This is a genomic window from Planococcus dechangensis, assembly GCF_042654465.1.
GTDB classification, from domain to species: Bacteria; Bacillota; Bacilli; order Bacillales_A; family Planococcaceae; genus Planococcus; species Planococcus dechangensis.
Genome location: NZ_JBHSGL010000015.1, coordinates 115,344 through 230,686, shown reverse-complemented (window position 1 = coordinate 230,686; position 115,343 = coordinate 115,344). Strand labels below are relative to the sequence as shown.

The following is a 115,343-nucleotide window of genomic DNA, read 5'->3' as shown; positions in this document are numbered from 1 at the left end:
ATTTCTGTACCGCCGTTTGTCGGCACATATGTCCACGTTTGGTTTGCGTCGAATGCACCCGTGATAAGGGCCCGCCAAATATAGCCATCTTCCAACGGCGCATTCTCTACGACCAGTACGTGCAATTCCAACGATCTGCCGAAAAAGTAGTACTTCAAATTCATGCTTGTCCCTTTACCGCCTGTTCCGAGCAGATTTTCAGCTTCGGATAAACCGGCATACCATTGATACCAGTGGACCGGATTCGTAGCAAATTGGTGGACTTCCTCTACCCGGCGGTCGATGAAAACAGTCTTCTGCAAATTCCACATTTCGGCATCCTCCCCTTGCCTTAAAGTAATTTCATCGTTTCAGACAACAGCAAACACACACAAAACAACTCACCTGCCGATAAAATCCCCTGTCGCTGCAATCCTCAATGCAACTGTCCACATCTAGTTGCTGTTCTCAACTTCTTCGACAATAATGGAAAGAACCCTTTAAATAAACTGATTATTCTGACTCTACAGCTTTTTATGGTAAAATCAGTATGGTCGAACATTCAGCAAAACTGTACTTTGGACTATTCTTTATCCACAGCCTCGTTTATTTTGCCTTTGTTGCGTAAAGTCAAAATAACGACGACGGTGATTAGACCGCCGATCAGCCCCATGATCATGTCGATCATCGTATCATCCGGGTCACGGCCTTGCGCGGTGAAACTGAATAACTTATCGCCTGCAAACTCCAGTAACTCCCATACGGCAGCTGCCGCCAAAGAAAAAGACAGCATATACAGCGCAATAAACGAATTCGGGAGATTGGCCGCTCCCCCGTTGCGCAGCAAACGCCTCAAGATGATCCAGCTGGCATAACCGATCCAAATGCCGGAAAAGACATGGAGAAAATCATCGAAATGATCGATCCGGTAACCGCCGCCGAACGTGCCGATGACGACCGAAAAGAACACGAAAATATAGACAATGCTGGCGAAAATCGCCGGCAGTGGATAATCGAAGCGCCTTTGCACGAGGGCAATGACCACCAGTACCGCAACCGTTAAAAGGCCCATGAATACTTTCGTGCCATTGCCTTGTACATACATTATATAAATGCCCGCCAGCAAGGACATCTGCACCGACCACCAAACAATCCGCTCCAAAGCAATCGCCCGTTTGTTCTGCAAGGATTCCATGTTCACCCTTCCTTCCGCCGTGGCTTATTGTAGTACATATTCAACAAACTTCGAAAATAGCCTGTCACCCGGTGTAAAGCTTTTTATATTTCGTTAGCAGAAAGGAGCAGCCCGCTATGAAAACATTGGTGAAAGTGTTGATCATCATAGCCGCCATCATCCTGGTCGGTGTGATTATCGTATTGGTCATCAGCTACAATTCAGATCCTGCCCGACAGGAGGTACTCGAAGAACAGACTTTCGATGGACAAATCGAAGACATGGAGATTACCGTGGAAAATGCCCGCGTGGATTTGGTGCCGAGCGAGGACGACACTGCACGCCTCGTGTTGTCAGGAAATAGCGACGACTTTACGCTAACGACCGATCTGTCAGGCGGGCGCTTGATCGTCGACGTCAAAGACCGCTCCCAGTTCCTCAATTTCGATTTTAACCGTACCTACTCGCTGCAAGTTTCTGTACCGGAAAACGGACTGGATTCGCTGACTGTAGAAAGCGATAACGGCACCATACAGGCGCGAGATATTGAAGCCGCTGAACTGTCGCTCGAGGCAAATAATGGACGCATTGATTTGGAATCGGTCAATAGCGAAACGGTCAATGTCGAAACCGATAACGGCGCCGTCGACATCACTGAGATGGAAGCCAATATGGCTATCCGTTCTTCGAATGGCCGCATCATTTTCAACAATGTATCGGGCGAACTGCAAGCACGTGCGAACAACGGCCGCATCGAGTTGAGCACCGAGACACTCGATTTCCCTGTCAATTTTGAAACCAATAACGGACGCATCGAAATCCGCACGGACAGTGAGCCGTCTAATGCCCGCATCCGAGCACGCGTCGATAATGGCAGCATCAATGTGTACGGCCGTGAAAACGAAGAGTCCGTTTTCGGCGATGGCAATGTGCTGATTCATCTCGAGTCGAACAATGGCCGCATCGTGGTGGAATGACGCTATAGAAAATAGGAAAGCCTCCACTGGAATCAATCGATTCCGGTAGAGGCTTTTGGCATGATTATATTATTTTGTTATTCCAAAACAACTGCGCTTACTGGAATATATGAGCAGCTACATTCTTTTCTATCGCTTACCCGCTTTATCGCGCTTAACGATTTTATCGCTCACTTGCTGGCCGCTCAATGTCACCATCGGCATGCCGCCGCCTGGGTTGACGGTGCCCCCGACAAAATACAGGTTGTCGTACAGCTCGCTTTGTTTTTTGTGCTTAAAGCCGCCGTTTTGCTTTTTGTCAGATACGGTGCCGTAAATCGCGCCGCGGTCCGAGCCGTAGATGCGCTCGATATCATGCGGCGTCCAGACGTCACGCGTTACGATATTGTCACGCAGCCCGTCGAGTCCCATGCGCTCGAGCTTGTCGAGCACAAGCTCCTCGAATGCGCGGTAGTCTTCCGGCGTGAACGGGTTGTCTTGGATATACGGGATATGCGGCAAAATCTTGATGTTCTCGTGGCCGTCCGGCGCTTGCGTCGGGTCGGTTTTATTGACGTTGACAAGGTAGATGGTCGGATCATCCGGCAGCTCGTGGCGATTGAATACTTTTTCCATCTGCTCTTCCAAATTATCCGAGAAAAAGAAATTGTGATGGTTCAACTGCGGATAGCTTTTCTTGACACCGAGATGCAATACGAGGCCTGATCCTGCCGGCTCATACTTTTTCTCGAGCTTGTCGACAAATTCGTGCTCCGCCTTGACCATCTTTTTATAAAATGGAATGACTTCCATATTCGAGACGTAATAATCGGCCGTCTGGAACGAACCGTCTTCAAGTTCTACGCCCGTGATCTTGCCTTCTTCACTTGTCAGCGCACGGATGACGCCCATGCCGGTGTGGATGTTGACGCCTTCTTCCCGTGCCAGACGCTCCATGCCTTCCGCCAGTTTGTGCATTCCGCCCGGTACGTACCAGCAACCTTGTGCATGCTGCATGTAAATCATCATATTGAGTACGGCAGGTGCGCTGTACGGGGACGATCCGACGTATTTAACGAAATACGCCAGCATATCACGCAAATGCGGATTGCTGATGCGCTTGGAGATCCCGCTATACATCGTCGACGTCAAATCAAAACCGATCAATGTAGACAAGATACCGTTTTGTGCGACTGCCTCTCTCGGCGACTCGAAGCCTTCTTTCAAATAGCTATGCTCGGTCGTCTTGTAAATGCGGCGCGAGTATTTCAACAGCGCGTAATATTCCTTCATGTCCTGTTTGGAAAGCGCCGGGTTCGCCCGTTCCATCAAATCCAGGTCGTGGTACAAGTCGATCGTCGTGCCGTCCGGAAAGAACGAACGCCATTCCCGGTCGAGCCGCTGCATCGGAATGTAGTCGAGCATGTTCTTGCCGCTGGTGATGAACAATTTATCGAAAATATGCGGCATCGTCAAAATTGACGGTCCGAGGTCAAAGCCGAAGCCGTCTTGTTCCAAGCGATTTACTTTTCCGCCGATATGGCTGTTTTTCTCATATAAAGAAACCGAGTAGCCTTGCTGCGCCAATGAAATCGCCGCTGACAAACCGCCAAGGCCTCCCCCGATTACGATTACGGATTTTGCTTTGTCCATGTACGTACCGCCTTTCATCCCCTAAGTTTGTTTAATTTATCCATTCTATAAAAGTCCTTTGATAGCCTTCTGCAGAACTTTGCCATAACCCTCTTATCTTTCTATAATACTTGAAACCCTATTATGTATAGCTTTTGTATAATCATTATACACATTGTTTTTTTGAAAGCGAAATTGTACCACTTTCCAGGACGAATTTTCTAACTGCCAGCTGCGCAATGGCATAGAAAGAATCGACCAATAATCAGCTATTCCTTCATGTTCTGTTAGATTTTGAAACAGTATCTTACATAAAAGATTTTTGGCTAGTGCTGCATGCAAAAAAGCCTCTTCACTAAAGATGAGGCTTTTCTTATAAGCTCATTTTTTCCGGCGTCTCCAGATTGCATATCCGGTAAACACCATCGCGAGAAGCAGGCCGGTGCCGTAGAACTCCATTTTGTATTCATCAAAAAGCATCAGGAAGCGGTCGTAATTGCCATTCAAGTAATCACCCAAATACAAAATCGCCAAACACCATGGGAAGATGCCTGCAAACGTAAGAAGCAAATATTTCAGCAAGCTGACACCGCTGCTTCCCGCCAAGTAGGAAATATAGTTCCCGATCCCGAATGGACGTGACAACGCGATGCTCCATATGCCGTAGCGGTTGAAGATGCGGCCCGCCTTATCCAGCCCTTTGCGGATGTTCGGCCGGATTAAATGCTCCAGTTTGTTGCCGATAAAATAAGGAATCAGGCTCGCGACGCTATAGATGGCGGCCATGATGGCGGCAACCCCCGCCATTCCGGCAATGCTCATGTTCAATAGGCCGCCATAGGCGAGAACGACTACAATGCCCGGAAACGGCACAGATGCTCCTTCCAAAAAAATAGCCGTAAACAAACCGAAAAGCCCCAATTTTTCCAAGAACCCGAAAAGCCATTCAATGGCCAGTTGGATGTCCATTCCGCTCAGCCCCGCTCCAGCATCGCTTCAATTTCCCGGTATACCCCATCGGAATCTTTCAATTCCAACTCGTCCACATAACGCCGTTCAGCCTGTAGATAGCGCTGGATTCTTGCTTTATCCTGAAGCACACGGCAAGCAAATTCGAGTGCATCTGCCCCTTCAGGCACGATGAATACGAGGCCCATCTCATCGAGCAGCCGGAGATTGATCTGTTCTTGCCCCGGCAATGTGCCGGACACGAAAATCGGGATTTGTTTGCGCAAAGCTTCCGACACTGTCACTCCACCCGGTTTCGAGATGATGGCATCCGCCCATTCGTAAAGCGCGTTCATTTCTTGTTTGGATGAAATATACGGATAGGCTTCGGCAAAATCGCCTTCAAGCCGCATGACCTGGTGGAATAACGCTTCATTGGCGCCACACAGCACTTTGATGCGGCAGTCCAATTTTTTCTGCCCGCTAGCCAGCATGTCGGACATATTCCCAAGGCCGATGCTGCCACCTGACATCAAAATCCGGTAGGGCGGCGTTGCGAGTTCCTTATCTGCTTGCCTGGCGGATTCGAATTGCCGGCTGATGGGAATTCCAGTGACGAATATATGGCTTCCCTCAATGCCGTATTTGGAAGAAAGTTTATTTTTAATCACACGGCTCGGCACGAAATGATAATCGATATGGCTGCACCCCCACACATCGTTGATGAAAAAGTCCGTATAAATATTGAGCGCCGGCACATCGCAAATACCCATCTCTTTTAGGCGGTTGATGAAATAAGACGGAAAACCATGTGTACAAATAATCAAATCCGGCTTTTCGATCGCCAGAATCTCTTGCATCTTTTTCATGAATAAAGTTTCGTACGTTTTATGGGGCCGCTCTCTTTTGCTGCGGTAGGCGAGTTTGCGGTATGTCCAAGCATAGGTTTCCGGAAAATAGCGGATCCATTGCAAATAAGCCTTCACGATGCCGCCTTCGACCACTTGATTCCATTCACTGAGCATATCCACTTTCTTGCATTCGATATCCCGGGAATTTGCATAAATGCTTTCGCAAATTGCATCCGCCACCTGATGATGTCCCGACGGCATGCTTTTGAACAAAGGAAACAACAGGACCTTCTTCATTCCATCCCCTCCAGCACAAGATCTGTCTCCACACACCCGCTCGCTCGGCATAGAAAAGGATAATCCTGCACATAGCCGTTGTGGATCATCGTCCTGCCCGAGGCAATCAAATCGCGCGGCGTGACAAGAGACGAGGGTTTGTCCGCCACCCAAATATTCCCGGCCGCCAAAGCTTCCGCGACAAATTGCGAACAGAAATAAGCGTCTGTTCGCTTGGAATGATAATTCAACACCACCGCCAGCAAACCGCTGAAATTATATTTGAACAAATCCTGCTCCCGCTCCATCTTTTGCACGTACTGCCAAACTTTGCCGTAGCTTTCTTCAGACAGCTCCCATTTGTACACCGCACAATCGGCCTGCTGAAAAAGATTGTCCGTGACATCTTCTTTCACAAACCCGCTAAATGCCTCTCCAGCTTGTTTCCTGCCGAAACTAAAGCTGTACATTTGGCTCAAATCCTTTGAAAAAGAAAGCGAGACATGGCTAAATGGATAGCGCGTATAGCTCTTGATCAATTTTGCCCAGCTGGTTTTCGTATCGGTAAACACAAGATAAACTTCCATCATCCCACCTCCTCGGCATACAGCCCTTACCATTCCCCCCACCTGAAGCTAAAACTTCAATCGGATGCCTGTCCGCTGCCAGTTGACAACAGCGGCTTGCAATAAATAAGGAATTTCATATTGTTTCTGGAAATGCGGTTGAAAAGACAGGAAGCTCTATAATTTTTCTTAATTTTCTGCAATTTTATATTTCAATTATAGTCTATAGGGCTCAAAAAAAGAATCCACAATGTCCAGGAGATTTTATTCATGACGAAAAAAGATCAAACAGAACATTACCCTGCCAAAATGGAATGCTATACTACATAAAAAACAACGGATAGGAGCTGATGGAATATGGCTGGATTTCTCCCCCGTATATATGATGCGGCCATGAAACCGCTGGAAAAAACGCGTTTCGAAAAAATCCGCGCCGGTCTTGTCCGCAAAGCTCAAGGGCGCGTGCTTGAAATTGGCTTTGGCACAGGCGCAAACTTCCGCTATTACACGAATGCCGAACGGGTCGATGCGATCGAACCGAATCCGGACATGAGCAAGCAAGCCGACAAACGCATCAAAAAATCCCGGACGCCGATTGATACGTATGAGGCGATAGCGGAAGAACTGCCGTTTGCTGACAACAGCTTTGATACAGTCGTCGCGACTTTAGTGTTTTGCACGATTCCGGATCCCGTGAAAGCACTTGAGGAAATCCGGAGGACCAGTAAACCGGGCGCGCAGATTCTGCTGTTCGAACACGTCAAAATGGATCAACCGCTGATGGGGAAAACTCAGGAAGCCTTAACGCCGGTTTGGAAAAAACTGTGCGACGGCTGTCATTTGAACCGCGACACGCTGGAGCTTGTAAAACAATCGGGATTGGATGTGCAGAAGGTCAGCTCCCATTATGGCGGGCTTTTTCTGACCATTGAATGCCGCAACCCGTCGTGAACAATACGAATGCCCTCAATGAAATCGGCTCATTTCATTGAGGGCATTGTTTTTTCTATTCACTTGAATTATAACGGCTGAATCGCGTTCGCCACAGCACTCGCAGTTTAAGAATAAAATTGCCAGATGATCAGTATAGCAATCAGAATAAATGTATTGAGGATGGATACAAAATATAACAGCTTCTGCGGTTTTGTTAAGCTGTCTTTTCTCCAGTTCACGATTAGCAAGGCTGCAAAGACCAGACTAGCAGCCGTCAGTGCATAATTTAAATAGATATGGAGCACAATTTCGCTATAGGCGCGAGCATAATTATTGAGCATCCTTGCCACAAGCACAATGACATTGATCAGTATGGCGACGGCTGATAAATTCAATAAATAATGCCATTTGGCACTCGCGGACAGCGAGCGTTTTTTCCGTTTCCTCCACGCAAACCCGATCGTGAAGACGACGGCAGAAATGAAGAAATATAATGTGCAAATCAGGACTATTATCAAATAAGCCATAAGCAGCGGCATGCTTTTATCCGTCGGCAAATAATCGGCAATGGAGGTAGAAATTTGTGTCACTTCGCCATCTTCCATTTGGAAATAAAGCGTATTAATGGGGATAAACAGATGATTGTCATCACTCAATTTATAGACATAGGGGCTTGTCTGAATATATGCAGCCGGTACGCCCCCCATGCTGATGGTAATTTCATCCGGATTGGTGGAACGGACAGTCAACGAAGTCAAATAATAATAGACATTCAAAAATCCACTGTGCGTCCGGCGGGCAGTCAGAAATGTGCCTTCTACCTCTTGTGAATCCGGCAAATTCTCCGCTATAACCGGCTCTGCCTCTCCCACCAATTCTTTCACCAAGCCATAAGAAAGATCCGATTCTCCCGCTTGGTTGGTTAACACAATAATAGCGAAATTTTCTTCCGGCACTACATGGAAATTGCTCGAAAAAGAAATCGTGTTTCCGCCATGAGTGACTCCCCGAAACTTCCCGTCGTATTCCCAAAATCCATGGGCTATGCCTGGTACGTCTTCATTTACAGAGTAACTTGTCGATAACATCTCATCCAAGCTAGCGTCCTCTTCAAACAAACTGGAATCCCCATCCTGTTCCGCCATAAGCGCTAGCGCAAATTGGGCCAAGTCCTCGGCTGTGCCATTTATGGAACCACTCGGATACATGGAGACATAAAACGGCGTAGATTGTGCAAATGTCGATGGTTCCGACAATTCGTAGCCTGTTGCCTTATTTTGAACAACGGATTGCTTTTTTTCAATCGGTAAATAGGCTGTCGAATTCTCGATGCCCAGATTGGAAAAAATATTCTCTGAGACATATTCATAGAATTCCTGCCCGGTTACTTGTTCAACGATGTACGCAGCCAGTGAAGTAGAATAATTCGAGTAGGCTACAACTTCTCCCGGCCGGTACGCTTGCTCCGGTTCAGCAAGTCGAAGCCCTTCAACGAGCGAGGTCACACGTTCTTCAGTCGGATAACCGAGATCAAAAATATAATCTTCAAAGCCGGCAGTATGGTTCATCAAATGCAGGATCGTGATGGGGTCATCGTATTTCAGTTTTGTTAAAAAGTCTTCGGGCAGATAGCTTTGTATGTCTGTATCCAAATCGATTTTGCCTCGTTCCACCAATTGCATGACGGCGGTCCAAACAAACAATTTGCTGATGGACCCCCATTCAAAAACCGTAGTAGCAGATTCAACTGGGATTTCATTTTCAATATCGGCATAACCATAGCCTTTTGACAAAACAATTTCATTGTCTTTGACGACCACGATGCTGGCACCTGCTACAGTTTGATTGATATAGCCATCGACATAATCATCCACGAAATTCTCCAAGTCCTGTATTGCAATTCCTGATGGCGTTGTGTGTTCTTCAGCCAAGGAATAGACTGGAAACAATAAAGACGAAACCAATAACAAGACAATCACCAAAAGCTTTTTCATAGAGCTCCTCCTAACGACTCGATTTCCTGAATCGGCTTATGGATAAATGAACACTGCGGGGGGCATGTGAGCTTTCACAAATGCTTGATCGCCTCTTGCTGAAGGTGTCAGCGCTGTGTTTTCCACCTATCTTTTGACTACCCGGCACAATAAGTAAATAGTATCATTAACAAGTTCTGGAATATAGAGCAATTGTTTTTTTCTGACCATCGACTGCCGCAACCTGCAATGAACAGTGCAAGGTCAAAAAAAAGCCCCCCGCGCAACTTGCACGGTGGGCCCTTTTCGTTTTACACAGCCACTTTCGTTGAAAACTGGCTATTGTACAGCTCGGCATAAAAGCCGTCTTTGTCGAGCAGCTGTTGATGCGTGCCTTGCTCAATGACTTTCCCTTGGTCCATCACTAGAATCAAGTCGGCATCCTTGATCGTCGACAAGCGATGCGCGATGACAAAACTCGTGCGGCCCGCCATCAAACGATTCATCGCCTGCTGGATAAAAATCTCCGTCCGCGTATCGACGCTCGATGTCGCTTCGTCCAAAATCATCATCGGCGGATCGGCCAGTATGGCACGGGCGATGGTCAATAATTGCTTTTGCCCTTGTGAGATGTTCGACACTTCCTGGTTCAACACCGTATCGTAGCCGTCCGGCAAAGTACGGATAAAGAAATCAGCGTGTGCCGCATTTGCTGCCGCACGGATTTCCTCTTCGCTGGCGCCGGGTTTGCCGTAGCTGATATTGTCGCGAATGGTGCCGTTAAAGAGCCACGTATCCTGCAACACCATGCCGAAGTTCTGGCGCAGTTCATGGCGTGCCATTTCCCGCGAATCCAAGCCGTCGATGGTGATGCGACCGCCTTTCAGTTCATAGAAGCGCATCAATAAATTGATCAATGTCGTCTTTCCGGCACCGGTCGGACCGACAATAGCGACCGTTTGGCCCGGCTGGACGTCGATGTTCATGTTTTCGATGAGCAAGTCGTCACCGTAGCCAAAGTCGACATTTTCAAATGTCACCGCGCCTTTCGCACGTGCCAACACAGACGTCGTCACGGCCTCCACTTCTTCTTGTTCATCCAGCAGTTCAAACACACGCTCTGCTGCTGCTATAGTCGACTGGATGATGTTGGCGATGTTCGCCGTCTGGGTGATCGGCTGCGTAAACTGTTTGGAATAAGTGATGAACGCCTGGATATCACCGATAGAGATGGCGCGCTGGATGACCAGCACCCCGCCGACGATGCTGATCAGTACATAGCTCAAGTTGCCGATCAAGGTCATCACCGGCATGATGATCCCCGAGATGAATTGGGCTTTGCGCCCAGCATTATACAATTCATCATTGACGACATCGAATTGTTCGTTGGATTTGGCTTCGTGGCCGAACGCCTTGACCACTTGATGGCCCGTATACATTTCTTCGACGTGGCCATTGAGGCGGCCGAGATTTTTTTGCTGGCTGCTGAAGTATTTTTGGGACTTTTTCAAAATCGGCCCGATGACAAACAGCGACAGCGGCAAGGACACAAGCGCAATCAAGGTCAGCAAAGGACTGATCGTCAGCATCATCACCAGAATCCCAACGAGCGTCACGATCGATGTGATAAATTGCGTCAAGCTTTGCTGCAGCGTACTGCCGATCGTGTCGATGTCATTGGTCATACGGCTTAAGGTTTCACCGTTGGGCCGGCCGTCAAAGTACTCGAGTGGCAATTTCTCCAGTTTTTTATTGACGTCTTGGCGCATATCATAGACCGTGTCCTGCGCCACCGTCGACATCATATACTGCTGGATATAGCTGAACACGCTGCTGAACACATACAGTCCGGCAAGCACCGCGAGAATCTGGCCGATGACGCCAAAATCGACGCCGCCGCCCGGAACTCCCTGCAATTGGCCGTATGCCCCTTCGAACAATTCGGTGATCGCCATCCCCATGATTTTCGGCCCGATGATGGCGAATACCGTACTGAGAATCGCGACCACAAATACTGCCGCCAGTCTTTTCCGGCGTGGTTTTAAATAAGATACGAGACGGCGGAACGTGCCTTTGAAATCTTTCGCTTTTTCCGCCGGCATGCTCGCACCCAGGCGAGGAGGACCCATCTGGCTCATGCGATCTCCTCCTCTGACAATTGGGATAGCGCAATTTCACGGTACACTTCATTGGATTCCAACAGTTCTTCGTGTGTGCCCATGCCGACCACTTGGCCCTTTTCCAATACGAGGATGCGGTCTGCGTCGACAACTGTGCTGACGCGTTGTGCGACCAATAGCACTGTCGCGTTTTTTGTTTCATCTTTCAGCGCCTTGCGCAGCTTGGCGTCGGTTTTAAAGTCGAGCGCTGAAAAGCTGTCGTCGAAAATATAGACATCCGGCTTGCGGATCAAGGCGCGTGCTATCGACAAGCGCTGCTTCTGGCCGCCGGATAAATTCGATCCGCCCTGCTCGATCTCCGCCGCGTAGCCGCCGTCGATTTGATCGATGAACTCGGTAGCTTGCGCTATGCGCGCCGCATGGTCGAGTTCCGTTTGGCTGGCATCTTGTTTGCCGAAGCGGATATTGTCCGCAATCGTGCCGGTAAACAGCATCGATTTCTGCGGCACAAAGCCGATTTTCGACCGTACTTCCTGTTGCGGTGCCTGCCGGATATCGACGCCGTTGACGCGGATCGTGCCGCTGCTCACTTCGTAAAAGCGCGGCACCAAATTGACGAGCGTCGACTTGCCGGAACCCGTCCCACCGATCAAGGCCGTAATTTCCCCAGGTTTCGCCGTAAAGCTGATATTCGACAGTGCCGGTTCTTCAGCACCTGGATAATAGAACGTCACATCATCAAACTCCAATGTGCCGCGTGTGCGATCCGCTTTTTTCGTTCCATTGTCTTGAAACGCCGGATGCATATCGAGCACTTCGTTGATGCGCCTCGCCGATACCGCCGCGCGCGGCACCATGACGAACATGAACGACGCCATGACCAGCGCAAACATGATCATCATGACGTATTGGATAAACGCCATCAAATCCCCGATCTGCATCGCTCCGTTGTTGATGCGGATGCCGCCGAACCAAATGACGGCGACGACGGTCATGTTCATGACGAGCATCATCACTGGCATTAAAAACGCCATCACTTTATTGACTTTAATGGAGACGTCCGCCAAATCGCGGTTGGCTTTTTGGAGACGCGCCTTTTCCTGTGACTCGCGGTTAAACGCCCGGATAACACGGATGCCGGTCAAGTTTTCCCGGACGACCAAGTTCAATCCGTCCAGCTGCTTTTGCACTTGCTGGAACAAAGGCATGCCGTATTTTAAGATCAATAGGATCGACACTGCCAGTATCGGCATCGCGCCGATGATCACCAAGGACAACTGCGCATCTTTGGAGACGGCCAAAATCACCCCGCCGACGAGCATGATCGGTGCGCTAATGACCATGCGTAGCATCATGATGACCACTTGCTGCACTTGCGTAATGTCGTTCGTCGTACGTGTGATGAGCGACGCGGTCCCCACTTCATCGAATTCCTGAAGCGAAAATTCCCCCACATGCTTGAACACTTTCTGGCGCAAATCGCGCCCCATGCCCATCGCCGCTTTCGCCGAATAATAACTGGCAAACACCGCCGCGGCTGCGCCGATTGCCGACACCAATAGCATCCAAACGCCAATCTCCCAAATATACGGGATATTCCCCTGTACGACGCCATTGTCGATAATATCAGCCATCAAGGTCGGCAAAAACAGCTCCGCGATCGATTGCCCGAACACCAATGCGACGACGCCGAGCACGATCCATTTATAGGGACTGAGGTTTTTTAAAATCTTAATCATATTGCTGCCCCCTCTAAATTAATGCGAAATCACTATATAAATTGCTGTTGACTTCGGATAAACCAAACCGTATTTTCGGAATTTCTGCAAGCGGCGGCATCTGCCGTTTAGATGATTTTTTTTCGCAAAAAAAGTTGTTTAGATAATTTTTAAGCTACTCCGATTAGGGCGGTGCGTCAATTTTGAAGCACCGCTTCAACTGCCTGTGAAACCGCTGTTTTGTTGTGCTATTTCAAGCCTCGCATAGAACTGCCCTAAAATGGTCGAAAGGAACGAGGTGGAAAAATCTGGTTCGGGGTATAGACAACAAAAGGAGGAGTTTCCATGAACGTGCCTGACAATCGACAAGCAAAACTATTCTCAACGGAATTCACCAAAAACCCTTACCCGGTCTATTCACGACTGCGCGAGGAAGATGCCGTGCACCAAGTACGATTTCCGGATGGCCAAAGCGGCTGGCTGGTGACGCGTTATGCGGATGCCGAAGCGGTGCTGAAAGATCCGCGCTTCATCAAAGATTTTTCAAAATTATTCGGCGGCAGCATGGATCAAATGAGCGTCTTTACGCAAAACATGTTGTTTTCCGATCCGCCTGACCATAAACGCCTAAGAGCTCTCGCCCAACAAGCTTTCACCCCGAAAATGATCGAAGGCATGCGGCCGCGCATCCAGCAAATCACCGATAAATTGCTTGGCGAAATGGACGGGAAACCCGCAGCCAACTTGATTGATGAATTCGCCTTTCCGCTTCCGATCATCGTCATTTGCGAAATTTTAGGCGTGCCGTCTGAAGACCGCGACAAGTTTCGCATGTGGTCGAATTCACTCATCGAAGGAACAAGCGGCGAAGCAGGTGTCAGCGTCTACGAGCATATGAATGAATTCATCCGCTACCTCGGCGAGTGGTTTGCGAAAGTCCGCCAATCGCCTGGCGATGATTTGATCAGCCGCTTGATCAGAGCAGAAGAATCAGGCGACCGGATGACCGAGAAAGAATTATACGGCCTCGTCTCGCTACTGATCATCGCAGGACACGAAACGACGGTGAACTTGATCGGCAATACAGTGCTCGCGCTGTTAGAACATCCCGAGCATCAGCAATTACTATGCGAAAGCCCCGACTTGATCCCACAAGCTATCGAAGAATCGCTGCGCTTTAATGGCCCTGTCGAATTCAGCACCTCGAGATGGGCAGCAGAAGACTTGGAGTTCAGCAAAAAAACAATTCAAAAAGACGATTTGGTCGTCGTAGCTTTGAACGCTGCCAATCACGATCCCGAACAATTCGATAACCCGGAACTGTTCGATATTCATCGTGAAAAAAGCCCTCACCTTGCGTTCGGTAAAGGCATCCATTTCTGTCTCGGCGCCCCTCTTGCCAGGCTCGAAGCCCAAATTGCGATCGACGGGCTATTCAAGAGATTTCCAAGCATATCGCTCGCTGTCGACGACAGTGAGCTGGAGTGGCGGCCGGGGATGATTGTTCGAGGCGTCAGGGAAATCCCCGTAAATCTCGTGGAATAACAAAGAGCCGGCATATGAGCCGGCTCTTTTTTCGTGGGGTTCATTCCGTTTGGCACAGCCAGAAACAAAGTCGGCTCATCCCGTACATATAAAACAGGTCGAAGTTTTTTAAACAGTCACAATGCATCAATTAGAATACGACGAATTTCTTATAACTCCTTTTAACACAAAACTAGTGGTTTACAAGAATAGGCGGAGAATGCCCTTAAAATCTTGGTAGAAAGGTAATTTCCTAAACACAAATATGAGTAGGACAAATTTACTTTTCTAAAAAATTTGAATTTATTTCATAGTCCGAAGTATATATATCAATAAAATACTAATAGTCCAATATTATTATTTTCAGAATATTTGTAGTATTGTTGTTTATTTAATATTAATATTACAAACATTGGGATAGAAATAGTTACTAAGGAGGTGCGAAGGAAAGACTACAGCTATCTCGGCGGCGGATTCAACCAAATCTATTAAAAAGGGGCACACATAAATGCAGCAGAAGTATAAGAAGCTTTCGGCTTACACCCTGGTTTCCTTATTGGCAGTTTCATCGTTCGGAGGACAAGGGTTTGCAAACACTGCTACCTCCTCCTCACCAGCGACCTTGCATCTTGATGACAAGGCAACTGCATTAGAAGAACTGGCAGTCATTGTTGAACTGGACGAGGAATCGATTTTACAAGCAAAACATAAAGGAAAAAGCCAAAGCGAACAATTTTTAAGTAAAGAGCGCGACCGGGTTTTGGCACAATTAGAGAAAAAAGGGGCTTCGGTTGAACTGCTCCAGGAATACGATACCGTGTTCTCGGGCTTCTCAATCGAAATTGACTCCAGCGATATCCAGACATTGGCAAACATCGAAGGCGTCAAAGCCATTTACTCGAACCAGGCATACGAAGTGACACCGTTCGATGCGGAGTCGATCGACCCGGAACTTTACAGCCCCCAAATGTTGGACAGCGCACCGTTTATCGGCTCCGATGATGCTTGGGCAGCTGGCTACACAGGCGAAGGCGTGACGGTCGCTGTTCTTGATACGGGCGTAGATTATACGCACCCAGATCTCGCACATGCATTCGGCGACTACAAAGGCTGGGATTTTGTCGATAACGACAATGATCCGCAAGAAACACCTACCGGCGACCCGCGCGGCGCTTCCACGAACCATGGATCCCACGTAGCAGGCACCATTGCTGCTAACGGGCAGATCAAAGGCGTAGCACCGGATGCAACACTTCTTGCTTACCGCGTGCTTGGCCCAGGCGGCAGAGGCACGACTGCAGGCGTCATCGCGGGCATTGAACGTGCCGTAACAGACGGCGCGGACGTCATGAACTTGTCCCTTGGGGCAGCAGTAAATGACCCGGATTATGCGACAAGCATCGCACTTGATACAGCGATGGCTGACGGCGTCGTAGCTGTGACGTCCAACGGCAACAGCGGCCCGAACAACTGGACAGTCGGCTCTCCGGGAACTTCCCGCGAAGCGATTTCAGTAGGGGCTACACAACTTCCTTACAATTTGTTCAGTGCAGATCTTTTCACTTCTGAAGGCGTCTCGTATCCTTCAGTCGAAACGATGGGCTTCCCGAACGAAGAGGCGCTTCTTGCCTTGAATGAAGGCGAGTTCGAGTTTGTTCATGTCGGACTTGGCGGAGCAGCAGACTTTGCCGGTAAAGACCTGACAGGCAAAATCGCCTTGATCTCACGCGGCGAATTCGCTTTTGTCGATAAAGTGGAAAATGCGAAAAAAGCTGGCGCGACAGGCGTCATTATGTACAATAACGTAGCTGGCGAAGTGCCGAACGTACCTGGCCTTGCGCTTCCAACAGTCCGCGCGACACTGGCAGACGGCCAGAAATTGCTTGCGGAATTGGCAGCTGGAAACAACACGGTTTCATTTGATATCGAGTTCGACAAAGAAGTCGGCGAAACGATGGCGAGCTTCTCCTCCCGCGGCCCAGTTATGGACACATGGATGATCAAGCCTGACGTGTCTGCACCTGGCGTGGCAATCGTCTCGACAGTCCCGACGCATAACCCGGCAAACCCGCACGGCTATGCTTCATTGCAAGGAACATCGATGTCAGCACCGCACGTAGCCGGAGCTGCAGCATTAATCCTACAGGCGCATCCTGATTGGGGCGTTGACTTTGTCAAAGCATCATTAATGAACACAGCAGAAAACTTGTACGATGCAGATGGCAATTTGTATCCGCATAACTCACAAGGCGCTGGAAGCATCCGCGTTCTCGATGCCATCAACACTCAAACTCTTGCTACTCCTGGCAGCCACTCTTTCGGCATCTTCGAAAAAGATGACGAAAAAGAAGTCAAACGCCAGAAATTCACGGTCCATAACTTGTCGGATGAGCGCAAACGCTACTCCATCAAATTCACAGGTCACGAAGGCATCAAAGTCCAAACGAGCAACAATCTTCAAGTGCAGCCAGGACGTACGCAAGATTTGAACTTCAGTGTTCAAGTCGATGCAAGCAACCTGGAGCCGGGCTACTATGAAGGCACATTCCTTCTGAGCGACGGCACGCAAACGATCGAAGTCCCGACCATCTTGTTTGTTCAACAACCTGATTATCCATTGATCAACACGATCACGCTTGGCCTATCAGGCGGCAACTTGGTCGGCAACGTGAACTTGCCGGCTGGCGCAGACCATTTTGAAGTGCGCATCCGCAATGCAGATACAGGCGCGTTGCTTTCTACAACTGCACAAGCCACTGACCTGCCGCGCGGCTTGCATGCATTCTCATGGGACATGAAGATTGATGGAGCGGCACTAACACCAGGCCGCTACCAGATCAATGCCTATGCGAAACAAGGCATTAGAGATATCGAGTTTTCAGGCGGCGTATTGACAATCAACGCCGAATAATATTCAAAGTAAAAGACGGAGGAAATTCCTCCGTCTTTTTTGTGTGGGAAAACTCCTAGTGAATTGTGTGGTGCACAGGGGCGGTTTCAAGCCCTATCCCCTGTCTCACGCGCTTCTAACCGTTCGAATTGTCTGGTGCACAGGGACACACCGTACGATCGATTCAAGTGAACGAATATACCGTTTGCGACTTGAATTCCTTTTCTGCGTTCAAGATTGAAGTAGGGAAATGCGGATGATTGACGGAATCCGGCAAGCTTTGTGTTTCGAGGCAGAGCCCGAGCTGGTTTTGTGCTGTAACGCCTTTGAATGCATACGGGCCGCCTATATGATTGGCGGTGTATAAGACCACCGCCGGTTCTGTCGTTTCGATCTGCAAACTGCGCCCGCTTCCCTCGTCTTTAAGCTTGATCACAGGCTGGGCTTCTTTATCCAATAGAAACGGATGGTCATAGCCGCCGCCGACCAGTTTAATTTGTGGGTGCCCAGAATCTTTCCCTTCACGGATCGTTCTGCCATCGCGGAAATCAAACAGCGGATCTTCTTCTACCGGCACGAGTTTACCCGTCGGCAGCATGTCTTCGTTTAACTCTGCGTACTGGCTGCTCGGGATGGTTAGTTGATGATCCACAATTGCCCGCTTGAAATCCCCGCTCAAATTGAAGTAGGAATGGTTGGTGACATTTAGCAAGGTCGTCTTGTCGGATTTCGCAGAATAGGAAATCGCCAATTGATTGTCATCGTTTTTCACTATGTAGCAGACCGTCATCGTCAAGTTGCCGGGAAACCCTTCTTCCCCGTCCGGGCTGAAATGGGTAAATTCTATGATCGACTCGCTTTCGGTTTCGATCATATTCGCTTTCCAGACAGCTGAGTGAAAGCCACCGGGGCCGCCGTGCAAATGCTGGCCATCGGAATTCTTGGCGAGCTGATAATCCGTTCCTTCTATTGTAAAAGCACCTTCTTGGATGCGGCCGGCAAAACGCCCGACGACGGCGCCGAAATAATGCGGATTGCTTCCGTACTCTTCCAATGTGTCGAAGCCAAGTACAACATTCTCCAGTTTTCCGGCGTGGTCTGGCGCCAGGATTTCCGTGATGATGCAGCCGTAGTCGAGACAAGAGACTTGAAATCCTTTGTCATTCGTCAATGTATAGCGTGTGATATTGTGGCCATTGATCTGGCCGAATGCTTGTTCAGTAACTGCCATCTTGTTTATCACCCTTCCAATTTTCATATTACCTCGCATAACCCATTAGCTTTACGTCAGTTCAAAAACGTCCACCAGCAGGAGCGTCACTGCGCCGATTAATGTGGCATCGTCGCCAAGCTTGGTGATTTCCACTTTCGTCCGGCTTGCCGATTGGGTCAACGCAGACGCTCGAATCGTTTCACGGATCGCCGGCAGGATGAATTGCTGTGCTTTGGAAACTCCGCCGCCGAGAACGATTTTTTCCGGATTGATGATATGGATCAGATTGGTCAGCCCGACGCCCATGGCTCTTCCGGCTTGTGTGAGAACCTCGATGCATGATTCATTGCCGCCTAGCGCTTGTTCGAAGACTTGTTCCGCACTCAGTGATTCCGCTGTTTTCTCGCTGATGTTCCGTGCGATTGCCGGTCCGGCGACAAAGGTTTGCAGACAGCCGCGGTTGCCGCATTCGCACACCTGCCCGTGCAGATCGATCGTCATATGGCCGATTTCACCGGCGATATCGGAGGAGCCGTGGTACAACTTTCCGCCGATGATCATCCCTGCACCCACGCCACGCCCGATATTGACCGCAAGCATACTCTCCAGTTCCCCGTGATCGCCGAACCAGAACTCACCAAGCGCCATGGCGCGTGCATCGTTCTCCACTTTCACTTCCAGGCCGAACGCGTTCTCAAGCTCTTCTTTAATCGGAATATCGGCAAGCCCCAAATTCGGTGCGACCAGTGATACGCCGGTCTCGACATCCACCACGCCGTGCATGGCGACACCGATGCCGATGACGTCTTTGCCTGCCGTTTTCACGAGACACTCTTGGATGCAGCTTTTCAAGGCATCAAGGAATTTTCCGTTATCGGTCGGCAATTGCAATTGTGTTTCGGATCTTTCGAGCACTTTTCCGGAAAGATCCGCCACGATGCATTCGATCGAATCCGGTCCGGCATCCACTCCCAGTATGCAGAAAGCGTCGTTATTGATGACCAGCATCGTCGGTTTGCGGCCGCCTTGAGACTGGCCGATATCGCTTTCTTCGACAATGTTCTGGTCGATCAATTCTTTTACATTGCTGCTCACTGTCGGGCGGGTCAAGTTGGTCTCACGCGCAATCTGCGCCCTGGAGATCGGCCCTTGCGTTCTGATTTTGTTGAGGATGATCGATTTGTTCATCGATTTCATCCATTGAAAGCTGCCTTGGCGCATGGTGATTCCCCCGTTTTTAAAGTTTTCAGTTTCTTTATTGAATAGTTTAACAAAATACCATATACTTATGTTAATTAAATTAATTTACAAAGTATTGGAGGTACATGATGACGCAGCCAAATTTGTTACAAAACTTTCAGGATATCTTTCAGACCACTGAAACACCGCGTTCTTTTTTTGCGCCCGGCCGCATCAATCTGATCGGTGAACATACCGATTACAACGGCGGCCATGTGTTTCCAGCCGCTATTTCACTCGGCACCTACGCGATTGCCCGAAAGCGCACCGACCAATCATTGCGTTTTTATTCGATCAATTTCCCGGATGCCGGCATCATTGAATGTCCACTTGGCGATTTGTCGTTTAATCCCGATCACGACTGGGCGAACTTCCCGAAAGGCATGATCCAGATGTTTCTTCAAAATGGTTTTTCGATTCCTACTGGGATGGATATCCTGTTCTACGGAGACATTCCGAACGGCGCCGGCCTCTCCTCTTCCGCTTCCATTGAAATGGCGACAGGCGTTGTCTTAGAAGAGCTGTTCGGTTTGGAAATCGACCGCGTGCAGATGATCCGCCTGGGGCAGAAAGTCGAGAATGACTATATCGGCGTCAATAGCGGCATAATGGATCAATTCGCCATCGGCAAAGGCAAAAAAGACCATGCGATGCTGCTCGATTGCCAAACGCTGGAATTCCATTACGCGCCAGTCAAATTGAACGGTTATGAAATCGTCATCATCAATTCCAATAAACAGAGGACGCTTGCCGCATCCAAATACAACGAACGCCGCAGCGAATGCGAACAGGCTTTGGCGGATTTGCAGAAAGAATTGCCGATCAACAGCCTCGGTGAATTGACCGGCGAACAATTCGAACAGCACAAGCATTTGATTGCCAACGACATCAACCGGAAACGCGCCAAGCACGCTGTCTACGAAAATGAACGGACCGTACAGGCGCTTAACGAATTGCAGCAAGGCCATATCGAAGCGTTCGGTAACTTAATGAACGCATCGCACGTCTCGCTCCGTGACGATTATGAAGTTACCGGTGCAGAGCTTGATAAAATCGCGGAAACGGCATGGGACCATCCCGGTGTCATTGGCGCGCGCATGACCGGTGCGGGATTCGGCGGCTGTGCAATCGCTATCGTTCAGCAGTCGCAAATCGATCGGTTCAAAGAAACGCTGACAGCAACCTATAGCAAAAACTTCGGCTATCCCCCATCGTTTTATGAGACGAAAATTTCGGACGGGGCAAAAGAGCTTGTAGAGGAGTGGCAATTATGAGTGTATTGGTATTAGGCGGAGCAGGATACATTGGTTCACACGCTGTCTATCAATTGATTGAACAAGGCGAAAGCGTGGTAGTGGTCGATAATTTGGAAACCGGTCACCGCAAAGCGGTCCACCCTGAAGCTATATTTTATCAAGGTGATATCCGCAACGCTGATTTTTTGAACGAAGTGTTCGAAAAGGAAGCGATCAGCGAAGTGGTGCATTTTGCCGCCAACTCCCTGGTGGGTGAATCGATGGAAAATCCCATCAAGTATTTTGATAACAATGTCTACGGCACGCAAGTGTTGCTCAAGGCGATGATCGATCACGATGTGAAAAAAATCGTCTTCTCTTCCACAGCGGCTACTTACGGCGAGCCGGAAGCGGTGCCGATCACAGAAACAATGCCGACGAATCCTGGCAATGCTTACGGGGAAACCAAGCTAACGATGGAAAAAATGATGAAATGGACAGCATTGGCACACGGCTTGAAGTTTGTTTCTTTGCGCTACTTCAATGTAGCCGGAGCACGCGAAACGGCTGAAATCGGTGAAGACCACCGCCCTGAATCCCATCTCGTCCCGCTTATTTTGCAAACAGCGCTCGGGCAGCGAGCTGAAATTACGGTATTCGGCGATGATTACAACACGCCCGACGGAACGTGCATCCGTGATTATGTCCATGTCGAAGACTTAATCCGTGCCCACCTATTGGCGCTCGATTATTTGAAACAAGGTGGCGAAAGCGACATCTTCAACCTCGGCAGCAGCCAAGGGTTTTCCGTCAATGAAATGATCTCCGCTGCGCGAGCTGTCACCGGAAAAGAAATCCCAGTAAAAGTGGGGCCTCGCAGAGCAGGCGACCCAAGTGTCCTGATTGCCAGTTCAGATAAAGCAAGAAAAGTCTTGGGCTGGAATCCGGATTTCACTTCTGTCACCAAAATCATAGAAGATGCATGGAACTGGCATTCAGCGAATCCAAACGGCTATGAAAAGGAAGTGTAAGGATGATTCACAAACAGCTGACAGGACTTATTCATAAAGCTCTTGAAGCGCAATTGATCGAAGCGGCGGATACCGATTACGTTCGCAACCAGGTGATGCATCTGCTCGGTTTGGAATCGTTTCCTGAAGAAACGATGGAACCGGCAGACGACACGATCCCCAACCTGCTGGAACACTTGATTTCCTATGCCGTCGAGCAAGGTGTGATCAATGATATTTTGGATGACAAAGAAATGCTGTCGGCCAACATCATGAATTGCTTTGTAGCCCGCCCTTCTGTCATCAACGCGGTATTTAATGAAAAATATGCGGAGTCACCGATTGCCGCAACCGATTATTTTTACGAATTGAGCAAGAACAGCAATTATATCCAAATGAACCGGATTCAAAAAAATATCTCCTATAAGTCGGACAGCCCGTATGGCCAGATGGACATCACCATCAATTTGTCGAAACCTGAAAAAGACCCCGAGCAAATTAGGAGAGAGCGCGAGATGAAACAAACGCTCGCCTATCCGAAATGTCTGTTATGCAAGGAAAACGAGGGGTATGTCGGACGAATCGGCTACCCGGCACGGGCCAACCACCGCGTCATCAAGATCCCGCTTACCGGCGAAAACTGGTATTTCCAATATTCGCCTTACGTTTATTACAACGAGCATAGCATCTTGCTTTCCGAAGAACACCGCGACATGAAAATCAATCGCATTGGGTTTGAACGGCTGCTCCGATTTACTGAACGTTTTCCACATTATTTTGTCGGTTCGAATGCCGATTTGCCAATTGTCGGCGGCTCCATCCTCAGCCACGACCATTACCAGGCCGGCCGGTATGAATTTGCCATGACACGGGCGGAAGATGCGTTTTCATTCAACTTGGATTCGTTCCCGGACATCCGGGCATCCGTCGTCAAATGGCCGATGTCCGTCATTCGTTTAACTGGCGCAAACATAGATAATTTGGTGGATGCTGCCGATGAAATTTTGCAGACATGGAAGAATTATTCGGATGAGATGGCGGACGTTATCGCCTTTACCGGTGATACACCACACAACACCATCACCCCGATCGCCAGGAGACGCGGCGAACTGTTTGAAATCGATTTGGTGTTGAGAAACAATCGTACGACAGCACAACATCCTGCCGGAATTTTTCATCCTCATGCAGATGCCCACCACATCAAAAAAGAAAACATCGGCTTGATCGAAGTGATGGGTCTGGCGGTGCTGCCGCCTCGCTTGAAAGGTGAACTGGAAGAAATCCAGGAGTTCCTGCTGGGCAACAAAGACAGCGTGGAACCTACGCATCGCGAGTGGGCTGAGCAACTAAAAGCACAATACGGTCCCCTCTCTTTACGCGTTGAGGCACAAGCAATCCTGCGCGAAGAACTGGGCAAAAAATTCGTACGGATACTGGAAGACGCCGGCGTACTAAAAGAAGCTGACGCTTTCAAGCGATTTATCCATGCAGTCAATGAGCACCAAGCAAAAACTGTTTAATCACGATTGAATCAATGCACGCACACACATGGGAGGGATTTATATGGCAGGCTTGAATTTGATGAATATCCGAAAAGAATACGAAAAAGGGGTCGTATCCGTTCAGGACTTTAATCTGGAAATCCGCGACAAAGAGTTTCTCGTGCTTGTCGGCCCTTCAGGCTGCGGCAAATCGACGACGCTGCGGATGATCGCAGGTCTGGAAGAAATCACGGATGGCGATCTTTATATTGGCGACAAACGAGTCAACGATGTCTCGCCGAAAGATCGCGATATCGCGATGGTGTTCCAAAACTATGCACTATATCCTCATATGAGTGTTTACGACAATATGGCATTCAGCTTGAAGCTGCGCAAAATGAAAAAAGATGAAATCAAAACACGCGTGGCAAATGCTTCGAGCATCCTGGGGCTTGATGATTATCTGGACCGTAAACCGAAAGCGCTGTCTGGCGGCCAGCGCCAACGTGTCGCACTTGGACGCGCAATTGTCCGCGATGCCGAAGTGTTTCTGATGGATGAACCTTTATCCAACCTCGATGCCAAATTGCGTGTACAGATGCGCACCGAGATTCAAAAGCTGCATCGACGCCTGCAAACGACAACTGTCTATGTTACGCACGATCAAACTGAAGCGATGACCATGGCGACGCGCCTTGTCGTTATGAAAGACGGCTTTATCCAGCAAGTCGGATCGCCGAAAGAAGTGTACGATAAACCGGATAATATGTTTGTCGGCGGTTTTATCGGTTCGCCGTCCATGAACTTCCTGCGCGGGAAAATCGTTGGGGATTCATTCATGATGGAGGACGTGAAAGTGCTCGTTCCGGAAGCGAAGCTATCGATACTGCGCGAACAAGGGTATGTGGACAAGGAAATCGTCTTGGGCATCCGCCCGGAAGACATTCACGATGAGCCCCTGTTCCTCGAGCATTCCCCACACACGAAACTTCGCGCATTTGTCGAAGTTGCGGAATTGATGGGTTCAGAAATCGTCTTGTACTCAAAAGTGAACGAACAGGACTTTGTCGCTCGAGTGGATGCTCGCTTTAATGTTGAATCGGGTCAGACCATCGACATGGCGTTCGATATGAACAAAGCCCATTTCTTCGACATCGAATCGGAATTGCGGATTAAATAAAAGGAAACCCGGCCGATATGATGGCCGGGTTTTTCTCGGTTTTAACACTCGAGAGTCGTGGTTTTCCGAAGCTTACCACTCGCTTTCCGTGGGCTCGCGTTCAAGCCTCCTCATAAGCTACGCTTCTTGCGGGGTCTCGTCCGTCTCGCTGATCCACTGGAGTCGAGTGGACGCTTCTCCAAACCACTTAAATATCTCACTCAGATTAAGATTGAGTAAAATATCTACCTCACGCAATTTAAAAAGCTTTGTTTATTCTATTCAATACTCCACAAAAGTTCCCACCAATAAAAACCCATGCACCCGCCCCCCACCGTTGGATTGATTTCCAACAGCGGACGCTGTGCATGGGTTTTTGTTTGTTTCTATTATATGTTCTTATACTTTCGCTAAGATGAAGACGCCTTTTGCTTCGAGTTCTACCGTGCCGCTCAATTGCTGAGCAGTCAGCAGTTCTTGATACTGGCTATCTTTCAAGTCGATCGATTCTACTTTGTTGTTGTGATTCAATACGAACAAATAAGTCTGTCCGTCTTTGACGCGTTCTGTCGTTTCGACGCCTTCTGGTACCGAAAGCAAGGGCTCGACGCCTGCTTCTTCGCATACGGTTTGCAGGAAATCGACCAAGAACTCTGCGTCCGGGCTTGATGCCACGTACCAGGCTTTTCCTTTGCCGAATTCGTTGACGGTGAGCACCGGCATGCCTTGATAGAAATCAGAGCCGTATTCAGCAACTGCTTGTGCGCCTTCTGTGTGGATCAAGTCGAACAGCAAATTGCAGGAATAGCTGCCGCTCAAGCTTCCGCGCGATCCGTTCACAACGATTTCATTCGTTTCGTCTGGATGCAGCGCGTCGATTTCCTCTGCCCAAATACCGAGCACTTTGCGCAATTCGCCTGGATAGCCGCCGAGAGTGACGATATCCGTTTCGTTGACAATGCCACTAAAGAACGTCGTGATGAACGTGCCGCCGTTTTCGACGAACCGCTCGACTTTCGCTGCGTAGCCTTCTTTGACCATATAAAGGACCGGTGCGATGACGACGTCGTATTGGCTCAAGTCTTCTTCGACACCGATCATATCGACTTGGACATTCAATTTATACAGCGCGTCGTAATATTTATGGACTTCATTGACATAATCCAATGACACGGATGGCCCGCTCGACAACTCTGTCGCCCAGCGATTTTCCCAGTCGAAAACAATCGCCACTTTGGCGTTGACCCGCGCATCGAGCAAAGTATCGCCCAACTGGTTGAACTCACTGCCGATTTGCGCCACTTCGTTGAAGACACGCGTATTTTCGTGGCCGACGTGTTCAATAACCGCTCCGTGGTATTTCTCGCAAGCCCCGACCGAACGGCGCAGCTGGAAATACAGGATCGTATCTGCCCCGCGGCCGATCGCCTGATAGCTCCATAAGCGCATGACGCCTGGGCGTTTCAAGGAATTGTACGGCTGCCAGTTTTGCTGGCTCGGCGTCTGCTCCATCAGCATGAACGGCTGCCCGCTCTTCAATCCGCGCATCAAATCGTGCGTCATCGCCGTATAGCTGAACGGCGTATCAATCGCCGGGTAATTGTCCCACGACACAACGTCCATTTCTTTCGCCCATTTGAAATAATCGAGCATCGGGTAGGTGCCCATCAAGTTCGTCGTGATCGGAATGTCCGGCGTATGCTTGCGGATCGCGTTGTATTCGAGCTTATAGCAATCGAGCAGGCTGTCCGACTGGAAGCGGCGGTAATCAAGAGAAATCCCTTGGAAGTCTGAGACATTGTCTTCGCGCTCTTCGCTCAGCATATTCGGCGCGACGATTTCGTCCCATTCGTAGAACGTGTGGCCCCAGAAGCCGGTATTCCAGGCTTTGTTCAACTTTTCAAGCGTGCCGTATTTATCGCTCAGCCAAACGCGGAAAGCGTCCTGGCAATTGTCGCAATAGCAATAGCCGCCGTATTCATTGGACACATGCCAGATTAACACTGCCGGATGGTCTTTGTAGCGCTCTGCCAGTTTATCAGCGATTTTCTCAGAATACTCGCGGTATGTCGGGCTGTTCGGGCACGAGTTGTGGCGGCTGCCGAATTTGCGTTTTCGGCCGTGGAAATCGACGCGCAACACATCCGGGTATTTTTTCGCCATCCATGCAGGATGCGCGGCGGTGCTTGTGGCGAGGCAGGTGTAAATGCCGTTTTCGTATAAGCGGTTGATTTTGTCGTCCAGCCATTCGAAATTATACGTATCTTCGTTCGGCTGATTGAGCGCCCATGAAAAGACGTTCAAGGTTGCGACGTCGATGCCCGCCAGTTTGAACATGCGTACATCTTCATCCCAGATTTCTTGTGAATCCCATTGTTCCGGGTTATAGTCCCCGCCGTGCCAAATCTTCGGCAATTTATCGTTGATCATTCCATTCCATCCCTTCTATAATAAGCATTGCTCAGCTTAGCTTCGGCTGATCCAGCAATTGGATTTGATCCGTCGTTGTCTGTTCCAGTTCCAATACGACGATTTCGTTGTGTTGTTTTTTCAATAATGGGCCTGGCAAGTATAGGCGTTGCTGCGGGCCGGCGGTGTTCCAGTAGCGCCCGAGGTTAAAACCGTTGATGAAGACATTGCCTTTCGTGAATCCGTGGGTGTCGACGTACGTATCCAAGCCTTCTTCAGCATCGAACGAGCCGCGGAAGAATTTCGGGAAGCGCGAGTCTTCTCCCGCTCCGTAGTTTTCCGGCAACTGCTCCATTTCCACTTTGAACATGTCCCAGTGGAAGAAATACTGTTCGCCGAGCCATAAATTATTAACCAAGCCTTTCGGGTCGGTCAGATGCTCTCCGTAATTGGCGCGCCCCATGTTTTCCACGAGAATTTCCAGCGTATTCACCGCTTCCGGGAAATCGAGTGTCAGCATTTTTTCCTCGTCGTTGATATACGTTGTCGCAGCGTGGCGGCCGTTGATGTAAATAAACCCACGGTCGCGGATATCTTTTGAGCTGACTTTCAGTTCGCCTCGCTGGTTGACGGTCGTCCGGTACAGCGTGTAGCCGTAAGCCTGCCCGATATCTTCCATTGACAGCGGCACAATATGCTCGACTTTCTCGCTGATCGTTTCCAAGACATCGAACAAACTGGCTGACTCGGTCAGCGTGACAGTTCCGTACGCTTTCGCAGAGACACTCTCCTCGAAATCGGCTGGTACTTCCCGATACTCGCGCAACACTTCTTTAACCGCCTTGTATTTCTCGGTGATCGCCCCGCCTTCTGTCAGCAAGCTGTCGTAATCGTAGCTGGTGATCGTCGGGTAATAGACATCGTAATGATTGGCACCGTTCATGAAGCCGAAGTTCGTGCCGCCGTGGAACATATAGAAATTGACCGATATGTTCTTTTCCATGATTTCCTTGAACACCGAAGCGACGTCGTCCCCGCTCCGTACGGTATGCTCCCCTGACCAATAATCAAACCAGCCGATCCAAAACTCAGTGACCATTTTCGGCGAACCCGGCTTGAAAGCTTCAAGCGCTTCGAACGATTCATCCACACGCGACCCGAAATTCAAAGTGGTCGTGACATCCGGCATCGAGCCTTGCGTGATAAAGTCTGGGCCGTCTGACGTGAACAAAAAGGTATCGAGTCCATGGTGTTCGTATTGTGCTTTAAAAAAATCAAGGTAAGCCGAATCATTGCCGTACGCACCGTATTCGTTTTCGATCTGCATGGCGATGACCGGGCCACCGTTTTGATACAGATGCTTAGTGAATTTCGGCAGCAATTCCGCAAAATAATCTTCCACATGCCCGAGAAAAGCCGGATCGCTGCTTCGCAATACCAAGTTTTTGTCTTTCATCAGCCAGGACGGCAAGCCGCCCATTTCCCACTCCGCGCAAATATACGGCGCCGGGCGCAGGATGACATATAGCCCCAGGCGATGCGAAAGCTCGATGAAGCCTTCGATATCTGCCATTCCCGAAAAGTGGAATTGGCCCTTTTTCGGTTCGTGGAAATTCCATGGAATATACGTTTCGACGGTATTCAGCCCGAGCGCTTTTAATTTTCGCAAGCGGTCTTCCCATTGTTCAGGCACGGTGCGGAAATAATGCATGCCACCCGATAAGATTTGGAATGGCTTTCCTTCAAAATAAAACGATTCATTTTTAGCAGTCAGCACATCGACGCCTCCTATGTATGATTCCGCAAGGCGTTTTAGCTTTGCGGAACTGTTCAGTTACACTCGCGTTAATTTATAAATAATAGAAGAAAAATCAGCAGGATGTTGGTTTTGGCGGTAGCGGTTGAGCTGAATGCCCGCTCCCATCAATTCATCCCCGTAAAACGTATCTTTGATTCCATCTATGGCGTATTCGAATTCCGGGTTGAGCCCTTTGAAGAATGCGCGTGCATAGCCAGGATTCGGTTCGGCCAGGACTTGGTAATAGCCGAATATCGCTTCGCTTTGGTCATCTGACACGACCATCCAGCTCGTCACGTTGCCGTCTTCTGCAAAGGGGCTTGCTAGCCGGTAAAATCGCCCTTGTTGGATGAGCGAACGATTTTCTTTGTAGAAAGCGATTTGCTCGGCAACGATGGCCTTGTCTGCATCGCTCATTTTCGTGACGTCCAGTTCATAGCCGAATGCACCAAAATACGCGACATCCGCTCGCGTCTTGAGGCTCGTGATGCGTCCCACTTGATGATTCGGCACTGCAGAGACATGCGCGCCCATTGAACTGATCGGGTACACCATCGATGTGCCGTATTGAATCTTCAAGCGCTCGACCGCATCGGTGTCATCACTCGTCCATCCTTGCGGCGCGTAATGGAGCATCCCTGGATCGAAGCGGCTGCCTCCTCCTGCACACGATTCAAACAAGACATCCGGAAAGTCCGAAGTCAATCGTTCGTACAAGGAATACACGCCAAGGATGTAGCGGTGTGCGACTTCACGCTGGCGGTTTGCCGGCAATTCCAATGAACCCACTTCTGTCATATAGCGGTTCATGTCCCATTTCACATAGGAAATCGGTGCATCGCGCAACACGCTGGCCACTAAGCTATGGATATAATCCACCACTTCCTGGCGGGAGAAATCCAACACGAGTTGATTGCGGCCGTGCGAACTTTTGCGATTCGGCACATGAATGATCCAATCCGGATGGGCTTTGTACAAGTCGCTTACTTTCGAGACCATTTCCGGTTCGAACCACAAACCGAACTTCATGCCCAAGTCGGCAATGTTTTTCGCCAATTGGCTGATGCCGCTCGGCAATTTGCGCTTGTCTTCAAACCAATCGCCGAGTGATGTCGTGTCCGCATCGCGCTTGCCGAACCAGCCATCGTCGAGGACGAACAACTCCACGCCCAATTCCTTGGATGACTTCGCTAGGTCCAAAATTTTCGTTTCGTCAAAATCAAAATATGTCGCTTCCCAGTTATTGATCAATACCGGGCGTTCCCGGTCGCGCCAAGTTCCACGCGCCAAACGGCTTCGATAAAGCTTGTGATAAGTCTGGCTCATATCGTTCAAGCCATCCGCTGAATAAACCATCACCACTTCCGGCGCCTGGAAACTTTCGCCGCTTTCCAATAGCCAATTAAAATCAAACGGGTTGATGCCGATCATTAATCGCGTCACGTCGTAATGGTCGACTTCCGCTTGCGCCAGGAAATTGCCGCTATAGACCAAACTTACGCCGTATACTTCGCCTTGATGTTCGGTGGTCGATGGGCGTTTCAACGCCAGAAACGGATTTTGCTGGGCACTGCTCGTGCCTCTCGTGCTGCTGATGCTTTGAAGGCCTGGCACCAATTTGCGGTTTTTGATATGGCGCTCCCTCACCCAGGCACCTGACAGCTGCACCATCTCGAAATCCGAATCCGGCAAGTCAATGCTCGCACTCATCGCTCTCGTCAAATTGACGTCCGACTCGCCGTGATTGATAAAGCGGGCGGAGCGTGTGATGGCGTTCAGTTGTTCAAAAACGCTATAGGACAGCTGAATCTCCACATCGATTGCTTCGTCGTATAGAGAAATCTCCAAGGTCGTGGCTTCTTCGTCATGCTCGACATAAGTCGCGGGCAATCCTTCTAGCTTCGTTTTGCCTTTGAAAATCTCGTGGCTTCGATAGACGAAATTCGTGATGCGGCTTCCGCCTTGTTGCAACACTTGGTACGCCGGCTCGCGGAAATCCGTTGTCCCGTAGGCCGGGTATTCCTGTTTGAGAATATCGAGCGAAAACACCAAATCGCCCTCATAGACGCATGCCGTATTCGGCATCTCCTCAATATGGAACAAACGTTCGAACGATTCCCGGTGGCGCAGCTTCTTGCCGTAATGCAGCTGGCCCAACTGACCGTTTTCTAGGATGCAGAAAATATAACTGGTCTTCTCGGTTTGCAGATGAAACTCACGTGTGGCGTCATTATATAAAATCGGCACAATTTACCTCCTACTTGAACTTTTAGAAGTTATGTTGATATTCCGCAAAGCAACTACGTTTTCGCGGCCACAAGATATGGATCATGCAGCTGGTGCAGAAGGACGTCGCGGGTTTGCAGAGTAAAAGCTATTTTGCTCCATATCTGCATTTTGAGCAGTTGAAAAGTAGAGTTCATTTTTAATGCATTCATTAGCGCCGGCGCGTCCACGGGCTAGGCGAAGCAAGAAGACAGGTGGTTTTCCTGGCTTCTTGCGGGAGCCATGCCCAAAGCGGCCGAAGCGGCGTTTAAGGATAACACTTCTCTAACTAGAGACATATTCTATTAAAGCTAGCTTTCATTAACCCTTAACCGACCCCATCATGCCCGCAACAAAGTGCTTCTGCATGAGGAAGAACACTAGCGCTGTCGGCAATGTTGCGATGACGATCGCTGACATGATGACGCCATAATCCGGCGAATAGCTCGAGCCGAGATTGGAAATCAAGAGCGGAATCGTCCGTTTTTCCGGTGACTGCAAAATAACTAATGGCCATAGATAGTTGTTCCAGCTGTTCATAAACGAAATGATCGCTGCAGCTGCATAAGTCGTTTTCATCGTCGGCATGTAGATGCGCAAGAAAACGCCAAGTTCACTCAAGCCATCAATTCGGCCTGCTTCCACCAAATCTTTCGGGAACATCTTCGTGTTCTGGCGGAAGAAGAAAATAAAGAACGCGGTAGTCGCTGTCGGCAAAATGACTGCACCGAGCGAGTCGATGCCGATAAGCGGCGCCGTGTCGCTGATGCTGCCGAACATGCGGTACAACGGCACCATGATCGCCGCAAACGGAATCATCATCGACAACAGCAAAATATTAAAGACGATATCTTTTCCTTTGCTGCGGTGGATCTCAAACCCGTAACCGGCAAGTGATGCCAGCAACAGCGTCAAAATGGTCGTGATGATGGCAATAATGGACGAGTTGATCAACGCAGGAACGATGTCCACGGTCGCAAAAAGCGTTTTCATGTTTTCGATCAAGTGAGTTCCCGGAAGCAAGCGCCCTTGTGTTACGTCCACTGATCGATTGGTGATGCTGACGAGCATCCATAAGAACGGAAAAATGGAGACGATGGCTGCGGTACTTAAAAATGTGTAAATGAAGATTCTTTTTAGCTTTTTCATTTTTTCTCACCCGCCACTCTGAATTGAATAATTGAAAGAATTACCACTAAAATGACGATGACATACGATACAGTTGACGCGTAGCCGAAGTCAGGTGTGTATTCGAATGAAAGATTGTAGATGTATTGCGAAATTGAAATGGTCGCATTCCCCGGACCGCCGTTGGTGATATTGACGATTTCATCGAAGATCTGCAATGTCCCGATTGTTGACGTGATCGATGTGAACAAAATAATCGGCTTCAGCATCGGCACGGTAATTTGGAAAAACTGTTGGATGGAGCTTGCTCCATCAATTCTTGCTGCTTCATAAATCGACTTGTCGACGTTTTGCAAAGCGGCCAAATAGAAAATCATGTTATAGCCTGTCCATCTCCACGTAATGGCCAAAATGATGACCACTTTTGCCCAAAATGGGTCGGCCAAAAAGTTAACCGAACTAGAAATAAAACCAAAGTTGATCAAAAACAGATTGATGATGCCATCGATGCCGAACAAGTATTTAAATACGACCGAGTAGGCAACCAATGACGTAACGCAAGGCAGGAAAATCGCGATTCTGAAAAAGCTTTTGAATTTCAATTTTGGATCATTCAATAGAACTGAAAAGAACAGCGCCAATACAATCATCAACGGCACTTGGATCAGCAGATAAATCGTTGTATTGGTCAGCGCTGCGATAAACGTCGGGTCGCCGAACAAGCGGCGCCAGTTATCGAGTCCTACATATTCCAGGTTCGCGCCCATTCCTGATTGGAAAGACAATAGGAACGCTTGAACCATCGGATAAAAGTTAAAGATGGTAATGGCGATGACTGAGATAATGATAAACAGCCAACCTACTTTTTTCTTGAAAAAGATTCCCGTTTTCTCACGTTTGGTTTCTTTGTAGCGCAAGCGCACCGGAAGATCCACATCGACTTTTTTTGATGCTTGCTGGCTCATGTTCTCATTCCTCCTATAAAAAAACTTGAGCTGCGCCTAACCGGTAAGTGATAAAGCACTTCTACCAGTTCGTTGGCGACAACTCAAGGCTTCATGTATTTCCATTCAATTATTTGAGTTGTGCTTCAGCCTGTCCTTGGACATTTTCAAGAACTGTCGTAAGATCTGCGCCCTTCAAATAATCTTGCATTCCGGTCACCAAGATATCTTCGATTGCATACGTGTGAAGACCATAATTGACAGCTGGAATTTCATCTGTCCATGTAGAGAGGTCGCTGAGCAACTGTTGTCCGCCGAAGAATTCATCTTCGACTGCATATGCATCGCCTTCAGCTGCTGGGGAGTATGTCCCAAGAGCGCCGATGTCTTCTACAAGTGTTTGATACAAATCAGGGTTTGAACCGAATGTGTTCAACAAGAAGTCTGCTGCTTGTTCTTTGCCGTCCACGTTCAACACGTACCACGAGCTGCCTCCTAAGTTAGAAGCGTTAACCGCTCCTTCCATATCCAAGCGTGGCATTGGAACGACTGCCCAATTGCCGGACTGATCGGCTGCTTGCTTGACGCTTGGCGTAATCCAGTTTCCTGTTGGCACACTGGCCACGTCTCCGCTGTTGAATGCGCCAACAAACTGGCTCCAGTCAGAAACGATTTTCGTGATGTCTGCATCCATGATTTCTTTGTACGTTTCAAAGCCTTTTTCCAATGTTTCGTTGCCTGCAATGTTCGGTGTCGAACCATCTTCCTCTACATACCATGAACCGTTTGTTTGGATCATCATGCGCACTTGCGCCAAATCGTTCGGATCCAGTGTCAGCATGTTTTTGCCTGTTGCTTCTTTGACGTCTTTGCCGATCTCAATATATTCCTGCCACGTGATGTCTGTTACGTCTTCGACAGAGTAGCCGGCTTCTTCCAAGTAGTCTGTGCGTACATAGAGTGCAGCTACGCCGGAATCAAATGGCAATCCGTATTGTTCGCCGTCATAGCTTGTCGTCGCAATTTTATAATCTGCGAAATCGTCTGGGTTGATGACATCCGTCAAAGGATGAAATGCATCCGGATACGCTTGCAGGAAGCTTTGTGCACGGTAGTCTTCAATCAGGACAATGTTTGGCATGCCGTTCGTTGTACCAGAGCTGAGCCCGGTGTTGAGTTTTTGGATAATATCGTCTTGTGCATTTTCGATGACGTTCACTTCGTAGTCGCCGTCGCCATTATATGCTTCTTTTGCATTTTCAAGAGCTGCAATGTTGAATGCCGGATCCCAAGCCCATGCCGTAATTGCGTCTACCTCAGCTGAACCTTCTGCACCGCCACCACCACTTGCTTCTTCATCCCCGGAAGAACAAGCTGCTAAAGCGGCCATGCTAGCTGCTGCCAAAAACATAAGATTAAACTTCTTCATTTGAAATCCCCCTTTTTGTAAGCGCTTAACTTTTCGCCTTGTAAACAGTATAGCGGCCAAAAAAAAAAGATTGTTAGCACAATCTTTAGGTGTTCTATCCGAAAATTTTTAGATATTTCAATTATCTCTCTTTTTTCTTGTATTATTGTTAGGTTCTTGGAATTTCATTGGCTTTTGGTGAACAAATAAATCAGAGATAGAAAAATAGATTGTTAAAATCGCTTCAGGCGGGCGCTTTCGGGTCCACAGGATGTGGATCATGCAGCTGGCGCGACAGGACGTCGCGATGCCAGCTGCCAGGACACGGCTTCAGCCGCTTCCCTCGCTTACGCTCAGTCCAGGGTCTTCAGCTCGTGCTATTTCCGCAGGAAGCGAATCGTGCTTGGCAGGATTCGTTTGCGACGCAGCAGCGCAGCGATGTAGGAGCACCTCTTTGCTCTTCGCCACCTTCCGCTCTTTCGGATAAACTATTGAATAGATATGTAGCAAAATAGCGCAGACTCCTTGGGGGTGCAGAAACGGAGGTGGCTTTCCAACTCCGTTTCGACGAAGTGCTGAAATCCATTCGGGCGTTTAGCCCGAATTAGTTCAGCGCAAGCCCCCAGGAAGCGAATTAGTGAAGCGGAGCTAATTTATTTGCGACGCATTTACGCAGTAAATGTGGGAGCAGAGCCAATTCGTTTGCGATGCTCGAACAGAGTGAGAGTAGAGCAAAGCTTTTCAGCTATTTTGCGGAATATCGCTTATAAAGAAATCTAAAAAATTCATTCAACTTACACCATGACTTTCTGAAGCGGCAATTCGACTTTCACTTTCGTGCCTTCGCCTTTGACACTTGTGATTTCTACGCCGTATTGTTCACCGTACAACAATTGGATGCGTTCATGGACATTGCGGATGCCGATTCCGCTGAACAGATGGCGCTTTTCTTTGATGTCTTCTTTTGTGTGGTCGCCTTTGATTTCCATGCCATCGCCGTTATCGACGATTTCGCATAGCAGATTATCGCCTTTTTGCGACACCAGGATTTGGACAAAGCCTTGTTTTTTTTCATTGAATGCATGGAAAAAAGCATTTTCGATAAAGGGTTGAAGAATCAGTTTCGGCAGCTGGCAGTCCAGGCAGTCCGGTGAAATGAAAAAATTCACTTTAATGCCATCGCCATAGCGCGATTGGTTGATCAGCACGTAGTTTCTCAAATCCGCTATTTCCTGCTCCACCGTGATGGTCTGTTCGACATTGCTGAGGGCGTTTTGCAACAGCGAAATCAAGGCGTGGATCATATCGGTCGCTTGTTCTTTTTTGTCTTGCTGGATCATGAACTTGATCGACGCCAATGTGTTGTAGATAAAATGCGGATTGATTTGATGCTGAAGCGCCATCAATTCTGCGCCGCGCTGCTTTTGCTGTGCCTCGATCACCAAATCAACATACTCCTGCAATTCATTGAGCATGGAGTTGAACGCGTTAGCGATTTTCTTCGCTTCATAGCCGCCCGTTTCATCAACAGGCACGTTAAAATCGTGTTTTGCCATGGTGGAGATTTGCTTGACCAGTCGGCTGATCGAATTGGTCATCCGGCGGGAAATGATAAATACCACGATGACGGCAAGCAAGACGATGCCGAGGCTGATCAGCAAAATTTCTTTCGTATTGACCAAATTGTCTAGAACTGCATCTTTATCCACCAGGTTGACCAAATACATATTATAAGTCGGAAGATATTGCGCCATCAGCATATAATCCTTGCCAAACACTTCGACGTCTTTATAGGACAGTTGCTCCTCGTCCACTTCCTGTGCTAAGGCCATCAGCTCAGGGGCTTCCTGACCGATCATTGCTTCGTTATTACCGGAAACGATTTTGCCGGATTGATCGACCAACAGCACTTCATTTTCTGCACTCGTGTAGCCTTCATAAAACTGCTTGAGTTGCGCTTCACGGATCGGAAAATACAGCACGCCGTAAATTTCACCGGTCGAGATTTCCATCAGCGCTTTCGTCGCGACAATCATCGGTTCATCCGTAAACGAAGTCGACGGCAAGTATTGATACAGCAGCCTGTTCGGGCGATTAATTGTAGACTGGGTAATTGGGTGATTCCTGAGCGTTTCCCACGAAACCGGCCAATTCGAGTAATTCACATTGTAGAGACGCTGGTTGTTGCCAAGCACGATCATATTGGCATCATACGACTCGACGGTCCGGTAGATGCGTTCGATTTGCTCGCTGATGTCGTGGTAGGAGCTATACGTTTCCAACGTGGTGGCGTTCGTTTGCGTCAATACGCGTTTGATGGTGCCGTTGTTTTGCACCTCATTTGTAGCAGCTACGATAGCAAAGCTATAGTTTTCGAATTCGGTTTCGATTTGTTCCAATGCTTTCGTGTTCGAAATGCTAAACGTGTCCATAAACAAATCCGAGGACATCCGGATCGAGCTGAACGTGATCAATAAGGACACCGCTACGATACTGATGACCATAATCAGGAACATTTTAATGAACAAGCTGTTATTCCTTAAGATGAGTAAGGCCCTTTTCTTCATTTTCATGGCGCATTTGGAGCTCCTTTCGATAGCTGCCTGGAGACATCCCGGTTATGCGTTTAAACACTTTGCAATAATAACTATGCTCCGAATAGCCGACCATGCCGCTGATGTTCGAGATGGAGACGGTGCTGTTTTCCAGCAATTCCATTGACTTCTTGATGCGCACGCGGTTCAAGTATTCGCTGAAGCCTTCTTTATGGTGCGTACTGAAATAAGAAGACAAATACGATGCATTAAAGTGGAAATGGTTAGCGATTTCAGACAAACGCAGCGGCTCCGTGTAATGAAGTTCGATATACTCCAAAATCTTATCCAGGTTGTTGGATTCACTTGCTTTGTCCCCCAAGTGGATGATTCCCTTTACTTCTTCGAGGAAAGTATTGAGCATCCTCAACGCTTCATTGATATTCGTAGCTTCATTAATCGTCGAGAAATAACTGTATTTTTTCTGCTCGAGCTCTTGCGTGTCGTATTTCATCGCATCCAATAAAACGACTATATTAAAGACGATATTGCCTAAAAACGATTTGAATTCAAAGCTGTCGTTGTTATAGCGTCCCGCCAAATAATCGACGTGGTTTTGTAAATACGTAAACGCCGAATTGAACAAACGGTCTTTGAACATCTCGATAAAATGATTCAAGTCGAAATTGGCTTGCTTTTCATTTTCCGGCGGCACTTCGTCATAGACGAACAACTTCGTATCCGGCAAATAAAACGCATACTTTTTCATCATCAAACAGCCTTCATCGTGAATGTTTTTCAGGTCGGCCAAGTCATCGAAAGGCTCACACATCATCCACGTCGATTCTTGCGATTGGGCAGCCTGCTGCTTGATGGCCTGTTTGATGCCTGTCAGCTGATGCGGATTGAAATTGAGCAATAGCAATATTTCTGCTCCGTTGGTGTTCAATGTGAAAATCGGCAATTCTTCCAAAACGGAACGCTCCATAGCCGTTTTCAACTGAGCCGGATCCAGGTTTTTTCCACGGACGGCCACTAACATAAATTCACTGTTCGTCATTACTTTGGACAGCGCTTCCTGATCTGCAGGCAAACTGGAGCCTTGTACCAATCCTTCCAGCATCTCCTCGACAGTAGGTTCCGCTTGCGCAGCCATCACGCAATGCTGGAAACCGGAAATCCGGCTCACGACCCGGTTTAAAATCTTCAATAATTCAGGTCCGTTCAGCTTCGGCTTTAAAATATAATCGGCGACGCCGTTCTGGAACATCGAGCGCACGTAATTAAAATCTTCAAAGCTGCTCAAGACAATGAATTCGGTATCAGGAAATTGTTTTTTTCCTTCTTTGACCAAGTCGATTCCGTCCATAATCGGCATGACGATGTCCGTGATGACAATATGCGGAGAACATTCAGCAATCAATTGCATCGCTTCCTTGCCGTTAGAAGCTTCCCCGACAATGTGAAAGCCCTCTTGTTCCCAGGCAATATAATTGATGATCCCTTGTCTGATCAACATTTCATCATCAACAATCAGAACCTTGCACACTTCTCCCATGATCTTCCCCCCATCCAATGAAACTCATCGACACACACCGAGCCTTACGCCATCTCTCTCTGCTTGGCACGCTCGATTTGCCCATCTCCGTGGCAATTCTCTGAATTCTTTTTCTTGTTGATATGTTACCACCTTTTTGCCAGATTGCGATAGTTCCCAGGTTCTGACTTTAGAATTGAATTGTGTCGTGCACAGGGACGGTTTCATACCCAATTCCACTGCCATAGGGTTTTCTGTGGTCTAAATTGTTTGGTGCACAGGGACAAAGGTCGTGCACAGGGACAAAGGTCAAAGGTCAGTTGAAAAATTCCTCCACTAATTCAATCGCACGCATCACCAACGGCGGCAAATACCGGCTTCTGTCATACGCGAGATAAACAGTGCGAGTGATATTGCTCTCTTGAATCTTCTTAACAGTGAAGCCTTTATCGCGCTCAGATTGGATATAATTCTCTGGGACGAAGGTTACCCCAAGCCCTTCCTCGACAAAGCTGCATGCTGTTTCGAAGCGCTCGACTTCGATTTGGATATTCGGTCTTGATCCTCCTTGCCGGAAGATATTTAGAATGTCTTCCCGCGTTTGGAAACCTTCTTTGAAAATGATAAATTCTTCTCCGCTCAACTCTTTTACAGAGATAGTTTCTTGTCCCTCGAGTGTGTGCCCTAGTGGGAGAAGTGCAACGAATTTTTCCTGATAGATTGGCTGGACTTCCACTTCCTTTTCAGAAATCAACTGATTAGTGATGGCAAAGTGGATGTCATAATTTTTAATGGCTTTATTAATGTCTTGCAAACCTAGTACTTCGACAATTTCAATATGAAGCTCCGGATATTCTTGTTTCATGGTCTTCAACACTTTCGGCAGCCAAAACTTAGAGGATTCGATCATCCCGACCGATAGCTCCATTGGGCCTTGTTGCTGAAGACGCTTCATTTCTTCTTCGACATGCCCCATGTGATTAAGCAGCTTTTTCGCTTCCGCATGCAAGACTTCGCCTTCCCGCGTCAGCGTGAGTTCCCGCTTTTTTCGGTCAAACAAAATAATCCCTAAATCTTTTTCCAGGTTTTTAATGGCCAGGCTGAGCGAGGGCTGTGCAATGTGCAACACATTTGCTGCCTTTGTGAATGTCCCTTCTTCGATTAATGTCGTGAAATAGATTAAATGCCGCATGTTCATAGTCTGCCTCCTCTATAGTTTTAAACTATAGAAATATAAATTTTTGGTATTAGTAATAATAGAATAACTCTTTTACACTACTATTACACTGTATTTTCAGACATTTCTTAGGGAGGCGATGACTATGTACCAGTTAGCAAATAGCCGGTTATGGCAAGGACGAATAGATAGTAAAACAGATTTCGACAGCTTCCGTTTTCATCAAGTTGTCGAATTCAAAAATACCGAGGAATTAGCGGACAGGAAACAAGCCTTTACAATCGTCGGATTCGAATGCGACGAAGGCGTCCGCCGGAATGAAGGCCGACTCGGTGCGAAACACGCTCCGGATGAACTCCGTAAAGCGTTAGCAGCCCTTCCTTACCATTTTGAAAAATACCAAAAATTGATCGATACAGGCAATATCATATGTGAGGATGGACGACTGGAAAGCGCACAGCGGGAGCTGGGAAATCATATCGAAAATTTACTAAAACGCTCTACCACTCCTATTATTCTTGGCGGGGGTCATGAAACCTTGTATGGCCATTACCTCGGCGCTCGTCAATTTATCGGTGCCGACAAAAAGCTTGGATTGATCAACATCGATGCCCATTTCGACATGCGCGAAGCAGATGCCCCGTCTTCCGGTACGATGTTCAGGCAAATTCTCGAAACCGATATCAACGCGGGCTATCTTGTGCTCGGCATTCAATCCTTCGGCAACACGAAAGCTTTATTCAATAAAGCAGACAAGCTCGGATGCCAGTATATACTGGCAGAAAATCTTTCGACTGAATGCGCGACCAAATTAGCAATCGATGATTTCTGCCATAATCACGATTACGTACTCTTGACACTGTGTACAGATTCCATCGCGGCTTCTGCAGCACCCGGTGTCAGCGCACCTGCACCATTCGGTTTAGACCCCCTTGTTGTTCGGGGGTTAATCAGCTATATTACCCGGAAAGAAAACACACGGAGCTTTGATATTTCGGAAGTAAACCCATTGCTCGATGAAAACGGAAAAACAGTGAAGTTGGCAGCTTACCTAATCGCAGAAGCGATGGATGGCTTTGCTGACAAAGTGATAGAAAAGGAGTGACAGCATGCTTATTGAATTAAATCAAGTGACCACGATCTTTCTCGCTCTTGCGGTATTCATGATTGGCTCTTATCTAAATTCCAAAATCAAAATCCTCGAGAAGTACTGCATACCGGCACCAGTTGTCGGCGGTCTTCTTGTTGCCGCTGTGCTTACTATACTAAGAGGTCTCGGCCTGGCAGAAGTAACGCTCGACACCTCACTGCAAGGACTATTCATGCTGACCTTCTTCACCACAGTGGGGCTTGGCGCAAGCTTTGCCTTAGTGAAACTCGGCGGCAAGCTGCTCGTCATCTACTGGTTGGCTTGCGGCTTTCTGGCACTTGTCCAAAGCGCTATCGGCATTTCCTTAGCATCTCTATTAAAACTTGATCCATTGATTGGCGTGATGGTCGGTGCCGTATCAATGGAAGGCGGCCACGGTGCGGCCACGGCATTCGGGACGACTATAGAGGAGATGGGCGTTGAAGGCGCACTCTCTATCGGCTTAGCCGCAGCGACAGTCGGGCTGGTGGCAGGTGGACTTATCGGCGGACCAATCGTCAAACACCTCATCAATAAATACAACTTGAAATCGACTGAACACGAATTGGATCTCTCGTCTTCGAAACCAAAAAATCCTTTATCTTCATTTGCCGCTCCGATTACGTCGCGCGTCTTTATGGTTCAATTATTCGTCATCGGTTTCTGTATGGCGCTCGGTTCTTACCTTGGTGAATGGTTCACGACGGTCACAGAATTTGCATTGCCGGGTTATGTCAGCGCTATGTTCGTTGCTGTCATCGTCCGAAATCTCTTAGATCGCCTCAATGAGAATGTCATTGAAATGAAAACGATCGGCATCATTGGCGACATCACTTTGAGCATCTTCCTGTCAATGGCGCTTATGAGCATTAAGCTCTGGGAAGTTGCAGAACTGGCACTTCCGCTTCTCCTTATCATTCTAGTGCAAGTGCTGTTCATCGCCTTCTTCGGCATCTTCGTGTTGTTCCGCTTACTCGGCAAGGACTACGATGCAGCTGTTATGGTCGGTGGATTCACCGGACACGGACTCGGCGCGACACCGAATGCCATGGCCAATATGGAAGCCATCGTCTCGAAATACGGCCAATCCCAAAAAGCCTACCTCGTTGTCCCGATTGTCGGGGCGTTCCTGATTGACGTCTTTGCGATGCCAATCATTATCACTTCCATTAATATGTTCAGTTAAAAATAGCCGGACAGGAGCATCCAAAACTGGATCTCTTGTTCGGCTATTTTTCAATCTTGAAAAGCTGAAGGTTCTATCATCCATTAGACTACAGCGTTGAGCTTTTATTAATGTCCTCACTTTTGAATTGTGTCGTGCACAGGGACGGTTTCACACTCAACTCCACTGCTCGCGCGTTTTTCATAGTCCAAATTGTGTGGTGCACAGGGACAAATTTTTTCTTTTTCACTAGAGCTTGTGGCCAGTCTGCTGTACAATAGAGCACAACTTAAATCGCCCTCCATCCCGATGCGAGAAGACAAAGGAGCCCGAATAATCATGAAAAAAGCACAACTGAAAAACAGAATCGCTGTCGCCAACAAGCAGAAAAAAGCAGACCTTGTCATTCGCCATGCGTCCATCGTCAATGTCTTCACGAAAAGTCTGACGACTGATGACGTGGCAATCACGGACGGCGTGATTGTCGGGATCGGCGACTATGAAGGGGTGCAGGAAATCGATGCGAGTGGAAAGTTCATCGCGCCTGGCTTGATCGATGCCCACGTCCATATCGAATCGTCCATGGTGACGCCACAGCAGTTTTCACAAGTTGTGCTCCCCCACGGCGTCACGACGGTCATCACCGATCCGCACGAAATCGCCAATGTCAGCGGAACAGCGGGACTTGAATTCATGCTGAAAGATTCAGAGTTGGCCATGCTTGATATTAAGATGATGCTGCCGTCCTGCGTTCCGGCGACTCCTTTTGAAAATGCGGGCGCCGAGCTATCCGCTGAAGACTTGCTTCCTTTCATCGGGCGCGATTCGGTGCTCGGTTTGGCAGAAGTGATGGATTTCCCAGCAGTACTGAACGGCGACGGAGCAATGCTTGATAAACTATTGCTGAGCTGGCAAATCGACGGCCACGCTGCTGGGCTCACGGAAAACGACATCAATGTGTACGGCACAGCCGGCATTTTGACAGATCATGAATGTGTGACGAAAGAACAAATGACCGCTCGCCTCGAGCGCGGCCTATATGTCATGCTGCGCGAAGGATCGGTCGCGAAAGACCTCCAAGCGCTTCTTGAAGGGGTGACTGAACAAAACGCGCAGCGCTGCTTGTTCTGCACTGACGACAAACACCTAGATGATCTGATCGATGAAGGCAGCGTCGACCATAACGTCCGCACCGCCATCCAATACGGCCTTCACCCAATTACCGCCATTTCGATGGCCACTCTCAATGCCGCGCAATGCTTCGGGCTGCGCCAAAAAGGCGCCATTGCCCCGGGCTATGACGCTGACTTTCTGCTGCTCGACAGCCTAGAAGACTTCACCATTGCGGCAGTTTATAAGGGCGGGCAATTGGCGGCTCAAAACGGACGCTATGTGGGACCTGTGAACAAAGACAGTGACAGCTCAGCGGTGCGGGATACAGTGCGCATTGCTGAGTTGTCCACAGATAGCTTGCAGATTCCGATGGGCACGAGCACGACTGCACATATCATCGGCATCAACCCGAACAAACTGATCACGGAACATATAATAGGAGAAACGCCGGTCGTCGATGGGTTCTTTATGTCGAATCCCGCCCAAGACTTGCTGAAGATCGCTGTCATCGAACGCCACCGGGCGACCGGCAATATCGGCCTCGGCATCGTCAAAGGGCTCGGCCTGCAAAATGGCGCCATCGCGACCACTGTCGCGCATGATTCACACAATGTGATTGTGGTCGGAACGAATGACGAAGATATGCTTGCAGCAATCGAAGCCCTTCATCAACTGCAAGGCGGCCTTGTCATTGTCCAAGGCGGCGAAGTGTTGGCCAGTTTGTCGCTGCCGATTGCCGGATTGATGTCGGGCGAAGCATTCCCAGTGGTTTATGATCAGCTCAAAACGCTCGATGACAGCCTCTTGCAGATCGGTGCCCCGACCCATTTCAATGCCTTTCTCACCTTGTCGTTTATGTCGCTGCCGGTCATCCCTCATTTGAAATTGACCGACCGCGGATTGTTCGATGTGGCGAGCTTCCGGCATATTTCCGTTCCGGTTACCGCTTCTTCTTCTGCTGCTTCTGTTTCTGTCCCTGTGCATGACACAATTCAATCATCAGGAGAAGACTGAGAACGTTGATATAACGGAGTTTATCTCTTCCTCACACCTGATCTCGTCCCTGTGCACCACACAATTTAAGCCGAACGAGAGCGCCCTGATTGGGATGCTCTCGTTCGGCTATTTTTAGCTTTTCATCATTCACTTGTTCGAACATCCGTGTCTTTTTCATACAGCTTAATACAGTCGCCACTTGCCCCGTAGACAATGCCGCTGTTTTGCCAGCCGTATTTCTCATAATAGCCATCCAGATTGGTCGATAAATATAGCTTATCATAGCCTTTTTTCGCCGCTTGTTGCAGGCCATGACGAAGTAATTCGGCGCCTATTCCACGGCCCCTGCATTTATCGTTGACGAAAAGACAGGCGAGCCATGGGCATAAATCTTGCCGGCTGTTCAGGTCATTTCTTAACAAGGCATAGGTGCCGATGATGTCGCCGTCTTCTATCGCCACATAAAAACACGGAAGTTCCGCTGAATCACTGCGTGAATGAATCATCGCATCTTCGTAAAATTTAAAATTGTTGTCGTTGCCCCATTGCTGCCAAAAAACGTACACGGCTTTTTCAAACAGGTTGTTTCTTTCATTTAGTTCAATGATTTCCATATGCTCGCCACCCAATTGAAAATATTCACAAGACACCTCAAGTCTTGCGAATCACTTCGTACCTTTCAGCGAAGCGATTATTAGTTCATCAAGCCGCGTGCCTAGGGAAAAGCGCATTTCCATTTTTAATGAATCTCCACACAACGGCAATCAAGAAAATCGCGATGCCTGCCAACAGTATGCCTTGAATAGCAGTGGACATGGCAGGGTCAAGCTGTCCGCTTGCATAAGCACTATAAATTCCGAAGAACGCCCAAGCGATCGGAATCGGAAAGACTGCATTTTTGAAACGCGACAAGTAAAATAACACAAATGCCACGGCAATCCCCAATACGATCATTGTCCAGATGGAATCAGAAATCCCGAACCCGTTCCACTCCAGCTGCACCAAGAATAGCGAGATGTTGACAATCGTCGCGATAAACACCCAGGAACCATATAAGGTGAATGCGAGTCCCGCAAGCGTAGAAGGAAATTCAAAACGGTTTTTATAAACTCTTTCCACAATGAATAGCAAGGAAAACAATAAGCCCAAAATCAACAGCGTCGAGATGCCCAGCCATTCATACGAAAATGCCACGATCCATCCCATATTGAATAGCGAACTCGCAATGAACAAAGGCGAAATCAACAACACGAGCCGGCTGACATTCTGGTCTTTCCTTTTGATGAATAAGTAAACCAGCGTAATCAGCACCAAACTATAAATGACACCCCAAATGGAAAACGTAAACGGTGCCGGCGAGATAAGCGTCATGTATTTATCCGAGATGTCTTTTTGCGTATTGCCATTGAAAAACCCGGATGATCCAAGGTAATTCACACCGAGTGTTGCAAAATAGGCCACTAGATTTAATAAGGTGAAAAGCTTGGTTTTCTTCAATGTGCTTTCATTCATGATAAGTTCATCCTCCTGAAAGATAATAGTCACTGGCAATATGTGCCTCTTTCTTTCTATCTTCCCGTTTTTACCAGCCGGCGAAACGGTTTCCTGGAATGAATCGCACAGAATTGTGTCTTGTGCGGATGAATTGTGTCTTGCACAGGGACATTTCTACATCAAAATGCCGCTGCATCAAGGTTTTCCCCTCCTGAATTGTGTGGTGCACAGGGACCGAAGCTACCAGCTCTTCCTTTGTTTAGCTCCATTTCGATTAGGGAATACTACTACAAACTGTTAATTGAAAGGGAGATTACCATGAGCGGCAAAAAATCATCGGCACAAGAAAAGAACATCCAAAAAATGAACGAGCTTCTCGGGAAGAAAAACAAAGGAACTGCCGGAAAGCAAGATTTCGATTCTCAAGACCAGAAAAACCAATCATTCAAAGACAATGCCCGCTCCGCCAATGACAGCAATAAGCTGACACACACCAGCAACCGGACTCCCTGAACCACCACTTTGATTAACTATAACGACCAGCGAATCGCGTCTTGATTTGCTGGTTTTTCAATGCTGTAAGGCCATATGCATTCGGCAGAATTGTGTCTTGCACAGGGATGCCGGCACTACATCCCAACAAACAACCCCAGTCCCGGCGGCTTTCCTAACTATTGCCTGCCGTCCGAATTGTGCCTTGCACAGGGACACCGACGCAACCCGCCACAACCCACCACTTGTTTTCTTATGCCCATTTCCTGTATAACTTGAATATACGTAGTACATCGAGGCGTTTTTTGAACGGAGGATATCATGGAACAGCTATTGACCATCGAGAAAGTATTGAACAACAACGTCGTGATCGCCCGCCACGATGCCTATAAGGAAGTCGTCTTGATCGGCAATGGCCTTGGCTTTAATAAGAAAAAAGGCGATGTCATTTCGTTTGACCACGCCGATAAGACTTTCCTGTTAAAAGACGAGACGGAAAAAGAACAGTACGTCAATCTCGTTCCACATATCGACGAAGACCTTATCGCGTTTATCAATGATCAGCTCTTGTTCATCGAAGCGCAAATGGACAAAACATTGAATGAACACATTCACGTCGCATTGACGGACCATTTATCTTTTGCCATCAAGCGGATCCAACAAAACATGCAGTTCTCCAACTCTTTCCTGTTTGAAATCGAGTCTTTGTATCCGAAAGAATATCAGGTGGCAAAAAGCGTCGTGAAAGAGTTCGAACGCCAACTGGGCATCGTGTTTCCGGAAGGTGAAATCGGTTTTATCGCACTCCACATCCATAGCGCCGTAACCGATAAACCGTTACGCGATATCAACCGCGACCACGCGCTCATCTCGCAGCTGACCCAATTGATTGAAAGCGGATTGAAAGTCGATTTGAGCAAAGACAATGTCAATTACCACCGCTTGATCCAACATCTGCACCGGGCGATCGACCGCATCCACCAAGGCGAATCGCTGGGCGATGAAAATAAACTGCAAGAGGTATTGAAAGCCGAATACCCCGTGTGCTATAATCTGGCTTGGAAGCTGATCAAAGTGATGCAAAACCAATTAAACAAGCCTGTAGACGAAGCGGAAGTGCTTTATCTAACAATTCACCTGCAGCGCTTAACACATACAAACTAATTCATACGTGTTACTGATTCGATCAGGCATGAGTATGAAAAGGTACAACACTCATTCAAAGGGGAATCCCTCCTTTTTTTGACGGTGCCTTTTCCGCTCATGCCTTTTTTGTATGGATCAACTTCCCATCGTTACAATCAATCTGGCCTCATCCGTTTCAAAACAACAAAAATGAAGGAGGAGTTTTTATGTCTTTTAACTTATTCGGAACGCTTCAAAAAGTCGGGAAGGCATTGATGCTGCCCGTAGCACTTCTTCCTGCAGCCGGTATATTGCTGGCATTCGGCACGAGCTTTTCACAAGACTCCTTTGTGGAAGCGGTACCATTTTTCGGCACTCCTTGGGTCCAGTCATTGCTCTTCGTCATGGCGGAAGCCGGCGGTGTCGTATTCGATAACTTACCGCTGCTCTTTGCAGTCGGCGTCGCAATCGGCCTCGCTGGCGGTGACGGCGTCGCAGGGCTTGCCGCGATCATCGGTTATTTGATCATGAACGTCGCCATGAAAGCGATTGGCGGCATTACCCCTGAAATGACCTCAGACCCGGCCTATGCCATGGTGTTGGGGATTCCCACATTGCAGACCGGCGTCTTCGGCGGGATTATCGTCGGGATATTGGCAGCGGCCATGTACAATAAATTCTACAATGTCAATTTGCCGCAATTCCTCGGATTTTTCGCAGGCAAACGCTTTGTCCCGATTGTCACGGCTTTCTCGGCATTGTTTCTCGGCATAGTCATGTTCCTCGTATGGCCTTTCGCACAGAACGGTTTGAATGCCTTGTCACATTTCATGCTTGAAACAAACCGGACACTCGCCGCCTTTGTCTTCGGCGTCACTGAACGGGCGTTAATTCCTTTCGGGCTTCACCATATTTTCTATTCGCCGTTTTGGTTTGAATTCGGCTCGTATACAAATGCCGCAGGCGAAATCATCCGCGGCGACCAGCGCATCTTCTTTGAACAGCTGCGTGACGGCGTCGAATTCACTGCCGGCACATTCATGACAGGGAAATTCCCGTTCATGATGTTCGGCCTTCCGGCTGCGGCGCTGGCGATTTACCACTGTGCTCGTCCTGAACGCAAGAAAGTCGTTGGCGGCATCATGGCGTCAGCTGCACTCACTTCATTCTTGACAGGCATCACAGAACCGCTTGAATTCGCATTCTTGTTCGTAGCACCTGTATTGTTCGGGATCCACGCTGTATTCGCTGGCCTGTCATTTATGATCATGCATTTGCTGAATGTTAAAATTGGCATGACCTTCTCCGGCGGCCTTATCGACTTCCTGCTGTTCGGCGTTATGCCGGGCAGAACGGAATGGTTCTGGGTCATCGTCGTCGGCTTGTTCTTCGCCGTCATTTATTATTTCGGCTTCCGCTTCGCCATCAAAAAATTCAACTTGATGACACCGGGCCGTGAAGACGAAGAAGAAAACGAAGACGGCGATGAAGCCGTTGCCGGTGAACTGCCTTACGAAATCTTGCAAGCGATGGGCGGTCAGCAAAACATCACCCATCTCGATGCCTGCATTACCCGCCTTCGCGTCAGTGTTGCGGATAAAGGCGCAGTCGATAAAAATAAATTGAAAAAACTCGGTGCTTCCGGCGTGATGGAAGTCGGCAATAACATCCAAGCCATCTTCGGTCCGGTCTCGGATAACTTGCGCGGGCAAATGCAAGACATCATCAACGGCAAAACGCCGCGCACGAAACAAGATGTATCCCAGATCATCGACCAGGCAAAAGACGGTGGAGATGCACCGGTCCGTCTAGGCGCTCTTGATTTCGCCATTCCGATCACCGGCGATATCCTGCCGATCACCGATGTTCCGGACCAAGTATTCTCCGGTAAAATGGTCGGCGACGGCTTTGCGATCAAACCGTCTGAAGGCAAAGTGTTCTCGCCAGTGAATGGTGAAGTCGTGACATTATTCCCGACCAAACACGCAATCGGCTTGAAATCGGACGACGGAACCGAAATGCTCATCCATATCGGCATCGATACGGTCCACCTGAAAGGCGAAGGCTTCACGGCTCACGTCGAGCAAGGAGATTTCGTGCAACAAGGCCAATTATTGATGGAAATGGATTTGGCTTATATTAGCGAACATGCACCATCGATCATCACGCCAATTGTTTTCACCAGCCTTCAAGAAGGGCAAACCGTGAAAGTCAAAGCGTCCGGCCATAGAGAGGCGAATACGAAAAACCTCATTGACATCACACCGGGAACGGAACAAATCTAAAGAGACATTATCCTGATCAACACTCCCGGATCTGTGCGAATCTATTCGCATCGGTCCGGTTTTTTTAATAACTAATAGCTTTGGAGGATGTAATCCATGAAACTACTGACATTGAATTGCCATGCATGGCATGAAGAAAACCAGATGGACAAGATTCGCCATTTGGCTGAGGCCATCGCAGAAAAACAATATGACGTCATCGCTTTGCAGGAAGTCAATCAGTCAATCGACGATACCGCAGAACATCACGTCAAATCGGACAATTACGCACTCGTCCTGCTTCAGGAAATGGAACAATTAGGCGTCACTGGCTATTCCATCGTGTGGGATTTTTCTCACCTCGTGTACGGGCGCTACGAAGAAGGCTTGGTGATCTTGACGCGCCATCCGGTCATCGAAGAGCATTCGTTCTTCGTCAGCCAAAGCACCGACATGCATTCCCCGAAAACGCGGAAAATCGTCGGTGCGACCGTCCATTACGCAGACCGGCCCATCACTTTTTATTCCTGCCATACCGGCTGGTGGCACGATACAGAAGAACCGTTCAAACACCAAGCCGACCAGCTCATGGAACATATGAGAAATGATGTACACGCCTTTTTGATGGGCGATTTCAATAATGACGCCTCGCTCGAGCGAGAGGGCTATGAGTATTTGCTCGCCCATGGCCTTCATGACACGTACACATTGGCGGAAGAAAAAGATGCCGGCATCACCGTCAAAGGCAAAATCGCCGGCTGGAGCGAAAACAAGCAAGACTTGCGCATCGATTTGATCCTGTCCACGGAACCCGTAACCGTCAAAACCTCCAAGGTCATCTTCAACGGCGACCACAAGCCTCTTGTTTCCGATCATTTTGGCGTGGAAGTGCATGTGGAAATTGATTGAATGAATAAGTTAAAATAATGAAACTCAGCTTTTTATATTCCGCAAAAACACTCCGCTTTCCTGCGGGAGTCTCCATGTTTTTGCTCCATATCTTACATCTAGAATCTAGAGTATAGATGATCAGTTCACTGATACCTCTCTTAGTTAACTTATTTCAACCCAAAAACCGCTTTTCCTTCCATACATTCTGGACGGGAAAAGCGGTTTTTTAGTTAGCTTTTTTCTCTATTAAAGCAAAAGCTCGGTCACTTGCCGAGAGATCTCGTGCGTGTTGATCGCCGATTCTATGCGGCCGTTTTGCACGCAATCAATAAACTCGGCAACTTCGTAATACATCGTATCAAAGTCATGCTTAACGGAAATGTCTTCTGTCGTGCCGTCGCGGTATTTAATGAGCACGTGCTTCGGGTCGCTGATTTTGTCGATTTCAATGACGCCGTCTTCGCCTTGGATTTCACTCGGCAAATACGAATCCGAAATCTTCGAGTACATGACGATCGCTTCGCTTTCGCCGTAATCGAGGATCATGCTGCCTTGCCCTTCGGCACCGGTCGACAATAAATAGCGGTTGCGCAATACAGACTGTGGTTCTCCAGCGAGATGAACGAGCGGCGCCAGGCCATAGACGCCGAGGTCCGTTTTCGCGCCGTTGCCGAGTTCGGGCTTGAAGGCGTTTTCGATAATGCCTTCTTTGTACTTATCGTAGCGCGATGAATACTGGTTGTAATGGAAAACATATCGGCGGACCGGACCGATCTTATGCAAGTCTTCTTTGAGACGCAGGAAGGTCGGCGTCACAGTCGACTTCATCGCTTCCATATACGTCATGCCAGTTTCCCGTGATGCGGCAATTACACTATCCATCTCATCGAGGCTGACGACAGCCGGCTTTTCACACAGCACGTGCACGCCGTGTTGCATGGCGAGTATGCTTTGCTGTGCATGAAAAGCGTTCGGTGACGCGATATAGACAGCATCGAGTGCGCCGTCTCGGAACATCCCTTCCATATCGGTATAAACCGACTCTACCCCGTATTTTCCGGCAAACACCCGTCCGGTCTCTTCGCTTCTCGAATACACGGCGCCGATGCGGAAATCAGGATGTTGCTGCGCTGCTTTGATGAATCGATCGGTGATCCAATTCGTTCCAATGATGCCGAATTTCATAATCAATTCCTCTTTTCTTTATGTACTTGGCTTAGTTTAAGCATAGTCGAATGCTGTCCTTGTGTCACATACAATCCCCACACGATATATCTCAATTCAACTAGCTTAGAAGAAGAGTCCATATCTTTCATCCAGCATATTTTAAAATAGTAAAACTCATCCGTCACTAGCCTGTCTTAAATACAAAAAATAATCTTTAGTTCCCGAAACCCACTGTTTACGCTTTCATTTCTATTTGTTTTATTAATATTTTATGTGTTTGCCAAAAATAAATAGAAAAATTAGTTTTTTTGAAATATTGTATTTAATTTATTAGAAAAGATGCTATCATGTGTTATACAATATATCGCAGACATCAGGAGGAAGACGTATATGATCACATTTTTCGCTGCACTCGCATTTTTAATTTTTGGTTACGTCTTCTACTCGAAGTTTATCGAAAAGGTCTTCGGAGTCGATGACCGGACACCAACTCCGGCATACGCCCAGAAAGATGGCCTTGATTATGTACCGATGAGCTGGTGGAAAGGCAATTTGATTCAGCTGTTGAATATCGCTGGGCTCGGCCCGATCTACGGAGCTGTAGCTGGCGCTTTATATGGGCCGGTCGCATTTATCTGGATCGTTGTTGGCTGTATTTTTGCAGGCGGTGTTCACGATTATTTTTCCGGCATGATGTCGATGCGCCACGGTGGTGCACAATTCCCTACACTCGTCGGCCGCTATTTAGGAAAGAACGCCAAAGTCTTCATCAATGGTTTATCGTTGGTGCTAATGCTATTGGTAGCCGCTGCCTTCACGGCAGGGCCCGCTCAATTGATTGCCCAAATCACGCCGCTTAGCTTTATCGTGGCACTTGGCCTAATTTTTGCTTATTTCGTCATCGCCACCATTTTGCCGATCAACCGCATCATCGGCCCGATCTACCCTGTACTTGGCGGCATTTTATTGTTCATGGCCATCGCGGTCGCAGTGGCGCTCGTGTTCTCCGGCAAACCGATGCCGAATTTGACCGTAAACAATCTGCATCCAGGAGATTTGCCGATTTGGCCGCTTCTTATGGTCACGGTGTCTTGCGGGGCGATTTCCGGTTTCCATAGCACGCAAAGCCCGATCATTGCCCGCACGATGAAAAAAGAAACAGACGGCCGTAAAATCTTCTACGGCGCCATGGTCATCGAAGGCATCATTGCCTTGATCTGGGCGGCGGCCGGCATGACCTTCTTCAACGGAACAGAAGGACTCGGTGCAGCACTCGCTGCTGGCGGACCATCTGGTGTGGTCAACGAAATCTCGGTTTCACTGCTCGGCACCATGGGCGGCATACTGGCGATCTTCGGCGTCATCATCTTGCCGATCACGACAGGCGACACCGCGCTACGCTCGTCGCGCATGATCTTAGGAGACCTGGTATCGAAGTTCACCAACACCGATGGAAAAGTGAAAGTTCTCTTGCTGACGATTCCATTGGCCATCCCGACCTTTTACATGGCCACCATCGACTACACGTTCTTGTGGCGCTACGTCGGCTGGACCAACCAAGTCGTTGCTACCTTCATGCTGTGGACCGCGACGATGTACTTGCTGAAAAACGCAAAACTCCACTGGATCAGCGGCGTGCCGGCCATGTTCATGACTGGCGTCGTCTCCATGTACATCTTCTATGCACCTGAAGGCTTGAACATGGACTACACCATCTCCGCCATGATCGGTTCGGTCATCACTTTGGCTGTCGCATTATGGTATATCGCACAGATTTTGAAACATCGTTCAGCGAAGCAAGTGGAATCGGAATATGAGACTGTTTGACATGAATTTCACTATAAAAAATGACCTTTGGCAGTTATCGCCAGGGGTCATTTTTTGATGTTAATTTCATTACCTTCATTTATGGAAAACGGTTGAATCTAGTTCAGTATTAATAAAAGCCTGAATGATCTTGGTCAGGGTATAACAAGGTATAGGAAACAAGCTGTCGTGAATAGGAAAAATCGTTCAGGTTTTCACTAACAAGCTCTGCTTATCCAGGCAATGAAATTGAAGATGAAACTCCATGTTCGCAATCAACTGCCAGGGGGCGCTTATCATGAACAAAACCATCACACTCTCGTTGTTCACCTATATCTTTTTTATCATCATATCCACCGGCTTGGCATTTTTCAGTTTTGAGGGCTATTCAATATTGAGCAATACCACGAGCCATTTGGGGGCGCAAGGGTCTCCTCATTCATGGTTGATGAACATCATTTTTATTGCTCTAGGTGCAACGACGATTTGGGTTACGTGTCAGAGCAAGATCAGGTACCATCAAATTATTGGAGCCGCTTTCGGCCTCAGCCTCATCATGACTGCCTTTTTTCACCATGCGCCTTTGATTGATGCTGTACAAACAGATCCATTTCAAGATGGCGTGCATTCATTCTTTGCTAACGCAACGGGATTCAGCTTCACCCTTTTGGCGATGGGCCATGGCTTTATAAGCTGTGGAATGCAGAGATACGTAGCGTTCGGGATGGCTGCCGTTGCCATCATCATTTCCATTGGCATGATGGCATTCCCAGACATCATGGGGCTTCTGCAAAGAATCATGTTTCTCAGTGCTTTCGGCTGGCTGTTTTTTTATATGAAACCACCTGAAAATAAGCAAGTTGGCAGTCGTCCTGATTAAGGGCAGAACTGTTCTTCCCATCATCAATCACCTCTTTTTCTGATTTTCAGATAGAAATCTTCAACTAGCTTTCAATCGCTATAAGGCGCTCCACAGCTATTCATTACTGATAACGACATTGCCTTTTTTCGCTCCGCTTTCCACATAATGATGCGCTTGACGTAGCTCTTCAAGAGGAAATGTTTGATCGATGACCGCCTTGATCTTTCCTGTTGCCAATAGTTCGCTCAGGCAGCGTAAATCTTCAGCCTTGTAATCAGCCGCTGCCACTATAATTTTTCTCCTGCCTTTCATTCCCGGCACAAGTCGCCTGAATATATCCCCCATTCCCGGATTCCCGACCAAATAGATTCCTTTAGGCTTCAAAGATTTGATGGTTTTTGAAAAAGATCCCTTCCCCACGATATCGAAAATCACGTCATAAGTTTCGTCATTTGCAGTAAAGTCTTCTTGCTGATAATCCATTACCTTGTCCGCGCCAATGGATAAAAGCATATCCAACTTTTCCTTGCTGTCGACAGCGGTCACTTTAGCTCCTGAAAGTTTGGCGAGTTGAACGGCCATCGTGCCGATGCTTCCACCTGCTCCGATGATTAACATTTTTTGGCCGGCCTGAATTTTAGCTTTCCTTAGAAAAAATAAGGCATTCATTCCGCCGGTCGGGATTGTGGCGGCTCCTTCAAAACTGAGCCCTTCCGGCATGCGGACGATGGCATAGCTGCTCGGAAGGCAAATATAATCGGCATTCGCTCCCAGCTTTAATTCAGTCGATCCAAATACTCGGTCGCCTTTCTGGAATAGCGTCTGCTTCTCCCCTACAGATTCAACTTCTCCAGCAAACTCCTGTCCCAATACGTTCATTCTCGGTTTGCGCACACCGAAAAACAAGCGCAACGGAATCCACAGAAACAACGGAAATGAAAAGCTTCGCATCTCGCAATCCCCAGCAGATGCAGTGGATGCCCGGACTTTTATTCGGATTTCATCAGCTTTCGGTACCGGCTTTTCCAGCTCTTGCAGCTCCAGCACTTCCGGTGGGCCGTAGCGTGTGCAGACCATGGCTTTCATTTTCTGTCCTCCCTTGTCGTTCGACTAAACTGCTGTCGAGATGATGAAGTGAGATCTCTTTTCCTAACTTGACGACTGCCTTTCCAGCTTCGCTTGACAGTACGCCAACCGCTCCATTTTGTATTTCACTATTTCCACTTTTCTCGCACGGATTCCTCTTTGTTCCCGGATTGTCACTGTGTCGCACATAATTATGATTATTTAAAATTGGAAATAAAAATGCATGAAGAAGCCGCTCCGTTAATGGAGTTGGCTTATTCTTCATGCATTTTCGCAGCTCATTTAAAGCGATATTTTGCTAAGCATATGATGAAATTCATTTCTTCCCTCGCGACTCAAAATCTCTCTCAATCTCTTTCTTCCACTCCCGATCAATCTTTTTCCCCGTCCGGAAAGACGTCACGGCTTCGCTCAACACCTGATAATTCAACTCGGTGCCTTTCGCGTCGGCATGATAGTTTACTGCGTGTTCCTCGTCGACTCCGAATTGCCGTGCGGTGGCGACTGCATCGATGTTGGCGCCGAGGAAAATGAACTCCCAGCCCACTTCTTGTTTCTTCGTAGCAATCATTTCATGAATCTTCTTGTATGTGTATTCACAACTGGAATTCTCCAGGCCGTCCGTGGTGATAACGAACATCACTTTGTCGGCTTGCTGGTCTTGCATCGTGCTTTTTTGGACATTGCTGATCTTTTGAATGGTCGAACCGACCGCATCGAGCAAGGCCGTCATGCCGCCCACTTCGTAATCCTTTTCGGTCATTAGGGAAATGCCCTCGAGCTCAATTCGGTCATGGAGCAGTTCATAGCCTTGATTGAACAGCACTGTCGTGACACGGACCTCGCCCGGGAGCTTGCGCTGCTTGTCGATCAATGCGTTGAATCCTCCGATCGTATCCTTTTCCAGCCCCGCCATCGAACCGCTTTTGTCGAGAATAAACACCAATTCTGTCGTTTGCTTTTTCATTTCATTTTCCTCCTCAAAGTTTCTTTCTGCCTTAAGGATACGGTGTTTCAATAGAAAAAAGGTCGCTTTAGAAGCGACCTTTTACGAACCAATCAACACTTTTAACGATAATTACCTCTAAGGATGTGTAGCAATTTTATTAATAATGAACTCTACAAAATAGAGCCTACATTTGGCACTATCACTTAAATGTTCGATCATCAACTTTTTAACATTGAAAATTCATTTTCACGTTTCTTAGCCATAGTTTGGGTAGTATTTCCTCATAAAGAATGACTTTTATCTAATTTCAGTAGAAATTGGATTAAGAAAGAATAGCCCAGGATTTTCGTTATACTCTTCAACCACAGCAGTAATACGTAAATTTTGTCCCATACCAATGGTTTCAGGTATTTCAGAACCAGTAAGATTTAAATCAAAAATATTAACATCTTCGAACTTAAAATCTGGTCCATCATATGTTGTTTCACCATAATCGCCCGTATTAATTAATATGTCGTATCTTGTCGTGTATGTATCATGTGGAATCATATGTGCAATATATCCATCAAATTCAATGGTTCTACCTGCATATTTTTTTGCAAATACACTGACACTTGAATCGTTAGTATCGTTAACTGATAAGAGAGCGGCAAGATCTTCATTATTTTCTGATGTTAATATCGTCTGGCTGCTTTTCGCTGCTGTATTACTGGTTATTTTTTTAGCTGTTTCAGAGCTCTCTTCACTAGTGCCTGCGGTATCACTTTTTTCTTCTTCATTGATTTCTTCAGATTCTAGGTTGGTTGATTTTTCAACCGACTCAGTACTCTTATTATCAGCAGATTCAGTATCGCTTTTCTCTTCCTTTGGAAATGTATGATATGTAACGATTATTTCGGAGTCTTTTTGGAAGCTATCATTTGCGCTAAAATCTGTATCTCCATCAATCTCTATTTTTTCAATTTCTCCATCTTCGGTTAGCCAACCAGTAATTAAATCATCTAATACTTTAGTTTCAATATTGGTAAAGCCTGTTTGTTCCAATTCAGATATGACTGTCTCATAATTTTCTCCCCCGAGTTCATCAGAAGACTTGCCTACCTTTAGTACGTTAGGATTTTCTTCATCAGTACAAGCTGTAATAGTAGCAATTGCAACTGCCAAGACTAGGAACATCAATATTTTCTTCATAGTAATCCTCCTTTTTCTTAAATGTATAAAATTAACATTTGTTTTTTAAAATATTATAACACTCTAGTCTTATTGTTCACTAAAATATTTATTACTTTCTTTTAAGTTACTGTTGTTATTTTTCACTTGATTTTCACCATAATTTTATACACTATTAAACTTCAAACTTAATCCAATCTCGAAAGTATTTATCAAGTTAAAAGTCACTTATTGTTTATATATATGCATTCTGTCATTTTAAAAATTGAGTAGATCAACTTCGATACATTTCATCATATTTAATTAAATGTAAATGAATTTTCCAGATAACCATTGGCATACAAAAAAACCAAACAAATTGTTCTCGAATGAACGAACTGATTGGTTTATCATGAGAATAATTTTTAAACTTCTGGCCATTTGAATTCGCCGTGGTAATACTTCCCCTTTAGACGACTCAGATCGTATTCCCATTCTGCAATGGCATGTTGATATTTCAGTTCTCCATTTGATTGCTTTTTTCTTATCCTAATATTTGCACTGATGATACTAACTACTTTTCTAAGTCCTAACTCGGGGACTGCTCTATTAAGAACATTCCACCTTTCACTTCTAGTAGCACCACTGATTCGGTAGCCCATTTTATTCAATTCGCTTTGTTCACTGAATAAAGTATCTTTAGTCGGGGCATATGATGATGGTTTTTCTATAACATTTGAAGTGGGCTGAATTTCAGCCTTTTTAGTATCTTTGGTTTGAGTTTCAAAATGCTTTATATTTGAAAACTGTCGATACTTAATCACTAATGGCGAGTATCGTTTCTGCAGCTTATTAAACTCTTCGTCAACCATATACAATTCTTTATTCAATAAATCAATAAAAATGGTTTCTACTTCTGTGTATAGGTAAACTTCACGTGAATTTTTAGTTTCATAAAGTGGCAATATGGCTTCTCTCTCGACTAAGTTATATTTTCGAATAAATTGTTCAAGAGTTGAGTAATCTACAATATTTATTTTATAACGATAAATAGTCGGTTTTAAGGAGTCGTTTAAAGAAGCAAGGTCGTTCATAGCTGACGGAAGGCTAGAAGTTGAGTTTTCATAATAAGATTTTTCCCGTTTTTTCTTTTCAGTTGCTGCTTTCAAATCATTTCTTACTTGCATTAATGTTTTTTCCCATTCATTTTCTTTAGTGCTATTCTCAACTGGATTTAAAGATGCTTTTGCTAAGGGCTTTTTTTCTTCAGAGTGCTTGGTATTTCGAGGCGAAGATTCTTTCTTACTATTAGCTGTCGCTATTTCCAATCGGCCTTGAAGCACTACACCTTCTTCTTCGCTTACTTTAAGTTTCTCCCTTAACTCATCAATTGCTTTTTGCTGACTCTCTATTTTTTCTTTTTGTTGATGTTCTATTTCTTCTTTTTTCTCTTTGTATTTTTGAAGCTCTATTATTTCTTCTTGTTGACGTTTAACGGTTTTTTCATGTTCAGACATCAGCTTTTTAATTTCTGCTTCAGCTGCTGTAACAGCCTCCATAATTTTTGATTTAAAATCCATATCAACGTTCCTTCCTGCTCTTAAATGGATATATTATACAATCAATTTAATCATAGCATATGTCTCCAGAAGTCGGATCTGCTAAAATTCCAAGTCAAAAAGCAGATTTTATTAAAACCTGCTGTATCTGTAATTAAAATGTTTTTATACATTCTACTATTAGATAATCTTCAAAAAGCATATAAGATATATTGGTTTTACCGATTTCGCTTTCTTATACTAAATAGCAACTGTTTGATTTGAATTCAAACTTTTTATAAGGGTTTTCAGGTAAGGGGGTAAGTTATCACCCAATAAAACCAACTAATTTCATAGGAATACATATTGACGTATATTTCCAGGGGTGTTATGGTTTTAAACATAGCTGAATAGTTAATACGTTCTTATCATGAGAGGTGGAGGGATTGGCCCTGCGAAGCCTCGGCAGCGGACTCATTTTTGAGTACTGTGCCAAGTCCAACAAGCAAAATGCTTGAGAGATAAGAAGAGATGTATTCTTTTTCGAGATGCCAACCTCTTCTTATTGAAGAGGTTTTTTTGTTGGGTTCATGAGGAATTATTGCTGTTGCGCTAATATCAAAAAGGATGGTGCCATACATATGGAAAAATCAAAACAGCTTTTACTTTTCGTACTGATTTTAGCAACAGCGTTGATCGCGGCCGCTTGCGGAAGCGAGGATGCCGACAGTTCCGCAAATGCTTCTGAAGCAAGCGAGTCAGGTGAACAGAATTCTTGGGAACGAATCGAAGAATCAGGCAAATTGGTCGTCGGTACGGAAGGCTTATATTTCCCAGTCACTTATTTTGATGAAACAACAAAAGAACTGACCGGCTTTGATGTGGAAGTCGTGCGTGCACTCGGAGATAAGCTTGGACTCGAAGTCGAATTTAAAACGATGGAGTTTGACGGCCTCCTTCCTGCACTGCGAAACAACCAGATCGATGTGGCAGCCAATGATTTTTCCATTACGGAAGAACGCCTGGAGAAATTTGATTTCACAGTACCTGTGAAGCACTCATATGGATCCGCACTCGTCCGGGAAAGCGATAACTCGGAAATCGATACAGTAGATGATTTGGAAGGCAAAAAAGTCGGCGGCGCTGCAACGAGCAATTATTCAGATTATGCCAAAGAGCAAGGCGCCGAAGTCATCGTCTACACAGGATCGGATACCGTGCTCCCTGAAATCGTTCAAGGACGCGTAGATGCGACACTGAATGATTATTTAGTATTGATTCAAGCACTTGAACAATTCGACAAGCCTGGGTTAAAGCTCGCGGAAAACGTGAAGTTTTTACCTAACAGCAGCGGCTTGGTCTTGCAAAAAGACAGCCCTGAATTAAAAGAAAAACTTGATGACGCGCTTACAGAACTAATCGAAGATGGTACCGTCACAGAAATCGCACTCGAATTTTTAGGTGCCGATGTGACAGAACCGGTAGACGTTGAATAATCCACAAGGGGAATCCTTTGATTCCTCTTTTTTCTATCATATGCAGTTAAAGGAGTCAGTATATGTCCGAGTTTAAATGGGAATATCTTTTTAATTTAGAAGTGGCAATAGATGCCCTTCCCTTCATCTTAGAGGGAGCCTGGTATACTTTGCTGATTGCAATTGTGAGCATGGTGCTCGCTCTTGTTCTTGGATTGTTTGTCGCCTTAGCCCGCATGAACAAACTAAAATTAGTTTCATATCCGGCGCGCCTATTCATCTCATTCATGCGCGGAACCCCGCTCCTCGTCCTTTTATTCATTCTCTATTTTGGGTTCCCAATGATTGGCATCGATATGCAACCATTGACGGCCGCTATCATCGGCATCAGCGTCCACTTTTCCGCTTACACAGCAGAAGTAATCCGGTCAGCCATCTCGTCTGTGGCGAAAGGCCAATGGGAAGCTGCGGAAACATTGAGAATGACATACTGGCAAACAATGCGCCGCATCATTTTGCCGCAAGGGACGCGCATTGCACTGCCTCCTCTATCAAGTGTTTTTATGGATATCATCAAAGGCACCTCGCTTGCGATGGTCATTACGGTATCCGAGATGTTTTACCGGGCCAAGGTCGTCGTCGGACAAACGTACGAAAGCCTAACTTTGTATATTTTGGTGGCACTCATTTACTGGGCGATTTGCTCAGTCGTTACCGTCCTGCAGGATTATTTAGAGAAAAAAGCAAACCGTTATGTCAACGCGTGATCGGAGGATTGGGAAATGATTAAAGTCGATAAACTCAGCAAGAAATTCAATGACAACGAAGTGTTGAAGTCCATCTCCCTTGAAATCGCGCAAGGGGAAGTTATCAGCATCATCGGCCCTTCCGGCTCCGGAAAAACTACATTGCTACGATGCTTAAATTTATTGGAATCGCCATCCTCGGGTTCGCTTCAAATTAAAGATGTGACTGTCGCATTCAGTGGAAAAGCCCCATCGAAAAAGCAGAAAGTCGACGTCCAGCAATATTCGGGCATGGTCTTTCAGCACTTTCATTTGTTCCCGCATAAAACGGTCATTGAAAACATTATCGAAGCCCCACTGATCGTCCAAAAACGGGACAAGCAAGAAGTCATTGCCGAAGCGGAAGAGTTGCTGCAAAAAGTTGGCTTGATCGCGCATAAAAACCATTATCCCGAACAGCTTTCCGGCGGTCAAAAACAGCGGGCAGCCATTGCGCGCATTCTGGCCCTTAAGCCCGAAGTGCTGCTGTTCGACGAGCCGACGTCTGCGCTAGACCCTGAACTGGTCGGTGAAGTATTGACCGTCATTAAAGACTTGGCGAGAGACGGCCAAACGATGATCATCGTCACGCACGAAATGCACTTTGCCCGTGAAGTCTCGGACCGCGTCGTTTTCATCGCGGACGGCTATATTGTGGAACAAGGAAAACCGGACACTCTGTTTTCATCCCCTCAAGAAGAACGCACGAAGAAATTTTTACAAAAAGTGCTTGTCCGTTAAGTTAATGAATATAAAAAACAGCCCAGTTCAATGAACTGGGCTGTTTTTTATCGCACGACCGAAACCTGTGCTTTTACGAACCAAGCAACGCTTCGTCAAATGCGAACAGCGCCTCGTTGATTTCAAAAATATTGTATTGTTCACGCTCGATGAAATAACGGACGATCAAATCGAATTTATGGCTGTTCGACAATGTATAGCCCGCTGTTCGAAGCAACTCTTCTGTCTCGTGAAGATCCAATTGGAGCGCGACGGCAAATGCAACAATGGTCTTCTTCTTCGGCGTATAGCCGGGGGAGTTTTTGATTTTGGAAAACAGCTTTTTGTCGATATTGGCTTTTTTATAGGTCTCGGCATCGGTCATAGCTTTGTCGTCAATAAACCGAAGCAGCCGCCTGGAAAAGGATTCGTCCATGCCATCGAGAATATCCTCCAGGCTAAGTTCCATGGCGTGTACTTGGATTTCCTCTTCTTGAACCTCCAAGATAGGTTGTGAAGCACGCTTTCTGCGGTAGCGGCTATCCTTTTTCTCCAATGCCTTTACTTCATTTTCATCAATAAACGCGGCAATCGAGTCGTACAATTTTTCACTGATGCCCAACGACTGCCTGTCGAAAACCACTACATAAACATGCATTTCGTGATCCATCAAAAAGCGTTCGATTTCCGACATGGCGATCCGCAGCGCCGGCTCTTTCGGATAGCCGAAGATGCCGGTGGAGATGAGGGGAAACGAAATCGACTCACAGCCCAGACGGTGCGCCAGTTCGAGCGAATTGCGGTAACAATTCCGCAGCAGCGCTTCTTCGTTGCTCGATCCACCTTGCCAGACCGGACCCACCGTGTGGATGATAAAGTCGGCCTCCAGCGCAAACGCCTCCGTAGCCACCGCTTCACCGACCGCACAATGGCCGATCTGATCGCATGCCCGTTGCAGCTCTTTGGCACCCGCCGCATGGAAGATCGCGCCGCACACACCGCCGCCCATCTTCAAGGAAGTGTTCGCGGCATTGACGATTGCGCCGGTTTTCATTTTGGTGATGTCGTTCCGTACAATTTCCAGTGGCATGTGGCCGACTCCTCTCGATATTGAATTGTGTCATGCACAGGGACACCATCCAACACAAATCCTTCTAACACGGGGTTTTAGCCGTCGGAATTGTGTCGTGCACAGGGACATTACTCAATTCATGGATAGGAAAATATAGAGAAACAAAAACAAGCTCCCAGGGATGAGGATCAGCGTCAGGATGGAAAAGGCTCTTTGCTTTTTGCCCGGTGTCATGCGCATAGCAATATAAAATAATCCGAGCGCCAAAAAGAAAGTCAGCGCCAGCGAAATAATAAATGGACTGAGCACTCCCCATAATTGGCCAGGTTGAATGGTATGTAAGATAGGCAATTTCATAAACCTCTTTTCACCGTATTTAAAGGATATAACCGAATGAGCGGCGACGATGTCGGCAGCTCTTCTGTATTCAGTATAATCTATTCCGTGCTTTCCTTACAGGTTTTCTGTCAACATCTTGTCCCATTTGCACCCCCTCTGCTTGAGCCACACGATCATTCCCCTCATTCACATTGCGGTCTTCTGCGTTATCGTTTCGTTTCATCATTGATTGGGTACAGGAGAAGCAACTAAACATTCAGGAGGCTATAGCATGAAGAAAAAATGGATTTCACTGTTTCTGGTACTCGGGTTATTGGCCACAGTTCCTTTTTCCTTTGATTCAGCAGCAGCCACAAGCCATGGCGTCGCGACGGAAGACAAACTGCCGGACAGCCTTAAAAATCTAATGGATATCGCACCGGAACACCAGTTTACCTTGCGCAAAGGCAGCAAGCGCGTTGAAGTGAAACTCCTCCAATGGACATTGAGCGACTACGGACTCGAAACGGCGGTCGATGGCATCTTCGGGCCGAAAACTGATAAAAACGTTCGCCAATACCAAAAGGATAAAGGCTTGAAAGTCGATGGCATTGTCGGCGTCAATACGTGGGTCGCCATTTACGCGGAACATCAACAGCCTATCGATGCTGGAAAATTGCCTGCCGAACTGAAGAATTTAATGGCGATCGCACCTGAGCATCAATACACCTTGCGTGAAGGAAGCAAGCGTATCGAAGTGAAACTGCTTCAATGGACATTGAACGAATACGGGCTGAAAACAGCGGTCGATGGCATTTTCGGACCTGAGACCAACAAAAATGTCCGCCAATACCAAAAGGACAAAGGCTTGAAAGTGGATGGCATCGTTGGTGTGAATACGTGGACGGCATTGTACGGAGAGTATTAGTAGTTGTTTCTTGAATTGCACCTGACACAAGGACCGAAACGATAAAACGCCTGGGCATCTTACCTGCCCAGGCGTTTTGCGTTAAAACCGATAATCCCGTATTCCCGCGTTCCCGTTTTTCGGAATGCTTCGCTGAAGAAATACAGATGCCGTCTAGCTACGGCTCACTTTTTCAAAGATCACCTGTTTTGTCCCTGTGCAGCACACAATTCACAAACAAAAAAACACACCCGGCAGATTACTGCTGCGGGTGTGCATATTGTTCAACTATCGATTGTCGCATGTCATTAGAAGTTTTCATGACACTGAGCTTATTTGTTTTTCTTAGCAAAAGCTTTGACCAGTTCTTCAGCCAATTCTTCAGAAGAAAACGGATCGCGCCCTGTTACCACTTGCTCATTTCCCCATACCACTTTTTCCTCAGCGCTATAGTTGGCAATTTCGTTCATTTTGCCTTCAAGGCTGAACGGCAGGATTTCCGGGAGGCCTTCTGGTTCGACCGCTTCTGGATATCCTGTTACGTTCAGGCCAGCAATAATGCTCTGGCCATCCGGGCGTTTGGTCCAAATTAATGGTGCCGGTCCGTGGCATACCGCTGACACGATATTGCCGTTGTCGTACACCGCATTGATGATGCCATGCAGCGTTTCGTTCTCAGCTAGGTCATACATCGCCCCGTGGCCGCCAACGATAAACACCGCGTCATAGTCTTCCGCCGTCACGGCCGAAAGAGCTTTCGTATTGTCCGCTAGTCCGGATTCATACATTTTCTTGTATTTGCCTTCCGGATCGTACTCTTCGCTGATGCTGACCTCGTCAAGCGTCGGTTTGCCGCCTTTTGGTGACGCCAGCTCCACTTGATGTCCTGCGTTTTGCAAAATCTCCATCGGCGCGAACAACTCTTCTGCCCACCAACCGGTTTCGTAATTGTTCTCTGTATCTTTATGTCCACTTGATAGCACTGCTAATACTTTAGCCATTTAAAATTCCTCCTCTAATAAAATATCCTAGTGTTAGTATTTCCCGATTGCGTCGCGCTGTAAACAAACGGACAATTCGCGCAAATCGAATTGTGTGGTGCACAGCGACAGAGCACTTACACTCTACCCTTCAACACCTTTTCTCAGCCATTTCGCCGTTAACGTATCCGACTCCATCATCTGTTCGGGGGTGCCTTCAAACAACACTTTGCCGCCTTTTTTGCCGCCGCCCGGGCCCATTTCGATGACCCAGTCGCTCGCCGCGATAAAGTTCATATTGTGTTCGATAATGATAACCGAATTGCCTTTGTCGACAAGCGATTGGAATACGTCCAATAGATGTTCATTGTCTCTTGTATGCAGGCCAAGGGATGGTTCGTCCAATAAATAGACCTGACCTTCCTTTTTCAGATGGCTCGCCAACTTCAAACGCTGCACTTCGCCGCCGCTCAACGAACTGGTCGTCTGTCCGAGCGTTAAATAACCCAATCCTACGTCTTTTAAGGTATCGACTTTTTTGACGATCTTCGGCATTTCCAAATACTCGTTCGTTTCGTCGATCGTCAGTTCCAGAATTTCCACGATGTTTTTCCCTTTGTAGCGATGCGACAAGGCTTCATTGGAATACCTCGTGCCGTTGCACGCCTCACACGTGACGGTGACAGGATCCGCAAACGCGACGTCCGGCGTCGTGACACCTTTGCCTTCGCACACCGGGCAAGCGCCCAATGAATTAAAGCTGAACAAGCCGGCCGGCTGCCCAGATTCTTTGGCTAGGATGGACCGGATGTCATCCATGATGCCCATATAGGTCGCGAGCGTCGAGCGGCTGGACGTGCCGATGCTGCCTTGCCCGACCGAGATCGTCTCCGGATAATTATCGGTAAACTCGCCAAACATGAGCGAACTCTTGCCGGAACCCGAAACACCGCATACGGATACCAAGACATTTTTAGGGATTTCCACAGTCACATCTTTCAAATTATTGGCGGAAGCGTTTTGGATCGAAAAGCTGTCTTCCGCTTTTCTCGGATATCGATTCACTGTCACTTTATGATCCAAATCAGTGATGGCCGAAGCATTTTTCAAGCCTTTCTGGGTGCCTTGATACACCACTTCGCCGCCGCTTCTGCCTGCGCCGGGTCCGATTTCGATGATTTCATCCGCTGTCTTGATAACCGCCAGATTGTGTTCGATGACGACAACCGTATTGTAATTGTCCCGCAAGCTTTCGAGCATATGCGTTAGCATGTCGATCTCTTCGGGATGCAAGCCGGCACTCGGTTCGTCGAAAATATAAGTGATGTTGTTGAGGCTGCTGCCTAAATGGCGCGCGATTTTCACGCGCTGCGCTTCGCCGCCGGACAAGGTGCCCATGTTCCGCGACAGGCTCAAATAACCCAAGCCTAACTCCACAAGCTGCTTCACGCTCGGGTACGCTTGTTGGGCGACTGATTTGCCGACCGGGTCTTTGATTTTCTCCAGTTCACCGAGCAATTCGGTCAATTCCAAGCGGTCGTACTGGGCGATATTCAAACCGTTGATTTTGCACTCCAACACTTTCGGATTCAATCCCGAACCTTCACATGTCGGGCACGGGGTACGCGTCGTCATCGCCAAGACATCTTCCTGGGACACTATTTTCAGTTTCGTCAGGTCCCGGTTAATGTACAGTCGAATAAACCTCGGAAGAAGGCCGTTCCATTCGATATCCCGATTGCCTTCTTTGTAATAATACGTTCCAAATGCCCGCTCGCCCTCTGGCGGCCCGTAGACGAGAAGATTATATTTTTCTTCCGTGTAATCTTTGATGGGGAGATCGGCGTCGAATAATCCGCCGTCCACCATCCATCTGCCCTGCCAGCCAGGAGGCGCCAAAGGCTTGAACTGCACAGCGGATTCCCTCAGTGATTTCGTGTGGTCGATCAACTTGTGGATATCCGGCACCACGACTTCCCCGAAGCCATGGCATTCTGGGCAATTGCCGAACGAACTGTCACTTGAAAATTCAGTCGCCGAGCCGATTGGCGGACTGCCGATCCTCGAAAACAACAGCCGGATCAACGGGTGGATATCCATATACGTGCCGACCGTCGATCGGGAATTGCCCCGAATCGGCTTTTGTTCCACGACAACCACCGGGCTCAAATGCTGCATTAAATCGGCATGCGGCCGTTCGTACCTTGGCATTTGATGGCGGATGTACAATGGATAGTTCAAGGTCATCTGCCTTCTGCTTTCCGTCGCCAAGGTATCGAAAACGACCGAGCTTTTCCCTGAACCCGACAAGCCGGTAAACACGTTGATTTTTTCTTTCGGGATATTCAAATCGATATTCTTCAAATTATTTTCGCGAAGTCCTCGCAATATGATTTCATCTCGTTTATCTGGCATTTCGACATTCTCCTTTTTTCAGTTCCATCACGGGATTCACCCAGTAGTAAATGCGTTCCCTCTTTGCGGACGGTTTACACAACTGGCTTGTGCCTATGTGCCGATCCTCCGACTCATCGTGACGTAAAAAAAGACGCACCCGCCAGCGCGGGTGCGTCAAATTGTGTGGTGCACAGGGGCAGTTCGACACCGAAATGCTTTAAGTACAAGGTTTCCGCATCTCGAATTGTGTGGTGCACAGGGACATCACGCCTCCAGCGCAATCCGGATATGCGCCAAATGATGCTCTTCGTGCCAGGCCAGTTTCGCGAGATTTTCGGCCACGCGGATCTCGCCGTCCGTTTCGTGGATGAAGACGCGCTCCAATTGTGCATCCGTCACATAATTCCCGAGTGCCACGATCCGTTCGTTCAACCCTTCCAACAGACGGATCGACCCTTCCACCGGCAAGCGGTTGTCCGGAAGCTGCGCCCATTTTTCCTCATCGAATCCAGGCACGGTCGGATTGTACTCCGTCAATGCCAGTTTCAGGCGCTGATACATCGCCATTTGCGAATCGGCGATATGATGCACCAGTTGACGGACGGTCCAACTGTCTTCCCTATAAGTCTTCGCCAACTCCTCATCGTTCAAAGAATCGACCAACTCGCGCAGCCGCGTCGTGTAGCTGGCGATCTCGCCGAGCCATTTATTGATCACTTCAGTCGTCACTTGCTCCGGAACTTGCAATTGCCCAATCGGGAATTTCACATCCATTTGACTAACCTCTTTCCATCGGTATTTGCAGAACGCTGTATTTCGCCCAATATACCAATGCAGGAAGGGTTTGTAAACGGCTTGGGTCAAGACAGGCTCCGGATTTGCTCTTTTTTCAGCCCATTTACCATCAGTTGTTTTTTGAAATGGCTGGCTTTTCGAAGAAGTTATTCCACAACGCTATCGCCGATTCTTTCATTGGTCTCATTTTTAAAAAACTTGTCAATTTCCGGCGCTCCCTGCCAGTCATTTCTTCTTTATTGTGCGCACAATCGTGATAATATAAAGTCAAAATCGTATCCATTCTGTACCTTACTGAAAGGCGGCGATGAGGATGTTTGAAAAAACGAAGTCCCGTTTTGTTCTCGGCTTGATGATAGTCGCATCCATCGTATCGATTTCACTCCTGCTGCAAGCTGCGGATAATGTATACCTGAACAGCATCGTCGCACTGCTCCTGTTCTACACCGTTGTGCCTGTGTGGATCAGCAGCCATTATTTTGCAAAGCGCGGCGTAACATTGCGCCAAATCGTCTATTTCCGCGGCATCACACGCTGGCTGCTGCCGATTGCCGCAATCAGCTTGCTGATCATGGTGTTTTCCACGAGCATCTATTGGCTGTTGTTGCGCGGCCTCATGGGCAGCGCACCAGTTGTGGTCGACATCCTGCTCACGCAGCAGCCGCTCCCCGATGTGTTCTGGTACTTGGCCGCTACCGGTTTCATCATCGCCATCGTCGCGCCGATCGCCGAAGAGTTCGTGTTCCGCGGCGTCATGTTAAACGAGTTGATGCGCCTGTTCGGCTTTTGGAAAGGCATCGGCTTCACTAGCCTGATCTTCGCCGTCTTCCACATCAACCTTTTCGGCGCCTTCTTGTTCGCGGTGCTGGCGTCGCTATTGTATGTAAAGACCCGCAATTTGCTGGCGCCCATTTTGCTGCACATCGCCAACAACACACTCGCCGTCTACCAAAGCTTCGCCAACCCGGCTTTTATGGAATGGCTGGCGGTGACAAGCACAAACGACCTCTATACAAAAGCCATGCCGAACCTCATTGCGCTAGTGACCAGCACCGCGCTATTGCTGATTATTGTTAACTGGATGAGCCGGGGCTTGGAGGACGAGCGATCTGCCATCAAATAACCCTTCTTCCAAGTTCAAGATTTCTTCACGCTGTAAACCTTCTCGCCCGGCAGCTCCAAACAATTCAGCTGCCCGCCGTAAACCGCGCCACCATCAATTCCGATGATGCGATTATCGCCGAAATACGGACGGTAGTCTTTGGTACCTCTCATCGCGAACGCTGGCGTGTGGCCGAACACCACCGTCTTCTCGCCTGAATAGCCCTGATGAAATTCCTCGCGGATCCACATCAACACGTAAGGGTCCGTCTCTTGGAGTGGAACTCCCGGCTGAACGCCCGCATGCACAAAAAGATACTCATCAGTCTCGTAGTAAAAATCCGTTTGCTTGAGGAAGTCGACGTGCTGCCAAAAAAGCTCGGTCTCCGGAAGCGCCATGTTCCGGAGCGCAGGATCATAGCTATAGAGCGTGGTCCATCCGCCGTTCAACGACCAATTCCCTTTGGCACCGGGTTCGCCCATCGCTGCCTCCAGCATCATCTGGTCGTGGTTGCCACGCAGGACAATGGCGCCTTGCTTTCTCAATTCAATGACCCGCTCCAGCACCCCTTTGGAATCCGGCCCGCGGTCCACATAGTCGCCGAGCAAAATCAGCTGGTCTTCGCTGGCGTCATAGTTGACCTTCTGCAGCAGTGCATCAAACAGTTCAAGTTCTCCGTGAATATCGCTGATGGCCAACATTCTTTTCATCATGTGCACCTCCTGCTTCCCGTTTCGAAAATCAAGCATCATCCGAATGCCTTCTGCCACATCCTGTACTTTTCCAATTCCCCATTTTCAGTCAAAATCCTCCCCGAACTCATAACCAGTGAAAAACAAAAAGCCGGCATCTGCTGCATTTATGCAGAAGGTGCCGGCTTGAATTGTGTCTCACACAGGGACATCGGAACACTTCACCCCCGCTACTGCAACGATCTCAGCGCTGGAATTGTGTCTTGCACAGGGACACTAAAACTCCTCATGCGTCGCCGGGTCCATATCAAACAGCCGGCCATCCGGGCGGGACAATGCGGCAATCGCAGCCATTTCGCTGTCGCTCAATTCGAAATCGAAGATGGCCAAGTTTTCCCGCTGCCGCTCGGGCGATGTGGAACGCGGAATCGATACCGACCCGATCTGGTATTGCCAGCGCAATACGACTTGCGCAATGGTCTTATGGTGCGCATCGGCAATTTGGCTGATCGTGTCATTCGACAAAATATCTTTCGCCTTGGCGATCGGGCTCCACGATTGCGTCTGGATCCCGAGTTCTGCGTGCACGTTGCGCTGTCGTTCCTGGTTAAAGAACGGATGCAGCTCCACTTGGTTCAAGCTCGGCGTCACGCCGGTCTCTTTAATGATGCGCTCGAGGTGCTCAGGCAGGAAGTTGCTGACGCCGATCGAGCGGACGAGCCCCCATTTTTGTGCGTCAATCAAAGCTTGCCACGCTTCCACATATACATCTTCTTTTGGAAGCGGCCAGTGAATCAAATAGAGATCGAAATAATCGAGCTGAGAACGGTATAGCGATTCCTGAATCGCCACCATCGCTTTGTCGTACGTATGATAACGCCCCGGCAGCTTGGACGTCACCCACAGCTCGTCACGGGAAATACCGCTGCGACGTATGCCTTCACCCACCGCGCCTTCATTCTCGTAATTATACGCCGTATCGATCAACCGGTAACCGGCATTGATCCCGCTGCTGACTGCGTTGGCCCCTGCATTGCCCCACAGTCCATATGTACCGAGCCCTGTTACCGGCAAGGTCGTGCCATCGTTCAAGCTCACTTCTGGAATTGCTTTTACCATCCACTGTCACTCCTCTCGATTCTATTGTCAGATTACTCTTACATCTTCATGAATTCAACTTATTCGGTCTCCGAAGTTTCAGGCACGAATAAAAAGGGATCCGCTCCAATGTTGAATGGAGCGGATCCCTAATTGTGTGGTGCACAGGGGCGTCGCGTTGCATAAACGCCTCTATCTCAAGGTTTTCACCTGCAGAATTGTGTGGTGCACAGGGACACTAGTTTTTCTTCCCTTTTCCGTTCCCCTTCTCTACCACTTCAGCTTCAACGCTCACCGCATTGTAAATTGAGTTCGCGAGGAAACGGTAGCTGTGCTCGGTATGAGCGCGGAACGCCAGGGAGTTGGCAAACAATGTATAAGTCGTATCTGCCCGGTCGGCAGTGAACGCCATCGTTTGTCCTTGTGCTTGGCCATATCCAGGCCACCAGCCGGCGATGTAGAAATCTTCGCTGTCCTGGAAGCTCGCAAGTACGTCTGCGCCTTCAGGAACGCTCGAAATCCACGAACCGCTCGTGACATAGAGATTTTCTTGCTGTTCGTAACCTGCCGTTAGCGGATGCTCAGCAACATTTGCTTTCACAAGTCCTTCATGGCTGCCACCGGTGCTTCTAAAAGCAAATCCTGGAAGAACGCCGCTATTTTGGACAGCTCTCAGTGCCGGTGCACCGATGCCGATATAGCTTTTGCCCGTCACTTGTGCTGCGTTAAACGCAGAGCCGTCGCTGACGATAACATCCGCTGCCGCAGCGTCCGTCAATCGGAAGCCAAGCTGGCGCAACGAGAAGTTCAGCTGTGCAGAACCAGTCGCAGCCACGCTCGGCTGCTTCAATACTTCGGTCGCAACATTTTTACCGTTTCCGAACACTTGCGTTTCAAAATAATAATCATCAGCATATGGGCGAAGATCGTTCGTCGCTACGACAAAATCTCCAGCCTCCGCTTTGCCTTTGTTTTCCGTCAACACTTCCACCGTTTTGCCGTCAGCGAGCAATGCATTAACAACACGGATCGCATCGTTTGTTGAATTCTCCAGAATTTGTTTCGGCGGGTTTCCTTGAACGGTGCTTGTCGGAATGACCACCTCTTCAATTGCTTGCGTCTTGCCGTCGAACAAACCTGCAGTACGCACTTCTTCCAAGTCAAAGCCTCTCAAATCCGAGAAGTTGACGACGATCGGGTCGTACATGGCATCCCAATCGGAGACATTATCGCCTTTATAGAGCATCGCATTCGCCAAGCCGCGTTTGGCTTGGTCCATCGGCACGATAAATGTGCCTTTTGGATACGTGGCGCCGTCGACTTCGACAGGGTTCACGGTCTTTTCAACTTTCACGCCGTTGCGCAGCAAATACTCCACCATATTATAAGCTTCCAACGCATTTTTCTGGTTTTTGTCGTCTGCCGGAATCACATAATAATCTGGGAAGAAGTTTTCGTTGTCTCCGCGAATACGGCCGATCGATTCACCTGCCGCATTGACGAAATATTCATCAACGGCACGGTTATCTTCCCCATCCACGCCGCGCTTGAAAATCTCCAATTGCTCTTTATACAATTGGTCTTTATTGTCATGGACAAATTTAGTAGCTCCGAGCCCGCTGCCCAAAAGCGCACGATAGCCGTCCTGGCCAAGCCCCGGCACTTCGATCGTATGGCCGAGTGCACCGTGCAGCATCGCATAAATCGCGGTATAAGCAGGCGTCATATCATCCCAACCGGAACCATAGCCTTCTTTGGCAATGAAATAAGACGTCAGCTTCGAGTTGGCGATGCCTGCATTGCCCATCGCATGTGCTTGGTCCATCATATTGTCGATCAATAAATCGTATTCAAAGTTCGGGTTGTGCGGCGGTGTGCCCGGTTCGATCAAGAACCCGTTGACATACCCGTGGAAATCGATAAATGACAGCGGCGTCCACTTGGACAGCACTTCATTCACTTGCTGCGTTTCCACTTGCGTCTGGTACGCATTGTCGCGGTTCAAGTCAAAGCCCTCGGCGTTCGCGCGCGTGTTGGCCACTCTGCCGTCCGGATTGCTCGTGAACATATAAAGGAAAATCGCATCGTCCAAAACCGCGTCCACGTTCAAGCTCTCACTGAATTCCGTGTCGCCGTCTGTATTCAAAAATTCCACTTCGTCTTCCAAAGCGAATTTCTCCAATAATTCGACTTGCACATCCACGCCTTCCACTTCGTCCGGATGGATATTATTAAACCAGATCGGCACTTGGTAATCGCCCATCGTGTCGTTCTCGAGCTTTTCGATCAAGCTTTGCGGATCTTCGAGTGCCGTCGGCAAGGTGTCATTCAAGTATTGATCGACCGCTGCCTCATCGCGTGCCAAAATGACAAAATGAATATCGCGCCCTTCTACCGTCTTGCCGACAGTTTGATACTCAAGATAACGATCGTTGTCCGCATCTTGTTCTGCGGCTTCAAAAATGTCGTCGATTGCCGGTTTCAACTCATCGTAAAACTTGAATTCATCGTAGACATTCAATTCGACAGTCGCAGCCGCTTTTTCGCCGCTTGCCGAATCAATCAGCGCCAGTTCATAATCGCCGATAAATTGCTGGTATTGCGTGCGGATTGTGCGGTTGGACAAATTGTCCGTCCCGTACAGCAAACCGAACTCCAGCACAGCAGTGATTTCATTTGTGCCTTCGACAAACGCCGGCTCTTCTATAACGGTGATGAACGGGTCGCCATTATACGTTTGGCCTTGTGTCCATTTGCGCCATTCCGAAAGCGGCTTTCCGCCAAATTGGAATTCCACATCCTCCAAATTCACGCCTTCCCCTAAATCAGCCGACAGTTCCACCGTCCGCGTTTCCGTCAAGGAAAAGACCGACCGGCTCACTTCAAGCGTCGTTGTTGCTTCTGTCGCGCTAACTCCTGTCTCATTGGCAGTCATTGACGGCACAAACACCGACAACACCAGCACAACCGACAGCCATCCTGCAAAAACTTTCTTCATCCACCCAACATCCCTTCATCGCATAATTTTATTACCAGCTCTTAATATAACAGAATATTTCGTAAGCCGAAGTAGGTAAATGAATTTTTTATTAAAGATAGTACTTTATTCCAATTACAAATGCCGTTTTACAGCGGAAAACTAGTTTAAAAGTTATAAACTGAAATCTACAAAACAAAGACAGAGAGCTAGCCCCTTAATTGTGTCGTGCACAGGGACGTCGCAGTATACAACCCCTGACACAACAAGGTTTTCACCTGGAGAATTGTGTCATGCACAGGGACACGCACGGATGATGTACAATGAAAGGCAGTACATCAAACTAGCGAGGAGGCTCTATATGAATACAAGCACATTCCAACTGATCGAAGCGACGATTGAAGATATCCAACAAGCATTCCGTGACCATAAACTGACTTCCGTCGAATTGACCCAAGCCTACCTCGACCGCATCGAAGCCTACGACCAAAACGGCCCGACAATCAATTCCGTGCGTGCCATCAATCCAGACGCTTTGAAAATCGCAGCGCAACTCGACAAAAATCGTGGACAGAATGACCAAGGCCCACTTTACGGCATTCCCGTGTTACTAAAAGACAATATCGAAACGACAGACTCGATGCCGACCACTGCCGGTGCCATCGCACTCGAACACAATTTCGCGACACAAGATGCCTTCGTGGCGAAGCAGTTGCGCGACGCCGGTGCCATCATTCTCGGCAAAGTCAATTTGAGCGAATGGGCGTATTTCATGTCGCAAGACGGCCCGAGCGGCTATAGCTCACTCGCCGGCCAAGTGAAAAATCCGTACGGCATCGATGTCTTCAAAGCGGAAGATGTCGGCGGCTCGAGTTCCGGCACGGGTGCCGCGATCGCATCGAACTTCGCCGTGGTCGGTGTCGGCACGGAAACTTCGGGGTCGATCCTCAGCCCATCAAGCGCCAATTCCATCGTCGGTATCAAGCCGACTGTCGGTCTCATCAGCCGTTCGCGCATCATCCCGATCGCCGAAAGCCAAGATACCGCCGGACCGATGGCGCGCACCGTGGCGGATGCGGGGATCCTGCTCGGTGCCATGACCGGCGTCGATGAACAAGACCCAGCGACGTTGAAAAGCGCAGGACATGCACTCACTGATTACACACCGCACCTGAAAAAGGACGGCTTGAAAGGCGCCCGCATCGGTGTCGACCTATCGTTCTTGAACAATGAAGCGCCAGAAGAACGCGCCATCATGGACGCGGCAATGGAAGAAATCAAAGCACTCGGCGCCACCGTCGTTGAACTGACGATTCCACAAAAAGATTTCGAATCGGACGTCTTATGGTACGAATTCAAGCGCGGCGTCAATGACTACCTTGCCACGACGCCTGACGAAGTGCCGGTCAAATCGCTCGCGGACGTCATCGCCTTCAACAAGCAAGACCCCGAGCGCCGCATGAAATTCGGCCAGGCGGAACTGGAAAAAGCGCAAGGCTTAAGCGACGACCCGAACGACGCGACTTACTTGGAGCACCGCGAAACCGACTGGCGCTCCTCCACTTCAGAAGGCATCGACCTCGTCATGCAAGAACACCAGCTTGACGCGCTGCTGTTCCAAAACAACCGCGGCGCTGCCATGCCAGCAAAAGCGGGCTATCCGTCTATTACGGTACCGGCTGGCTACACGAAGAGCGGTCACCCGGTCGGGGTGACATTCAGCGCGCAAGCTTTTAGCGAAGCGCGCTTGATTGAACTGGCGTATTCTTATGAACAGGCGACTAAAAAACGCATCGCACCGGATCTCGAATCCGACTGAACTTGATCAATTAACTCCCCCTCTGCTGAAACCTTGGCAACATGCCAAGCGCTCAGCAGAGGGTGTTTTTTGGTTTTCAAGCTTTCCAAAGTCCCTATGTTCGAATGGCGTCTGACACTGGCCCGACATTTCAAAAAGAGACATTCAGCTCTTTGAAACTTTTCTTCTTCGTCAGCAACTAATAAACAAAAAGGACGTGGAGGCGTTGAGAAGATTATTTATTGTTCGCTCTCTATTATTGATTTTGGTCGTCGGACTAATGGGCTGCGGAACGAATAATGACGATAAAGAAAATGCCAGCAATGAACCCAAAAACACCACCGACTCTAAGCAGATGGAGGACTTCGAAGTCACAATACATGTAGAAAATGGCGAATCAGAACTCAATGTTTATGCCACAATCACTTATATAGGACCAGAGGCTGAAAAAAACATCTACCACGGTGGAAGTATTTTTTACTTCAACATCTATCAACAAGATGGCGATTATGAATATTTAGGGGCGATGAACCAACCATTGTTAACAACCACGCTGATTCAGAATGAAGCTCACAGAGTGAATTTTGAAGAAATAAAACAACTGGAGTTACAGCCAGGCATTTATGAATTTGAAGCGATTGCTAATATCTCCTTAGATTCAGATAATATGATGGAAACGGCACTTCAAATTCCAGTTTCTACAATCAAGGAAATCGATTAATTCTCAGTCGACTAAGTACTTGAAAACATAAAGCAACTGCTCTTCCAAAAAGGAAAGGCAGTTGCTTTTATTCGTTATATGTTCCTTAGATTTAGTACATCGATTCAGGCTCGCTGAGATGAAGATCAACGACAGTGTGGACAATGCTTTTTGCTTTTTTCCCAGCGTCATCCGCATTATGATGTAACACAAGACCAGTGCCAAGACGAACGTTCATGTGAGTGAAATGAAGAACCGGCTCATGACGCTGCGTAATTGACCACGACTGGTATAAAGGAAAAAGGAGTTATTTGATGATCAAACTAAAACCTGCCATCTTATTCACTTTACTCGCCGCGTTCGCTAGCGGCTGTGCACAACAAGACATCGAACCCGATACACTTGTCGCGCTAGGCGACTCCATCACGTACGGCGCAAACCTCGAAGACAGCGGCAGCTCCGCTTATCCGTATTTGATCGGGGAAGACGCCGGATTCACCGTCGAGAATTTAGCTGTCTCCGGCTGGCAAACCGCACAAGTCGTCTCCGCGCTTCGTGAAGATGAAGACTACCGTCAAACGGTTCAACAGGCGGATGTCATCGCCATGACAATCGGTGGCAACGACCTGCTGGAAATCCTTCGGCTCGCACAAGCATCAAGCGGCGGCGACCCAGCACAAATGGAACTAATCCTCCAACAACAACTGGACGATAACACCGTCCTCTACAGGCTCCGTGAAGTGATCGAAGAAATCCAGTCACTGACGGACGCACAAATCGTTCTTTACAATATGTACAACCCATTCCCAACCGACAGCCCAATCCACGACATCGGCGAAGCCCTCCTGCCGGAAGTGAACGCCGCCTTCGCGGAAATCGCAACTAGCTACGACAAGGTCACGTTGGCGGATGCCTACTCCGCTTACCGCGATCAGCAAGATGACTATATCATCGCTGGCGATATCCACCCGACGGAAAGAGGGCAGGCGGTCCTTGCGGAAATTGGGCTCGAGGCGATTGAAGCTGAGTGAACCGATTGTTGCATTGGCAACATTCAATTATCGTAAAAACTGACATTCTCCTCATCGGATCTCGAATCAAACTGAATTTGATCAACTCCATCAAAAACACCCTCTACTGAGCGATAGGCATTTGCCATTACTCTATAGAGGGCGTTTTTCGGTTCTATTCATTTCTCCGCGGCACGTACGCATACACTTGTTGATTCTCTGTCACTTCAACCAACACTTCAGACGGAATCTCCTGCTCCGCTTTCTGTTGCTCGTCGATCTTCACAGGCGCCAGTTCTTTCAAGCTCTCCAAATTGCGGTACTTCAAAGCTTTCAGGCCGAAATTGATTTTCACTTGATAGTTTTCTTCAATGCTTTTCACTTTCTCTTCGATGCTTTGGATCAACGCATGATTCTCCGACACGATCTCCGCCAAAGTCTGTGATTTCACATCAGCTTCCTCGTAATGCCGGATGGTCCGCAAATACGGCTCGTAGCATTCCTGGATAAACTGCACATTCAATAGCAATAATTCCTGTTTGGCGTTGAAGCGGCCGATGAGTTGCTGGTAGTCTTTTTTCACCGGAGCTTCTCCCCATTTGCGCAGCGTTTCGTGCTCTTTCAAGCTTTCGACGCTCGCGACAATTACTTTCAAATCTTTCGTCAGCACTTTCAAATCTTGCAGCGTCGCCGTGTAAAAGCCTTCGATTTCCACGTCTTCCACACCGCCGAGCGTGACGCCTTTTCTCCGAAAGCGTTCGATGACTTCTTTGAAATAGCCAAAGCGCGCGTCAATTTTCCCGGCAAAATCGTTTTCCCGGTGCTGGATCAGCGTGTCCAATTTTTGCTCCATGATTTTCAAGGAGCTTTGGATTTCCATGAGTTGCTGCTGGCCGACAACAGTCGTCAACAAGCTCATGCTCGCATGGGCGAGGAGCCCGGGATTCACTCGTTTCACCAACACCGCCTGCTCATAAATACCTTTGACGCCGTCTTTTCTTACTGCGGGAACATAGCCCTTGCCGTTGACCCGCTCGATCAGCGTCATGCTCTTATCCTTCAAGCCCTTCACCACTTCAGGGCTGAACTCGACGCGGTAGGTGCGGCTTTGGCGGAACACCATCGCCCCGTCTTTCAAGGTTTCTGCGATAATCGGTATCATATTCGCCGGAATCTCGATCCGCTTGTAGCCGCTCTTGACGACTTCCCCGTCCTCCACTTCCGATACCGTCGGGTTCAAATGGCTGTCATCGTCTTCCGGCTCCGGTTCTTCATCTTCCACCTCTTCTTCCACGCTTTCACTAGGTATTTCTTCTATTTGAACAGCTGCGTCTTTATTCTTTTTAAAGTAAATAAAGACGCTCACTACTATCACTGCGATTGCCGCAATCAAGATGTAAATATATTCCATTAGCTACGCCTCATTTCTTTTGTATTTCATAGTTTACTAAAGAACTGAAAATAAAGGATAAAATAAGTTTTCCGTTCTCTTTAAATCTCTTCCCTGTACATGAGACAATTATGACGATTTACGAAAAGATATAAAAATGCATGAAGCGTCTTTCATTTCTAAGGATTCAGTTGATTCTCCATGCAACAAAAATGAAATTGAGTTTGAAAATGGAAGACTCAGAACCTGCCTTTTATGTGGTTTTTATCCAACGTATAAGTTATCAAATATCATAGTATTTTCCAGAAAGCTTTGGTAATGTAAAATCAAAAGCAGCTTTTATTTAAAGGAAGTGTATGAAAACCATTATGAAACGGTATCTGATGCTCCTTGTTTACATCACTTTCTTATTCCTGTCGATCCATTATTTTACTGAACAATCAGCTGAGCCGATAGCAGAAGACCAAAGCCGCTTGTTGCCAGTAAAAATGAAAGCAATAAAAGCGACTGATAGCACGTCCGAAATTCAACAAGTGATCCTCGATGCCAATTCGGAAGGAAGTCCGATAGCCATTGCTGGCATGCAGCACAGCCAAGGCGGACATACGGTGTATCCCGACGGCATCCTTCTTGATATGAAGCCGTATAATAAAGTATTGAGATTCGATGCCCAAAAGAAAACCATTACGATCCAAAGCGGAGCGACCTGGAGAGACATTCAGGACTATATCAATCCATACGGGCTGGCATTAAAAGTCAGCCAGTCCCAAAATATTTTTACCATCGGTGGCTCTATAAGCGTCAATGCGCATGGCCTTGATATCCAAAATGGCAGTTTGATCGACACTGTCGAATCACTTCGCCTACTTGATGCAAACGGCGAGATCCTGACGCTCAGTTCGGATCAGAACCCCGAGCTGTTCCAAGCGGTTGTAGGAGGTTATGGTTTATTCGGCGTCATTCTGGACGTGACATTGAAGCTGACGGACGATGAAATGTATGAAATACATTCTGAACAGCTTCAGTATGACGAATACAGTGATTATTTCAACGAGAACGTCAGGGCAGACGAAAGTATGAAGATGCATTTGGCGCGAATTTCCTTATCTCCTGACTCATTTTTGGAAGACATGTATGTCATCAATTATCAGAACATGGAGCGGGAAGGCCTTCCAATGGAGCCCCAGAAATTAAAGCAGGAGACCTTGATTGCTGTTCCAAAATTCTTCCTCGGACTTGCACGGCTCAATGAGCAAGGGAAAAAGGTTTTCTGGAAGACTCAGAAAACCTATTCCGCTTCGATTGATGGGAAACTGATGTCGCGAAACAACGTCATGCGGTCGGATTCCGAATTCATGGAATACAACCATCCCGAAAACACGGAAATCTTGCAGGAATATTTTGTCCCTGTGGAAAATTTTGAAGCGTATATTGATGACTTGAGAGAAACCTTAATCGATGAAGACGAGTTTAATTTATTGAATATCACCATCCGCTATGTTGAAAAAAATGAAGAAGCGGTGTTGTCTTATGCGAAGGAAGATATGTTCTCGCTGGTCCTCCTGATCAATCAAGGAACAGATGCAAAGAGCATTGAAGATACCGGAAGGGTCGTCCGCAACATGATTGATGTGACGCTCGACCATGGAGGGAGCTATTACCTTCCGTATTTTGGCTACCCTACTAAAGGACAAATGGCAGAAGCCTATCCAAGGACAAGCGAGTTTTTCGACTTGAAAAAAGAATATGATCCGAACGGGCGGTTTGTGAATATTTTCTATGAGGAGTACAAGCAATGAACTATAAACGATTCATCGTCTATCAAGGAACCATCGTCATGGCCTCAAGCATGATTTTTCCTTTTTACATCCTGATGCTCAGAAACGTTGGAAATTCCTATTCCCAGTTTGGCTGGGCATATGGGCTGTTTGCGTTGACCGCTGCAATTTGCTACCCGCTCATCGGTAAAATCGCTGACAAAGTGGGCGACTATGTGCTGCTTAGCGTGTATTCCTGGGGGATGGCGCTAATATTGCTCGTCTTTCCCCTGGCAAGTGAAATATGGCATGTCTATATTCTGCAAATTTTTATGGGAGTGCTTGGTGCAGTCCAAAAGAATTCCGAAAAAACTGTGCTGGCCAGGCATGTATTGAAAGAAACCGCAGGAAAAGAAATCGCCAATTACCATATTTGGACGTCAATTGCCGCAGCCGTAGCGGTCATCGCCACCGGCTATTTAGTGGACTTCTTCACGATAGCAAGCATTTTCTATATCGCCTCTGCTCTCTTCGCCTGGAGCGGGTTTTCGATTATGAAAAAAGATAAACCTTTGCCTGAATTGCAATCTTAACATCCATATAGCGGGTTTCCCATTTGTAGGAAAGACAGTTAGACATCTATCGTCTATTGGTACAGCACCTATTAAAACTGAATATGCTAAAGCCGTATCCATTAACCCTTAAGCAAGGTTAACGGATACGGCCTTTTTTATTGTGCTTACCAGAAAGCGACACAATCTTTGTCTGATAGAATTGGTGTGATTTTGAATCGAATATGGGTTTGGTGAGTAATGTCTTTTTCGTGTTCTAGGTATCACCCCATTGAAGTCGGTTTGCCTATGCTTCTTCTTTGACGGACTCCTCTGGAATGATCAAGTTCAATGCAATCGCCACAAAACAGGCGATGGTGATTCCGGATCCACCAAACAATAACTTGAAAACTTCCGGAAACGCGTTCATTGCATCGGGTACTTGACTCAATCCGAGTCCAAATACTAAAGCTAATCCAACGATAATCTTCGCTCTTTCATTTAAAGGCTCTGATGTCAATATGGCGATGCCGGTTAACGTAATCTGAGAGAAAATGATGACAGTAGCGCCTCCAATAACGGCTGGGGGCATTGTCGAGATAAGAGCTCCAACCTTAGGAATCAGGCCAGCCAAGATTAAAAACCCAGCGCCCAGAGCGACGACAAATCTACTCATGACTTTTGTAAATGCGATCATGCCTACATTTTGGCTAAAAGATGTATTGGGCAAAGAATTGAAAATCGCGCCAAGAGATGAGGTAAATCCATTTGCGATGACTGAGCCGGAAAGCTCTCTTGCTGTGGGTTCTCTGTTTGCTCCCCCGGTAGTCATCGCTGTCACATCGCCAACGGTTTCAACAGATGTCACGATAAACATAATCATCATCGGGAGGATAGCTCCCCAGTAAAATTCCATCGGAAAATAAAAGGGCTGCGGAACTGAAAACCAGCTAGCTTCTCTCATTGGTGAAAATTCGACCATCCCCAGTGGCAGAGCCACCATATATCCAATAATAATACCGATTAAAATGGAGGATGTTTTCGCCATTCCCGTTGCATATCGATTGAGAAACAGCACAATCGCCAATACGAGTAAAGCCACCAACCAGTTTTGAGCTGACCCGAAATTTTCAGACCCGCTTCCTCCAGCCATCGACACAATACCAGTAGGCAATAGTGACAAACCGATCGTAAGCACGACTGTACCGGTTACAATTTTAGGAAAGAACCTTCTGACTTTCTCAATGAAAAATCCTAAGAATCCGCCAAACAAACCACCTATAAGGCTTGCACCCAATAATCCGCCTATGCCGTAGGAGCTGGCGATCACGATATTGGTCGGCAGAAAACCAAAACTCGTCCCCATCACGACCGGGAGTCGCGCTCCGACCTTCCATATCGGGTAACATTGGATGATCGTCGCAATTCCTGCCATGACCATGGCACTTTGAATCAAGATCGTTAAATCACTTCCTGTGATGCCCACCACACCTGCGATGATAATCGGGACAGCCACATTCCCTAAAAACATCGCAAAAATATGCTGCAAGCCTAAAGGTACTGCTTCTCTTAACGGGGGTACACCATCCACATCGTATTTACTCGTATTCTTCACCTTCGTGTCATCGCCAACTATTTCCTTCATAAAACACCTCTTTTCAATTCTATTCAGCTGTTATTCAACCCAGTTAGTAGATAACTGATTATTTATGTTAGTTAAAAGAATAAAATGTCATGTCAACTTCGATACACAGGACTCTGCGCTTCATGCGGACGCTTTCCGCGGACGAAGCGCTGAGCCTCCTCGTCGCAGGCTCCTGTGGGGTCTCATCACTCCGTTCTTCCGCAGGAGTCGCCGCATTGCGCTCCGAGCCCTTGAGAGATTACTTGCGAAAAGTTTCGTAGTTCGTGACGCTCTCTGTTTTAGGCCACTTGCTGGCAACCGGTCTGGCCACGAAGACTCCTGTGGGACAGCGAAGGCTGAAGACCCCGCAGGAACGTCAGTGACGAGGAGGCTGAAGCTGAGCCCATGGAAAGCGAAGTGGCCAGACCGGTTGGCTTATGCACAATTATTCATTTTGATTAGAATTTGTCGACAGTCTAGATTTCCAATATTTTCTTCACAGCATAATCTGCGCCTCTTTCTCTTGAGACGTTCCGCCAATGCAGTAAATGGTCTTTAGAAATCTCTTCCATCTCATTCAATGCCTTTGCTAATTGTTCTTTGCTGAAATTATTTGGATCCAGTACTCTTCCTAAATTATGCTTTTCAATATCGTAGGCGATATTAAACTGATCGCTGGAGAATGGCAGTATGACCATCTCTTTTCCGTGGTACATCGCTTCTGTCAACGTGTTGCACCCACCATGGAAGACAACGGTGTCCACATACTGCATAAGCGCGACTTGAGGGATAAAACCTTCGATGATTGTATTGGGCGAGCTATGTTTTTTAAGTTCCTCCGCATGGCTGCCTGCCGAAACGATCAAGAGCGCATCAGGATGACTTTCTCTGGCCGACAGGATGAGTTTTTCAAGTACGTCTTTTCTATTGGATAAAAAAGTCCCCAAACTGATCATGATGATTTTTTCTTCTGTCTCTACTTTTTCCAGCCATTCTTCGTCTAACGCAACTGCTTGGAATGAATTCCCGATGAATAGTTCCTTCGGGTTGTCGTCCGTTTCTTCAATATTGTTGAAATCAAAATAATTGTAGATGACCGCGATTTCAGAAACCAAACTGAACGCATTGCTGATGGTTTCAATCGACTTGTTTTCAGTGATGATCGCATTAAAAACTTCCGTGAATTCCCGTTGAGTTTGAGTGGAAACCTGCTTGAGCCTCGTCAAATCTTCTTCGTTGACCGTGATCGCCTTTGGCCAGTTTTTCGGCACATTGAAATACCGTCCATCTCTTGGGATGGTATTCGGATGAGGCGGGCAAAATGTGACAAAAGGCAGCCCTAAGAAATACAAGCTCAGCGTAACCGAGTACGATAAGATGTCCACCACATAAAGATCGACATCTAACGAATCGTCTATCGTCTTGATTTTATCGATCAGCTCTTGCGGATTATAGAGCATATCCGCCTTTCGGTGGCGGGACTGCGTGATCAATGTTTCTGCTGCGCCTTTTTTGGTCGACTCGAAGAATTCTTCCAACCTCATTCTTTCGGTATCCGGTTGTGCCGTGTCTTCACTTGTGCCTGTATTTTTATTGCTGCTGATATCGATTTCATAAAAATTCAAGTTTTCTTCCAGGATTTTTTCCTTGAATTCGATACTGCAGCAAAATGTCACTTCTGCACCATGTTCTTGAAAACTTTTAGCTAACACGAGCAACGGGTTAAAATGCGAATAAAAAGGCGGGCTGATAAAAAAGATTTTTTTATACTTCATTTTCTTTTTCTCCTTTTAAAGACAAATAAAATGACACAAACTCCTTTGAGATGTTTTGAATCGAAAAGTTTTCAGCCACTGTTTTTTGTCCGGCCGCTTGAATTTCTTTCAGTGCCTCTTGATCGATTTTAGACTCATACAGGTGTTTTTCCGTTTCTTTGGCAATCGTTTCCCAATTGCTGGTGTCGATCAAAAATCCATTTTCGCCATTTTTCATATAACTTTTAACTCCGCCTTTGACCGGCCCCAGGGTAAGGAATCCGATCGACATTGCCTCTAAAATAGCGATGCCAAACTCTTCTTTTGCACTTGAGCATAGATAGATATGCGGATAGTCAAAGTCTCGCTGAATAATCTTTCTTTCAAGCGCTCTGATATCCAAATTCGACATGGCACCTTGATGCATGAACCTGCCTTTGAACTCGGGATGCTTTTGCAAGAAATCCTTGAAAAAATCCATGACCATTGCTTCTTCTTGACTCGGCCGCTCGAGGTCTCCCCCGATGATGAGGAGATTATGGGTTTCTGAAAGCTTGGAATTTGACCACGCTTGTAACAGTTCCATCTGCCCTTTTAGAACAGCCAATCTCCCGACATTTAAAATGATCGGTTTTTCGAAAAACGCTTTATTGGTCTCGCTCCATTCCATCAATTGAGTTGAATAGGTAGCGATGTCTTCTCCATCAATTGATTGGCTTGCTTGTATGCCTTCACCGATCATTTTGATCTTTCCGTCTACATCGGTTTCTTGAAATTGAGGAAAATAAACCGCAAGTTCGGTTTTCACATCTCCATTCCCGATTCCAACGATCCCATCGCTTGTGCGGATCAATTCATCCCCTATTTTGATCTTGTTCAGTTTTTCAATCAGCTCGTTAAAACCAAGTTCTTTTATGTGCCCCGATCCATCAAACATCGTTCGGTGCGGGTCTGGCGTTAGCGTAAAGACCAGTTTGCTATTTAACTCTTTAGATAGATGTGCCACCGCTTTAGACGCATTGTCTAAAAATCGGATATGAAAGACATCAGGCTTTATGTTTGAGCGTTTTAAAAAATTGGCTATCTGTCGTTTTATAAACAACTCTCGTTTAATGAACTTGTCGGATCTAGACTGATCCAAATAGATGGGCAGCCGGATGAATACGTGTTTATCTCCGTGAAAGCTGATAAAGGGCTTATTGGATTCTTGCGTGATGGTAATCGTAAACACATGGGCTATGCGGCTGTCTTTCGATACCTCTTCACCCAAAGATTTTAATAAGACGGCTAAGCCTCCATTATTTCCTTTCCCGCTATCTTCAAAATCCCCATAAAACATCGACTGCAAAATGGAAACGCCTTGCTTGTCAAAGGTTAAATCTGTCTCGAGAAAATCCAAATAACTATCAACAAACACTTTGTTGTTTTCAGTTCTTATATGGTTCTCCACAAATGATTGATCAATCGTTTCTGTTGGATATAAACTTCTTAATACATTGATTCCCTGGATCTTTATGCCACCCGGGTAATCGAAGGCCAATAATTGGTATATGGAATCTTTAACTCCCTGTCTGTTAAAACGATCCATATAGTCCAGTAAGATTGAGATGATCTCTAGATCCTGTTTGTATTTCTCAAGCATCAATAAGATATCGTCATCACTTAAAAGATCCATGCCGCATTCAATACAAAGATCTATAACATGATAGAGCTTTTGACTATCGTACTGTTGGGTTGCTAGTAGGTCTTTTATTTTTCCCTCTACTATTTGCTTCATCTCATCATTGGATAACTTTAAAATAGCATCTACGATAAATCGGTCGGTCGTTGGATGCTCTCCCAAAAACGAGATCCATCCATTTATTTCTTGTTCACCCAGCTTCTTTTCCAGCTCTAGTTGCTTGATCATTCGAATTTGCTCGATCACTTTTGTTTCATCGGAGTTGATCGCCTTGCTGTGATTTATGTACTCATCTAAAAATTGCAGAGGATAACTAAAGTTACTTTCCTTGTCATAAACACGATTTCTGAACTCAATAAACTTGTTCATTTTTCATCCCCCGATGCTTTCAGTAGATTAGTTTCTTCCTATTCTATACCACAGGTGGTGCTACTATATACTCAGACGCGTCTTCATTCTTTTTAATAAAACAAAAGATGTCAATTAATTCCAATATTATTGAAGCAATTAGGTTCAAATATACTCCATTCCTTATACAACATTTCTTTGTTCTGCCTGGTTTACTAAACAACTAAACAAAAAGGATAAAATAGGATTTCCACGCTTCTTTAAATATTCCCCTGCGTCTTAAACAATTCCTTCCCCCCAAGTTTTAAACAATTCTGCTGGCCGAATAAAAAGCGCTTTTCTGAGCTGAGGCATTTGTCCTTTAATAAAGGATTGAACATCCCGCTATCATTAAATGGATAAAATGATATCTTTTTGCTCGTTTTACTAATCGTCAAGGTGTACAATATAGCTATATTTTGATGGATCAAATTTGCTGCAATAGTTTGGAAATGCCTCTTAGAGTTGCAGCTGAATGGATAAGATGCTGTCAGAACGAGTTGTTGCAAATGAACATTGCAATAGCGAGCCAACAAGTTTCACATATGACGATAATTTTTCCGTAACGCATGAAGCACAGGAAATTACATAATCTTTAAAAGCCTGTTCCTTTTTACCACATTAGTTTAAAAGGAGGGTACGCATATGAAACTCCAGTGGCTGGTGTTGCTCGCATTTTTATTCGCCGTCTTGATTACCATTTTCGCAGTAGTCAATGTGGATACCGTACCTGTCAACTTTGTTTTCGGCACCGCGGATTGGCCGCTCATCCTGGTCATCCTGGTATCTGCTTTGATGGGGTTTCTGCTAAGCGGGACAGTTGCGCTCGTCAAAATCTTCTCTTTGCAGAAGGACATGAAAGCCATGCGTAAAGGTAAGCCCGTCAAACAGAAGAAAAACGTCTCTGCTTCATGAATTTCCATTGTTGGCCAAAAGAGTCCCGCAGCATATTCTGAACCGGTGGAAAAGAGAGACCGATGTGGAACAGGCCGATCAGCATAGCAACAGTCCTCCTTTTCAAAGGGGGCTGTTTTTTTATGGGACAGATAAAAGCCGCATCCAACAAGCTTTGAGCTTGCCGGATGCGGCTTTTTCATCATGTACTTATCGTTAGGCGGTTCATTGATGAACAGCCGTAATCTCTTTCATCAACCCGATCCATTCGTCTCTCGTGAAATCATACAACTCCAGCTCAGTTTTTCTCAAAACCATGTGGATGCTGTCGAATTTTTCGTCCGTCCGGAACCGCCACCAGCTTTTCGCGGTCGACGTCTGGGTGCCTGGCTCAAAATAAGTCAATGTAAATTCAGGATCGATGATGTCATCGATTCCATCAATCTCTATATGCTGATGCGGGAAATCGATATAAAGGCCGAGCGCTGCTTTATGGGGCGTGATGGAGCCGATTTTATACGCAGATTGCGCGTCCTTCTTCTCTAGCGCATCACTCCACGGAACCGGCTTATCGCTCAGGATCAACACCTTACCGTCCTCACTCGTTTCAACCCGGCAATTCGGCAGGCTATTAAAGACGTCTGTAATCTCGTTCATTTTTTGTTCAACCATTTTATTCATTAGGCTATTCATCCTTTCACTTCATCTACTATTTATGAATGCTGCACTTCTGCTTAGACAAGGCAGCTCCGTTTAGTTTTTTGTTCCACTAGCTATTATTCTATCACGTTCATCCTTTGCCTCCGCGTTTAAATTATACGCACCAAGGTTACGGCGCAATCTTCAAACCTTTCTTGGGTAGGCATGGTCATGTATAAAGATATATTGTTGTGCATTATCAGAATCGTTTAGAATTGTTTCGTGCACAGGGACATTTTCTCACCGGATTATCATTACCCGTATGAGGGTACATTTGATAAGAAAAGCAGAATCGACCAAACTAGGAGCTGAGCTTGTGGAACCAACTACACTGACAGGAAAAACGGCCATTATCACAGGGGCCAATAGCGGACTCGGACTGGAAACGGCTAAAAGTTTCGCCAGGCTAGGCGCACGGGTCATCTTGGCCGTCCGTGATACCGAAAAAGGACAAGCCGCTGAACACGAAATTAAAGAAGAAACTCCTTGGGCAATTGTCGAAGTCATGAAACTCGACTTGTCCGATTTGGATAGCGTACGGGATTTTGCAGAAACGTTCATCAGCCGCTTCGACTCGCTCGATTTGCTGATCAATAATGCTGGCGTCATGACGCCGCCTTACGCCAAGACGAAAGACGGCTTTGAGCTGCAGTTCGGCAGCAACCATCTCGGGCATTTCGCCTTGACGGGCCGGCTCTTGCCGTTGCTCCTACACACCGACAATTCGCGGGTGGTGACACTGAGCAGTCTGGCACATCGAAATGCCGCTATTGACTTTGACAACTTGGACGGCTCCAAAGGCTATAAAGCGATGAAATTTTATGGCCAAAGCAAACTGGCCAATTTGATGTTTGCCACAGAGCTCGATCAACGACTCAAGCAACATGGTCTATCGACGCTGAGCATCGCGTGCCATCCCGGAATTTCTTCGACCAATCTGTTCAAGCTCGGCAGTCGGGAAATGCCCCGCATTTTCAAAGGGCTCATGAACCGCTATTTGCAGCCTGCCGCGATGGGAGCCCTTCCCACTGTCTATGCCGCAACGGACTCTGGCATCACAGGCGGCGAATACATCGGGCCGGACGGCAAAGGCCAACGGAGAGGCTATCCCGCGTTAGAAAAACCGGACTCGGCAGTGAATGATGAGGCCACTCGCAAGAAACTGTGGGACGTGTCAGAACAACTGACCGGCGTCACGTTTGATTTCAATAAATAACATTTCAGAACGGAACATGGTCAAGGCAATAGAAACGAGCGTATGCGATATCCCTTGGGGGAACTGCATACGCTTTTCTCGTATTTTCTCGTATTTAGTTTATTGCACCGGGTTATGCTTGAAACTCCCCAATTAAGGATATAGTAGCTGTACAAGATTATTTCGTTCGGTATCACGTGCTTTGAACTTTTCTTATACTCGTTTTTTTACATGATACATCGACAGCCGTGATACTCATTAGGAGGTCTCTAGGATGAACCCACCAATCTTAATCGTTGGAGCGGGCCCCACTGGCTTGGCTTTGGCCCATAGCCTGGCGCGCCAAGGCGTGCCATTTCGGATCATTGATAAAAATGCAGGACCCGGCACCGCGTCACGTGCGCTCGCTGTGCATGCACGCATCTTGGAGCATTACGAGCAGTTCGGCCTCGCCGAACGCAACATCAAGCGAGGTCATCCCATTTTGTCATTGGATGTCAGCGACGGCAAACGAGTGAGAGCCACCGTGAAATTCCATGCGCTCGGCAAAGGGCTCAGTCCGTTTCCGTTTATCTTGAGTTTGCCGCAAGACGATCACGAAGAAATTCTCGTCGACGAATTAAGTAAAGTCGGCGTCGAAGTGGAATGGAACACCGAATTGATTTCGTTTGAAGACACAGGAGATGGCGTCAATGCCGTTATGCAACAACTGGGACAGCCGGTGGAAATAGCGGAATTCGCCTATTTATGCGGTTGCGACGGTGCCGGCAGCATGGTACGAAAAGGGCTGGATCTCGACTTTCCCGGCGGCACGTACAAGCAATTGTTCTTCGTCGCCGATATCGAAACCGAGACACCGGAAGACGACATGGAAAAGATGGACATGTATATGGATAATGACGGCTTTATGCTCTATATGAACGTCCGTAACGCCCACACGAAACGAATACTCGGCATCGTGCCCGAGGAATTCAACGACCGCACCGATGTCGAATACAAAGACATCACCGATTATGTCGAAAATAAAATCAGCGTGACGGCGTCCAAGGTCAATTGGTTTTCGACCTACCGCGTCCATAACCGTGTCAGTGAACGATTCACCAAAGGGCGCATCTATATACTGGGTGACGCCGGCCACCTGCACAGCCCGACCGGTGGACAAGGCATGAACACCGGCATCGGGGACGCCATCAATCTCGGCTGGAAACTTGCAGCGGTGGTTCAAGGAAAAGCCGCTCCCATCATATTGGGCACTTACGAACAAGAACGCATCGCCTTTGCGCGCCGCTTGATCGCGACGACCGACAAAGCGTTCCAAACGATCGTCAGCCAAAAACTACGCGGCACTTTGCTTCGGGAGTATGCCGTGCCTTACGCCTTGCCGCCGGTATTCCAATTTTCGTTCGCCTCCAAAAATGCCTTTAGGATCTTGTCTCAAATCCACATCAATTACCGCAATAGCCTGTTGAGCAAAGGCAAAGCCGGCAAAATCTACGCCGGCATGCGCTTGCCGTGGATCGAAACCGATAGAGGCGACAATTTCACGCCGCTGCGCTCTGTCGATTGGCAAATTCATATCTACGGCAAAGCGACTCCTGAGCTCATCGACTTTGCCCGCTCGCGATCGCTTGAGCTCTACGAGTTCGCTTGGGAACCCAAAATGAGAGACGCAGGATTCAAGCAAGATGCGCTATATCTAATCCGTCCGGATGGCCACGTGGCGCTTGCGACTGACAAGCAGTGGCTGCGTGTCTTGAACATGTATTTGGAGTCTTTTGGGATTGTAGCGTTTGGAGCAGAGTGAGATCGAGACAGCAATGAAAACACACAAAAAAAGCCGTATCCAGAAACCTCCGTGGTTAATGGATACGGCTTATTTTGCCTGCAATTTCAGCCCACACCCTGAATCGCTTTCGACATAGGGCGATGATTTATTTGCATTAAGCATTTAATTTGAAGCGCTTTGCCTTGCCATACATACTTTTTCTGGCTGATACGTCCTTCAATTCGGCAATGATGACCTTCGGGCTTGAAGGGCCCAGTATGGTCGATATATAACTCACTTTAAATGTATAAGTAGCTTTTAACCGGAAGTTTCGATATTCAGGGGAACCTTCCGTAGTCGTCCAGTAAAAAACATTGCCGTCTGTATCTATTAAAGAGACTACCCGATGTTCGTCGTTTGTAAAGCATGACAAAAACTCAAGATCCCTCGTATATTCCATTCCTTTTTCGAACCCGTTCACTTCTTTGATCGCTAGCACCATCGAAATACACCCCATTCCATAGTGGTATGCTTTTAATATACCGGAACAAGTGTTTGATTACTAGCAAAAAGAACAAAAAAATAGAATATTTAGTTAAAAAATGATAAAAGAACAAATGAAGATAGTTCACATCCTTCATGGCACGTTAAAACAAGCTCTTGCGTGAGCCACAGGAAAAGCGCATACTTAAGAGTCGAAAAAACGATTAGGAGTTCGGTATATATGGAAAACCAGGCAACAACACTTAAACAGATCACCCCTCAATACGATCCTTGGGAAGCGTATATGGATATCGAAGACCACGGGAAGCTGACACTATCCAGCATCGAATTCACCACGACTTATTTATGCAATATGCGCTGTGAACATTGTGCAGTCGGCTATATGCTTGAGCACAAAGATCCGGATGCACTGCCGATTGAGCTGCTCTTTTCGCGCCTCGATGAAATTCCTCATTTGAGGACCATCAGTTTGACTGGCGGAGAGCCGATGTTTTCGAAAAAATCGGTCGCCAATTATGTCTTGCCTCTCCTGAAATACGCCCATGCACGCGGCGTCCGCACCCAGATGAACTCGAACTTGACGATGCCGCTGGACCGCTATATGGAAATCGCCCCTTATTTGGATGTCCTGCACATTTCCCATAACTGGGGCACCATCGATGATTTTGTCGATGGCGGATTTGCCAATATGGAACGCAAACCTTCCCGTGAGCGGCGGGCTGAACAGTTCCAGCGCATGATCGACAATAGCCGCGCACTGGCAGAAGCAGGCGTCATGGTATCGGCAGAAACGATGCTGAACAAACGGACCCTGCCTCATCTGAAGAGCATATATAAGCAAATCATTGAAGAAATGAAATGCGCGCGCCACGAAGTGCATCCGATGTACCCGAGCGATTTCGCAAGCCAATTGGAAGTGCTGTCGCTCGATGAAACGAGAACAGCGATCCACGAATTACTCGATGCCCGCGATGAAAATGTCTGGATGCTCTTTGGTACATTGCCATTTTATCCGTGCAGCCAAAACGACGAAGACATTCAACTCCTAAACCGCATCCACACAAGCAAAAACGTCACCGTCCGCAATGACCCGGACGGACGCTCAAGGCTCAATGTGAATATCTTCACGGGCGAAGTCATCGTCACTGATTTCGGCGATACACCCGCGATGGGCAACATCCAGCACGATTCCCTGCCGGCGATGCTTGACCGCTGGTTGGAGCGGCCATTAGCCAAAACAATCGCCTGCCACTGCCCAGCCGCCAAATGCCTCGGGCCGAATCTATTGGTGAAAGATGCCTACTACCCGGAAATCGATTTCACCGTCCAAAAATCGAGAATTACCGTTTGAATGAAAAGCCCGATTCCGCGGGAAAAATTCTCGCGGGATCGGGCTTTTGCGTTTAAAGATAGTTAAGGCACACTTAAGGAGACTAGGGGAAATGAATCCGTAATGGAATCATTCTTCTAACCTCCTTACGTTTAAAAGCAAGAAATTTATTGGGATTCGTTACAATAAATTCTTCGTTTTTCCCCAAATTCTAATTGGTTTGCTTACCAGAATACCGCGCAATTCCTAAACAATTTGTACGGATGAATAAAAAGAAAAAGCAATACTTATAACATTGACTCAGCAAATGTGATTATATAGTTATGAATTATAATATATTATCAAAATCGTTTAGAGTTATTTTGTTCAATGAGACGCGTTTCCTTTTTTCTTTTAGCTTTCAATTTTGCCCGAATTTTATTGGCAATAAGAATTAGTAGACTAACACCAAAGGCTATTAATATTATTATTAATTTTTTATCGCTTTTTCGCCTATACATATAATCATCATAAAAAAACTTTTTATTACAATCAGCATAGTTCCTATAATCTTCATTTAGTTCTTTTACTTTTGCATCATAACTTTTAAAAAGATACACTACTCTTTTAATCCAATATTTAGTTATATTAGTCATTATTTTCATCTCCCTTCTTCAAAAAAATTAAAAAAATATCTTTTGCCAACAACTTGAATTTCACTACATAATAGTTTTAAGAAGTGCTGAACATTTCAAAAACTCTTCATTCTTGTCACGCATTACGAGTCGTGTCAACATTTTTTTTAAGAAGAACCTGCTTAATTGGCACGTCTCACTCGGGTCGAGCAACTATGCTAGGATTTTCAATCAATAAAATTTAACTTTAACTTTAACTTTAAATTTGAATTTGAATTTCTTTGATGTTGTCCTCAGAGAACATTATAATTATCTAGTCAAAAATATATAATGTAGCCAAATCATTTTTTGATTGGTCTGCTATCTCTGCTATCTGCTCAGCATTATAATTTAGTACCTCGATATTAAGTAATTCGAATAGATAATCAGCAAATTCATCCTTTGCATTTAGATTGGCTTCGGGATTTTTTTGTTGATGATTTATCTTTCTATTAATTGCTGCTGTAAATAAATCAGCTACTTGTATTAGTCTACTCATTTTAGAATCCAATGAATGAAAAGCATTTAATTTCACTTTTTCATCATAATGTATTTTAAAATTATCAATTAAAGATTGCTTTATTTGATTTATCCGAAGTGCACTCTCACCATCTTCTTTATCCTTAAAGTAAGCTACTTGTTTCGGCAATTGAATTCTTCCACTTTCGCTTTCATGTTCTATCCCAATTCTAACTAACTGATAAAATAATTCTGTATTTAAATCATCTATAGAAATATTAAGTTTAGTTTGATTTACTGCTATGGCTTTATACCCTACCATGTGACCATTACTAATAGCGAAGTTTACGAAATCTTTATAAGTTTGAAGATTGTTGCCGTTATTTTTTAATTTATTGAAATGAAATTCGTCAGGAAACGAAATATCTTCTTGCTTTCTTTGTTGAGACCATTCAACTAAGCTACTGTTAAGTTCTCCTTCGTTTGCTAGAATCCATACACTACCTACAATTGCAAACTCATCGTTTTTTCCACTTTCATCCGCATATATTGAAATATAATCAACTGCGGGTTTAGTTGCTATTTGAATTTCTTTCTGGATTTCCTCATTGTCCCTTCTAAATCTTCTAACTTTCTTATCACCTTGGAATAAGCGGTATTCATTTTGAATTTTAGCGCGTACTCTTGCTATAGAGGTTAATCGTTCGAGTTCAAATAATTTCTCGAAACTTACAGATCCTCCTCGATGTTCTTGAAATATTTCCCAATACTTAATCATAAGAGCAACATCTGAATTTCTTGTTTCAGGATATTTATTTAATATAGTTGCAATTTTAGTTATCAAATGTTTAGTATTTCCTTGTTGTACAGCAATCCAAAGCTCTTCACCTTTCTTTATACGCTCTGCTTCTTTCTCTTCATCTACTAAAATACTCTCTTCTTCGTTTATTACTTCATTATCCATTTCTGCCAAGACTTTTTCTAATCCTTTATTCATAAAACCACTCCCAATTTAGATATACAAAAAAAGTAATGTCATAGTAGTCCATTTTAGTTTCTACTAACCAAGGGGCAATCAACTATATTTCTTGCAAACTTGTACTAAGCTATACAAAAGGCAAATGTGTCTCATTGGTAGTTCTCGCTGCTACCATGCCTCGCTGATAAAAAGTTGAACTAAGATCTGCATAATGGGTAGTAGCCGGAAGTCTTGTTTTATTCAACGCATGTACGTGCATGAAGGATAATGCATATACATCGCTTATAATTTGCTCAAAACTTAACGTACTCGTTTTTTGAACTACTTTAATTGGAAGAGCCATACCGATTTGTTCTCGGGGATTCGTTGCACACAATAATGCCTCTTTACCTCTAAAGTAATAAGTCCCTTGACGTGTTTCCATTTTATTATCCTTTGAGTCGTAATAAGCCATTCGACGTTTAGGGGATTTAATCACTTCTACAATGTCGAATTGAATCCCCTTTGCTCTCAGCACCTCTGAAATTAGCTCGGTGTTTTCTCTCCAAAAACCATCACGGTGAATAGTTACATGTTTAGGCAATTCATCAAATTGAACTTTATATTTATGAAGCACTTCATTGAGTGTATCTTTTAGAAGTTCATCACTAACTTTTTCTCCCGCATTTGCTCCACCAACTGCTGATTGCTTTATTAGGCGTCCATCATTTCCTATAACGTTAATGATGCCTGCTGTACTGCGACCTTTTTCGTGGCTGACATCAAGCCCAATAAAACAGTCAGAATTTGTTTTTTTATTTAAAACCCAAGGCTGCATTCCGCTCTTCACATACAAGCCTAATAATATATTGTAGAAAGTATAGGACAGGTTTCTATCATTTTGAACGCTTAACGCTATCCTTCTAACAGCTTCATCATCTTTTAGATTAAATGAAAGTTCCTTACTACTGGATAACATCTTTTGAAATTCTTTTAATCGCTCAATAGAAATAACTTGTGAAGAAATATCCCAGTTCCCCCCGAATTGTTTTTTAAAAGGTTCATACAGTTCAAGATGAGGCACACTCAGTACAGCTAAAACAGTCGTGTTTTTAAATACTGCTTCATGCTCTTTTATCTGCCAGTCGAAATTTCCGAAAAATTCCTGGTTCAACTTGCCACTTATACTCCTTGTTTGGTTACTAATATCAATTTTGACTCCATGTTTCCTAGCAATTTCTCTTAAGATGCAGAAATACTTATACACAAAAACCTTATCTATTGATTCGTTTAGTGCTGTTTCATCTACAAAGAGACTTACTGTCATTTCCCCGCCTTTATAAATTCTTCCGTTCTTCAAACCATAAACCGGCCACTTTTGAGGTTTATCAAATAAGACAGTCGAATCTTCCAATTTCTTTATTTCATAACCATTATTTTTCGCTAAAAATGGTTCAGGAGAAAAGGTTAAGTACTTTACGCTGTTTAAAATATTCAACGAATCTTCCATGGTTTGTTTCATGCGAAATAGAGGTTTAAGCTTAATCACTTTATTTACTGCTGAAATTTCATTTGCCTTCATTGATTTATAACTGCACACAGGTTTTAAAAACTGTGCTGCCATCACAATTATTTTGCCATCTCGCGTTTTCACATGAGCAACTTTTGTACTTTTCGAGAGTTGGCTGATTTTAAACTTTTGACCTTTTTGGTTAAAATATTCAACGATGGATTGATTCATTAAAGGAGAATTATCATAAACTCCATAATCAGCCAAATGATCAAAAAAGTATGTGTAATTGCTATAAGGATTTGAGGTGTCTACTAATTCCAGTTGATCTTTTGTTACCTCATTGCGTTCAATCATTTGTTGAAGGGTGATAGTATACTCAAATTTATGAGTAAGGTTAAATCCAATGTGTACCTTGTTATCGATAATATTTACATGAATAGATAACGCAGGGTATACGAGTACTTCACCAGCTTTTTCCCCTTGTTTTTTTTGCAAATCATATCCTACCTGCTTTAAGTCGAGGCGATGGGTCCCCGCCTTTAATAAACTCGCTTTGATAAGTTGTTCTAATAAACCACACTCAAAGTTATTATGTCCATAAATAGCGCGGTACTCGTATGACTTTGCTTCATAGCTTGCCATATCCTTAATCTCAGCAATAGCCATAATAGTGCTTTCCCGATAGACTATGACATTGTTTCTATTCTTCCAATTAAGTGTTCTGCAAATTTCTGAGACTCCTTTATATCGATCATCTTGATTTTCTAAAGGGAAATTATAAATATGGACTTTAATAGTGTTTACTTCTTCGTTTGCAACTGCCTCTGTTATATAAGCTTCCATATTATCTCCTCTTTTACTATTATTTACCTAAATATACGATTTAAAAGTCAGAAAGTTTCAGTAACTACTTAAAACTTTAATACTATATAAGAAGTCACACTTCAAATTCTTGAGCTTCTAAATACAATTCTATTAATATTAGAATACTTTCCTTGGTATCTCTTACCAGAGAGATAAAACTTCCAAATATTTTCTGCAAAAATTTAAAACTTATAAACACGTGTCTACGCCGTTTCAATGGAATTGAGTAGTCAAAAAAATCACCAGTGAAGTGGAATCCAGCGATTCCCGCGGGAACAGCGCGAACTGAAGACCCTAGAAGAGCGCCAGCGAAAAAGCGGCTGAGGCCGTGCCTGCGGAAAGCGTCCGGCTGAAGCGAAACGCAAAAAAGCTGCCGAGGTTTCTCGACAGCTTGAGAACCCAAATGGTAGACAGTTTTTTAAAGTGTTTACCATTTGGGTTCAGTTCACCAATAAAGATTAATGTTATATTGCTAAATTTTATATAATTATTCTTCTCATATCATTTGTTGAATCCAAATCCCAGAACATATAAAAAGAAATCCCTTTACCTTCCATAAATTCTATAATTGATAATTCATCATAGCTATTGTTGCTCAAGTGTTTGCTATTTCTCAAATTTTTTAGCGGTAAAGGTATACTTAATTCTTCCCCATTTTTTCCTTTTACTTTACAAACTGAATTAGTCATATCTACAGGAAGTAGTTCTCCTCTATTACATTTAACTATCTCGCGTATCATATGTTGTAAATTTTTACCATATTTCCTTTTTCCGTTATTTGTGAAAATATTTGTTAAATCCGTTGTTTTCCATTCGTTTGTATCGAAATATGGACGTTTACTAATTATATAGTTGTTGGCATCTTCATTCCAAAAACATGAAGATCCATTTTGGTTAAATCCTTTAGTTGAAGATCCGTTTACGTCTTCATAGAAAAACATTTCCCAAATCGCAATATTGTTAGTCCAATTATTTTGCCTTTCTATTTGACTAGTAAAATGCGAAGGACTGGTAGGTTTTACTCTTCTTATCCCATGGATAGTTAGATTTAATTCCGGCACGTGGCCATTTCGCTTCAAACATTCCTATTTTTATTTTTTCCTCAGAATAAAAAATTATTATAGCATCAACACCTAGTTTTTGTTCAAATCCTGAAGGGAGTGTCTGAGATATTAAATGAGCATTTTTAGGGAACCAAGGTCCAAATGGATAAGTTATATGTGTTGTTAAACGTGACACGTAATCTCTTTCAGATACTATTGATTTTTCATTTAAATCTTTCCTACAAATTTGATCAATATATGAAATACGTGGCGCAATTAAATTAGCAATTCTTTTTCCAAACAATTTCACTACCTTCTTTCTAATCCAATCTAAATACTAAAACATTATCTCAAGACAAATCTCTTTGAAATCTAGATATTTTGTGAATTCTAGTGGTTTTTAATAAACCCAAATATTATTTCTAACTACTTCAAAATTAGTATTTATCTCCCAATTTCCATTAAATTTTTATATTTAAAAAATTATAAATTTCTATACAATTTATAAATTTTAATTAGAAATGGTCATAGTGAAATGTAAATTTAAAAGTATTTATTCATTTATCCATAGTCTCACCAAATCAACATTATCACTGCTTGGAGCATGAATTTTAACTAATTTTTTAACTTGAACAATTAAAGGCATATTAAACGAAGATCCTGTTACTATGCATTGCCCGGGTCCGAGACTCGGAATAGTATTTTTCGAAACTCTATCCAATGTAGATATTGTATTGTCTATCAATCTTAAATCATTATCATTTACTAACCTATGAATGAAAAAGTTATGAAGTTGCGAAATAATTGTAGGAGAAATATCTGCTGGCCTTTGACTAGCAATTGTCATATAAAAGCCAAATTTCCTTCCTTCCTTAACAATTTCTTCGAAAACCTCTAATCTATAGTCTTTCCATAATTCCTGTTCTCTTTTCGATCTATCTGACAATATATTATGTGCTTCATCAATAACTAAATGAAAAGTTCTTTGACCAAGGTTTTCTATATCGTCTTTATGCTGCTGATACTTTTGCTTGGATATTAATAGAGGTACAATTTTTTTTATGTCTTGGTTACAGTTCCTTAATGAAATAACTGTAATTGGTGATTTTTCTACGTTACTACTAACAGTTAAAACTTTATCTAAATCCTTGGCTCTAGATTCAATCCTGGAAATAAGAGGGTTAATATGTTCATATTGAACATGATTATATTTCAATCCATAAATTAGTTGTAAATGAACTATAACGCTTAGTTTTTCAATTAAAGAAAGGCTTCTTATATTTTCTTTAATTTCATCAGAATTAAGCTTAGTATTTAATTCGCTTGCTTTTATCAATATCTGATCTTGACATTTGTTGATATAAAAAGTACCTGCTGGATGATAATAAGTATTGCTTAGACTATGCCATATTAAATTTTCCCATGGAGCTTCTTCTAATTTAATTTTTTTGTAAACCCGTTTTAATATTCTAAGTGCGTCTTTATTATTATTAGCTTGAAAGACATTGATAAAGCCCCAGTATATTTTTTCCGCTAAAATTTCCGAAGTAATTTCGCCTGTTTCGGATAAATAATTATCAAGCGCTTTTTGCAGAAACGGTCTTTGAGTTTGTTCAGTAGCGGAAAACAGAATGGATAAAGTCTCAATATTCCAAAAAACTTTAGGCTCTAATGATATTTTATCCTCTTCTGATATCTCTGAAATTTTCTTTTTAGTATTTAACTTAACTACTTTCTTATCCTCTGAAAAAACGTTAGGCTCACAATATTCTCCATTGAAATCTAAGAAAAGAAAATTACTTTTATCAAATAATTTATAAGTTTCACCCTCCAGTTTAAAAAGTTCGGTAAATAATTTTGTTAATGTATTTGATTTTCCGCTTCCTGTATTTCCAAAGATTCCAAAATGAGTATTGAAAAGTTTATTCCATTCTATTGGAACATTAATTCCTTCTTGAATTGTTTCTCCTAGATCAATTAAGTATTCGTCGTTAACATTCTCACCAATAATCTGCCTTATCTCTTCATCTTCTAGTAAGATTACTTCATTATAAATTAAAGGAAAAGCTTTTATGCCAAAACTAAATTCACCATGATAAAAACTTCCAAGTACGTTTATGCTAACTTGTCTTACGTATCTATTTAAGTCGTATCTCTGTTCTTCAATATTTTTCGCCATGTCTTTTAAATATTCTCTTTCTACTTTTCCTACTATTTTATAGGGTCCTCTTATAATACCAATGTATTCTCCAATACTTACCCCTCTATATGTCTTACCATTATAAAAATAAGTTAGTGCATTGCTGTTTTCATTCATTTCTATTAAAACTTTCATTCCATCTATCTCAATTACGTTCCCTACTACAAATGGCGAGTTATTCATAAGAGTCTTTTCCTTCAAACAGGTTATTTAGAAAATCAAAGTTTCCATTCAAACATGTACCATCATTTTTTTCGAATTTCTGAGGTAGGTAAGTTATGTTGGGGTATAATCCAATCTTTTGTTTGATATTTTCTTTAGAACTTTTACTATAAGAAACTATGTACACTTTTAATGTTGGATTAGACATTGACCTTTTAATAATTTCTGTAATGTGTTCGTCTGCAAATGAAAATCCAAAAACAATCAACACTGCTCCTTTTTTTTCTAATTCATAACTTAATAATCGAAGTAACTGATAATAATGTTGTTCAAAAACGGTTTCATTAAATTTCCACTTATTAGGATTTATGATAGGGATGGCCTTATAAAGGTCATAAAAATTACTTACTCTATCTTCGTTTATGTTAAGGTCACTTAATTTTTCAGAGATATTTTTGATTTCTATCTTTATTTCTTCACCTTCAATTTCATCTGATAATTCTTCAAAAATATTTTCTATATCGGTCCTACTATAATCATCAATATCATTTAAGTAATTTTTCAAATCGGAAATTTGATTGTCTTGATAAGATACAAGTATTTCTTCTTTTCCCTCTTTTTTTTGAGTCCAACTAACTGATCCATGAACTTTCAATAGATTTATTGTAGGTACTTCTCGCTTATATCTATCATTTACCCCACTATGACTTACATTCATATGGAAATTCGAAATCCCTATTGCTCTTTCAATAAAACCTTTACTGCCATCATTAAAGTAACAAAACGGTCCTTTTTTATTAATCTCATCAAATGTTCTCTCAAAAAACAAATCATAATTAGTAGTAAATAAATTCACTCTTTTAGGTTTTTCATTTCCTTCTCTTTGCAAAAATATTAACAAATTATTAACTAGCCTTTTGTAATTCCCTATTACATCTTCATAATCTGTTGTTTTCTCTTCAGAAATATTCAGTAAAAACATTTCAGAAATCCACTTGTCAAAATAATATGCATACATTATTTTTTTGTTTTTGTCGTACATTTCATTCGAGGTAACTAATTCCTCAAATGTAGGCATGTTATCTCCTAAATGCAAGGTAGGAAAATATGGAAAACTAGCACCAGAACCTATTAAAAAATTAACGTTCTTGCCACTAATACTTTCTAAAAACTTTTTGTCTATTTCTGATACACTCATTTTTTACCTCCATAATATATAGATTTATTAGATTACATAAATAAAGCAAAACATTCTTACAAAAATTAAACTTAAAGTTATCCCCTTTTTCATTTTTCGAGATATTGAATTATAAGATAAATCATTTACTTTGATAAAACCTAGTTTTCCATTTTAAGTTCAAAGCTGTACAGTTAATGCAAAATTTGCATCATCGTAAAATTATATTTTCTATTCTCTTCCATACAGAAAGTTAAACGGTGTTATTAAGTTTTTAAGAGCTGCTCTCTCAACCCGTCATCACTAGCAAAAACATAAAGCCCCTTTATCCCTCTCTTCATCAACACATTAATCGAATTTAATATGATCTGTTCTTTCGCTTTTTCAACATCCTCAATGCCGTCTTTTCCTCTGAAAGCCTCAGTGTCGATATATTTCTCAGTAAGGATCTTCAAGCAATCATTTTGATCATCATAGGTAATGGATGGCCCTAATATCACTCCTACGTAATTCAGATCAAAGCCCTGAATCGTATAGATGGATCCCGCTTCTTTGATTGTATCCCGCTCTTCTGCCCATGTTTTTTTGGCATCGGTTGAATTCCAGGGAATTTCGAGGCTGTCTTCTCTAATGTAGTATTGCTCGCCATCCTTCTTATGTTCATAATCGAATGTCGACACCACTCTGGAGAGTCCATAAACATTATCTTTCTCTACTATGGCATCATGCATGTCTTTGGCAGAATCGAATATTTGAAAATCATATTGTTTATCTCTTGGTAATTTCAGAATTCGCTTCTCTACAAAATTATCGATCCAGTCGATCACGTCGTCTCCAGCATTCATGCGGAACTGTTCTTTTAAAATATAAGGCGCTTCCGTTTGATGATCCGGCACGACACTCTTCAACCGCTCCTCGTCCCAATAGCTTTTCAGCTTTAAGACTTGTTTTTCGTCGTAGACGACGATGACGACTTTGCTGTGCTTGATGATTTCTTCCAATTGATTGTCTTCATTGAACCCATTGAAAGCATCCGCTCTGCTCAGCAATAAATGCGCTTCGTCAACCAGGACAATGTCCGCTTTTTCTGCCGTTTTCTTCTGTTTGTTAATAAAACTTGTCGGCTTATCAAAGTTATTCTTTTTGAGAAACTTTACATTGGCAGCGATATTCTTATATGTTTTCAGCATTTCTGAATGGTTGACGAGCAAGTAATTCTTCGTCTGATGAAGATTGGAGTTTTTGTCAGCCGCCAGCTCCTGGATACTATTGAATACGGAACTGAGGACCACGCTCTTTCCTACACCGGCTTCGCCCTTCACCATGAATACAAAGGTTTCCTCGTCATGAATATGCTCTTCGCAAACTTCTATAATTTTGGTCTTGAGCTCGAGCTGCGTCATCGTCAGCTCTTTAAAAGGAGAAAGTTTGAAGATGTCTCTGTTTTCAATGACGTGAGCAGGGTTATTTACCATTCTCCTATTTAATAGTTCATTCCATATATCATTGAAAATCTCTTTATCGTAAAATTCTTTGTTATGGTAATTGTGCGTGACGCTTTGCGCCGTCTGGCTTTTGTTCTGCAGCTTGTAGCGATCGTCGCCTAGGAAATAATTGATGAGTTTGGTTTCGATATTGTATGTAGCTGACCGGTGAAACTGTTCGTGGATGATGAGCGTCATTTTCTCTAATTTCTTTCTCTCGATATTATTCAAATGAGCCTTCATGCGATTTTTAAAGGCTACCGTTTCACCGATGTAGACCGTTGTATTGTTGTTGAGAAAATAAACAACGGGATAGTCAAAGTAGGTATCGTTCTTGATACTTTCCAAAGTGGATTTATTAAAGTCCCAGGTTTTCAGTTTTGTTATCCCCATGATTATGCAGCCTCTCTTTGCTGGCAATTAATATACTTAAACTTGTTCCTGGTAGCGGTAAGGCAGTGAGTATCAGGAAGAACGAAATGGCTCATCTTCTTCAGCACACTGTTTTGTTAAAGATAGCCTTACGTCTGATCCCTATCTTCTCTAGTTGCAAAATCCTGTATCTAACTTATTCTAAGTTTAGCATTATTTAACTATTCTGAGGATGCTTTTTGCAATATTGCTACAATTATCAACAGATTATTAGCTTGAAAGCATTTTTGGACAAGATAGCATAGGCGATTCGGAAAGAATTCCCGCTTCTACTAAGTTCCTGCTCTTTAAGTTTGGCTTATCAATCTATTGAAAAAAGCCTCCTATTTCGTGATCTATAACTTGCCTATTAAGTACTCAGAGCGCTAACGATAAAATGATCAGTCATTTTTTCCAATCAACATAAAAGAGCAAATAAAAAAAGAATAGCCTGAGCTACTCTCCATAAATAATTGGCTATATTCAATATCGGCATTCGCTGTTCTTCTAGTATGTTTATTTTGATAAGTGACTGATGATTTCTTGATTTACTTGTACAGGATTATCCAGGTTGGTCGCATGATGGGCATCCTTTATGTATATCATTTTAGACCGAGGAATACGCTCAGCCATTTCCCGTTGCTGTCGCTCCGTCATGCTGTCGTATTCTCCCTGGAGGATTAAGCTTGGGCATGTTATTTTGTTTAAATCGTTCCCGCTTTCCATCTTGGAAACTGCATGCCAAATGCGCACCCAACGGTTTAATGGAATGGAGCTAACTGTTTCTTTGATGTATTGCTTATTGTTGGGATTGAACTTGGAGAGTGTTCTCGCCTGAATACTCGCCATCACGCTCATCGGAATAAATATGCTTGACCACCGGTTTATCGGAACAAATACTTTTTCGAACCAATTGTACGAGTTGGTATAAGGTGTACCGATTAATACCAGTGACTTGACTCGTTCTGGATGTCTGACTGCAGTCTGAAGAGAAATATGGCCACCCATCGACAAACCGCAAAGATGGGCTTCTTTGACGTTCAGATACTCTAATAACCCGACCAAGTCTTTGGTGAAATCTTCCGAATCCACTTTCCCTTTTGGCAATGAAGACTTTCCGTGTCCCCTGACATCCCAAGTAATCGTCTTGTATTGTTTAGCTAGCTCTTCTACTTGCGGATTCCACTGGCGGTGATCCCATGAGGCGCCATGTGTAAAAACTAACACTTCTCCTTCACCTTTAACTTCATAATAAAGTTCTACATTGTTTATTTTGACTGTCGGCATTCTATCCCTCCACTGTCGTTGATGAGAATAAGCTATTAGCTATTTCTCGGCACGCATTACGATTCGAATTCTGTATTCAGCTTATTCAACTTAAGCCACGTCTTTTCTTAGCTGCTTTCGCCTTAGAATAAATAACGGTAATGAGCAGCGTCAAGAGACCTAAAAGAACCATTCCCCCGCCAATGAATAAAGAGATAGCGATTCCTTCCCATTTTCCTACGTACAAGCCCCAGTAATAAATTCCACCGCCTATTAGGAGAAATATAAATCCAATCAAATACTTTCTGTTTTTCAAAACACTCCTGACAATTCCGGCACAAGCAACGACTAAAACAATAATTGGAGCGCTCAAAAATAAGTTATCCATCATTTCAGAACTCATCAGCAAAACTCCTTCTGTTGTTTAGATGCAACTTCCGCTCTTCGTTGATAATCTTTAGTTAATTATATCAGTTGATATCCAAATAATTCCATAACTGAAATAGTAATCGGCCAGGTACTTCCTTCAAAGCTGTAACTTCCTTTATTCATGTTCCGTCTACCTTCCAAAGAGGTGAACTCATGAAACGCTCAATCCTATTCGCATTACTCTTTCTTATCTTGCTAACAGGCTGCAACCAACAACCACAAATCACCGAACAACAGGCAATCAATATCATCGAACAACTCCACACCAATTCATTCGGAAACGCAGAGGTTCTTTCCATCGACTACAACTGGGGGCGCTATGAGGTCGAGTGGGAAAACGCCGACGATTGCCAATGGGGCATCGACCATGTCGACGGTGAGGACGGTAGCGTCACAATGAAACAAGCGTCGATCGCTAACAGATCGACGCTTGTTTTTGTGTAAGTGATTATTGGAGTTTATTGTCGAGCATGTCTACTAGCTCATCTTTGGAATCTGCCTGCATGACACTATAGGCATTCATACCATCTGGCCCCATCCATGCGGGGTCGGCGCCGTTTTCAAGGAGCAACTTGGCCATTTCGTAGTCTTCAAAGAGCATAGCTCTGACGAGAACGGTAGAGATATCGTCCGCCGAATTCGGATTGGCGCCCGCTTCGAGTAAGTACAATACAACATCCGTCTCCTCTGAATAAGTGGCGTACATCAACGCATTCTCCCCATCTGAATCCCGGGCATGAATATCTGCGCCGTTTGCGATGGCGTCTTGGACTGCTGCGAGGTCGCCCATCGATGCTGAGACCATGAGCGGTGTCTGTCCTTCAAACGGCAGCGTGCTTTCAAAACCGATTTGCGTATTCGGCCCGATCGGCAAAATTTGACTGGCGACGTAAGTCCCGCCCACCATTAGCAGCACCAATGCGCTATAGGCCACGCCGACCATGCCCAGGATGACGGTGGCGCTCAGTGCGACTTTGCCGTGATCCGGCTCATAGAGCATGGCGTTGCTATTGGCGAATTCTTCGATTGATTGAATACGCTTCGGCAAACGCGGATGTGGCGACAACACTTCGCTGAGCCAGACGGCGCCGTTGGATTCCGTGTGAATTTGTTCCAAATAGGCGTCTTCGTCTACGTCAAGATACGCTTTTTTGCCGACGCCGAGCAGCGTCAATGCGCGTTTCGCAGCTGTGGCGTTTTGCGTCGTGTAAACGGCGTGGCGGTCGCATGTATACTCGCACGACCGGCTATATGCGGAACTGAGAAACGGGATTAAGCGTGCCGGCAAGATCAAGAGGTTTTTCCAGATGTGGCGGCGTTTTATGTGAGCGAGTTCGTGGGCGATGAGAAAATCCAGTTCGTCCTGTCCTTGCTCGCGCGCCAGTTCGAACACTTCGGAAGACAACACGACCATGTCACGCCCGAGAAAGCGAGTGGCGAAAGCGTTGAGTGCGCCTTCGGATTGGATGACGAAAACGTCCGGCACTTTCTTCAAGCCCATCTGTTTCGCTAACACCTGCACACGCTCGTAGACATCCGGAAATTGACGCTCATGGATTTGGACGCCGCTGCCGCGGATCGAACCGAGCATCCGGATGTTGGCGAGCAACACCACAATAAAGAAAACCAACACAATGCCGACACCAATCAAAGAAGCTGCGGCTAATACGTAAATCGCCAAACTGAACAGTAAACTGATGACAAAATAAACGGTCTCTCTGTTTGATTGAATATCATTCTTTTTCATCATGAACTTCCTCCCCGTTATGCGCATCTGCCAAGTCCTTGCTAGAACAAAAGCGCCGACTGCGGACAATCGGCGCTTTTAGCATTCAGTAATAGAAATCAGTAACCTTGTTCGAGCATCTCGATAAATTCTTGTTCCGAATCAACGGCCATTTCGTCCATGGCGTTATAGCCGTCCGGACCTTCGAGTGTCGGGTCTGCGCCATTTTCTACTAACAGTTTGGCACTGTCGTACTCGCCGTACATGACAGCGGTCGCCAATACAGTAGAATAATCATCGACTGAGTTGACGTCCGCCCCAGCGTCAATCAAGGTATTGACAATGTCTACGTTGCCCGAGTACATGGCGTACATCAACGCGTCCGCTCCTTCGGCATCTTTGGCGTCGATGTCTTCGCCGTCAGCGAGCGCTTGTTCGACTCCGGCAAGGTCTCCTTCACCGGCAGCTTCCATCAGCGGCGTTTCGCCTTCTACTGCGTACATTTCGTCATAAAATGATTCTTCAAATCCGGTGAAAAACGATTCCGCAAAAGCCGCGCCTGCAGCGAACAAGGCAATGGTCGCAATATATGCGCCAAGCATGACACCCGCTAATAGCGAAGCGCCGAGTATGATGCGGCCGTTTTTCGGTTGGTAAAATGTCACGTCGCCATGTGCGAATTGCTCGATGGCTTGGATGCGCTTTGGCAGACGCGGATGCGTCGACAACACTTCACTCAACCAGACGATGGCGTTGGATTCCGTGGCGATTTGTTCGCGGTAGGCGTCTTCGTTCACTTCAAGATAGGTTTTCTTGCCGATGCCCAGCAGCGTCAATGCGCGTTTCGCGGCAGCGGCATTTTGGATTGTGTAAGCGGCGTGGCGGTCGCATGTGTATTCACACGAGCGGCTATACGCCGTGCTGAGAAACGGGATAAACCCGGCCGGCAAGATCAATAAGTTTTTCCACACGTGGCGGCGTTTTACATGCGCCAGTTCATGGGCGATGATGAAATCGAGCTCGTCTTGGCCTTGCTCGCGCGCCAGCTCAAACACTTCGGAATACAACACGACCATGTCGCGGCCGATAAAGCGCGTCGCGAACGCATTGAGCGCACCTTCGGATTGGATAACAAAAACGTCCGGCACTTTTTTCAATTCCATTTGCGCAGCTAAAGTTTGCACGCGCTCGTAGACGTCTGGAAATTGGCGTTCGTGGATCTTTACGCCGTTGCCGCGGATCGACCCGAGCATAATGACATTTGCGAATAAGATAAAGGCAAAAACAGTTAACGCGATGGCAATTCCGATGACTGATACGGCTGCCAGGATATAAATAAGAATGCTGAAAATCAGGCTAATAACAAAATACACGGTCTCTCGGTTGGATTGAATCTGGTTCTGGTTCATCATTTACTCCCTCTCAATTTGGAATATCTTACATATAATAGCACTTTGGTCACGAATAGAAAATAGCTTTTTTGAGTGCAGGAGAAATTATTTTTAGCGTGATTCTAATTTATTGTGCCGGCTTTTTTGCAGAACGAAAAAAACGCCGATCTTTTGAAGATCAGCGTTTTCGGATGAGTCATTTATGGGATTTCTGCCGCTTGCGCTTTAGCCAGACAATGAGCAAAATGTATAAAGCAGAAGCGATGATAGCGACGGGAATCATCCATAGCAAGTATTCGAAGTAGGAGATGCCGCTTCTTCGATAAACCGCTGTCCCGATCCAGGCGCCGAGAACCCCCAAAGGGAATATGAGCAAGGGATCTTTCTGCTTCGAGATGATTGGCTCTGTCAGAAATTCTTTGATCTCTGGCCAGCTCATATACGCTCACCTGCCTGCTGCTGTTTCTGGCGGCGCTTGTTCTGGACGATGGGCCGCAACACACCGAATAGAATGAACCCGGCAATCAACGAGCCAATAAAGAAGAACCAATCCGGCTCGCCCCCAAATATGTAACTCATTGCAAACGCGACGCCGCCGTATGATACTGCCCATAAAATTGCCGTTATGATGCGCTTCGCCATGCTCATGCTCCTTTCTACTTCTTTTGCTTGCCTTGAATTAGTTGATTTGTAGCTAGTTCACAAGTTCTTACCCGCTTGCTGTTTTTCTTTTATTCGTCTCTTTTCAATGCGCGGTAAAATCAACACCGAAATCAGGAATCCTGTTAGGAAAAAACTGAGCACCAAATTGAGCACGAATTGCCCTTCGACGATAAAACCAATGATGGCACCAATGACGCCATATAGGAGCATCAGCCCCAGAGTATTTCTCACACTTTTTTTCATTTCCATTGTCCTCCTAGCTGTTCTTACACTCTACCCTTAGCGAATCCCCGAAAACACTGTGTCATGAATCTGTTCCTCCAACTTCAAAAAATGGGGATTTATGCTAAACTGAACGCAATGAATAGAACATCATCTACGACTGACACCCGAACTAAGGTGGCTGTTTGGAATGGAATTCGCTGCGGCAGGATTTGTGTTGATCGTCTCGGTGTTGCTCGCCTATCAATTCAGCAAAGGCTACACCCGCAAGGAAAAGTACGTCATTTGGGGCGTCACAACAATGTTTATCATCGCGCCTGGCTTGTCCTGGCTCGTCAGTATGGGCTATGGCCTGCTGAAACAAAATGGCTGGGCAGGCGTGGCGTTGCTCGGGATTATGTTTCCGGTTACGTTTTCGATCGGTTTGGTGTTGTTTCTAATCGGCATTTTCAGCAAGAAAGACACGGTTCGCAGTATTTGATGCCCCATACAAAACATCCCACTCTAACTACTAGCCCTTATTTGCTAAGTATTTGGAGAAGCGTTCACTACATAAAGTGGAGTGGAAGCCAGCGACTCCTAAGGAAGCAGTGACAGAGCAAAGCGAGGGAGCGACACGAGCCGAAGACCCTGCAAACGACTGTGTCCTGGCAGCTAGCAACGCGACGTCCTGTCGCGCCAGCTGCATGACCCACATCCTGTGGGCCTGAAAGCGTCCGGCTGAAACGGAACGCAACTTCCTCTACAAAAAAACGCGCACAGCCCGTTGCTGTGCGCATTTTTGTTATGCATTTTCCTGTTTCAAACTCTCAATAATATTGTCATTCTTGATCTTCGCAATCGAGTACAGCATCGCCGCACCGACAATCAAGAAAATGACGACGATAACAAAGGCAACGCTTCCCCACGGGACGATGAATCCGTAATCGAAGGTCTGTCCGAGTGCGAAATGCATGGCAACCATCGCCGCGAAACTGATCGGCAAGCCGTACGCCAGTGCTTTGACGCCGTAGAACAGGCTTTCGTAGCGGATCATTTTATTGAAGCCTTTTGGTGTCATGCCGACCGAGCGCAGCATGGCGAATTCGCGTTTGCGCAGTTGAATGCTCGTCGAGATGGTGTTGAAGATGTTCGCGATGGAAATGAGCGAGATGAGCGTAATGAATCCATACGTGAACACTTGCATGAGCAAGACCAGTTGTTCTTCTTGCTGGCGCCGCTGGAAGACGTTCGAAATGTCGATCCCCGCTTCGTTGATTTCCAGAATCTCGGCTTCTGTTTTCATCGGGTCGCTTGTCGAAAGCGTGATGGACGGATACGTTTCCTCAGCGATAAAGCCGAGTTCATCGAGCGCATCCATCGGCACGATCAAATCCAAGTTGCCGAGATAGGAAGTGGAGACACCGGCTGGCGTTTCGTTCGTCAGTGCGGCGATTTCGACATTGGCGAGCACTTCCGGTTCGATCTCCTCGCCCATTTCATTAATGGAGCTGCCGAGAAGTTCTATCGTTTCGCCGGCCTCCACTTTGACGGTCTTTGATTCTTTGAGAGTCGCGGACATGCCGTCTTCATAGACCACTTCGTCAATGAGAATGGCACGCGGCGTTTCCTGGCCGAAACCGGCTGGATCGACACCGATTTGTTCCGCGTATTGCTTGAAGTTTTCACTGTCCATCGCATAAACCGACACGTAATAACGGTAGCGGTCGTCCACGAGCATCGTGTCGCCCCGTTCGATTTCTTCAAGTAACGCTTCCGGCAAGCGATCTTGTGCGATGTGTGCTTCGCCTGCTGCCTGACGCATCAAGCCGGCCTCAGTGACATCCGGAAGGCTTGCGTATTGCGCGAGGCTGTCTTCGTTCAGTTCGCCGCTATACAGTTGGATATCGTATTGCAGATCGCTTTGCGTCATGGCTAGCGAAGTTTTCAAGTTATTGGTGAAATAAGTCACCGACAAGAACAAGACGATCGAAATGACCAGTGAAAACACCGTCGCCAAATAGCGCTTGCGGTTGCGTTTCAAGTTTTTCAAGCCGATTTCCGCTTCTAAGCCAAACAGCTTGCGCACCCATTTCGAAGTCTTCACGGCTTTACCGGTCAGTTTGATGTCTTGCGTTTGGCGGATGGCGTCGATGGCGGAAATCTTCGATGCTTTTTGTGCCGGCACATAAGTCGAAATCAGAATCGTGAGTGCCGAGACGCCGATCGCCACGACGAGCATCATCGGGGTGACGACGACTTCCAGCTGCTGCTCGACATTGAGCGCCCCTTGTAAGAACGTATTGATGAACTGGAACGTCACCAAAATGCCGCCGAGACCTGCGAGTATGCCGAGCGGGATGCTGATGGCGCCGATGATGGCCCCTTCGAAAAACACCGAATTGCGTTTCTGCCGTTTCGTCGCCCCGACGCTTGCAAGCATGCCGAGGTGGCGCGCGCGTTCGGAAACACTGATGGCGAACGCGTTGTAGATGAGTGCCACCGAACCGATGACGACAATGCCCATAATGATGCCGGCGAGCGAGAACAAGGTCGTCCGCAAATTATCGTTCTGGGTCGCGCCGTATAGACGCAGGAGATCCGAATTGAAATCGACCGTGCCGATGCCTTGTTCTTTGGCGAATGCGTTGGCATCGGCGAATAGATCGTTGTTGATTTTCGAGGCGACGACATAACCGTCGAAGGTCTCTTCCGCCGCTGCGGTGGCCGTGTCGGTAAACCCGACCACGCTCACCATCGGCAGCCAGGACACTTCCCAGCCCGGCCGTTCGATGATGCCGACGATGTCGAAAGACTGCTCTTCTACATCGACCAATTCTTCGTTGATCGTATCGCCTTCGCCAAACTGAATAGGGTCATATTCCGAGAGCTTGCTGCCCTCAAGAGTGTGCATGCGTTCGCCGATGCCGGCAGTCAAAGTATCGCCGACTCCGTACGTCTCCTCGGAATTATTGTTCAAAGTTTCCGAGATGACCACTTCATTGGCGTTTTCAGGCAAGCGCCCTTCTGTGAGCGCAAGTGGGAAATGATCCATGCCTTGCGCTTCGAAGTTGCGAAAATAGAGATAGCGTTTGTTGTCATTTTTGGCGTTGTCGAAAGCGGCAAAGCCGTCGCTTGTGACGATGAGCTGTTCGGTGTTGTCATCTTGCGCGATTGCTTCGAGCTGCTGGGCGGTCGCGTCTTCGTACTGGATGTGCCATTCGCCGTTTTCTTCGATATCTTCCCGGATCAATAGATCGAGAAACGACACACCGAGCGTTGCGACCGCGGTGATCATGGCGACGGAAATGATGGCGCCGATAATGGTGACGAGCGAGCGCCGTTTGTTCTGCTTCAAGTGACGGACGGTGACTTTATTGACGATGTTCATGACCGGATGACCTCATCTTTGGCAATTTTGCCATCCTCGATCGAGATGACGCGGTCGGCTTGCAACGCGATGCGCTCATCGTGCGTGATGACGATTAAAGTCTGCTTGAAGGTTTTGTTGAACATCTTGAGGAGCTCCATGATTTCCTCGCTGTTTTTGCTGTCCAAGTTTCCGGTCGGCTCATCCGCGAGCATGATTGCGGGGTTGCTGACGAGCGCGCGACCGATCGACACACGCTGTTGCTGGCCGCCGGATAATTGGTTCGGCAAATGGTCGAGCCTTTTGTCGAGTCCGAGCGTATCGGTGATTTTACGGAATTGGTGTTTATCGACGCGTTGTTCGTCGAGCAGCATCGGCAAAGTGATGTTTTCCTCGACCGTCAAAATCGGGATCAAGTTGTAGAACTGGTAGATCAAGCCGATTTGGCGGCGGCGGAAAATCGCCAGCTGCGTTTCGTCTAAATGGTAGATGTCGGTGCCGTCAATTGACACATTGCCGCTACTCGGGCGGTCGACGCCGCCGAGCAAGTGGAGCAAAGTCGATTTTCCGGAACCCGATGGCCCGATGATGCAGATGAACTCGCCTTTGTTGACGCTAAATGACACGTCGTCAAGTGCGGTGACGGCCATTTCGTCCTTGCCGTATACTTTTGATAAGTTTTTTACTTCCATGATTGTCATGAGTGTACCCTCCGTTTGGTTACTGTCTGACTTTACTATAACGGCGCATGATGACTGCCCGGTGACTCTTAGGTGACAGTCTAGTCACTTAAGGAATTTTGCCGCTCGGCGTTGCATTGGATTTGGATATTTAATTCCATTTATCTATGTACATGTTATACTAAGACCATCTTATATGGGTTTGGATTTGTGAAATACTTTGCCAAAAGAGGAGGTCTTTCAGGTGGACTTATTGCTTTGGGTGACGATCGGGTTCATTAGCATAGGGTTTGTGGTGCTTATTTCGATGAAGAAAGGCATGGAAAACAAGCTCGCTTTCATTACCGAAAACGGGGAAAGCGAGGAAAGCTCCAAGGATGCCAAGTCGATGGTTCGGTGGATTTACGGTGTGACGCTTTGGGGAGTCATCAGCATGGCGCTCGTCGTTTGGTCGTTCCATCATTATTCAGGATGAATTGAATTATGCATAGCAGCAATTCCGTTGAGGCGGAGTTGCTGTTTTTTCATTCCACAGAAAAAAGCAGGCGCTAGATCACCTGCTTGTAGAATTTGATATGGAAACGGGTGCCTTCACCCGGTGTGCTTGCGACTTCGATATCGCCGCTTTGGCTCGTGATGATGCTATAGGCCATCGCGAGGCCGATGCCTACCGAGTCGTCTCCGGCGTTTTCGCCTTTATAAAAGCGCTTGAAAATATATGGCATATCTTTTCTGGAAATGCCGCTGCCGTTGTCTTCGATGTGGATGTCGGTGTACAGCGCGTTTTCGCCGTAACGGATGGTCAAGCCTCCGCCCTCACCGGTATGTTCGACGCAGTTTTTCAAAATATTGATGAGTGCTTCGGCTGTCCAATTGAAATCCCCTGTAAACGTCGCGTCTTGATCGCCTTCAATGTGAAGCTCCTGCATTTTGATGTCCATCGGAATGAGCAGCGGTTCGATTGCTTTGTCGATGAGCGAGCGGACGGACACCCGGTCTTGTTTGAAATAAATCGTGCCGGCGTCGATTTTCG

At 46.2% G+C, this 115,343-nt stretch carries 93 protein-coding genes and 1 riboswitch (2 of these 94 cut by a window edge); of the genes, 34 read left to right on the top strand and 59 right to left on the bottom strand.

Annotated elements, in window-relative coordinates; genetic code table 11:
* Together ACFO5U_RS15415 and ACFO5U_RS15410 are read right to left on the bottom strand one after the other, a co-directional pair.
* A protein-coding gene (locus ACFO5U_RS15415) for an SRPBCC family protein (protein WP_377279972.1) crosses the window boundary here: on the bottom strand, positions 1-311 show its 5' portion. It extends 136 nt beyond the left edge of the window; 311 of the gene's 447 nt are visible here — the first part of the coding sequence; the start codon lies at positions 309-311; the stop codon falls past the left edge of the window.
* Between the two features lie 251 nt (positions 312-562).
* Positions 563-1,174 (bottom strand): DUF2238 domain-containing protein, encoded by a 612-nt coding sequence (locus ACFO5U_RS15410; RefSeq protein ID WP_377279971.1) that lies wholly within the window; start codon positions 1,172-1,174, stop codon positions 563-565.
* Between the two features lie 116 nt (positions 1,175-1,290).
* On the opposite strand from ACFO5U_RS15410, the gene ACFO5U_RS15405 reads away from it, so the two are divergent.
* On the top strand, positions 1,291-2,130 hold the full coding sequence (locus ACFO5U_RS15405; protein ID WP_377279970.1) for a DUF4097 family beta strand repeat-containing protein: 840 nt from the start codon (positions 1,291-1,293) through the stop codon (positions 2,128-2,130).
* A 129-nt stretch (positions 2,131-2,259) separates the two neighbouring features.
* Here ACFO5U_RS15405 and ACFO5U_RS15400 read toward each other — a convergent pair whose 3' ends face one another.
* The 4 genes from ACFO5U_RS15400 to ACFO5U_RS15385 form a co-directional block, all read right to left on the bottom strand.
* Positions 2,260-3,762, bottom strand: a complete 1,503-nt coding sequence (locus ACFO5U_RS15400; protein ID WP_377279969.1) for a phytoene desaturase family protein — start codon at positions 3,760-3,762, stop codon at positions 2,260-2,262.
* 360 nt (positions 3,763-4,122) lie between these two features.
* Positions 4,123-4,710: a DedA family protein gene (locus ACFO5U_RS15395; protein ID WP_377279968.1), complete on the bottom strand. Its 588-nt coding sequence runs from the start codon at positions 4,708-4,710 to the stop codon at positions 4,123-4,125.
* 5 nt (positions 4,711-4,715) lie between these two features.
* A complete protein-coding gene (locus ACFO5U_RS15390) occupies positions 4,716-5,837 on the bottom strand; it encodes an MGDG synthase family glycosyltransferase (protein ID WP_377279967.1) in 1,122 nt (373 codons plus the stop codon).
* The gene (locus tag ACFO5U_RS15385; protein WP_377279966.1) at positions 5,834-6,403 is read right to left on the bottom strand and encodes a hypothetical protein; all 570 of its coding nucleotides are present in this window, start codon (positions 6,401-6,403) and stop codon (positions 5,834-5,836) included. The genes ACFO5U_RS15390 and ACFO5U_RS15385 overlap by 4 nt, the downstream gene beginning before the upstream one ends.
* Before the next feature lie 336 nt (positions 6,404-6,739).
* On the opposite strand from ACFO5U_RS15385, the gene ACFO5U_RS15380 reads away from it, so the two are divergent.
* Positions 6,740-7,333 carry a class I SAM-dependent methyltransferase gene (locus ACFO5U_RS15380; RefSeq protein ID WP_377279965.1) on the top strand — a complete coding sequence of 198 codons (594 nt, stop codon included), beginning with the start codon at positions 6,740-6,742 and terminating at the stop codon, positions 7,331-7,333.
* A 107-nt stretch (positions 7,334-7,440) separates the two neighbouring features.
* Here the strand turns inward: ACFO5U_RS15380 and ACFO5U_RS15375 are convergent, their stop codons facing one another.
* From ACFO5U_RS15375 to ACFO5U_RS15365, 3 genes are all read right to left on the bottom strand, one after another.
* Positions 7,441-9,309, bottom strand: a complete 1,869-nt coding sequence (locus ACFO5U_RS15375; protein ID WP_377279964.1) for a serine hydrolase domain-containing protein — start codon at positions 9,307-9,309, stop codon at positions 7,441-7,443.
* Positions 9,310-9,599: 290 nt separating this feature from the next.
* Positions 9,600-11,426 (bottom strand): ABC transporter ATP-binding protein, encoded by a 1,827-nt coding sequence (locus ACFO5U_RS15370; protein ID WP_377279963.1) that lies wholly within the window; start codon positions 11,424-11,426, stop codon positions 9,600-9,602.
* Positions 11,423-13,147 carry an ABC transporter ATP-binding protein gene (locus ACFO5U_RS15365; RefSeq protein ID WP_377279962.1) on the bottom strand — a complete coding sequence of 575 codons (1,725 nt, stop codon included), beginning with the start codon at positions 13,145-13,147 and terminating at the stop codon, positions 11,423-11,425. Before ACFO5U_RS15365 ends, ACFO5U_RS15370 begins: the two co-directional genes overlap by 4 nt.
* 324 nt (positions 13,148-13,471) lie before the next feature.
* On the opposite strand from ACFO5U_RS15365, the gene ACFO5U_RS15360 reads away from it, so the two are divergent.
* Together ACFO5U_RS15360 and ACFO5U_RS15355 are read left to right on the top strand one after the other, a co-directional pair.
* Positions 13,472-14,671 (top strand): cytochrome P450 family protein, encoded by a 1,200-nt coding sequence (locus ACFO5U_RS15360; RefSeq protein ID WP_377279961.1) that lies wholly within the window; start codon positions 13,472-13,474, stop codon positions 14,669-14,671.
* Positions 14,672-15,158: 487 nt separating this feature from the next.
* Positions 15,159-17,561, top strand: coding sequence for a S8 family serine peptidase (locus ACFO5U_RS15355; RefSeq protein WP_377279960.1), 2,403 nt, complete (start codon positions 15,159-15,161; stop codon positions 17,559-17,561).
* A gap of 163 nt (positions 17,562-17,724) precedes the next feature.
* Here ACFO5U_RS15355 and ACFO5U_RS15350 read toward each other — a convergent pair whose 3' ends face one another.
* Together ACFO5U_RS15350 and ACFO5U_RS15345 are read right to left on the bottom strand one after the other, a co-directional pair.
* A complete protein-coding gene (locus ACFO5U_RS15350; protein WP_377279959.1) occupies positions 17,725-18,771 on the bottom strand; it encodes an aldose epimerase family protein in 1,047 nt (348 codons plus the stop codon).
* 51 nt (positions 18,772-18,822) lie between these two features.
* Entirely contained in the window at positions 18,823-19,974 is a 1,152-nt protein-coding gene (locus ACFO5U_RS15345; protein WP_377279958.1) for an ROK family transcriptional regulator, read from the bottom strand.
* Positions 19,975-20,078: 104 nt separating this feature from the next.
* On the opposite strand from ACFO5U_RS15345, the gene ACFO5U_RS15340 reads away from it, so the two are divergent.
* From ACFO5U_RS15340 to ACFO5U_RS15325, 4 genes are read left to right on the top strand one after another with little or no spacing between them, the layout of a single operon-like run.
* Positions 20,079-21,266 (top strand): galactokinase, encoded by a 1,188-nt coding sequence (locus ACFO5U_RS15340; protein WP_377279957.1) that lies wholly within the window; start codon positions 20,079-20,081, stop codon positions 21,264-21,266.
* Positions 21,263-22,258 carry a UDP-glucose 4-epimerase GalE gene (galE, locus tag ACFO5U_RS15335; RefSeq protein WP_377279956.1) on the top strand — a complete coding sequence of 332 codons (996 nt, stop codon included), beginning with the start codon at positions 21,263-21,265 and terminating at the stop codon, positions 22,256-22,258. Before ACFO5U_RS15340 ends, galE begins: the two co-directional genes overlap by 4 nt.
* A 2-nt stretch (positions 22,259-22,260) precedes the next feature.
* Positions 22,261-23,757 (top strand): UDP-glucose--hexose-1-phosphate uridylyltransferase, encoded by a 1,497-nt coding sequence (gene galT, locus ACFO5U_RS15330; RefSeq protein ID WP_377279955.1) that lies wholly within the window; start codon positions 22,261-22,263, stop codon positions 23,755-23,757.
* A gap of 43 nt (positions 23,758-23,800) precedes the next feature.
* Positions 23,801-24,898 carry an ABC transporter ATP-binding protein gene (locus tag ACFO5U_RS15325; protein WP_377279954.1) on the top strand — a complete coding sequence of 366 codons (1,098 nt, stop codon included), beginning with the start codon at positions 23,801-23,803 and terminating at the stop codon, positions 24,896-24,898.
* Between the two features lie 378 nt (positions 24,899-25,276).
* Here the strand turns inward: ACFO5U_RS15325 and ACFO5U_RS15320 are convergent, their stop codons facing one another.
* The 9 genes from ACFO5U_RS15320 to ACFO5U_RS15280 form a co-directional block, all read right to left on the bottom strand.
* Complete coding sequence (locus ACFO5U_RS15320) at positions 25,277-27,307, bottom strand: beta-galactosidase (protein ID WP_377279953.1); 2,031 nt, start codon at positions 27,305-27,307, stop codon at positions 25,277-25,279.
* A gap of 31 nt (positions 27,308-27,338) precedes the next feature.
* Positions 27,339-29,063, bottom strand: a complete 1,725-nt coding sequence (locus tag ACFO5U_RS15315) for a glycoside hydrolase family 35 protein (RefSeq protein ID WP_377279952.1) — start codon at positions 29,061-29,063, stop codon at positions 27,339-27,341.
* Between the two features lie 57 nt (positions 29,064-29,120).
* Positions 29,121-31,331, bottom strand: a complete 2,211-nt coding sequence (locus tag ACFO5U_RS15310; RefSeq protein ID WP_377279951.1) for an alpha-galactosidase — start codon at positions 31,329-31,331, stop codon at positions 29,121-29,123.
* Positions 31,332-31,670: 339 nt separating this feature from the next.
* Positions 31,671-32,498 carry a carbohydrate ABC transporter permease gene (locus ACFO5U_RS15305; protein ID WP_377279950.1) on the bottom strand — a complete coding sequence of 276 codons (828 nt, stop codon included), beginning with the start codon at positions 32,496-32,498 and terminating at the stop codon, positions 31,671-31,673.
* On the bottom strand, positions 32,495-33,442 hold the full coding sequence (locus tag ACFO5U_RS15300) for a carbohydrate ABC transporter permease (protein WP_377279949.1): 948 nt from the start codon (positions 33,440-33,442) through the stop codon (positions 32,495-32,497). Before ACFO5U_RS15300 ends, ACFO5U_RS15305 begins: the two co-directional genes overlap by 4 nt.
* 109 nt (positions 33,443-33,551) lie before the next feature.
* A complete protein-coding gene (locus ACFO5U_RS15295) occupies positions 33,552-34,850 on the bottom strand; it encodes an ABC transporter substrate-binding protein (RefSeq protein WP_377279948.1) in 1,299 nt (432 codons plus the stop codon).
* Positions 34,851-35,623: 773 nt separating this feature from the next.
* The gene (locus ACFO5U_RS15290) at positions 35,624-37,357 is read right to left on the bottom strand and encodes a sensor histidine kinase (protein ID WP_377279947.1); all 1,734 of its coding nucleotides are present in this window, start codon (positions 37,355-37,357) and stop codon (positions 35,624-35,626) included.
* Between the two features lie 4 nt (positions 37,358-37,361).
* Positions 37,362-38,921 (bottom strand): response regulator, encoded by a 1,560-nt coding sequence (locus ACFO5U_RS15285; RefSeq protein WP_377279946.1) that lies wholly within the window; start codon positions 38,919-38,921, stop codon positions 37,362-37,364.
* Positions 38,922-39,216: 295 nt separating this feature from the next.
* Entirely contained in the window at positions 39,217-40,098 is an 882-nt protein-coding gene (locus ACFO5U_RS15280; RefSeq protein ID WP_377279945.1) for a LysR family transcriptional regulator, read from the bottom strand.
* Between the two features lie 124 nt (positions 40,099-40,222).
* On the opposite strand from ACFO5U_RS15280, the gene hutG reads away from it, so the two are divergent.
* The 3 genes from hutG (at position 40,223) to ade (ending at position 44,498) form a co-directional block, all read left to right on the top strand.
* Complete coding sequence (gene hutG, locus ACFO5U_RS15275; RefSeq protein WP_377279944.1) at positions 40,223-41,182, top strand: formimidoylglutamase; 960 nt, start codon at positions 40,223-40,225, stop codon at positions 41,180-41,182.
* Between the two features lie 4 nt (positions 41,183-41,186).
* The gene (gene gltS, locus ACFO5U_RS15270) at positions 41,187-42,392 is read left to right on the top strand and encodes a sodium/glutamate symporter (RefSeq protein WP_377279943.1); all 1,206 of its coding nucleotides are present in this window, start codon (positions 41,187-41,189) and stop codon (positions 42,390-42,392) included.
* Between the two features lie 318 nt (positions 42,393-42,710).
* A complete protein-coding gene (ade, locus tag ACFO5U_RS15265; protein ID WP_377279942.1) occupies positions 42,711-44,498 on the top strand; it encodes an adenine deaminase in 1,788 nt (595 codons plus the stop codon).
* 125 nt (positions 44,499-44,623) lie between these two features.
* Here the strand turns inward: ade and ACFO5U_RS15260 are convergent, their stop codons facing one another.
* Entirely contained in the window at positions 44,624-45,094 is a 471-nt protein-coding gene (locus tag ACFO5U_RS15260) for a GNAT family N-acetyltransferase (protein WP_377279941.1), read from the bottom strand.
* Between the two features lie 88 nt (positions 45,095-45,182).
* The gene (locus ACFO5U_RS15255) at positions 45,183-45,992 is read right to left on the bottom strand and encodes a tryptophan-rich sensory protein (protein WP_377279940.1); all 810 of its coding nucleotides are present in this window, start codon (positions 45,990-45,992) and stop codon (positions 45,183-45,185) included.
* A gap of 300 nt (positions 45,993-46,292) precedes the next feature.
* On the opposite strand from ACFO5U_RS15255, the gene ACFO5U_RS15250 reads away from it, so the two are divergent.
* From ACFO5U_RS15250 to ACFO5U_RS15235, 4 genes are all read left to right on the top strand, one after another.
* Positions 46,293-46,487 carry a hypothetical protein gene (locus tag ACFO5U_RS15250; RefSeq protein ID WP_377279939.1) on the top strand — a complete coding sequence of 65 codons (195 nt, stop codon included), beginning with the start codon at positions 46,293-46,295 and terminating at the stop codon, positions 46,485-46,487.
* 300 nt (positions 46,488-46,787) lie between these two features.
* Positions 46,788-47,630, top strand: a complete 843-nt coding sequence (gene glcT, locus ACFO5U_RS15245) for a glucose PTS transporter transcription antiterminator GlcT (RefSeq protein ID WP_377279938.1) — start codon at positions 46,788-46,790, stop codon at positions 47,628-47,630.
* A gap of 188 nt (positions 47,631-47,818) precedes the next feature.
* Positions 47,819-49,876: a glucose-specific PTS transporter subunit IIBC gene (gene ptsG / locus ACFO5U_RS15240; protein WP_377279937.1), complete on the top strand. Its 2,058-nt coding sequence runs from the start codon at positions 47,819-47,821 to the stop codon at positions 49,874-49,876.
* A 96-nt stretch (positions 49,877-49,972) separates the two neighbouring features.
* Positions 49,973-50,764 carry an endonuclease/exonuclease/phosphatase family protein gene (locus tag ACFO5U_RS15235; protein WP_377279936.1) on the top strand — a complete coding sequence of 264 codons (792 nt, stop codon included), beginning with the start codon at positions 49,973-49,975 and terminating at the stop codon, positions 50,762-50,764.
* 228 nt (positions 50,765-50,992) lie between these two features.
* Here ACFO5U_RS15235 and ACFO5U_RS15230 read toward each other — a convergent pair whose 3' ends face one another.
* Positions 50,993-51,931 carry a Gfo/Idh/MocA family protein gene (locus ACFO5U_RS15230; RefSeq protein ID WP_377279935.1) on the bottom strand — a complete coding sequence of 313 codons (939 nt, stop codon included), beginning with the start codon at positions 51,929-51,931 and terminating at the stop codon, positions 50,993-50,995.
* A 372-nt stretch (positions 51,932-52,303) separates the two neighbouring features.
* Between ACFO5U_RS15230 and ACFO5U_RS15225 the strand changes: the two genes are divergently transcribed.
* Together ACFO5U_RS15225 and ACFO5U_RS15220 are read left to right on the top strand one after the other, a co-directional pair.
* On the top strand, positions 52,304-53,740 hold the full coding sequence (locus ACFO5U_RS15225) for a carbon starvation CstA family protein (RefSeq protein ID WP_377279934.1): 1,437 nt from the start codon (positions 52,304-52,306) through the stop codon (positions 53,738-53,740).
* Positions 53,741-54,017: 277 nt separating this feature from the next.
* Positions 54,018-54,599 (top strand): DUF998 domain-containing protein, encoded by a 582-nt coding sequence (locus tag ACFO5U_RS15220; RefSeq protein ID WP_377279933.1) that lies wholly within the window; start codon positions 54,018-54,020, stop codon positions 54,597-54,599.
* A gap of 96 nt (positions 54,600-54,695) precedes the next feature.
* On the opposite strand, the gene ACFO5U_RS15215 is transcribed toward ACFO5U_RS15220, so the two are convergent.
* The 4 genes from ACFO5U_RS15215 to ACFO5U_RS15200 all read right to left on the bottom strand — a co-directional run bounded on the left by ACFO5U_RS15215 (position 54,696) and on the right by ACFO5U_RS15200 (position 59,345).
* A complete protein-coding gene (locus tag ACFO5U_RS15215) occupies positions 54,696-55,667 on the bottom strand; it encodes an NAD(P)-dependent alcohol dehydrogenase (RefSeq protein WP_377279932.1) in 972 nt (323 codons plus the stop codon).
* Between the two features lie 316 nt (positions 55,668-55,983).
* Positions 55,984-56,634 carry a vWA domain-containing protein gene (locus tag ACFO5U_RS15210; protein ID WP_377279931.1) on the bottom strand — a complete coding sequence of 217 codons (651 nt, stop codon included), beginning with the start codon at positions 56,632-56,634 and terminating at the stop codon, positions 55,984-55,986.
* A gap of 279 nt (positions 56,635-56,913) precedes the next feature.
* Positions 56,914-57,807: a DUF4839 domain-containing protein gene (locus ACFO5U_RS15205; RefSeq protein WP_377279930.1), complete on the bottom strand. Its 894-nt coding sequence runs from the start codon at positions 57,805-57,807 to the stop codon at positions 56,914-56,916.
* Positions 57,808-58,190: 383 nt separating this feature from the next.
* Positions 58,191-59,345: a hypothetical protein gene (locus ACFO5U_RS15200; protein ID WP_377279929.1), complete on the bottom strand. Its 1,155-nt coding sequence runs from the start codon at positions 59,343-59,345 to the stop codon at positions 58,191-58,193.
* Positions 59,346-59,725: 380 nt separating this feature from the next.
* Positions 59,726-59,831, top strand: a riboswitch (SAM riboswitch).
* Between the two features lie 113 nt (positions 59,832-59,944).
* Here ACFO5U_RS15200 and ACFO5U_RS15195 point away from each other — a divergent pair.
* The 3 genes from ACFO5U_RS15195 (at position 59,945) to ACFO5U_RS15185 (ending at position 62,304) form a co-directional block, all read left to right on the top strand.
* Positions 59,945-60,799, top strand: coding sequence for a transporter substrate-binding domain-containing protein (locus ACFO5U_RS15195; RefSeq protein WP_377279928.1), 855 nt, complete (start codon positions 59,945-59,947; stop codon positions 60,797-60,799).
* A 62-nt stretch (positions 60,800-60,861) separates the two neighbouring features.
* Positions 60,862-61,545, top strand: a complete 684-nt coding sequence (locus ACFO5U_RS15190) for an amino acid ABC transporter permease (RefSeq protein ID WP_377279927.1) — start codon at positions 60,862-60,864, stop codon at positions 61,543-61,545.
* 15 nt (positions 61,546-61,560) lie between these two features.
* Entirely contained in the window at positions 61,561-62,304 is a 744-nt protein-coding gene (locus tag ACFO5U_RS15185) for an amino acid ABC transporter ATP-binding protein (RefSeq protein WP_377279926.1), read from the top strand.
* 73 nt (positions 62,305-62,377) lie between these two features.
* On the opposite strand, the gene ACFO5U_RS15180 is transcribed toward ACFO5U_RS15185, so the two are convergent.
* Together ACFO5U_RS15180 and ACFO5U_RS15175 are read right to left on the bottom strand one after the other, a co-directional pair.
* A complete protein-coding gene (locus tag ACFO5U_RS15180; RefSeq protein ID WP_377279925.1) occupies positions 62,378-63,373 on the bottom strand; it encodes a macro domain-containing protein in 996 nt (331 codons plus the stop codon).
* Positions 63,374-63,487: 114 nt separating this feature from the next.
* Positions 63,488-63,706 (bottom strand): hypothetical protein, encoded by a 219-nt coding sequence (locus ACFO5U_RS15175; RefSeq protein WP_377279924.1) that lies wholly within the window; start codon positions 63,704-63,706, stop codon positions 63,488-63,490.
* A 259-nt stretch (positions 63,707-63,965) separates the two neighbouring features.
* Between ACFO5U_RS15175 and ACFO5U_RS15170 the strand changes: the two genes are divergently transcribed.
* Positions 63,966-64,601 (top strand): peptidoglycan-binding domain-containing protein, encoded by a 636-nt coding sequence (locus ACFO5U_RS15170; RefSeq protein WP_377279923.1) that lies wholly within the window; start codon positions 63,966-63,968, stop codon positions 64,599-64,601.
* A gap of 311 nt (positions 64,602-64,912) precedes the next feature.
* Here ACFO5U_RS15170 and ACFO5U_RS15165 read toward each other — a convergent pair whose 3' ends face one another.
* From ACFO5U_RS15165 to ACFO5U_RS15155, 3 genes are all read right to left on the bottom strand, one after another.
* A complete protein-coding gene (locus tag ACFO5U_RS15165) occupies positions 64,913-65,581 on the bottom strand; it encodes a type 1 glutamine amidotransferase domain-containing protein (RefSeq protein WP_377279922.1) in 669 nt (222 codons plus the stop codon).
* Between the two features lie 123 nt (positions 65,582-65,704).
* A complete protein-coding gene (locus ACFO5U_RS15160; protein ID WP_377279921.1) occupies positions 65,705-67,975 on the bottom strand; it encodes an excinuclease ABC subunit UvrA in 2,271 nt (756 codons plus the stop codon).
* A gap of 246 nt (positions 67,976-68,221) precedes the next feature.
* Positions 68,222-68,731 (bottom strand): YfiT family bacillithiol transferase, encoded by a 510-nt coding sequence (locus tag ACFO5U_RS15155; RefSeq protein WP_377279920.1) that lies wholly within the window; start codon positions 68,729-68,731, stop codon positions 68,222-68,224.
* A 334-nt stretch (positions 68,732-69,065) separates the two neighbouring features.
* On the opposite strand from ACFO5U_RS15155, the gene ACFO5U_RS15150 reads away from it, so the two are divergent.
* On the top strand, positions 69,066-69,875 hold the full coding sequence (locus tag ACFO5U_RS15150; RefSeq protein WP_377279919.1) for a CPBP family intramembrane glutamic endopeptidase: 810 nt from the start codon (positions 69,066-69,068) through the stop codon (positions 69,873-69,875).
* 14 nt (positions 69,876-69,889) lie between these two features.
* Here ACFO5U_RS15150 and ACFO5U_RS15145 read toward each other — a convergent pair whose 3' ends face one another.
* From ACFO5U_RS15145 to ACFO5U_RS15135, 3 genes are all read right to left on the bottom strand, one after another.
* Positions 69,890-70,564: a metallophosphoesterase family protein gene (locus ACFO5U_RS15145; RefSeq protein ID WP_377280148.1), complete on the bottom strand. Its 675-nt coding sequence runs from the start codon at positions 70,562-70,564 to the stop codon at positions 69,890-69,892.
* A gap of 258 nt (positions 70,565-70,822) precedes the next feature.
* Positions 70,823-71,665: an aldo/keto reductase gene (locus tag ACFO5U_RS15140; protein ID WP_377279918.1), complete on the bottom strand. Its 843-nt coding sequence runs from the start codon at positions 71,663-71,665 to the stop codon at positions 70,823-70,825.
* Positions 71,666-71,882: 217 nt separating this feature from the next.
* Positions 71,883-74,642, bottom strand: a complete 2,760-nt coding sequence (locus ACFO5U_RS15135) for a M14 family metallopeptidase (protein ID WP_377279917.1) — start codon at positions 74,640-74,642, stop codon at positions 71,883-71,885.
* Positions 74,643-74,982: 340 nt separating this feature from the next.
* Between ACFO5U_RS15135 and ACFO5U_RS15130 the strand changes: the two genes are divergently transcribed.
* From ACFO5U_RS15130 to ACFO5U_RS15120, 3 genes are all read left to right on the top strand, one after another.
* Positions 74,983-76,440, top strand: coding sequence for an amidase family protein (locus ACFO5U_RS15130; RefSeq protein WP_377279916.1), 1,458 nt, complete (start codon positions 74,983-74,985; stop codon positions 76,438-76,440).
* Positions 76,441-76,645: 205 nt separating this feature from the next.
* Positions 76,646-77,140: a hypothetical protein gene (locus ACFO5U_RS15125; RefSeq protein WP_377279915.1), complete on the top strand. Its 495-nt coding sequence runs from the start codon at positions 76,646-76,648 to the stop codon at positions 77,138-77,140.
* 293 nt (positions 77,141-77,433) lie between these two features.
* On the top strand, positions 77,434-78,150 hold the full coding sequence (locus ACFO5U_RS15120) for a GDSL-type esterase/lipase family protein (protein WP_377279914.1): 717 nt from the start codon (positions 77,434-77,436) through the stop codon (positions 78,148-78,150).
* Between the two features lie 154 nt (positions 78,151-78,304).
* Here the strand turns inward: ACFO5U_RS15120 and ACFO5U_RS15115 are convergent, their stop codons facing one another.
* Complete coding sequence (locus tag ACFO5U_RS15115; protein ID WP_377279913.1) at positions 78,305-79,540, bottom strand: DUF1572 domain-containing protein; 1,236 nt, start codon at positions 79,538-79,540, stop codon at positions 78,305-78,307.
* Between the two features lie 347 nt (positions 79,541-79,887).
* Between ACFO5U_RS15115 and ACFO5U_RS15110 the strand changes: the two genes are divergently transcribed.
* Positions 79,888-81,318, top strand: a complete 1,431-nt coding sequence (locus ACFO5U_RS15110; RefSeq protein WP_377279912.1) for an FAD-binding protein — start codon at positions 79,888-79,890, stop codon at positions 81,316-81,318.
* The gene (locus ACFO5U_RS15105) at positions 81,315-81,869 is read left to right on the top strand and encodes an MFS transporter (protein WP_377279911.1); all 555 of its coding nucleotides are present in this window, start codon (positions 81,315-81,317) and stop codon (positions 81,867-81,869) included. Before ACFO5U_RS15110 ends, ACFO5U_RS15105 begins: the two co-directional genes overlap by 4 nt.
* 265 nt (positions 81,870-82,134) lie before the next feature.
* Here the strand turns inward: ACFO5U_RS15105 and ACFO5U_RS15100 are convergent, their stop codons facing one another.
* From ACFO5U_RS15100 to ACFO5U_RS15090, 3 genes are all read right to left on the bottom strand, one after another.
* On the bottom strand, positions 82,135-83,472 hold the full coding sequence (locus ACFO5U_RS15100; RefSeq protein ID WP_377279910.1) for a uracil-xanthine permease family protein: 1,338 nt from the start codon (positions 83,470-83,472) through the stop codon (positions 82,135-82,137).
* Positions 83,473-83,927: 455 nt separating this feature from the next.
* A complete protein-coding gene (locus ACFO5U_RS15095; protein WP_377279909.1) occupies positions 83,928-85,226 on the bottom strand; it encodes a glycosyltransferase in 1,299 nt (432 codons plus the stop codon).
* Positions 85,216-87,255 (bottom strand): glycosyltransferase family 4 protein, encoded by a 2,040-nt coding sequence (locus tag ACFO5U_RS15090; RefSeq protein ID WP_377279908.1) that lies wholly within the window; start codon positions 87,253-87,255, stop codon positions 85,216-85,218. Before ACFO5U_RS15090 ends, ACFO5U_RS15095 begins: the two co-directional genes overlap by 11 nt.
* A 663-nt stretch (positions 87,256-87,918) precedes the next feature.
* Between ACFO5U_RS15090 and ACFO5U_RS15085 the strand changes: the two genes are divergently transcribed.
* Positions 87,919-88,188, top strand: coding sequence for a LapA family protein (locus ACFO5U_RS15085; protein ID WP_377279907.1), 270 nt, complete (start codon positions 87,919-87,921; stop codon positions 88,186-88,188).
* Positions 88,189-88,392: 204 nt separating this feature from the next.
* On the opposite strand, the gene ACFO5U_RS15080 is transcribed toward ACFO5U_RS15085, so the two are convergent.
* Positions 88,393-88,848 (bottom strand): hypothetical protein, encoded by a 456-nt coding sequence (locus ACFO5U_RS15080; RefSeq protein ID WP_377279906.1) that lies wholly within the window; start codon positions 88,846-88,848, stop codon positions 88,393-88,395.
* 334 nt (positions 88,849-89,182) lie between these two features.
* On the opposite strand from ACFO5U_RS15080, the gene ACFO5U_RS15075 reads away from it, so the two are divergent.
* Together ACFO5U_RS15075 and ACFO5U_RS15070 are read left to right on the top strand one after the other, a co-directional pair.
* Entirely contained in the window at positions 89,183-90,082 is a 900-nt protein-coding gene (locus ACFO5U_RS15075) for an oxidoreductase (RefSeq protein WP_377279905.1), read from the top strand.
* Positions 90,083-90,335: 253 nt separating this feature from the next.
* Complete coding sequence (locus ACFO5U_RS15070) at positions 90,336-91,865, top strand: FAD-dependent monooxygenase (RefSeq protein ID WP_377279904.1); 1,530 nt, start codon at positions 90,336-90,338, stop codon at positions 91,863-91,865.
* A gap of 136 nt (positions 91,866-92,001) precedes the next feature.
* Here ACFO5U_RS15070 and ACFO5U_RS15065 read toward each other — a convergent pair whose 3' ends face one another.
* On the bottom strand, positions 92,002-92,328 hold the full coding sequence (locus ACFO5U_RS15065; RefSeq protein WP_377279903.1) for a hypothetical protein: 327 nt from the start codon (positions 92,326-92,328) through the stop codon (positions 92,002-92,004).
* Positions 92,329-92,550: 222 nt separating this feature from the next.
* Here ACFO5U_RS15065 and yfkAB point away from each other — a divergent pair, with 222 nt between their 5' ends.
* Entirely contained in the window at positions 92,551-93,681 is a 1,131-nt protein-coding gene (yfkAB, locus tag ACFO5U_RS15060) for a radical SAM/CxCxxxxC motif protein YfkAB (RefSeq protein ID WP_377279902.1), read from the top strand.
* A gap of 320 nt (positions 93,682-94,001) precedes the next feature.
* Here yfkAB and ACFO5U_RS15055 read toward each other — a convergent pair whose 3' ends face one another.
* The 10 genes from ACFO5U_RS15055 to ACFO5U_RS15010 all read right to left on the bottom strand — a co-directional run bounded on the left by ACFO5U_RS15055 (position 94,002) and on the right by ACFO5U_RS15010 (position 106,253).
* Positions 94,002-94,295, bottom strand: coding sequence for a hypothetical protein (locus tag ACFO5U_RS15055; protein WP_377279901.1), 294 nt, complete (start codon positions 94,293-94,295; stop codon positions 94,002-94,004).
* A 292-nt stretch (positions 94,296-94,587) separates the two neighbouring features.
* The gene (locus tag ACFO5U_RS15050) at positions 94,588-95,769 is read right to left on the bottom strand and encodes a DUF3800 domain-containing protein (RefSeq protein ID WP_377279900.1); all 1,182 of its coding nucleotides are present in this window, start codon (positions 95,767-95,769) and stop codon (positions 94,588-94,590) included.
* 109 nt (positions 95,770-95,878) lie between these two features.
* A complete protein-coding gene (locus tag ACFO5U_RS15045; RefSeq protein WP_377279899.1) occupies positions 95,879-98,086 on the bottom strand; it encodes a Piwi domain-containing protein in 2,208 nt (735 codons plus the stop codon).
* Positions 98,087-98,586: 500 nt separating this feature from the next.
* Positions 98,587-99,168 carry a hypothetical protein gene (locus tag ACFO5U_RS15040; RefSeq protein WP_377279898.1) on the bottom strand — a complete coding sequence of 194 codons (582 nt, stop codon included), beginning with the start codon at positions 99,166-99,168 and terminating at the stop codon, positions 98,587-98,589.
* Positions 99,098-99,454: a hypothetical protein gene (locus ACFO5U_RS15035; RefSeq protein WP_377279897.1), complete on the bottom strand. Its 357-nt coding sequence runs from the start codon at positions 99,452-99,454 to the stop codon at positions 99,098-99,100. The genes ACFO5U_RS15040 and ACFO5U_RS15035 overlap by 71 nt, the downstream gene beginning before the upstream one ends.
* Positions 99,455-99,703: 249 nt before the next feature.
* Positions 99,704-101,533, bottom strand: a complete 1,830-nt coding sequence (locus tag ACFO5U_RS15030) for an ATP-binding protein (RefSeq protein ID WP_377279896.1) — start codon at positions 101,531-101,533, stop codon at positions 99,704-99,706.
* Entirely contained in the window at positions 101,526-102,710 is a 1,185-nt protein-coding gene (locus ACFO5U_RS15025; RefSeq protein WP_377279895.1) for an SIR2 family protein, read from the bottom strand. Before ACFO5U_RS15025 ends, ACFO5U_RS15030 begins: the two co-directional genes overlap by 8 nt.
* 245 nt (positions 102,711-102,955) lie before the next feature.
* On the bottom strand, positions 102,956-104,566 hold the full coding sequence (locus ACFO5U_RS15020; RefSeq protein WP_377279894.1) for a DUF2075 domain-containing protein: 1,611 nt from the start codon (positions 104,564-104,566) through the stop codon (positions 102,956-102,958).
* A gap of 534 nt (positions 104,567-105,100) precedes the next feature.
* Positions 105,101-105,871 carry an alpha/beta fold hydrolase gene (locus ACFO5U_RS15015; protein ID WP_377279893.1) on the bottom strand — a complete coding sequence of 257 codons (771 nt, stop codon included), beginning with the start codon at positions 105,869-105,871 and terminating at the stop codon, positions 105,101-105,103.
* 85 nt (positions 105,872-105,956) lie between these two features.
* Positions 105,957-106,253 (bottom strand): hypothetical protein, encoded by a 297-nt coding sequence (locus ACFO5U_RS15010; protein WP_377279892.1) that lies wholly within the window; start codon positions 106,251-106,253, stop codon positions 105,957-105,959.
* Between the two features lie 179 nt (positions 106,254-106,432).
* Here ACFO5U_RS15010 and ACFO5U_RS15005 point away from each other — a divergent pair, with 179 nt between their 5' ends.
* Positions 106,433-106,723 carry a lipoprotein gene (locus tag ACFO5U_RS15005; protein WP_377279891.1) on the top strand — a complete coding sequence of 97 codons (291 nt, stop codon included), beginning with the start codon at positions 106,433-106,435 and terminating at the stop codon, positions 106,721-106,723.
* Positions 106,724-106,727: 4 nt separating this feature from the next.
* On the opposite strand, the gene ACFO5U_RS15000 is transcribed toward ACFO5U_RS15005, so the two are convergent.
* The 5 genes from ACFO5U_RS15000 to ACFO5U_RS14980 form a co-directional block, all read right to left on the bottom strand.
* On the bottom strand, positions 106,728-108,029 hold the full coding sequence (locus ACFO5U_RS15000) for a M48 family metallopeptidase (protein WP_377279890.1): 1,302 nt from the start codon (positions 108,027-108,029) through the stop codon (positions 106,728-106,730).
* Between the two features lie 95 nt (positions 108,030-108,124).
* Complete coding sequence (locus ACFO5U_RS14995; RefSeq protein ID WP_377279889.1) at positions 108,125-109,417, bottom strand: M48 family metallopeptidase; 1,293 nt, start codon at positions 109,415-109,417, stop codon at positions 108,125-108,127.
* Between the two features lie 175 nt (positions 109,418-109,592).
* Positions 109,593-109,835, bottom strand: a complete 243-nt coding sequence (locus ACFO5U_RS14990) for a hypothetical protein (protein WP_377279888.1) — start codon at positions 109,833-109,835, stop codon at positions 109,593-109,595.
* A complete protein-coding gene (locus ACFO5U_RS14985; protein WP_377279887.1) occupies positions 109,832-110,038 on the bottom strand; it encodes a hypothetical protein in 207 nt (68 codons plus the stop codon). Before ACFO5U_RS14985 ends, ACFO5U_RS14990 begins: the two co-directional genes overlap by 4 nt.
* A 57-nt stretch (positions 110,039-110,095) precedes the next feature.
* Entirely contained in the window at positions 110,096-110,302 is a 207-nt protein-coding gene (locus ACFO5U_RS14980) for a hypothetical protein (protein ID WP_377279886.1), read from the bottom strand.
* 169 nt (positions 110,303-110,471) lie between these two features.
* Between ACFO5U_RS14980 and ACFO5U_RS14975 the strand changes: the two genes are divergently transcribed.
* Positions 110,472-110,762 carry a hypothetical protein gene (locus ACFO5U_RS14975; protein ID WP_377279885.1) on the top strand — a complete coding sequence of 97 codons (291 nt, stop codon included), beginning with the start codon at positions 110,472-110,474 and terminating at the stop codon, positions 110,760-110,762.
* A 303-nt stretch (positions 110,763-111,065) separates the two neighbouring features.
* Here ACFO5U_RS14975 and ACFO5U_RS14970 read toward each other — a convergent pair whose 3' ends face one another.
* Positions 111,066-113,651: an ABC transporter permease gene (locus ACFO5U_RS14970; protein WP_377279884.1), complete on the bottom strand. Its 2,586-nt coding sequence runs from the start codon at positions 113,649-113,651 to the stop codon at positions 111,066-111,068.
* Positions 113,648-114,331 (bottom strand): ABC transporter ATP-binding protein, encoded by a 684-nt coding sequence (locus tag ACFO5U_RS14965; protein ID WP_377279883.1) that lies wholly within the window; start codon positions 114,329-114,331, stop codon positions 113,648-113,650. Before ACFO5U_RS14965 ends, ACFO5U_RS14970 begins: the two co-directional genes overlap by 4 nt.
* Before the next feature lie 223 nt (positions 114,332-114,554).
* Here ACFO5U_RS14965 and ACFO5U_RS14960 point away from each other — a divergent pair, with 223 nt between their 5' ends.
* Positions 114,555-114,785 carry a hypothetical protein gene (locus tag ACFO5U_RS14960; RefSeq protein ID WP_377279882.1) on the top strand — a complete coding sequence of 77 codons (231 nt, stop codon included), beginning with the start codon at positions 114,555-114,557 and terminating at the stop codon, positions 114,783-114,785.
* A gap of 73 nt (positions 114,786-114,858) precedes the next feature.
* Here the strand turns inward: ACFO5U_RS14960 and ACFO5U_RS14955 are convergent, their stop codons facing one another.
* Positions 114,859-115,343, bottom strand: the end of a protein-coding gene (locus tag ACFO5U_RS14955) for a sensor histidine kinase (protein WP_377279881.1). 520 nt of this gene lie beyond the right edge of the window; only the last 485 of its 1,005 coding nucleotides appear in the window; the start codon falls outside the window, past its right edge; the stop codon is at positions 114,859-114,861.

Excerpts from the sequence above, each read along its gene's own strand:
- ACFO5U_RS15410 (WP_377279971.1), bottom strand. The coding sequence starts at position 1,174 with ATGGAATCCTTGCAGAACAAACGGGCGATTGCTTTGGAGCGGATTGTT.
- ACFO5U_RS15405 (WP_377279970.1), top strand. The coding sequence starts at position 1,291 with ATGAAAACATTGGTGAAAGTGTTGATCATCATAGCCGCCATCATCCTG.
- ACFO5U_RS15400 (WP_377279969.1), bottom strand. The coding sequence starts at position 3,762 with ATGGACAAAGCAAAATCCGTAATCGTAATCGGGGGAGGCCTTGGCGGT.
- ACFO5U_RS15395 (WP_377279968.1), bottom strand. The coding sequence starts at position 4,710 with ATGGACATCCAACTGGCCATTGAATGGCTTTTCGGGTTCTTGGAAAAA.
- ACFO5U_RS15390 (WP_377279967.1), bottom strand. The coding sequence starts at position 5,837 with ATGAAGAAGGTCCTGTTGTTTCCTTTGTTCAAAAGCATGCCGTCGGGA.
- ACFO5U_RS15385 (WP_377279966.1), bottom strand. The coding sequence starts at position 6,403 with ATGGAAGTTTATCTTGTGTTTACCGATACGAAAACCAGCTGGGCAAAA.
- ACFO5U_RS15380 (WP_377279965.1), top strand. The coding sequence starts at position 6,740 with ATGGCTGGATTTCTCCCCCGTATATATGATGCGGCCATGAAACCGCTG.
- ACFO5U_RS15375 (WP_377279964.1), bottom strand. The coding sequence starts at position 9,309 with ATGAAAAAGCTTTTGGTGATTGTCTTGTTATTGGTTTCGTCTTTATTG.
- ACFO5U_RS15370 (WP_377279963.1), bottom strand. The coding sequence starts at position 11,426 with ATGAGCCAGATGGGTCCTCCTCGCCTGGGTGCGAGCATGCCGGCGGAA.
- ACFO5U_RS15365 (WP_377279962.1), bottom strand. The coding sequence starts at position 13,147 with ATGATTAAGATTTTAAAAAACCTCAGTCCCTATAAATGGATCGTGCTC.
- ACFO5U_RS15360 (WP_377279961.1), top strand. The coding sequence starts at position 13,472 with ATGAACGTGCCTGACAATCGACAAGCAAAACTATTCTCAACGGAATTC.
- ACFO5U_RS15355 (WP_377279960.1), top strand. The coding sequence starts at position 15,159 with ATGCAGCAGAAGTATAAGAAGCTTTCGGCTTACACCCTGGTTTCCTTA.
- ACFO5U_RS15350 (WP_377279959.1), bottom strand. The coding sequence starts at position 18,771 with ATGGCAGTTACTGAACAAGCATTCGGCCAGATCAATGGCCACAATATC.
- ACFO5U_RS15345 (WP_377279958.1), bottom strand. The coding sequence starts at position 19,974 with ATGCGCCAAGGCAGCTTTCAATGGATGAAATCGATGAACAAATCGATC.
- ACFO5U_RS15340 (WP_377279957.1), top strand. The coding sequence starts at position 20,079 with ATGATGACGCAGCCAAATTTGTTACAAAACTTTCAGGATATCTTTCAG.
- galE (WP_377279956.1), top strand. The coding sequence starts at position 21,263 with ATGAGTGTATTGGTATTAGGCGGAGCAGGATACATTGGTTCACACGCT.
- galT (WP_377279955.1), top strand. The coding sequence starts at position 22,261 with ATGATTCACAAACAGCTGACAGGACTTATTCATAAAGCTCTTGAAGCG.
- ACFO5U_RS15325 (WP_377279954.1), top strand. The coding sequence starts at position 23,801 with ATGGCAGGCTTGAATTTGATGAATATCCGAAAAGAATACGAAAAAGGG.
- ACFO5U_RS15320 (WP_377279953.1), bottom strand. The coding sequence starts at position 27,307 with ATGATCAACGATAAATTGCCGAAGATTTGGCACGGCGGGGACTATAAC.
- ACFO5U_RS15305 (WP_377279950.1), bottom strand. The coding sequence starts at position 32,498 with ATGAAAAAGCTAAAAAGAATCTTCATTTACACATTTTTAAGTACCGCA.
- ACFO5U_RS15300 (WP_377279949.1), bottom strand. The coding sequence starts at position 33,442 with ATGAGCCAGCAAGCATCAAAAAAAGTCGATGTGGATCTTCCGGTGCGC.
- ACFO5U_RS15295 (WP_377279948.1), bottom strand. The coding sequence starts at position 34,850 with ATGAAGAAGTTTAATCTTATGTTTTTGGCAGCAGCTAGCATGGCCGCT.
- ACFO5U_RS15285 (WP_377279946.1), bottom strand. The coding sequence starts at position 38,921 with ATGGGAGAAGTGTGCAAGGTTCTGATTGTTGATGATGAAATGTTGATC.
- ACFO5U_RS15280 (WP_377279945.1), bottom strand. The coding sequence starts at position 40,098 with ATGAACATGCGGCATTTAATCTATTTCACGACATTAATCGAAGAAGGG.
- hutG (WP_377279944.1), top strand. The coding sequence starts at position 40,223 with ATGTACCAGTTAGCAAATAGCCGGTTATGGCAAGGACGAATAGATAGT.
- gltS (WP_377279943.1), top strand. The coding sequence starts at position 41,187 with ATGCTTATTGAATTAAATCAAGTGACCACGATCTTTCTCGCTCTTGCG.
- ade (WP_377279942.1), top strand. The coding sequence starts at position 42,711 with ATGAAAAAAGCACAACTGAAAAACAGAATCGCTGTCGCCAACAAGCAG.
- ACFO5U_RS15260 (WP_377279941.1), bottom strand. The coding sequence starts at position 45,094 with ATGGAAATCATTGAACTAAATGAAAGAAACAACCTGTTTGAAAAAGCC.
- ACFO5U_RS15255 (WP_377279940.1), bottom strand. The coding sequence starts at position 45,992 with ATGAATGAAAGCACATTGAAGAAAACCAAGCTTTTCACCTTATTAAAT.
- ACFO5U_RS15250 (WP_377279939.1), top strand. The coding sequence starts at position 46,293 with ATGAGCGGCAAAAAATCATCGGCACAAGAAAAGAACATCCAAAAAATG.
- glcT (WP_377279938.1), top strand. The coding sequence starts at position 46,788 with ATGGAACAGCTATTGACCATCGAGAAAGTATTGAACAACAACGTCGTG.
- ptsG (WP_377279937.1), top strand. The coding sequence starts at position 47,819 with ATGTCTTTTAACTTATTCGGAACGCTTCAAAAAGTCGGGAAGGCATTG.
- ACFO5U_RS15235 (WP_377279936.1), top strand. The coding sequence starts at position 49,973 with ATGAAACTACTGACATTGAATTGCCATGCATGGCATGAAGAAAACCAG.
- ACFO5U_RS15230 (WP_377279935.1), bottom strand. The coding sequence starts at position 51,931 with ATGAAATTCGGCATCATTGGAACGAATTGGATCACCGATCGATTCATC.
- ACFO5U_RS15225 (WP_377279934.1), top strand. The coding sequence starts at position 52,304 with ATGATCACATTTTTCGCTGCACTCGCATTTTTAATTTTTGGTTACGTC.
- ACFO5U_RS15220 (WP_377279933.1), top strand. The coding sequence starts at position 54,018 with ATGAACAAAACCATCACACTCTCGTTGTTCACCTATATCTTTTTTATC.
- ACFO5U_RS15215 (WP_377279932.1), bottom strand. The coding sequence starts at position 55,667 with ATGAAAGCCATGGTCTGCACACGCTACGGCCCACCGGAAGTGCTGGAG.
- ACFO5U_RS15210 (WP_377279931.1), bottom strand. The coding sequence starts at position 56,634 with ATGAAAAAGCAAACGACAGAATTGGTGTTTATTCTCGACAAAAGCGGT.
- ACFO5U_RS15205 (WP_377279930.1), bottom strand. The coding sequence starts at position 57,807 with ATGAAGAAAATATTGATGTTCCTAGTCTTGGCAGTTGCAATTGCTACT.
- ACFO5U_RS15200 (WP_377279929.1), bottom strand. The coding sequence starts at position 59,345 with ATGGATTTTAAATCAAAAATTATGGAGGCTGTTACAGCAGCTGAAGCA.
- ACFO5U_RS15195 (WP_377279928.1), top strand. The coding sequence starts at position 59,945 with ATGGAAAAATCAAAACAGCTTTTACTTTTCGTACTGATTTTAGCAACA.
- ACFO5U_RS15190 (WP_377279927.1), top strand. The coding sequence starts at position 60,862 with ATGTCCGAGTTTAAATGGGAATATCTTTTTAATTTAGAAGTGGCAATA.
- ACFO5U_RS15185 (WP_377279926.1), top strand. The coding sequence starts at position 61,561 with ATGATTAAAGTCGATAAACTCAGCAAGAAATTCAATGACAACGAAGTG.
- ACFO5U_RS15180 (WP_377279925.1), bottom strand. The coding sequence starts at position 63,373 with ATGCCACTGGAAATTGTACGGAACGACATCACCAAAATGAAAACCGGC.
- ACFO5U_RS15170 (WP_377279923.1), top strand. The coding sequence starts at position 63,966 with ATGAAGAAAAAATGGATTTCACTGTTTCTGGTACTCGGGTTATTGGCC.
- ACFO5U_RS15165 (WP_377279922.1), bottom strand. The coding sequence starts at position 65,581 with ATGGCTAAAGTATTAGCAGTGCTATCAAGTGGACATAAAGATACAGAG.
- ACFO5U_RS15160 (WP_377279921.1), bottom strand. The coding sequence starts at position 67,975 with ATGCCAGATAAACGAGATGAAATCATATTGCGAGGACTTCGCGAAAAT.
- ACFO5U_RS15155 (WP_377279920.1), bottom strand. The coding sequence starts at position 68,731 with ATGGATGTGAAATTCCCGATTGGGCAATTGCAAGTTCCGGAGCAAGTG.
- ACFO5U_RS15150 (WP_377279919.1), top strand. The coding sequence starts at position 69,066 with ATGTTTGAAAAAACGAAGTCCCGTTTTGTTCTCGGCTTGATGATAGTC.
- ACFO5U_RS15145 (WP_377280148.1), bottom strand. The coding sequence starts at position 70,564 with ATGAAAAGAATGTTGGCCATCAGCGATATTCACGGAGAACTTGAACTG.
- ACFO5U_RS15140 (WP_377279918.1), bottom strand. The coding sequence starts at position 71,665 with ATGGTAAAAGCAATTCCAGAAGTGAGCTTGAACGATGGCACGACCTTG.
- ACFO5U_RS15135 (WP_377279917.1), bottom strand. The coding sequence starts at position 74,642 with ATGAAGAAAGTTTTTGCAGGATGGCTGTCGGTTGTGCTGGTGTTGTCG.
- ACFO5U_RS15130 (WP_377279916.1), top strand. The coding sequence starts at position 74,983 with ATGAATACAAGCACATTCCAACTGATCGAAGCGACGATTGAAGATATC.
- ACFO5U_RS15120 (WP_377279914.1), top strand. The coding sequence starts at position 77,434 with ATGATCAAACTAAAACCTGCCATCTTATTCACTTTACTCGCCGCGTTC.
- ACFO5U_RS15115 (WP_377279913.1), bottom strand. The coding sequence starts at position 79,540 with ATGGAATATATTTACATCTTGATTGCGGCAATCGCAGTGATAGTAGTG.
- ACFO5U_RS15110 (WP_377279912.1), top strand. The coding sequence starts at position 79,888 with ATGAAACGGTATCTGATGCTCCTTGTTTACATCACTTTCTTATTCCTG.
- ACFO5U_RS15105 (WP_377279911.1), top strand. The coding sequence starts at position 81,315 with ATGAACTATAAACGATTCATCGTCTATCAAGGAACCATCGTCATGGCC.
- ACFO5U_RS15100 (WP_377279910.1), bottom strand. The coding sequence starts at position 83,472 with ATGAAGGAAATAGTTGGCGATGACACGAAGGTGAAGAATACGAGTAAA.
- ACFO5U_RS15095 (WP_377279909.1), bottom strand. The coding sequence starts at position 85,226 with ATGAAGTATAAAAAAATCTTTTTTATCAGCCCGCCTTTTTATTCGCAT.
- ACFO5U_RS15090 (WP_377279908.1), bottom strand. The coding sequence starts at position 87,255 with ATGAACAAGTTTATTGAGTTCAGAAATCGTGTTTATGACAAGGAAAGT.
- ACFO5U_RS15085 (WP_377279907.1), top strand. The coding sequence starts at position 87,919 with ATGAAACTCCAGTGGCTGGTGTTGCTCGCATTTTTATTCGCCGTCTTG.
- ACFO5U_RS15080 (WP_377279906.1), bottom strand. The coding sequence starts at position 88,848 with ATGAATAAAATGGTTGAACAAAAAATGAACGAGATTACAGACGTCTTT.
- ACFO5U_RS15070 (WP_377279904.1), top strand. The coding sequence starts at position 90,336 with ATGAACCCACCAATCTTAATCGTTGGAGCGGGCCCCACTGGCTTGGCT.
- ACFO5U_RS15065 (WP_377279903.1), bottom strand. The coding sequence starts at position 92,328 with ATGGTGCTAGCGATCAAAGAAGTGAACGGGTTCGAAAAAGGAATGGAA.
- yfkAB (WP_377279902.1), top strand. The coding sequence starts at position 92,551 with ATGGAAAACCAGGCAACAACACTTAAACAGATCACCCCTCAATACGAT.
- ACFO5U_RS15055 (WP_377279901.1), bottom strand. The coding sequence starts at position 94,295 with ATGACTAATATAACTAAATATTGGATTAAAAGAGTAGTGTATCTTTTT.
- ACFO5U_RS15050 (WP_377279900.1), bottom strand. The coding sequence starts at position 95,769 with ATGAATAAAGGATTAGAAAAAGTCTTGGCAGAAATGGATAATGAAGTA.
- ACFO5U_RS15045 (WP_377279899.1), bottom strand. The coding sequence starts at position 98,086 with ATGGAAGCTTATATAACAGAGGCAGTTGCAAACGAAGAAGTAAACACT.
- ACFO5U_RS15030 (WP_377279896.1), bottom strand. The coding sequence starts at position 101,533 with ATGAATAACTCGCCATTTGTAGTAGGGAACGTAATTGAGATAGATGGA.
- ACFO5U_RS15025 (WP_377279895.1), bottom strand. The coding sequence starts at position 102,710 with ATGAGTGTATCAGAAATAGACAAAAAGTTTTTAGAAAGTATTAGTGGC.
- ACFO5U_RS15020 (WP_377279894.1), bottom strand. The coding sequence starts at position 104,566 with ATGGGGATAACAAAACTGAAAACCTGGGACTTTAATAAATCCACTTTG.
- ACFO5U_RS15015 (WP_377279893.1), bottom strand. The coding sequence starts at position 105,871 with ATGCCGACAGTCAAAATAAACAATGTAGAACTTTATTATGAAGTTAAA.
- ACFO5U_RS15010 (WP_377279892.1), bottom strand. The coding sequence starts at position 106,253 with ATGAGTTCTGAAATGATGGATAACTTATTTTTGAGCGCTCCAATTATT.
- ACFO5U_RS15005 (WP_377279891.1), top strand. The coding sequence starts at position 106,433 with ATGAAACGCTCAATCCTATTCGCATTACTCTTTCTTATCTTGCTAACA.
- ACFO5U_RS15000 (WP_377279890.1), bottom strand. The coding sequence starts at position 108,029 with ATGATGAAAAAGAATGATATTCAATCAAACAGAGAGACCGTTTATTTT.
- ACFO5U_RS14995 (WP_377279889.1), bottom strand. The coding sequence starts at position 109,417 with ATGATGAACCAGAACCAGATTCAATCCAACCGAGAGACCGTGTATTTT.
- ACFO5U_RS14990 (WP_377279888.1), bottom strand. The coding sequence starts at position 109,835 with ATGAGCTGGCCAGAGATCAAAGAATTTCTGACAGAGCCAATCATCTCG.
- ACFO5U_RS14985 (WP_377279887.1), bottom strand. The coding sequence starts at position 110,038 with ATGGCGAAGCGCATCATAACGGCAATTTTATGGGCAGTATCATACGGC.
- ACFO5U_RS14980 (WP_377279886.1), bottom strand. The coding sequence starts at position 110,302 with ATGAAAAAAAGTGTGAGAAATACTCTGGGGCTGATGCTCCTATATGGC.
- ACFO5U_RS14975 (WP_377279885.1), top strand. The coding sequence starts at position 110,472 with ATGGAATTCGCTGCGGCAGGATTTGTGTTGATCGTCTCGGTGTTGCTC.
- ACFO5U_RS14970 (WP_377279884.1), bottom strand. The coding sequence starts at position 113,651 with ATGAACATCGTCAATAAAGTCACCGTCCGTCACTTGAAGCAGAACAAA.
- ACFO5U_RS14965 (WP_377279883.1), bottom strand. The coding sequence starts at position 114,331 with ATGACAATCATGGAAGTAAAAAACTTATCAAAAGTATACGGCAAGGAC.